We start from the raw sequence: 109,369 nt of genomic DNA, 5'->3' as shown, positions 1-109,369 counted from the left end.
CCCGCCGATCTGGTGGTGCTGTCGTTTTCCGACAGTGACCTCGGCGCTTTCGCGGCAGGCTGGCACCGCGGCGGCGGCAAGGAGGGGAAGCTGCCCTCGCTGCGGCTGTGCAACCTCGTGGCGCTGCGGCACCCGGCCTCGGTCGACAACTACATCGAACAGACGCTGACCGGGGCCAAGGGCATTCTGATCCGCCTCATCGGGGGGGAGAATTACTGGCCCTACGGCATCATGCAGGTCCAAGACTTCGCCCGCCGCCATGATATCGCGCTGGCCGTCTTGCCCGCCGATGGGCGCGAGGATCCGGGGCTCGACGCGCATTCGACTTTGCCGGTTTCCACGCTGCGCCGTCTTGCGCATCTCTGCGACGCGGGCGGGCCGGTGGCGGCGCAGGCCGCGCTGGCACAGATGGCGCTGGCGGCGGGCTTTTACGCCGGGCCGGTCATGGGCACGAAAACGGTGCCCGACTGCGGCTATTACGACCCCGATCAGGGCGTGGTGCCTTTTGCCGACGTGGCAGGGGATACCGTCGCGGTCACCTTCTACCGCAGCTATCTTCTGGCCGCCGATACCGCGCCCGTCGATGCGCTGATCCGCGCGTTGCGGGCGGCGGGGCTGAACGCGATCGGGCTTTTCGTGCCCTCGCTTAAATCCGATCCCGCGCGGGGCTTTCTGGGTGATGCGCTGTCGGCGATGAAACCCGTGGCCATCGTCAACGCCACCGCCTTTTCGGGGCGCGGGGATGATGGCACCTCCCCGCTCGACGCGCCGGGCTGCCCGGTGTTTCAGGTGGCCCTCTCCACCGCCCGGCGGCGGGATTGGGACGAGAGCGAGCGCGGCCTTTCCCCCGCCGATCTGGCGATGCATGTGGTCTTGCCCGAGGTCGATGGCCGCATCTTCGGTGGCGTCGTCAGTTTCAAGAGCCCCGGAAAGCGCGACCCCGATCTGCAATACTCCCGCTTTGCCCACCGCGCCGAAGAGGCGCGGATCGAGGCTGTCGTCGCCCGCGTGATGGGGTGGCAGCGGCTGGCCCAAACCCCTGCGGACACGCGCAAACTGGCGCTGGTGCTCTCGACCTATCCGGGGCGGGACGATCAACTGGCCCATGCCGTCGGCCTTGATGCGCTGGCCAGCGTCGAAGACATGTTGATGCGGCTGGCGGGTGAGGGCTATGGCGTCACGCCGCAGATCGGCTTTGGCCGCAGCCTGACCGAGCAGCGCATCACTTGGCCGTTGGCTGACTACCGTGCCGCTCTGGCCAGCCTGCCGCAGGCGCTGCGCGATGACCTCGCGCAGGCATGGGGGCAGGCTGAGGATGACCCGCTGGCTCAGGACGGCGCCTTTCACTTCGCGGCGCAAACCTGCGGCAACGCGCTGGTCGCGCTGCAACCCGAACGGGGCGATCTGCAAGACCGCGAAGACAGCTATCACGACCTCGCCCGCACGCCGCGGCATTCCTATGTGGCCTTCTACCTCTGGCTGCGGGCGCAGGGGCATCATGCGCTGGTGCATATCGGCGCGCACGGCACGCTGGAGTGGCTGCCGGGCAAGGCGGTGGCCCTCTCGGGCGATTGCTGGCCCGAGGCGCTGACCGGTGATCTGCCGGTGATCTACCCCTTCATCGTTAACGATCCGGGGGAGGCGGCACAGGCCAAGCGGCGCATCGGGGCGGTGACGCTCGGCCATCTGCCGCCCCCGCTGAAAGACAGTGAAACACCCGATGGGCTGTTGCGGCTGGAACGGCTGCTGGATGAATATTCCACCGCCGATGGGCTTGACCCCGCGCGCCGCGACCGGCTGGTCGACACGATCCGCGCCGAGGCGCAGGCGGCGGGGGTGGAAGATGACCTCGGCCTCGACGCCGCCAGTTCCTCGGCCGAGGCGCTAACCCGGATCGACGCCTTCGTCTGCGACATTAAGGAAAGCCAATACGGCGATGGCCTGCACGTCTTCGGCGCGGGGGCGGGCGAATGGGACGGGCTGCTGACCGCACTGGCGGGGCGGCGCGTGACCTCCGGGCCCTCTGGCTCGCCCTATCGCGGGCGGTCGGATGTGCTGCCCACGGGGCGCAACCTCTATGCCGTCGATCCGCGCGGGGTGCCCAGCCGGGCCGCCCATGCGCAGGGGGTGAAACTGGCCGAGGAACTGCTCAGGCGGCATCTGCAAGACAATGGCGACTGGCCGCGCGGGCTGGTGATCGACCTTTGGGGCTCGGCCACCATGCGCACGGCGGGCGAAGAGGTCGCCATGGCGATGCATCTCGCCGGGATCGCGCCGAAATGGGATGAGGGCAGTGAGCGGGTGTCGGGTTTCGAGGTGATCCCGCTGACCCTGCTGGACCGTCCGCGCATCGACGTGACCCTGCGCATCTCGGGCCTGTTCCGCGATGTCTTTCCCGGCCTCGCGCAGCTTTTCGAAGCCGGGGCGGCGGCATTGACCGAGCGCGAAGAAGCGCCGGATATGAACCCCTATCTCACCCGCACCCCCCGTGTCTTTGGCCCCAAGCCGGGCCTTTACGGCGTGAATATGGAAGCGGCCTTGCAAGACTATTCCGACGCGGGTCGCGCCGCAGCGGGTGAGGCGTGGCTCGCGGGGTCAGAATGGGCGATCAACGCCCAAGGGGAGGCGCATCAGGACCGCGCCGCGTTGGAGGCGCAGTTGCACCGCGCCGATGGTTTCGCCCATGTGCAGGACTTGGCCGAAAGCGATATCCTGCTGGCCTCGGACTATGCCAGCCACGAAGGCGGCTTTGCCGCCGCGATGGCGCATCTGGGCGCGCAGAAACCGGCGATGTACCATCTTGACCACACCCGCGCAGGCAGCCCGCGCGCGCGCTCCATGCCCGAAGAGATCGCCCGCGTCGTCCGCGCCCGTGCGGCCAATCCCGGCTGGGCCAGCGGCATGATGCGCCACGGTTTCCGCGGCGCGGCAGAGGTGGCAGCGACACTCGACAACCTTGCTGCCTTTGCGCATCTGACGCGCGAGGTGCCTGCGCATCTCTTCGACCTCTATTTCGACGCCACACTGGGGCGCGAAGATCTCGTGGCCTTCATGGAGGCCGAGAACCCCGCCGCCTTGCAAACCATGCGCGACCGTTTCGCAGCGCTGCGCGAGTCCGGCCTATGGCTGACCCGCCGCAACTCGATCTCGGCCACATTGGACGGGGTGACGTGAGCGCGGCCCCGGCGATCAAGGGCTGGTGCCCCGGTGCGTTGCGCCCGATGCTCTCGGGCGATGGGCTGGTGGTGCGCCTGCGGGTGCCGCAGGGGCGGTTGACCCCGGCCCAAGCCCGCGGCGTGGCGGGGCTGGCCACGCGCTATGGCAACGGGATGCTCGACCTGTCGAACCGGGGCAATCTGCAACTGCGCGGCGTCGATCCCGCGCGGCATGAAGGGCTGAACGAGGCGCTGCGCGCGCTGGCGCTGATCGATGTGGATGAGCGGACGGAGCGACGGCGCAACATCATGGTCAGCCCCTTTTGGCAGGCGGGCGATGATACCGAATTCCTGAGCCATGCCCTCTCATCCGCCGCGCAGGCCCATGCGCTGCCGGATGTCTCCGCCAAATTCGGCTATGCGGTCGACGCAGGGCCGCAGCCGGTGTTGCACGCCGATCCCGCCGACATCCGGTTCGAGCGCTCGGCGGAGGGGCAACTGCTGCTCTGCATTGAAGGGGCAACGCGGGGCAAGCCCGTGACCCGTGCGACTGCAGTGGCCGATGCCATCGTGCTGGCCGAATGGGTGCGCGCGCAGGGGGTGACCCGCGCCGCGCGCGCCACGGCCACGGGGGCGCCGCTTCCCGCCGGTTTTGACTGCCCGCGTCAGACAGGGCAGGGCACACCCGCCCCCGGCCTCTACCCAGCCGGGGCGCTTGTCGCCTGTGCTTTTGGGCAGATGGAGGCCGAGACGCTTGCCGCGCTCGCCGAGCTTGCCCCGCTGCGCCTGACCCCGTGGCGGCGGCTGCTGATCGAAGGTGCCCCGCGCCTGCCTGGTCTGGCCGGTCTCATCACCGCCGCCGATGACCCGCTGTTGCGCGTCGTTGCCTGTATCGGCGCGCCGGGCTGTGCACAGGGCCGGGGTGAGACGCGCGGGCTGGCCCGGCGCCTTGCCGCCGTGGTGCCGAAGGGGCAACGCCTGCATGTCTCGGGCTGCGCCAAGGGCTGCGCCGCGCCGCGCGCTACCGACCTCACCCTGACCGCCACCGCGCCAGAGCGCTATGACCTCATCCACGATGGCCGCGCCGATGCCATCCCTGATCTGCGCGGGCTGACCCCCGCCGCCATCGCCTCTCACCTTAGAAAGTCCGCCGATGCCCCATAGCTATATCACCGACGGTGCCGAGATTTACCGCCAGTCCTTTGCCACCATCCGCGCCGAAGCGGCGCTGGCGCGTTTCACCCCGGAGGAAGAGATCGTCGCCGTGCGCATGATCCATGCCGCGGGTATGGTCGGGCTGGAGGAGCACATCCGCTTTTCCGAAGGCATGGCCGTGGCCGCGCGGGCGGCACTGGAGGACGGCGCACCGATCCTCTGCGACGCCTATATGGTCAGCGAAGGCATCACCCGCAAACGCCTACCGCGCGAGAATGAGGTGATCTGCACACTGCGCGACCCTTCGGTGCCAGCACTGGCCGCGAAGATGAGCAACACACGCTCTGCCGCCGCGCTGGAACTGTGGCGGCCCCATCTGCAAGGTGCTGTGGTGGCCATCGGCAATGCGCCCACGGCGCTGTTTCACCTGCTCAACATGCTCGAAGACCCCGATTGCCCGCGCCCGGCGGCGATCATCGGCTGCCCGGTGGGCTTCATCGGCGCGGCGGAATCGAAAGAGGCTTTGATGCAGGACCTGCCGGTGCCCTCGATGATCGTGCAGGGGCGTTTGGGCGGCTCGGCGATCACCGTGGCGGCGGTGAACGCCTTGGCCAGCAGGGTGGAATGACGATGGGCAAGGTAATCTGCGCGGGCCTTGGCCCCGGCGACCCCGAACTGATGAGTGTGAAATCCGACCGTGCCATTCGCGGTGCGCGGCATCTGGCCTATTTTCGCAAGAAAGGCCGCGCGGGCCAAGCACGCCGCATCGTTGAAGGGATGCTGCGCGACGACGTCATCGAATATGCGATGGAATATCCCGTCACCACCGAGTTGCGCTTTGATTCGCCCGAGTATCGCGCCCAGATGGTCGCCTTTTACGAGGAATGGGCCGACCGGCTAGAAGCCTTGGCCCAGGATCATGAGGTCGTCGTGCTCTGCGAGGGTGATCCCTTCTTCTACGGCTCCTTCATGCATCTGCACACGCGGCTTCAGGGCCGCGCCGAGGTTGAGGTGCTGCCCGCGATCCCCGGCATGGTGGGCTGCTGGAACGCGCTCGATACGCCCTTCACTTGGGGCGACGACGTGGTCACCGTCTTGATGGGCACGCTGCCCGAGGCCGAGTTGACCGACCACATGAAACGCGCCGATGCGCTGGTGGTGATGAAGACGGGCCGCAACCTGCCGACCGTGCGCCGCGCGCTGGCGGCGGCGGGCAAGTTGGAGGACGCTTGGCTGGTCGAACGCGGCACCATGCCCGACCAGCGGGTGGCAAGGCTTTCTGACGTGGCGGATGACGACTGCCCCTATTTCGCGATCGTCTTGGTTCATGGCCAAGGCCGCAGACCGGAGGCGGAGTCATGAGCGGCATTCTCTATATCGCGGGCCTCGGCCCCGGCGACGACGCGCTGGTGACGCCCGAGGTGACCGAGGCGCTGGCGCAGGCCACCGATGTCATCGGCTATATCCCTTACGTCGCCCGCGTCGCCCCGCGCGACGGGCTGACTCTCCACCCCAGCGACAACCGGGTGGAGTTGGACCGCGCGACCCATGCGCTGCAACTGGCGCAGGCAGGTGCCCGGGTGGTGGTGGTCTCTTCGGGTGATCCGGGCGTCTTTGCCATGGCCTCAGCCGTGTTCGAAGCGGTGGAGCGGGATCCGGCGTTTGAAGGCGTCGACGTCCGCGTGCTGCCCGGTATCACGGCGATGCTGGCGGCGGCGGCGCGGCTTGGGGCACCTTTGGGTCATGATTTCTGCGCGATCAACCTCAGCGACAACCTCAAGCCCTGGGCGATGGTGGAGCACCGTTTGCGGATGGCGGCCCGGGCGGATTTCGCCATGGCTTTCTACAACCCCCGCAGCAAATCCCGCCCGCACCAATTCGCCGAGGCGTTGGACATCCTGCGCACCGAATGCGGGCCGGACCGGCTGATCACCTTCGCCCGCGCCGTGACCACGCCGGAAGAGGCGTTCAACACCGTCACATTGGGCGAGGCGACGCCCGAGATGGCGGATATGCGCACCGTGGTGATCGTCGGCAATTCCGCGACGCGGCGGGTCGGGCGCTATGTCTATACGCCGCGCAGCGCGGTATGATGTAACCAATGCATCACTTCGGTCACATCATTGGCGGCCACTTCGCCCGGCAGTTTCGGCCGCTCGGCCAAGATCACCGGCAGGCCAAGGCTGCGGGCGGCATCCAGCTTGGCCCGCGCGCCAGCGCCTCCGGCGTTCTTGGCGACCACATGGGTGATCGCATGGGTCTGCATCAGCGCGGTATCCCCGGCCACGTCGAAAGGCCCGCGCGCCAGCACGACCGTCGCCCGCGGCAGCGGCAGCGGGTCGCGCGGCGGATCGACGAGGCGCAGGAGGTAGCGGTGCTGCGGTTTCGCAGCGAAAAGCGCCAGTTGTTGTTTGCCGATGGCCAGAAACACCCGCGCCGGGCTGTCGGGCAGGGCCGCGGGCAGCGCGGTGACGTCGGGCACGAAGGTCCAGTCGTCACCCTCCTGCGCCTCCCAAGCGGGGCGCTCGAACCGCACGAGCGGCAGGTCTTGCCGGGCGCAGGCGACGAAGGCATTGTTGCTCATCCCCGCGGCAAAGGGATGGGTGGCGTCGACGACATGGGTGATCGCTTCGGCTTTGAGATAGGACACCAGCCCCGCCACGCCCCCGAAGCCGCCTACGCGGGTGGGCAGGGGCTGGGCCACGGGGCTGTCTGTGCGCCCGGCATAGGAAAACACCGCGTCGATCCCGGCTTTGGCCAAGGCGCTGGCCAAGGCGCTGGCTTCGGTGGTGCCACCCAAAAGAAGGACGCGCATAATGGGTGACCCCTGGCTCAGCATCATCGGAATGCCCGACGATAGCGCGGATGCCTTGCCCCCGGCAAGTCGCGCGGCGCTGGCAGAGGCCGAGGTGATCTTTGGCGGGCCGCGGCATCTGGAGCGGGCAGGCGCAGGTGCGCGCGGTCGGGTTTGGCCCGTGCCCTTCTCTGTCGAGCCGGTGTTGGCCGAGCGTGGCAAGCGCGTCGTGATGCTGGTGTCGGGCGATCCCTTCTGGTTCGGCGCGGGCCGCAGCATCGTCGGCGCGTTGCAGCCCAACGAATGGCACAGCCTGCCCGCGCCCTCGACCTTCTCGCTGGTGGCCAATGCGCTTGGCTGGCGGTTGGAGGAGATTACCTGCCATGGGCTTCACGCCGCACCGCTGGCGCAGTTGCGCGGTGCCCTGCGTCCCAAGGGGCGGATGATCTGCCTGCTGCGCGATGGGAAAGCCCCTGCGGCGCTGGCGGAGTTTCTTTGCACACAGGGCGCAGGCGCGGCCAGGCTGCATGTGGCCGAACGGCTGGGCGGCCCCGACGCGCGGGTGCGGGCGGTGCAGGCGGATGGCTTCGATCTGACGGATGTGCAAGCGCCGGTGGCGGTCGGGGTGGAATTGCCCAAGGGCATCGGCCTGCCGCGCACCCCCGGCCTGTCGGATGACCATTTTGCCAGCGACGGCCAAATCACCAAGGCGCCGGTGCGGGCGCTGACGCTGTCGGCCCTCGCCCCTCGGCCCGGCGAGTTGCTGTGGGACATCGGCGCGGGGAGCGGCTCGGTCTCGGTCGAGTTCTGTCTTGCCGGTGGACGCGCCATCGCCTTTGAGCAGCACGCCGCGCGGGTCGAGAATATCACCCGCAATATCGAAGATTTCGGCCTGAACGCGCGTATGCAAACAATTCATGGCCGCGCGCCAGAGGTCTGGGCGGGGCAGTCTCTGCCTGACGTGGTCTTTGTCGGCGGCGGCGGGAACGCGGCGCTTTACGATGCCCTCTTGCCTGCGCTACCAGCGGGCACGCGGCTGGTCGCCAACGGTGTGACGCTGGAAACCGAAGCGCTTTTGGCGCAGTTGCAAGCGGAGCATGGCGGTAACCTGTTGCGGATCGAACTGGCGCAGGCCGCACCTTTGGGCCGGATGCGCGGCTGGCAGCCGCTGCGGCCCGTGGTACAATGGAGCGTGACACTATGAGGATGGCCGGGATCGGATTTCGGGGCGCGGCAAGCGTGGCGTCATTGCGCGACGCGCTGGAGCGGGCCAACCCCGATGGCACCAAGATCGACGCGTTGGTGACCGAAGCCGCCAAGGCCCGCGCCACCGTCTTCCGCGAATTCGCGCAAGAGTTGGGCGTGCCGGGGCTTGGCATCACCACCGAAGACTTGGCCCGCATGATAACCCCCACGCAATCGGCTCGGATCGAAGACCGTTTCGGCACCGGCTCCCTGTCCGAGGCCGCGGCATTGGCCGCCGCCGGACCGGGGGCGGTATTGGTTGCCGAACGCGTCGTTTCGGGCGATGCCATGGCCACTGCGGCGATTGCCGAGAGGAAAGGATAGATACCGTGACTGTACATTTCATCGGGGCCGGGCCGGGGGCGGCGGATCTCATCACCCTGCGCGGACGCGACCTGATCGCGGCCTGCCCGGTCTGCCTCTATGCCGGGTCGCTGGTGCCCGAGGCGTTGCTGAGCCACTGCCCCGAAGGGGCGCGGATCGTCAATACCGCACGGCTGTCGCTGGATGACATCATAGAGGAAATCGCCGCCGCCGATGCCGCAGGTCATGACGTGGCGCGCCTGCATTCGGGCGACCTGTCGGTCTGGTCGGCGATGGGCGAACAGCTGCGCCGCTTGCGCGAGATGGGCATCGCCTATGACGTGACGCCGGGGGTGCCATCCTTTGCAGCCGCTGCCGCGGAACTGGGGGCCGAGCTGACCCTGCCGGGCGTGGCGCAATCGGTGATCCTGACCCGCACCTCGGGCCGCGCCACGGCGATGCCCGAAGGCGAGACGCTGGCCAATTTCGCCCGCACCGGGGCGACGCTGGCCATCCATCTGTCGGTGCATGTGCTCGATAAAGTCGTCGAAGAACTGACCCCGCATTACGGTGCCGATTGCCCCGTCGCCGTGGTCTGGCGTGCAAGCTGGCCCGATCAGCGCATCGTCAAAGCGACGCTTGCGACCCTGCGCACCGAAGTGGGCGAGGAAATGGCCCGCACCGCGCTGATCCTCGTGGGCCATGCCATCGGGGCCGAGGATTTCGGCGAGAGCCGCCTTTACGCCGCCGATTATGACCGCCGCTTCCGCCCCGTCGGGGCCGAGCCGCGCTTTCCGGAGACCTCCTCATGATCCCGCCCGGCCTGCTGATCTCCGCCCCGGCCTCCGGCACCGGCAAGACAACCTTGATGCTGGGGCTGCTGGCTGCGCTGCGCGCCGAAGGTGTCGCGGTGCAGCCGTTCAAAAGCGGCCCCGATTACATCGATCCAGCCTTTCACACGGCGGCCTCGGGCCGGGCGTCTTTCAACCTCGACAGTTGGTCGATGGACCGCGCGCGGATCGAAGGGCTGGTCGGCAATGCCGATGGGGCCGAATTGATCCTCGGCGAAGGGTCGATGGGACTGTTTGACGGGGTGGCCAAACCGGGGGCCTGCGGCAATGGCGCCAGCGCCGATGTCGCGGCGCTGATGGGCTGGCCGGTGGTGCTGGTGCTCGACGTATCGGGTGCGGCGCAATCGGTGGCGGCCACGGCGCTCGGCTTTCGCGAGATGCGGCCCGATGTGGAACTGGCGGGCGTGGTGTTGAACCGCGTCGCCTCCCCCCGGCATGAGACGCTGGTGCGCGCGGGGATGGAGGCTGTCGGGATCAAAGTCTTCGGCGCGCTGCCGCGCCGGGTGGAGATCGAAATGCCCGAGCGTCACCTCGGGCTGGTGCAGGCCGGAGAGCAGGAAAACCTGCCCGATCTGTTGGGGCAGGCGGCGGCATTCGTCGCGGCCCATGTTGATGTCCCCGCCCTGCGGGACGCCGCGCGGGGCACGTTGCAGAACCCACCCGCACCGGCGCAGATCAACCCGCCCGGGCAGCGCATCGCGCTGGCGCAGGACAACGCTTTCGCTTTTGTCTATCCGCATCTTTTGGCCGGATGGCGCGCGGCGGGGGCAGAGGTTCTGCCCTTCTCCCCGCTCGCCGATGAAGCGCCGGACGACAGTGCCGATTGCTGCTGGCTCCCCGGTGGCTACCCTGAACTCCACGCCGGCAGGCTCGCCGCCGCCGCGCAATTCCGCGACGGGCTGCGCGCCTTTGCCGAGACCCGCCCCGTGCACGGCGAATGCGGGGGCTATATGGCGATGGGCGCGGGCCTCATCGACAAAGAGGGCGCCCGGCACGAGATGGCGGGGCTTTTGGGGCTGGAGACCTCTTTCGCCAAACGCAAGATGCATCTGGGCTACCGTCAAGCCGATCTCAACGCGCCGATCCCCGGCCATTCGGCACGGGCCGAATTGCGCGGACATGAGTTCCACTATGCCACGATCCTTGCAGAGCCGGATGCCCCGCTGGCCCGGATCACCGACGCCAATGATCTTGAAGTGCCCGAGACCGGCTCGGTCCGCGATTTCGCTGGGGGTGGGCGTGCCACGGGCACCTTCTTTCACATGATCGCGGCGCTGTGATGGGGGGCTTTGTTTCCTTCGTCTCCTCCGGCCCGGGCGACCCGGAGCTCTTGACCGTCAAGGCCGTGGCGCGGTTGCAGGCGGCCGATGTGGTGCTCTTCGATGACCTCAGCGCAGGCCCGATTTTAGAGCACGCGCGGCCCGATGCGGACCTGATCGGGGTTGGCAAACGGGCCGGGCGCGCCTCGCCCAAGCAAGACCATGTAAGCCGCGTTCTGGTCGATCATGCGGAAGCCGGGCTGAAGGTCGTGCGGTTGAAATCCGGCGACAGCGGCATGTTCGGACGGCTGGAGGAAGAGATCATCGCCCTGCGCGCGGCGGATATCCCTTTCGAGATCGTGCCGGGCGTGACCGCCGCCTCTGCCGCCGCCGCCACCGCAGGCATCCCGCTGACCCGCCGCATGACGGCGCGGCGCGTGCAATTCATCACCGGCGCGGATGTGACCGGCGAATTGCCGCGCGACGTGAACATGGCCGCCTTGGCCGATCCAATGGCGACCACCGTGGTCTATATGGGCAAACGCACCTTTGCGGGCCTTGCTGCGCGCTTGATCGAACACGGGCTGCCAGGCCACACGCCCGCGCTGCTGGCCGAGGCGGTCTCGACCCCGGCGGAGAAGGTGCAGCGCTTTACCATTGAAACTTTGGCACGCCATCTGGAAAGCACCAGCAGCACCACGCCCGCGCTGATCTTTTACGGACCATTGGCCGAGTTCGAGACGTGAAAGCGTTTGTCTGCACCTCTTGCACCGCCGACGGCGGCTTTCTGGATGTGGTCCGCGCGGGTCTGTCCGAGGTGGAGGTCGAAGGCATCGACTGTATGTCAGGCTGCACGCGGGCGCAGACGGTGGCGTTTCGCGCGCCAGGCAAGGTGGCCTATCTGTTTGGAGAGATCACCGAGGCGGATATGGATGACCTGTGCCGTTTCGTGACCCTCTACCGCGCGTCGCCGGATGGCAAATTCCCCGATGCGCGGGTGCTCGGTGGGCTGCGTTTGAAGGCGATCGCGAGGATACCGGGATGACTGATCTGGAACTGACATTGATCGGCATCGGCACCGGCAACCCTGAGCATCTGACGCTACAGGCGATCCGGGCGATGAACGCGCAAGACCTGATCTTGATCCCGCAAAAGGGCGCGGGCAAGGACGATTTGGCAGGGCTACGGCGCAGTATCTGCGACGAGGTGCTGACCAATGAGGCGGTGCAGATCGTCGGCTTCGACCTACCCGTGCGTGACCCCGCGATTGGGGAGTATCGCGCCCGCGTCGACCAGTGGCATGACGCGATCGCGGATGCCTGGCGCGCGGCAATGGCGCAGCATCCAACGGCGCGGCGGGTGGCGCTGCTGGTTTGGGGGGATCCGTCGCTCTATGACAGCACCCTGCGGATTGCCGCGCGGCTAGAGCCTGCACCCCGTATGACGGTAATCCCCGGCATCACCTCGCTGCAAGGGCTGACAGCGTCTCATGCGATCCCGCTGAATGAAATCGGTGCTCCCTTCTTGGTGACCACCGGGCGGCAGCTGCGCGACCACGGTTGGCCCGAAGGGGTCGATACGCTGGTGATCATGCTGGATGGTGACTGTGCTTTTCAGACGCTGGACCCAGCGGGTGTGGAGATCTGGTGGGGGGCCTATGTCGGCATGGCCGAAGAGATCATCCGTCATGGCCCGCTGGCTGACGTCACCGAAGACATTATCGCAACACGCGCGGCGGCGCGGGCGGCGCATGGCTGGATCATGGACATCTATCTGCTGCGGCGGAGTTAAGGCTCAGGTATTCGGGTCAACCTTGCCGCGCATCGCTTTGACCTCGCCGCGCACCTTTTTGGCCTTAAGACGGCGTTTCTTTGAGCCAAGCGTCGGGCGGGTCGCGATGCGGCGTTTGGGCGGGGTCAGGGCGGTGCGGATCAGCTCGGCCAGCCGCTCGCGCACCAATTCGCGATTGCGGGCCTGACTGCGGGTTTCGTCACATTGCAACACCAGCGCGCCTTCGGTGGTCCAGCGGCGCCCGGCCAGACGGCGCAGGCGGTTCTTGACCGGCTGCGGCAGCGATGGCGAGGTGGCGGCCTCGAACCGCAATTCCACCGCCGAAGAGACCTTGTTCACATTCTGCCCACCGGGACCGGAGGCGCGCATGAAGCTTTCCGTCAGCTCCCAATCCTGAATGGCGATGTCATCGTTGATGTGCAGCATGGGCTCTCCTTGCCCCCGCAACATGCCAGCCCGCGCCATAAGGGTGAAGGGGGAATGCGAAATGGGCCGCCCCTTGCGGAGCGGCCCAATCGAATGGTTTCAGGAGGGGGATCGGTTAGACCGCCGTCCACCAGGTGGTTGCATTGCCAGGGGCTGCCCTAGCAGGAAACCCCGCTGGCTGTTCCGACACCTCGCTCCAATACCTTTCTTGACACTGGATCACCTCCTTTACATTTGTTGAACTCACCCTGAGCGTTGCACAGGTTTTGAAATTCGCAAAGCGTTTTTTTTGAAGGGGCGCGGCGGCAGGGGGTGGCCCCCTGCGCCAGTATCACGCGCGGGCGGTCAGCCGTGCGGTCAGGAGCCGGAAGGGGATCAGCGCGATGAGCGCGATGGCCAGTTTCACCGACCAATCCGCCACGGCGAGCGAGACCCAAAGCGGCGCGAGCGGGCCGGCGCCCAACAGTGGCAAAGCCTCGGTCGCCCAAGCGACATCGGTCGCGGGGTGGATGAACGACAGGCTGGCCGAGAACGCGATGGAGAAAAACAGCGCCGTGTCGATCGCGCTGCTGATCAGCGTGCTGATCAAAGGCGCGCGCCACCATGCGCCATCGCGAAAACGGTTAAAGATCGTCACATCCAACAGCTGCGCCACGAGGAAGGCAGAGCCCGAGGCGATCGCGATGCGGACCGTCACCAGCGGGCCGAATTCGCCCATGATCTGTGTCCCAATCAGCGAGCAGATCAACCCGACGACAAACCCTACCAACACGACCCGGCGCGCAGCGGAGGCACCGTAGAGGCGGTTCATCACATCGGTGACAAGGAAGGCCAGCGGATAGGTGAAAGCCCCCCAAGTCAGCCATTGGCCGAATAGAAACTGAACAAGGATATTCGAGGCCACGACGATGGCGGCCATGGCGAGAATGCCGGGGAGATAGGTGCGTGTCATATGTGGACCGTTTTGTGCAAGGGTGCGGCGACTTGGCCTGCGGGGATCGCAGACGGAACGGTCTTTAGCCCTCGACACCCGGTTTGGCAAGGATCAGCTCGACCACCTCATTGCGCTGCATGACGAAGAAGTTGTCGTCCGACAGCAGAGTCAGCCGGGTTTGCCCCGCCGCGTCCTGCCAAGTGCTGAGCGCTTCGAGGTTGTCGTATTGACCGGGGCCGGAGGTCAGCAAGGTTACCTCCCCAAGCCCCGGCGCGGTCAAATCAAAGCTGCGGATGCGGTTGCGAAAGCCCAATGGCGTGATCGTCCGCTCCAGCAGATAGAGCGTGCCATCCTCGGCAAAATCCGCGTCCACCGGCAAGAACGGCCCTTGGCGCGGGATCTTCGCGGCGATTGTCCATGCGGTGCCATCAAAGGCATAAAGCGGGATGGGGCCCGATGTGGGGCCGCCGCCTTCGGGGGCTACAAAGAGCCGTCCATCGGGATGAGCGGCCAATGTCTCCATCCCCGCGTTCGGCTCGAACTTGGCAAAGTCGTCATGTCTGGGCAGCGGGGTGGTGACGCCGCTCTCTGGCGACAGGCGGGCGACGTGGTGATCGTGTTCGAACGAGATGTAGAGGTGCCCCCGGCCATCGCGGGCCAGCGCTTCGGCATCGCGCATTTGACCGCGCAGGGCTTTGCCATCGGCCCCTTTGAGCGGGGCGTTTTCCTCAAGCTCAAGGGCCACCAAACGGCCCGCCTCGCGAACCATGCGCGCCTGCACAACGCGGCCCCGGTCCGAGACCGCCGTCAGGCGGGTGCCATCGGCATTGACCTCGACCCCCGAAAAGCCGCCGAACCACGGGGCCGGGTGGCTCCATGTCAGCACGCTGTCGACCTGCACCACCGGCTCTGTCTGCGCGGCGGGTGCCACGCAGGCAATGAGCAGGAAGAACGGGAGGCAGGCGCGGATCAGTTTGCGTTCAAAACGGCGTTGCATTGGGCAGGCAGGTCCGCAAGCAGGATGTCGCGCTTGGGCTTGGGTTTCGTTTTGGGGGCCGTTGGATCGGGCTTTGGTGGGTTCAGGATATTGGCCTGCCACTGCCGCGCATCGGCGCAGCCGTCACCCGGCGGGGGCGGGGCCTGATCCACACAGCCGCGCGCGCCTGTTGGGCAGGCGATGCGGACGTGGAAATGATAGTGATGCCCGTACCAAGGCCGGATTTTGCGCAGATAGCTGCGGTCGCCTTTCTCATCGGCGCACATCTGCACCTTGGCGCCGGGGAAGACGAAGATACGCGCGGTGCGGGGGTCTTGGGCCGCGGCCTTGATCACCTCGTGATGCGCTGGTGTCCAAGAGGAATTCACATAGGCCCCGCTGGAGCGGCGCATGGAGATGGAGGAGATATTCTCGCGTTGCGCCCGGCTGAGGTTCAGCGACTTCGGCGGCAGCATCCAGATATCGGCGTCCAAGCCGATCTGGTGGCTGGCGTGCCCGGTCAGCATCGGCCCCCCGCGCGGCTGGCTCATATCGCCGACATAGATGCCTTCCCAACCCGGCTGCTGCGCGGCCTTGCGGCTGAGTTTCTTGACCATGTCGACCATCTCGGGATGGGCCCAGTTGCGGTTGCGCGACAGGCGCATGGCCTGCCATGTCGGACCCGTCTCGGGCAATTGCTCGGCCCCGGCGAGGCACCCTTTGGAGTAGCTGCCGAAAGCCGCCGGAGATTGCGCGGAGGCAAAGCTCTTGGCCCCGAAAAGCCGCTTGGCCTCGACCGTGCTCAATGCGCCGCCCGAAGAGCCGATGGTCGGCAGGGCGACCTTCTCACCGCTGATGTCGGTCTCGGTCCGGCCGCCCCCGCAAGAGGCAAGCGCAAAGGCCAGCGCCACGGAGGTGAAGGTGCGAAGCAGCGTCATGTGGCGAAATCTCCCTTGGGTTTGACCCAGGCTAACAGGATCAATCCGATGATGAAAAGCCCCACGACGGGGGTGATCCCCAGCCTTTGGCTGCCGGTGAGGTCGCTGGTCAGGGCAATCAGCGCCGGTGCGAGAAAGGAGGTGGCTTTGCCCGAGAGGGCGTAGAGGCCGAAAGCCTCGGTCATTCGCTCGGGGTTTCCCTGCCGGGTCAGCATGTTACGCGATGACGCCTGTAGCGCCCCGCCCGCCGCGCCGATAGAGGCACCGGCGACGTAGAACAGGATATCGGGCAGGGCGGAGCCTTCGGGCAAAGAAACGCCCATGACCGAATTTGGCCCCAGCGAGATGATCAGGCAGGCGGTGGCGATGAGGATGACGCAGCAGGCCACGATCACCGGCATCGGGCCGATGCGCCGGTCGATCCGCCCGCCCAGCACGCAGAACACCGCGCCCGAGATGGCGGCGAGGATGCCGAAGATGCCGATCTCTTGGATCGACCAATCCAGCACCCCAAGCGCATAGACCCCGCCAAAGGTATACATCCCGTTCAGCGCGTCGCGGTAGAACATCGACGAGCCGAGATAGGCCAGCAGAGACGGATGCTTCGGCAGCCCCCGCAGGGTGCGCGCCAAATCCGCGAGACCCGCACCCACGCGATAGCGCACCGCGCCGCGTTTCGGCCTGTCGCGCACATAGAGGAAGAAGGGGATCATAAAGACCGCGTACCAGATGGCCGTCAGCGGCCCGACGATGCGGGTGTCGGCCTTTGTCGCCGGGTCCAGCCCGAAAAGCGGCGTCAGCCCCGCCATGGTGCGCCCATTCGCGCCGCTTTGAAACAGGGCGATCATCGCGATCAGCGCCAGCACCCCGCCCGCATAGCCAAAGGCCCAGCCATCGCCGGAAATGCGTCCCCGCTCATCCGCGTCGGGGTGCAGCTCGGGCAGGTAGGCATTGGTAAAGATCGTCGCGAACTCCATCCCGACCAAGCCGATGCCGAAAAAGAACAGCGCCCAAAGCAGAGAGAAATCTCCCGGCGCGGTCCACCACAGTGCGCCTGCGCCCACCACATACATGGCCGAGAACAGCCAGATCCAAGGCATCCGCCGCCCCGAGGAATCCGCCACAGCGCCCAAGACCGGGGCCAGCACCGCAATCGCGACGCCCGCCAGCGCCAGACCATAGCCCCAGTATGCCTGGGCTTGGGCTTTGGCGGCGCCAAGCTCCATCCCGCCCTCGACCAGCGCATTGGTCGCGGTCTGAGCAAAGTAGGGGCCGAAGATGAAAGTCAGAAGCAGGGTGTTGTAAGGCTGGCTGGCCCAGTCAAAGAAATACCATCCCCAGATGCGCTTGCGCCCGCCTGTCTGTGCCATGTTGCGCCCTTTCGCGGCCTGCCCTTTTTCAAGTTAGAGCAGGGCAGGGCGCAAGGCGCAAGCGTCAGTAAGGGCAGGGGGCGAGGCAGAGGAGGGCGGTCGGCTCAGGCCGAAAGCTGCTCTGCGGTCTCGGGGGCAGGGACCGCGTCCTGCATCGGCGGCCACGGGCGATGCGCATCGGCGCGGATCCACTCCGCTACCCAGCCGGGCACTTCGGGCGAAGGTTGCTGCCGTCCCATCGCTTGCAGGACCTTTTCCGGCGGGATCAGGCCGTTGCGATCCGTGACAGCGGAACGGTAGAGCACATGGCTCGCGCATTCGCCGTTCTTCTTCCACATGGATTGCTCAAGATAGATGAACTTGTCGTCCCAACACAGTGTCCGGCTGCGCATCTCGAACTTCTCGAACATGCGGATGCGGCGGCGGAACCGCGTGCTGGAGCCTGCGATGGTGATGGCCCATTTGTTTTGCCGCAGCAGCGTGATCAGCCCGGCCCGCTGCGCCATGGCGGTGCGGCCCAGATCATAAAGCGACAGTGCCCGCCCGTTGTTCAATTCCATCCAGATATCGAGGTCATGCGGCCAGCAGATGTGGTGGCTGACATGGGTGTCGGTCAGATTGTCCAGCGGCGCCTGCCGCGCGGCGACGATGACGTCTTTGGCCATGCGGATGATCGGGAACATGAGGCTTTCCTTTGTCGTGACGCCGCGGATCTGCGGCGGAAGCGCAGCGCGGTCAAGCATATACGTCGCGGCACTCTTGCCCTTTGAGGGCGGGGCGCTTAATTGTCTTGCGTCAAACCAAGGGGATATTCCATGACGTCGCTGTTCCAGATCCTGATGCTGCTTTTGAACATCGTTTGGTTCATCGTCATCGCCCATGTCATCATGTCTTGGTTGATCAATTTTCAGGTGCTGAACCTGCGCCAGCCGCTGGTGGCGCAGATCTGGGACGGGCTGAACCGCATTCTTGAGCCGGTCTATAGCCGTGTGCGCAATGTGATCCCGCCGATGGGCGGTCTGGACCTCGCCCCCCTGATCGTGCTGATCGCCGTTGCCATGGCGCGGATCGTGCTTACCAACAACGCAGCGGCCTTCTACTGACCCGTGCCCCGGGCCCGCCCGCGCGCCGATGCCGCGGGCATCTGGCCTTGTTCACGCTTTGTTAGTGTGGGAGTCTGCATAAAAAGAGCAGACAATCTTACAGGTTCTCCATGACAGGCGCTGCCACGCTTCTTCGTGATGTTTTCGGTTTCGACGGGTTCCGCCCCGGCCAGCAAGAAATTGTTGAGGCCGTAACCGAGGGCGAGAACGTGCTGGCCATCATGCCCACGGGCGGCGGCAAATCCCTGTGTTTCCAATTGCCTGCCCTGATGCGCGAGGGGGTGACGGTGGTGATCTCGCCGCTGATCGCCCTGATGCGCGATCAGGTCCGCAGCCTGCAAGAAGCAGGCGTCGCGGCAGGCGCGCTCACCTCAGGCAACACGCCCGAAGAGACCGATGCGGTTTGGGAGGCGTTGGAAGCTGGCACGCTCAAACTGCTCTACATGGCTCCGGAACGGCTGGCGGCAGGCTCCGCCATGGGGATGCTGCGGCGCGTTGGCGTCAATCTCATCGCCGTGGACGAGGCGCATTGCGTCAGCCAATGGGGCCATGACTTCCGCCCGGACTACCTGCGCATCGGTGAGCTGCGCCGCACGCTCGACGTACCGCTCGCCGCCTTCACCGCCACGGCGGATGCCGAAACGCAGGTCGAGATTGTCGAGAAGCTCTTTGACGGCACCCCGCCGCGCGCCTTCCTGCGCGGTTTCGACCGGCCCAACATCCATCTTGCCTTTGCCGCCAAGAACAAGCCGCGCGACCAGATCCTCGCCTTCGCCGGGGCGCGGCGCGGCCAATCGGGCATCGTCTATTGCGGCACAAGGGCCAAGACCGAGGGGCTAGCCAAGGCGCTGCGCGATCAGGGGCAGGAGGCGCTGCATTACCATGGCGGCATGGAGGCCGAGGACCGCCGCATCGCCGAGCGACGTTTCCAGCAAGAGGACGGGCTGATCGTCTGCGCCACCGTGGCCTTTGGCATGGGCGTGGACAAGCCCGACATTCGCTGGGTCGCCCATGCCGATCTGCCCAAGTCGATCGAGGCTTACTACCAAGAGATCGGCCGCGCCGGGCGCGATGGTGCCCCGGCCGAGACGTTGACGCTTTTCGGCCCCGACGACATCCGCCTGCGCCGCGCCCAGATCGACGAGGGGCTGGCCCCGCCCGAACGCCGCGCCGCCGATCACGGGCGGCTCAACGCGCTTCTGGGGCTGGCCGAGGCGCTGGAGTGCCGCCGCAAGACGCTGCTGGGCTATTTCGACGAGACCGAGGTGACCTGCGGGCGTTGCGATCTCTGCGATACCCCCGCGGAGGTTTTCGACGGCACCACGGCGGTGCGCAAGGCGCTCTCGGCCATGCTGCGCACCGACGAATGGTTCGGCGCCGGCCATCTCATCGACATCCTCTTGGGCAACGAGACCGAGAAGGTCCGCCAGCGCGGCCACCAATCGCTGCCGACCTACGGCGTCGGCGGCGAATACAGCCGCAACGAATGGCAGGCGGTGTTCCGGCAGATGATGGGCCATGACCTCGTGCGCCCGGATGCCGAGCGCCACGGCGCGCTGCGCATGACCGACGCCGCCCTGCCGATCCTGCGCGGCGAGGCCAGCATCAACCTGCGCCGCGATACGATCAAGGCGGCGGGCGCGAACCGGCGGCCCGCGGTCAAGGCCATGGTCAGCGATGAGGACGCGCCGCTGCTCTCGGCGCTCAAGGCCAAGCGTCGCGCGCTGGCCGAGGCGGCCCGCGTGCCCGCCTATATCATCTTCACCGACCGGACATTGATCGAGATGGCCGAGGCGCGGCCGCAAGACCTCGACGCCATGGCGCGGATCGGCGGCGTGGGGGCCAAGAAGCTGGAAAATTACGGTGCGGCCTTCCTCGAAGTCATCAACGGCGAGGCGCAGCCGATGCATAAGGCGCGGCGCAAGCTGGCGGGGCGCGAGGCGGGCAATGTCTATGACCAGCTGTTGCAGGTGCAGGCCGATCTGGCGCGCGGCGAACAGGGGACCGAAAAGCCGCTGAGCTGTTCTGCCGCGATGCTTGCGAAAGTGGCCCAACTGCGCAGCGCCGACCCTTCGGCCATTGAACGATTGCTCGGCGATAAACGCGCTGAACGCTTTGGTCCGGCCTTTCTGGACGTTCTGCGCGACCCGGGCTAGATCACCCCGAAACGTCCCCAAGGAGACTGCCATGCTCGTCGTTATTTCCCCCGCCAAACGCCTTGATTGGGCCGAGCGCAATGTCGCCGTCACCCAGCCTGATTTTCAGGAAGACGCCGTGCGGCTGGCGACGACTGCGCGCAATCTCAGCTTGGGCGATCTCAAAAGCCTGATGGGGCTGAGCGACGATCTCGCGCGGCTCAACCGCGACCGCTTTCAGGCGTTCGAGGCTGAGCCCTCAGCCGAGGTCACCCGCCCCGCCGCGCTGGCCTTCGCCGGCGACACCTATCAGGGGCTGGAGGCCACGAGCCTTGATGCCGATGAGATGACCTATGCCCAAGATCACCTGCGCATCCTGTCGGGCCTTTACGGCGTGCTGCGCCCGCTCGATGCGATCCAAGCCTACCGGCTAGAGATGGGCAGCAAGCTGAAAACCCGCCGGGGCGGCAACCTTTATGACTATTGGCGCGACAGCCTGTCAAAGGCGTTGAACGCACAGGCCGAGGCGACCGGCAGCGATGTTCTGGTGAACTGCGCCAGTCAGGAATACTTTGGCGCGGTGGACCTCAAGGCGCTGAAACTGCGGGTGATCACCCCGCAGTTCATGGAAGATAAGGGCGATGGCAAGGGGCCGAAGATCGTCAGCTTCTTCGCCAAGAAGGCGCGGGGTGCCATGGCCCGCTACATCGTGCAGCACCGGGTGAACGACCCGGAAGGCTTGCAGGATTTCGACAGCGGCGGCTATGCCTATCAGCCCGATGCCTCGACGCCCGAGCGTCCGGTCTTTGTCCGGCCCTACCCGTCGAACTGACCCACAGGCGGGGCGGCGATGCGCGCCTTCCCGCCGTGCGCCGCCCGCCGGGCGATTGCCGCGCTTGGCGAAGGGGCGTAGACCTAGCGCCATGAAATACCCGCTCGTCACCGCCGCTCTCCTCGCCTGCGCCACACCGCTTGGCGCGCATCCGCATATCTTCGTCGATACCGGGTTCGAAGTGATCGTCGATGCCGAGGGGCGGTTGACCCATCTGCGGATCACATGGGCCTATGACGAATTCTACTCTCTCTTGGTGACCGAGGATCGCGGCCTCGACCCCGATTACGATGGCGTGCTGACGCAGGCGGAAGTCGCCTCTCTCAACGGATTCGACATGCAGTGGATCGAAGGGTTCAACGGCGATACGGTCTTGCTGGAGGGGGGCGAAGAGGTCGCGCTCTCGGGTCCGCAAGACGTGGAAACCCGCTTTGCCGAAGGCCGCATCATCACCAGCCATCTGCGCGCGGTCGAAGGCCTGGCTCCCTCGGCGGATGGGCTGATCATCAAACCCTATGATCCGACCTATTACACCGCCTATGAAGTGACCCAGAAAGTGACCATCCAAGGCAGCGATGCCTGCCGCGCGCGGGTCAAGATGCCGGATATGAATGCCGATCTGCGCGCCCTTCAGCAGGACTTGAGCACGCTGGACGCGAATACCGATCCAAGCGATGTCGGCTTGCCGGAGATCGGCGAAGCCTTGGCCAATGAAGTGGTGATCACATGCGACGCATCATAGCGCTGGCGGCATTGGCGACCCTTTTGGCGCTGGCGGCGCTGTGGTGGTCGGGCGGGTTCAACGCCCTTGCCCATTGGGCCGCGGGACAGCAGCGCGGATTTCAAAACAGCATCGCCAGCGGGCTGCGCGCCACGCGGGGCGGCGATACGGCGGCGTTCTGGACGGTGCTCTTGGCGTCTTTTGCCTATGGCGTCGTCCATGCGGCGGGGCCGGGGCACGGCAAGATCGTGATCGGCGGCTACGGGTTGGCGCGGGCGGTGCCAGTGCTGCGGCTGTCGCTGATCGCGCTCGCGGCGTCCTTGGGCCAAGCGGTGACCGCCGTGGTTCTGGTCTATGCGGGTATCCTCCTCTTGGGTCTCGGGCGGGAGGCGCTGGTCGGCGTGACCGAAGGCATCATGGCCCCGGCAAGCTATGGCGCGATTGCTCTCATCGGGCTTTGGTTGATCTGGCGCGGGTTGCGCCATGCGCGACAGGACAGATCGGCGCATTCCGGTGAAGTATGCAGCCATTGCGGCCATGCCCATGGGCCCAGTCTGGCGCAGGTTCAGCGCGCGGGCAGACTGCGCGACGCGCTGCTTTTGATCGGTGGGATCGCCATCCGGCCCTGCACTGGCGCGCTTTTCGTGCTGGTGATCACTTGGCATATGGGGATCGGCGGGGTCGGCATCTTGGGGGCCTTTGCCATGGCGCTCGGCACCGGCTTGATCACCATCGCCACCGGCTTGGCCGCAACGGGGCTGCGCGCCGGGGTCTTGGGCGGCCTCGCCGGATCGCCGAGGCTGGCCCAAGCCGGAGCGGTGGCCGAGTTGACGGCGGGCTTGGTCGTGGTGACGCTGGCGGGCGGTTTGCTGCTGCGGGCGCTTTAGCGGCGGCCCTCGCGCAGCCATGCGGCAATGATGAAGAGCGCCGAAAGCAAGAGCACCAGCCACCCCGGCAGCAGCGGCGTTTGTCGCACATCGCGCGTCTCGTAAGCGCCGCGCGGGGTCAGCCCCAGCCAGCCGCGCCCGGCGGCAGGGCGGCCAAGGCGCACGTCGCGCAGACGGGGGAGCCCATCCTCCACCCGTGCCACCCCACCGCGCAGGCTGTCGATCGCCGGGCGCAGGGCCGCATCGCTGGCGATGGTCTCCACAAACTCGCGCGGGGCGGCGGGGCCGAGGCCGATGACGGTGACCTCTTCGCCGTTCTCCAGCCGGTAGAGGCCGATCTCTTCGCCGGTATATTCCGCTTCGAACCGGCCCGGCCCGGCGGGGGTGAGGGGCAGTTCAGTCGTGCTGCCATCGGGGGCGGTGATCGTGACGGGGGGCACGGTCTCGTCCAAGGTGCGGCGGGTGATGCGCATGGTCCGGCCTTGGGCAGAGGCCATCAGCGCCTCTTCCTCAAGCTCGGGTTCCTTCATCATCCAATGGGCCAGACGGCGCAGCAATTCCAACTGCGGGCCGCCGCCCTCATAGCCGCGGTTCCACAGCCAAGCGTGGTCAGAGGCGAGCAGCGCCACGCGCCCCTCATCCACGCGGTCCAGCACTAGAAGCGGGCGGTCGTCCGCGCCGGTCATCACCACGTCGCCGCTTTCAGCGTTCACGTCGATCTGACGCAGCCAGCGGCCCCAGTCGCCCTTGCCGGGCAGGTCTGAGGTGACGGGATGGCGCTGGCCGATGTCGGTGACGACCGGGGGGAATGCTTCCTCCACCACCCGCGCGGTGGGGGTGGCGGGCAGCACCGTGCCGAGCGGCGACCGGTAGAGGCTGTCGGCACTGGCAAAATCCGGCCCGGCGGCGACCAGCACCGCACCGCCCTTGCGCACATATTGCGCCACGTTGTCGAGGTAGAGCGCAGGCAGAATGCCGCGCCGTTGGTAGCGGTCAAAGATGATGAGATCGAAGTCGTCGATCTTTTCCATGAACAACTCGCGCGTCGGGAAGGCGATGAGCGACAGCTCGTTCACCGGCACCCCATCCTGTTTGTCGGGCGGGCGCAGAATGGTGAAATGCACCAGATCGACCGCGCTGTCGGACTTCAGCAGGTTGCGCCACGTGCGCCCGCCGGGATGCGGCTCGCCTGAGACCAAGAGCACGCTGAGCCGGTCGCGCACGCCGTTCATATGGATCAGCGCGGCATTGTTGCGGTCGGTCAACTCCCCCTCGGCTTCGGGCAGGGAAAAGCGGATCACGTTGCGCCCGCCGTGGGGCAGGGCCACGGGCAGTTCAAGGTCTTGGCCAATCGGCACGTTGAAACTCTGCGGTTCTTCCCCGTCGACAGAGATATCAAGCTGGGTCAGCCCGCCGCCCTCGGGCGCGGCCCCCAGATCGTCGATGCGCAGCGTCAGGGTCACCGGCTCTCCGATGATGGCAAAGGCCGGAGCGTTGCGCACAGTCAGGCGGCGGTCCCAATCCTCGGCCCGACCGGTTTGCAGCAGATGTAGCGGCGCGGGCAGGTCGAGCGGTAGATCGGCGTCATGCACCCGGCCATCGCTGAGCGCCAGAATGCCCGCGATCCGCGCGCGTGGCTCTTCGGCCAGCGCATCGGCCAGCGTGGTCATCAGCCGGGTGCCTGCATCCTCGGCCCCATCGGGCACGGTGATCCGGCGCAGCTCGGTATTGGGGCGGGCGGCGATGCGGGTAGAGAGCGCCTCTGCCGCCGCGTCGGTCTGCGCGGCACGGTCGGAGAGCCGCTGGCTGGCGCTTTCGTCTTCCAAAAGCAGCACGATGTCCGACAGCGGCGCGCGGTCTTCGGTCTGGTAGGATGGCCCGGCGAGCGCGGCCAGAACCACTGCCGCCGCCAAGCCCCGCAGGGCCCAGCCCGACAGGCCGCGCCACAGCGCCAGCAGAAGGCCGAGCGCGGCCAGCACCGCAAGGCCGATCAGCAGCGGCAGGGGGATCAGCGGGTCGAAAAGCACGGTTCCGGTCATTGGCCCAACCTATCCAGCAGCGCAGGCACATGGACCTGATCGGATTTGTAGTTGCCGGTCAGCACATGCATGACAAGGTTCACGCCAAAGCGGTAGGCCAGTTCGCGCTGCCGCTCTCCGGCAAAGCCGCGCCCGATGGGCAAGAGCGGCGCGCCATCGCGGCGCACAGCCCAAGCCGCAGCCCAGTCGTTGCCCCCGATCACCACCGGCGTCACCCCGTCATTGAGGTTGCGAAAGGGCATCCCCTCGATCCGTTCGGCATCGGGCGGCGCAGCCTCGACCCAGACATCGCGGCTGCTGTAGCGACCGGGGTAGTCTTGCAACAGATAGAAAGTGCGCGTCAGCACATGGTCGCCCGGCAGCGGCTCCAGCGGCGGAATGTCGAGCGGTGCGGCCAGTTCCTGCAACTTGCGCCCATTCGGGCTGGCGGCACCGTAGCTAGCGATATCCGCGTCCCGCGTATCGAACAGGATCAGCCCGCCCGAGCGGAGGTAGTCGTTCAGCTTGCCATAAGCCTCGGACGAGGGCTGCGGTTGGTCGGGGGTTACTGGCCAATAGAGGATCGGAAAGAAGGCCAGTTCGTCCTGCTCAAGATCAACGCCGGTGGGCAGGTCAGGCTCTACGGTCGTGCGGAAATAAAGCGTGTCCGACAGGCCGATCAACCCGGCGCGGGCGATCTCGTCAACGTCGCTGTTGCCGGTCAGCACATGGGCCAAAGTCACCTCAGAGGCCGAGCGTATTGCAAAGCTTTCGGGGTCATTCTCCTGCGCGTCGCCCATCTGCGGGGCGATGGCCAGCCCCAAGGCCAGCGCCAAGCTGCCAGTGGAGCGGCGCAGCAGCAGCCCCGAAAGGGCGAGGGAGGCCAGCACATCGGCCACGAGCAAAAGAATGGCGAGGCTCAGAAGCGCCCCGGCGAGTGGCTGTTCCGGCGGCAGGGCAAGGCCCCGCAGCGGCACATCGGCGGGCCATGTGGCGGGGGTGAGGGCGGTCTCGCCGGTCAGCACATTGCGCGCAAGACGCCGGTCTTCGGCGCCGTAGATGCCGGGCGGAAGGGCGGGGCCTGCGGGGGCCGAGATCAGGTCAGGCCCCGCAACGCCGGGCAGGTTGCCCGCATCCGACAGGCTGCCGAAACCGTCCATCACCCACAGCGGGGTCCATGTGGTGCCCTCAAGGCTCTCGGCCTCGGGGGCGCTGGCACCGGATGACACGGCCAGCCGTTCCATCATCTGCACGAAAAGACCCGAAAGCGGCAGGGTGGACCATTCCGCCGTGGCGGTGACGTGGAACAGCACGATCTGCCCCTGACCCACGGCTTTGCGTGTGACCAGCGGGGTGCCATCGCTGAGCGCGGCGATCACCCGGTCGGCCAACGTCGGGTCGGGTTGGGCCACGACTTGGGCCGAAACGGTCACGTCATCGGGCACCGTCAGCCCGAAGAATGGCGACCCATTGCGGAAAGGGGCCAGCGCCTTGGGCTCCCCCCAAGACATCGCGCCGCCGACACTGCGGCCCCCGGCGCGCAGGCGCACGGGCATCAGCGGGTCTTCGTCGATGCGGCTGACATCGCTCGCCGCCACGCGCGGCCCGGCGAAACGGATGAGCATGCCGCCCGCGTCGATCCACTCTTGCATCGGCTCGGCCTCGGCGGGGGCGAGGGTGGCCACATCCGCCAGCACGATCACATCGGGGTTCGCGGGCAGCACCTCGGTCAGGGTGCCGTCGATCAGATCAGCACTCGGGGCCAGCGCCTGTTCGATGTAATGCAGCGGTGAGAGCAGTTGCAGCCCCTCCTGCGCCCCGCGCCCCCGGATCAGCGCGACTTCGCGGCGGCGCAGCCCGTCATCGACCAAGCTGCGCGCCCCGGCGGAGCGTTGGCCCGCGATGTCGAAAGAGGTGAGCCGCGCGCGCATTTCGGCGGGCAGCGAAAGGGAGGTGGTGGCCTCGGTCGCGCCTGCCTCTAACGTCGCATTGGCGGTGGCGAGCACGCGGGCGTTGCCCGCCGGATCGCGGCCATGGGCCTGCACCATCGCCGCGCGTTCCGGTCCGGGCGCGGCGCGGCGCAGGGTCAGGTCGATCGCGCCATCTTGATAGACTGCGGGCGCGATGCCGATGACATTGCCCGCGGATTGGTGCACCTCGACCGCGCCTTTGGATTGCAGCGCGGCAAGCAGATCATCGCGGCCCGGATAGTCCAACCCGTCGCTGAACCACAGGGTGTCGAAGGCGGGCAGGGCCGCCATGATCTCGGTCGCGCGGGTCAGCTCTGCCGGGGCCGGTTGCCACGGTGCGGGGGTGAACCCGGCCAGACGGCTGCGCCACGCATCGGCGGATTGGAAGGTCGGCACCTGCGGGTCGGTGAGGCTGAGGATGCCCACCGTCCGCTCGGCCCGCCCGGCGCGGGTGAGTTGCGCGTCAACGGCGGCCATCTGCCGGTCCCAGCCGCTGGCCCCGGCCCATGAGCCGTCGAGCATAATCAGCAAGGGGCCGCTGCCCTCTTCCGCCTCGGCCTGCGGGTTCAGCACCGGCCCGGCAAGGCCAATGATGATCGCGGCCACGGCCAGCATCCGCAGCAAAAGCAGCCACCACGGGGTGCGGTCGCTGGTGCTGTCGTCATCCGCCAACCCCAAGAGCAGCGCCACACCGGGAAAACGGCGGCGAACAGGCGCAGGCGGTACGGCCCGCAGGATTAGCCAAAGGATCGGCAGCGCCAGCAGGGCCAGCAGCAGCCAAGGCGCGGTGAAACCGATGCCGCCGAAAACGCTCATGCCGCACTCCCCTGCCGCGCGTCCAAAGCGCCATAGAGCCAGAGCAGCGCCGACTGCGCCGTGGCGTTGGTGTGGTGCAGCCCATAGCGCCAGCCGGTTCGAGCACAGAGTTGCTGCAAGGCCTCTTTACGCGCCGCCAGCCGGTAGAGGTAGCGGTCACGTAGGTCATTCGCTTTGAGCGTCTCATGCCGCAGACTGCCACCGACGCTTTCGAAAATGGTTCGGCCCGCGAAGGGGAAAGCCTCCTCCGCCGGGTCCAGCAGGTGATAGAGCACGCCGCGCACGCCACGGTCGGCGGCCTTGGTCAGCGCGGTCTGTACCGGGTCGAGATCGCCCATGAAGTCCGAGATGAAGACCGCCCGCGCATGGGGGATCATGCCGCGATGTTCTGGCGGGGCGTAGTCTTGGCCATCGTCTTGGCAGAGCAATTCGGCCAGTCGCAGCACCTGCGGATTGCCGCGCCGTGGGGGCAGGGCGGTGCCAGTCAGGCCCACACGCTCCCCCCCGCGCAACAGCAGGATCGCCAGCGCAAGGCCCAAAAGGCGGGCGCGGTCGGCCTTGTCAGGCAGCGCCTTGTCCGAGGCAAAGCGCATCGAGGCCCCCTGATCGACCCAGAGCATGACGGACTGCGCAATCTGCCACTCGCGTTCGCGCACGAACTCCTGATCGCCACGGGCCGAGCGGCGGTGGTCGACCATGCGGCGGCTGTCGCCGATCTGTGCCGGGCGGTATTGCCAGAAATCATCCCCCGTCCCCGCGCGGCGGCGGCCATGGGCGCCGGGCAGAACGGCACCGGCCAGATGCTCGGCCCGCGCCAGCAGGGCGGGCAGCCGGGCCGCTTCGCCCTCGGCGCTGGCTCTGAGGGACAGGGGGCTATGGGTCACGCGGCGGCCTTTTTCCCGATCAATTGACCGGCGGTGGCGTCGATCAGGCTTTGCAGGCTTTCGCCCCTTGCGCGCGCGGCAAAGTTCAGCGCCATCCGGTGGCTCAGCACCGGGCGGGCCATGGCGAGCACATCTTCGGCGGAGGGGGCCAACCGCCCTTCCAGCAGCGCACGGGCGCGCACGGTCAGCATCAGCGCCTGCGCGGCACGGGGGCCGGGGCCCCAAGCGACGCTGTCGCGCACGGGTTGGGTGGCCTCAGGCTCATGGGGGCGGAAGGCGCGGACAAGATCGAGGATCAGTTCCACCACGCTGTCGCCCACCGGCATCCGCCGCAGCAGGGTCTGGGCAGAGAGCAGATCTTCGGTGGTGAAGACCGGGCGCACCGTGCCCTCTTCGACACCGGTGGTGGCCAGCAGAATGTCCCGCTCTGTCGCGCGGTCGGGGTAGGCCACGTCGATCTGTACGAGGAAACGGTCAAGCTGCGCTTCGGGCAGGGGGTAGGTGCCTTCCTGTTCGATCGGGTTTTGCGTGGCCAGCACATGGAAGGGCTTGCCAAGCGCGCGGTCCTGCCCCGCGACGGTCACGGTCTTCTCTTGCATCGCCTGCAACAAGGCGGATTGCGTGCGCGGGCTGGCGCGGTTGATCTCATCGGCCATCAGAAGTTGGCAAAAGATCGGCCCTTCGATAAAGCGGAAGGCGCGGCTGCCGTCGGGCGCGGTGTCGAGCACTTCGGAACCCAAGATGTCAGCGGGCATCAGATCGGGGGTGAATTGCACGCGGTTGCCGTGCAGGCCCATGACCGTGCTCAATGTCTCAACCAGCCGCGTCTTGCCCAAGCCCGGCAGGCCGATCAGCAGGCCGTGCCCACCACAAAGCAGCGCTGTCAACGCAAGGTCGACGACCTGCTCTTGCCCGACGAAACGCCCGGTGATCGACTGTTTCGCCGCGGCGAGCTTTTCGGTCAGCGCTTCGATTTGCGCGATCAGATCATCCGCTTCGGCCATGACATTTCTTTCCCCGGAGTTATATCTTTCAGGTGTAAGTGTATCGCGACCAAAGGGAATGGCAAAACCAATGAGCGGACAAAATACCGTGACACCCACGGCAGACAGTTTGATCGAAGCCGCCAAGGCCGCAAAAGCGCGCGGAACCCCGCCGCTTGAGAAGTGGAACCCGGAATTTTGCGGCGATCTGGACATGCAGATCAAACGCGACGGGACGTGGTTCTATCAAGGCACACCCATTGGCCGGATCGAAATGGTCAAATTGTTCGCATCGATTCTCTGGCGCGAGGGGGATGATTATTTCCTCAAAACCCCGGTGGAGAAGGTCGGCATCACCGTCGAAGATGCACCATTCGTCGCCGTGGACTTCGAGGCCGAGGGCGCAGGCGAGGCGCAGCAGTTGCGGTTTTTGACCAATCTGGGCGATGTGGCCGAGGCGGGCGCGGCCCATCCGATCCGCGTGGTCCGCGATGAAGAGACGGGCGAACCTGCACCCTATGTGCTGGTGCGCCGCAATCTGGAGGCGCTGATCGACCGCAAGAGCTTTTATCGCTTGGTCGATCTGGGCCAGCACCGCGATGGCTGGTTTGGTGTCTGGTCGGGTGGGGAATTCTTTGGCATCATCCCTTCGGAAGACCTGCCGTAAGCTCACCGAAAGACCCGAATGCCGATCACCCCCGCCGCCAATCTGTCGCTGCTTTGGTCCGAACTGCCCTATCTGGACCGGTTCGACGCGGCGGCAGAGGCGGGGTTTGGCGCGGTTGAGGTCTTGTTCCCCTATGACATGCCCGCGAAAGAGACGCAGCGCGCCTTGCTGCGCAATGGCTTAACGCTCGCCCTGATTAACGCGCCGCCGCCGAATTACACGGGCGGTCCGCCCGGTTTCGCCGCCCTGCCGGGAGGCGAGGCGCGTTTCGCCCATGATATGCGCCGGGTCTGGCGCTATGTTGTGGCGCTGCGGCCCAAAATGGTGCATGTCATGGCCGGGGAGGGCGAAGGGCCAGCGGCGGCAAAGGCCCTTGTGGCGAACCTGCGCCATGCCGCGGCAGAGGCGCCGCCAGGGGTCACCTTGATGATCGAACCGCTCTGCCCGCAGGCCAAGCCGGGCTATTTCCTGAACGACTACGCGCAGGCGGCGGAGCTGCTGGCGGCGGTAGATGCGCCGAATGTGGCGCTGCAATTCGACAGTTTTCACGCGCAGATGATCCATGGCGATGCCGTGGCGGTTTTCGAGGAATATCGCCCCCTGATCCGCCATGTGCAGCTAGGTGACACGCCAAAGCGCGGCGCGCCGGGCAGCGGTGATATCGATTTCGACGGGCTTTTTGCCACGCTGCGGGCGGGCTATGACGGTTTCGTCAGCGGGGAGTATATTCCGGGCGGCCCGACGGAGCAGTCCTTGGGGTGGGTGTCCGCCTTAGGGGAATGACACCGGCGTATCTCCGGGCTGCCACTGGGGGTATTTGTTCATCACGCTTTCGAACCGGGGCGAGGCGAGGAAGCGGTCGAGCCAGCCGCGAAGGGCGGGCCAGTCCTGCGCGTCGAACCAAGCGCGGTCGATGAAGGCGAACTGCCGCACGAAGGGCAGGATCGCGTAATCCGCCAGCGTGGGGCGGTCAAAGATCCAGTCCCCCAGTTGCGCGTCGAGGTCATGGAGGAAGGTTGCCGCCTTGGCGCGTTGCTCTTCGGGGTCCGCCTCGGGGTAGCGGGTGGCGTATTTGGTGCGGTCCAGCGCGTCTTTGAACGGGCCGTCGGCGCAGGTGATCCAGTCGTGGCCTTCGGACGGCATGTCGCGCCAGCCGTCGGGATCGTTCTGGACCAGCGCCCATTTCATGATGTCGAGGCTTTCGTCGATGGGGCCGGTTTCGGTGACGAGGCAGGGCACGGTGGCGGTGGGCGAGGCGTCAAGGAAGGCTTGCGGTTTGTCGCGCAGGACGACTTCGCGCAGGTGGACGGGGGTTTGCGCGGCCGCGAGGGCGAGACGCGCGCGCATGGCGTAGGGGCAGCGGCGGAAGGAGTAGAGGATCGGGGTCATGCTGCATGATCTAGCGCATGGGGGACGCGTGTACAAAGGGCCATCGCCTGAGAATGGGGCCGGCCCGGAATCAAGCCGCAGGCGCCGGGCCATCGCCCGCCCGCCCCACCGGGTAGGCGATTTGGTGGGGCCGGGCGTAACCTTGAGGCCGCACATCATGGCTGAGAGATAAAGTGGCAGGAACTGAGCTTGGATCGCCAACCCGCGGGCAGGCGATGGCCCTCCACCCTACTGAAACGGCGTCGGCGGCAGCCCCTTGCCGGCAAAGCGCGCCACGTCATCCACCCGCTTTGACCGCGCCGTCGTGGTCCGTGCCGCGTCGATCCACGCCAGTGCATCGGCGCGCAGCGCGTCGCTGTAGCTGTCCCAACCGGCCTGCGCGCCGGTCTCTTCCAGCGCTTGGGCGAGGTCTGCGGGAAGGGCCGCGTCTTCCATCAATGCGCCTCCGCCCAATTGGCACCCACACCGGCGTCGACGATCAGCTTCACGTCAAGCTTCACCACCGGATCATTGGCATTCTCCATCACCTCACGCGCGGCGGCGATCAGCGCATCTTCGGCACCCTTTTCGACCTCGAACAGCAGTTCATCGTGCACCTGCAACAGCATGGTCGCGGGCAGATCGGCGATCGCCTCGGGCATCCGCACCATGGCGCGGCGGATCACGTCGGCGGCGGTGCCTTGGATCGGCGCGTTGATCGCGGCCCGGGCGGCGAAGCCCGCCTGCGGTCCCTTGGCGCCGATGTTGGGCGTGTTGATTTTGCGGCCAAAGAGCGTCTGCACATAGCCGCGCTCTTTCGCAAAGGCCTTGGTCTCGTCCATGTAGGTCCGGATGCCGGGGAAACGCTCGAAATAGCGGTCGATGAAACCCTGCGCCTCGGCCCGCGGGATGCGCAGGTTGCGCGCAAGGCCGAAGCCCGAGATGCCGTAGATCACGCCGAAGTTGATCGCCTTGGCGTTGCGGCGAATCTCAGGTGTCATCTGATCCATCGGCACGTCGAACATCTCGGACGCGGTCATGGCGTGGATGTCGTCGCCGCGGTGAAACGCCTCCTTCAGCGCGTCGATCTGGGCGATATGCGCCAGAATCCGCAGCTCGATCTGGCTGTAATCCAGCGCCACCAGCACCTTGCCCTCGGGGGCGACGAAAGCCTCGCGGATGCGGCGGCCTTCCTCGGAACGGATCGGGATGTTCTGCAAGTTCGGATCGGTCGAGGCGAGCCGCCCCGTCGCCGCCCCGGCGATGGAATAGCAGGTGTGCACGCGGCCCGTCTCGGCGTTCACATGGTCTTGCAGCGCATCGGTATAGGTCGATTTCAGCTTGGACAGCTGCCGCCAGTCCAGCACCCGGCGGGCGAGGTCATGTTCGGTCGCCAAATCCTCCAGCACATCCGCGCCGGTGGAGTATTTCCCGGTCTTGCCCTTTTTGCCGCCCGGCAGCCCCATTTTGCCAAAGAGGATTTCACCAAGCTGGGCGGGGGAGCCGACGTTGAAACTCTCGCCCGCCAACTCGTGAATATCCGCCTCCAGCCCGGCCATTTTCTGGGCAAAGGCGTTGGACATGCGGCTGAGCGTATCGCGATCGACCTCGATGCCCGCCCGCTCCATCTGCGCCAAGACCGGCACCAGCGGGCGCTCTAGCGTTTCGTAGACCTTGGTGACCTCGGCGCGGTGCAGTTGTGGCTTGAAAAGCTGCCACAGGCGCAGGGTGACATCGGCATCTTCGGCGGCATAGGGGACGGCATCGGCCAGCGGCACCTTGTCGAAGGTCACGGCGGATTTGCCGCTGCCCAAGAGTGGCTTGATCGGCATCGGTGTGTGACCGAGGTAGCGTTCCGACAGCGTGTCCATCCCATGCCCGTGCAGGCCCGCGTGCATCGCGTAGGACATCAGCATGGTGTCGTCGATGGGCGCGACCGCGATGCCCAGTTGGGCGAAAATCTTGCTGTCGTATTTCATGTTCTGCCCGATCTTGAGGATCGCGGGATCCTCCAGCATCGGGGTCAGCAGTTGCAGCGCCTCTTCGACCGGCATCTGACCGGGGGCTAGCCCCTCTCCGCCGAAGAGGTCGTCGTCGCGGCTGGCTTTGTGGGTCAGCGGGATGTAGCAGGCCTGCCCGGGCTCTACGGCCAGCGAAACGCCGACCAGTTCCGCGGTCATCTCATTGAGGCCGGTGGTCTCGGTGTCCACCGCGACATAGCCCCGCTCGTAAATCCGATTGAGCCAGACACGCAGCGCTTCGGCGTCGCTGACCTGTTCATACTGGCTGTGGTCAAAGGCCACCTCGGCCACCTGCGGCGCATCGGCCACGGCGGGGGCGGGCGCTTCGGGGATGACGGGGGCCTCGCGGCCCAGCACCTCGGCCACGCGTTTCGACAGGGTGCGGAACTCCATCTCGGACAGGAAACCCAGCAGGCGGTCCGCATCGGGGTCGCGCACTTCGAGATCGTCGATGGTGAAGTCGAGCGGCGTGTTCTCGTCCAGCAGGACGAGGTTGCGGCTCAGGCGGATTTGCTCGGCATGGTCGATCAGGGTCTGGCGGCGCTTGGGCTGTTTGATCTCGCCCGCCCGTTCAAGCAGCGCATCCAGATCGCCGTATTCATTGATCAAAAGCGCTGCCGTCTTAATCCCGATGCCGGGCGCGCCGGGCACGTTGTCGACCGAATCGCCCGCCAGCGCTTGCACGTCGACCACGCGTTCGGGATAGACGCCGAACTTCTCGAACACCCCATCGCGGTCGATGGTCTTGTTCTTCATCGCGTCGAGCATTTCCACCCCGTCGCCCACAAGCTGCATCAGGTCCTTGTCGGAGCTGATGATGGTGCAACGCCCCCCGGCGGCGCGGGCCTGCACGGCGAGGGTCGCGATGATGTCATCGGCCTCATAGCCCTCAAGCTCTTTGCAGGCGATGTTGAAGGCTTCGGTCGCCGTGCGGGTCAGCGGGATCTGCGGGCGCAGGTCTTCGGGCATCGCGTCGCGGTTGGCCTTGTACTGGTCGTACATGTCATTGCGGAAGGTGTGGCTGCCCTTGTCGAAGATCACGGCGACATGGGTAGGCGCGTTGGGGCCGGTGTTGCCCTCGACATAGCGGTGCAGCATGTTGCAGAAGCCCGCCACGGCGCCAATCGGCAAGCCATCGGATTTGCGCGTCAGCGGCGGCAGGGCGTGATAGGCGCGAAAGATGAAGGCAGAGCCGTCGATCAGATGCAGGTGGTGGCCTTTGCCGAATGTCATAGGAATGCTCCGCTGGGTTGGCGACCCTTTTGCCACGAAGCATGGCCCACGGCCAGACGCCAATGCGCCGCGCGGGCAGGTTCGTGCCGTCGGTTCAGTTGTTCAGGGGGGGCGGAAAGGCTCAGACTTTGCCTTCGAAATCCGCATGGACGAATTTGCAGTCGCAATAGCTGCATTCGACCCAGCCGCGATCCTGGGGGATTTGCAGCCAGACGCGCGGGTGGCCAAGCGCGCCTTCGCTGCCGTCGCAGGCCACGCGCCAAGTGTTCACGATGCGGGTTTCGGGCGCTTGCAGGGTCATGGAGTTGGTCCTCGGCTCAGGCGAAAGTTGCCACTCGTTATGACCAAAGCAGCCGCGCGGGGCAAGGGCTCTGCGCGGGAATGGGGGGCTTGTGCACAAAGTGGTTCAAGTGCCAGCCCACAAGGGGTAAAAGGCGCTGAACAGCCACCAAGCCGGAGCAACAGTCTGATGAGCGCCCCCAAACCTGTCGTATTGTGCATCCTTGACGGTTGGGGCCTCAGCGAGGTGCCTGAGGGCAACGCGCCCCTGCTGGCCAAGACGCCGAATTTCGACCGGATCATGCAAGCAGGACCAAAGGCGCAGTTGATCACCCATGGCCCCGACGTGGGCCTGCCGCGCGGGCAGATGGGCAATTCCGAGGTCGGGCACACCAATATTGGCGCGGGCCGGGTGGTGGCGATGGATCTGGGGCAGATCGATCTCGCCATCGAAGAGGGCAGCTTTGCCGAGAATGAGCGCCTGCAAGATTTCATCGCCAAGCTCAAGGAAACCGGCGGCACCGCGCATCTGATGGGCGTCGTCTCGGACGGGGGGGTGCATGGGCATCTCAGCCATATGATCGCCGCCGCCCGCGCGCTGGACGCGGCAGGGCTGCCGGTGGTGATCCACGCGGTGACAGATGGGCGCGACGTGGCGCCGTCCTCTGCCCTTGGCTATTTCGAGACGCTAGAGGCGGCGCTGCCCGAGGCCGTGAAGATCGTCACCGTGACGGGGCGCTATTTCGCGATGGACCGCGACAACCGTTGGGACCGGGTCGGCAAGGCTTCGGCGGCGATCCTGCATGGCGAAGGGGAGGGGTTTCCCGATCCCCGCGCGGCGGTTCAGGCGGCCTATGGGCGGGGCGAGACGGATGAATTCATCACCGCCAGCGTGATCGAGGGCTACGCGGGGGCGGCTTCTGGCGACGGGTTCTTCTGCCTCAACTTCCGCGCCGACCGCGCGCGGGAAATCATGGCGGCTTTGGGCGATCCGGGCTTTGACGCCTATGACACCGGCGCGCGCCCCGATTGGGCGGCGCTGATGGGCATGGCGGAATATTCCAAGGACCACGCCGCCTATATGACCACGATGTACCCCAAGCCGGACATCAAGAACACGCTGGGCGATTGGGTGGCGCAGCATGGGCTGCGGCAGTTCCGGCTGGCCGAGACCGAGAAATATCCCCATGTGACCTTCTTCCTCAACGGCGGGGTTGAGACCCCGGCCACGGGGGAGGACCGCAACATGCCCAAATCGCCCAATGTGGCGACCTATGACATGCAGCCCGAGATGTCCTCCGCCGAGGTGACGGATCAATTCGTGCAGGCGATCGAGGCGGGTTATGACCTGATCGTGGTGAACTACGCCAATCCCGATATGGTCGGCCATACCGGCGATCTGGAGGCGGCGATTGCGGCTTGTGAGGCGGTGGATGCGGGGCTTGGCCGGGTGCTCAAGGCGCTGGAGGCCGCAGGCGGCGCGATGATCGTCACCGCAGATCACGGCAATTGCGAGATGATGATCGACCCCGAGACCGGCGGCGCGCATACGGCCCATACGCTGAACCCCGTGCCGGTGGTGGCGGTGGGCGCGCCCGAAGGGGCGGCGCTGCGCGACGGGCGGCTGGCCGATCTGGCGCCGACGGTGCTTGATTTGATGGGGCTGCCGCAGCCCGAAGAAATGACCGGGAAAAGCCTGCTTTCATGAAACATCTTGCCGCGGCTGCCCTTTTTGCCTGTCTGCCCTTGATGGCACAGGCGCAGGCCGATGAGGCCGCCGCGGAGGCACGCGCAGCCGCGACCGCCTTGGAGGCGGCATCGGCGCGGCTGGACCAAGCCGATGGCGCGCGCGACCGGGTGAAGGCGCTGACCGAGACGATTCAGGCGTTTGAGGCGGGGCTGGCGGCGATGCGGGCAGGGCTGCGGCAGGCGGCGATCAATGAGGCGCAGCTGAGCCGCAAGCTTCAGGCGCGCGAGGGCGAGGTGGCGCAGTTCTTGGGCGTCTTGCAAAGCATCGGCGGCGATCCCTCGCCCGTGGTGCTTCTGCACCCCGATGGCCCGATGGGCACCGCCCGCGCGGGCATGTTGCTGGCTGAATTGACGCCTGCGCTGAACGCTCGCGCCGATGCGCTGCGGCAGGACTATGAGGACATCAAGACCCTGCGCGCGCTCCAAACCGATGCGGCGCAGCGCCTGCAAGACGGGCTGACCGAGCTTCAGGCCGCGCGCACCGCGCTCAATCAGGCCATGGCCAACCGCACCGATCTGCCGATGCGCTTTACCGAAGACCCGGTGCGCACCGCGATCCTCATCGCCTCGACCGAGACGCTGGACGGCTTTGCCAGCGGCCTGTCCGAGATCACCACCGGCGCGGTTGAGCCTGCGCCGGTGAACCTTGACGGGCAGGTGGGCGATCTGCCCTTGCCCGCACAGGGGCTGGTGATCCGCAAGGCTGGCGAGACGGATTCGGCGGGCGTAACGCGACCGGGCATGATCCTTGCCACGCGCCCGCGCGCCATCGTGACCAGCCCCTCGGCGGCCACGATCCGCTATGTCGGGCCGCTGCTTGATCTGGGCAATGTCGTGATCCTTGAGCCGCAGGTCGACACGCTTTTCGTGCTGGCGGGGCTGGATGTGGTTTACGGCCAAGCCGGGCAGGTGATTGCCGGTGGCACCCCCATCGGGTTGATGGGCGGGCCGGAAAGCGGCACAACTTCTCAGATGTCACCAAATGGTGAAGCCACTGGCACTGACCGGACGGAAACGCTCTATATAGAAGTCAGGCAAGACAACACACCTCAGGATCCGGCAGACTGGTTCCGCACCGACAAGGATGGATAGCAGATGAAGAAATTCGTGATGGCAGCCGTTGCAGGCACGGTGGCGGGGGTGGTCGCCACCACTCAGATCGCCGGGCCGCTGCTGGCGCAAGAGGCCGAGAAGACGACCAATGTTTACGAACAGCTTGATCTTTTCGGTGATATTTTCGAACGCATCCGCGCCCAATATGTCGAAGATGTCGATCCCGGCGACCTGATTGAGGCGGCCATCAACGGCATGCTCACCTCGCTTGATCCGCATTCGTCCTACCTGTCGCCGAAAGACGCCGAGAAGATGCGCGAACAGACGCGCGGTGAGTTTGGCGGCCTTGGCATCGAGGTCACCCAAGAAGAGGGTTTTGTCAAAGTCGTCTCGCCCATCGACGGCACGCCTGCTGCTGAGGCCGGCATCGAAGCGGGGGATTTCATCACCCATGTCGATGGCGAAAGCCTACTGGGTCTCGGCCTCGACGATGCGGTCGAGATGATGCGCGGGCCGGTGGGGTCCGAGATCCTGATCACCGTGGTGCGGGAAGGGGAGCCTGAGCCCTTTGACGTCTCCATCGTGCGCGACACGATCCAATTGACCGCCGTGCGGGCCCGTACCGTGGGCGATACCGCCGTGCTGCGCCTGACCACCTTTAATGAGCAGACCTATCCGAAGATGAAGGAAGGGTTGGAGCAGCAGATCGAAGAGGCGGGCGGCATTGAGAATCTCAACGGCATCGTCATCGACATGCGCAACAACCCCGGTGGCCTGCTTAATCAGGCAATTGCCGTGTCGGATGCCTTTCTTGAGGAAGGCGAGATCGTCAGCACCCGGGGCCGGGATATCGAAGATGGTGACCGGGTGAACGCCACGCCGGGTGATCTGGCGATGGGCAAGCCGATCGTCGTGCTGATCAACGGCGGTTCGGCCTCGGCTTCCGAGATTGTCGCGGGCGCTTTGCAAGACCACCGCCGCGCCATCGTCATCGGCACCAAGAGCTTTGGCAAAGGCTCTGTCCAGACCGTGATGCCGCTGCGCGGGGACGGGGCCATGCGCCTGACCACGGCGCGCTATTACACGCCCTCGGGCCGGTCGATCCAAGCGCTTGGCGTATCGCCCGATATCGTCGTGGCCCAACCTCCGGTCACGCCAGAGACCGAGGAAGATGACGACGCATTGTCGGCACGCCCCCTCCGCTCCGAAGCCGATCTGCGGGGCCGGTTGAACAACGACAGCCTGACCGACGATCAGATCAAACAGATCGAAGACGACCGCGAAAAGGCCCGCAAAGCGGCGGAGCTGCGCGAAGAGGATTACCAGCTGGCCTATGCCATCGACATCCTCAAAGGTCTGTCGGCTCTGGGTCCGAACGAGTGATCTCTTTCACATAGATGCACAAAGCCCCGCTGGAGACAGCGGGGCTTTTTATTGGGCGCAGCCCTGCGGGACGGCGTTTCGCTTATTCCGTCTCGCGGCAATGCCGCCGAAAGGCGCGTTTCAGCATGTCGAGTTCGGCGCGCAGCAGGTCCATCTCGGCCCGTATGTCATCGCCGAGCGCTTCATCCGCGATCAGGGTCACATGACCCAAGAGCGCCCCGCTGGCCATTTCGGTGATGACGAGGGTCTGGACCCCATCGGCAATCGCCTCTGCCGGGACCGGGAAGGAAAGATGCCAGCGCCCCTCGGACCCTTCGGCCTTTAACGTGATATCCGTCACCTCCTTGCCCTCATGGGTCACGCTGATCTGTGGCGTGTCTGCACCCTCTTTGGCGGTCAGCACGCCGTGCCAGGCGCCTTGGCGCAGCACGGTTTTTGTGAGGTCATATCGGCTCATCACGGGGTCCTAGATCTGGGCGCGGGGGGAGCGGGAAAAAGTGAGGTCGCGCAGCACGACTTGGTTCATCTCCGGCCCTTCAAAGATCAGGTCGATCCATGCCGCCTCGATCCGTTTTTCGTTGAGCTTGCTATAGGCCAGATCGAATTCGACGCTGATGTGTTCCTGACCGACAGGCAGTTCGCGGACGATCTGTTCGGTGTTCGGCCCGTGGCGGATGTTGAGCCGGGCAAAGATCTCCAGCGGGTGCTCCAATTCCACAATCGTGTCCATGCGGAACAGGTGGCGGCGTTTCAATCCGGTGATCGCCTCGGTCGGCAGATCGACCACCAGCGACAGGAATGACCCGTCGAATTTGAACACGTCGAGTTGCAGGCCAAAGGGGGCCAGATCGGCCTCGCGCAGGTTGCGCAATTGGCGCAGGGTCAGTTCCGACTGCGCGCAATCGTGGAACAGGGTCACCTCTTCGCCCAGTTTTGATTTGGTCGCGACCGAGGACAGCCCCGGCGTGGCAAGCGGGCCGCGCCACAACTCCGGCCGCCATGCCCAATCGGCGTTATGTGGTTTCGGGAAGCCGCTGGCCCCGATGGCGGGCAGGGCAAGGCGGTCTTCGGCGCGGTGGATCAGCCGGTTCAGTTCGGCACGCAGCAGCCGGGCGCGGCTGCGTTGGCGGCGCAGGGTGGCAGGGTCAGCCGTGGCCGCTTTGCGGGCCGCAACCGCCCAGCGTTGCAGCGCGCGGGCAAAGAGCTTGCCCTCAAGATAACCGCTGCGGAAGTTGACCATGGCCCTGCGCCTCTCGTTTGCTCGCAGTCTATGCAAGGCGGGGATTTCGTTCAAATGAATAGCCCCCGTGATTGTTTCCGTCCCCGGGCAGTGTTGCCGATTTGGAAACAAAGGTCGGTCAACTGCCGGGGGCGGTGGGTGTTGCGCTTTTGCTGCGGCTTTGCTGGATCAGCTCTGCCACCAGCGCGCGGCCCTCTTCGGAAATGGCGCGGCTGTGCGGCGCGCCGTAGAGGGTGACGCTGGCGACATGGCCGCCGATCCACGCCGTGCCGCGCCAATGGCGGGGGGACATGCCCTCGGCGGGCACCGGCCCTTGGGCCACAAAGATTGATGCCCCTTCGATGCTACCGGCCTCTTGCAACTGGCTTAGCCCTGCCGCCTCGGCAACCTGTTGCGGCGTGGGCAGGGGCGCGTCGGCCTCGGCTTCGATCAGCGCGAGGGTGAGAATGCCGCGCGGCGCGGCGCTGACCACATCAGGCAGGCCAAGCGCATCGCAACGCGCCATCAGCGCAAAGCGACGTTTGAGGCTTTTGGGGTCGATGCAATAGCCTTGCGGCGGCACAACCTGCACCGCGCCCCCGGCCAAAGCGGTTTGCAGCAGCGGTTTCTCAGGCGTGGCGGGGCTGCCGCCAAAGGAAAAACCCTGACCGCCTTCGCAGGCGGACAGGGTGAGCATTGCAAGCGCCGCGAGGGGGCTTTTAGAGGTCCATGTAATCATGGGTCTCCGCCTTGGCACCGGGATGTGTCACCGCGCCAAGGTAGGTGGGGCCGACGAGTTTCGCGTATTTCCACAGCGCACCACTTTCGTAGTTGGTGGCACGCGGGCCAGCCCAAGCCTTGCGGCGCTCGGCCAGCTCCTCGTCCGACAGATCCACGGTGATGCTGCCCTTGACCGCGTCGAGGGTGATCATGTCGCCGTTCTTCAGCAGCGCGATCGGGCCGCCATGCGCCGCTTCGGGGCCGACGTGGCCAACGCAGAAACCGCGGGTCGCGCCGGAGAAGCGCCCGTCGGTGATCAGCGCCACCTTCTTGCCCATGCCCTGACCCGAGAGCGCCGCCGTTGTCGCCAGCATCTCGCGCATGCCGGGGCCGCCCGCGGGGCCTTCGTTGCGGATGACGAAAACATCGCCTTCGGAATAGGCGCGGTTTTGCACCGCTTCAAAGGCATCCTGCTCGCATTCGAACACCAGCGCGGGGCCGGTGAAGACGATGTCGTCTTCGGACATGCCCGCGATTTTCACGATGGCGCCTTCGGGGGCAAGGTTGCCTTTCAGACCCACAACGCCGCCGGTCTTGCTGATCGGATTGGCGACCGAGTGGATCACCTTGCCGTCTGCTTCGCGCTCGATACGGTCGAGTTCCTCGCCGATAGAGCGGCCCGTTGCGGTCAGACAGTCGGTGTGCAGCAGACCCGCTTTGCGCAGTTCTTTCATCACAACCGGAACGCCGCCGGCGTCATAGAGGTCTTTCGCCACATAGGCACCGCCCGGTTTCATGTCGACGAAATACGGCGTGTCGCGGAAGATTTCGCAAACGTCTTCGAGGAAGAAGTCGATCCCGGCCTCATGGGCCATCGCCGGAAGGTGCAGGCCCGCGTTGGTGGAGCCACCGGTGCAGGCGACGATACGCGCGGCGTTCTCGAAGGCTTCGCGGGTGCAGATGTCGCGGGCGCGGATGTTCTTCTCGATCAGGTTCATCACCGCAGCACCTGAGGCTTCGGCATAGGCGTCGCGGCTCTCGTAAGGGGCGGGCATGCCGGAGGAGTTCGGCAGCGCGAGGCCGATGGCTTCGGAGACGCAGGCCATGGTGTTGGCGGTGAACTGGCCACCGCAGGCCCCGGCAGAGGGGCAGGCGACGCGTTCCAGCACATCGAGGGCGGCTTGCGACATGGAGCCGTTCTGGAAGCGGCCCACGGCCTCGAACATGTCCTGCACCGTGAGATCGCGGGTGGCGAAATCTTCGGGAACGTCGGCGCCCGCAGGCGCCTTGCCCGGCAGGATCGAGCCGCCGTAGAGGAAGACCGACGGCACGTTCAGCCGCAGCATCGCCATCATCATCCCCGGCAGCGACTTGTCGCAGCCCGCCAGCCCGACGATGGCGTCATAGCAATGGCCGCGCATGGTCAGTTCCACCGTGTCGGCAATCGCCTCACGCGAAGCCAGCGAGGAGCGCATGCCCTCATGCCCCATGGCGATGCCGTCGGTGACGGTGATGGTGGTGAACTCGCGCGGGGTGCCCTGTTCGGAGTGCACGCCAACCTTCACCGCCTGCGCCTGACGGTTCAGCGCGATGTTACAGGGGGCGGCTTCGTTCCAGCAGGTGGCGACGCCTACCAGCGGCTGGTGAATTTCTTCCTCGGTCATGCCCATGGCATAGTAGTAGGACCGGTGCGGCGCGCGGGCGGGGCCTTCGGTCACATGGCGGCTGGGCAGCCGAGATTTGTCGAAGCGGGGCGTGGTGGACATCGGTGGGCTCCTTGAAACGTCGTGAATGGAATAGTCGGGCGGCGGCTATGCTGCAAGGCTTTGGCGCGTATGAGGCGGGGGAACTGTTGTATTGCAGCGTGTTAGGGCATAGGTTCTGACCTTCTGGCGCGGTCGGTTCGGCCCGCCCGCAAGCGTGAAGGCCCGGCATATGCTCTGCAAGCACCACCCCCGATTTGAACGGCGCCGCTGATGAACTGGCGGCCCGATTATAGCGCCCATGCGGCCTTTGTCGCACCCGCGCGCCCGTCATCGGCGCTGTGGCGGTTTTTCTTGGGACTGTTCGTGGCCGTGGTGGCCTATGTCGCGCTGAACGAGCTTTACTTTCAAACGGTCTATGGGCTGGCGGGATCGGCGGCCCCCTCGCTGCACGGCAACCTGCTCAAAGGGGCCACGCCGCAGGCGATGTATCTGCTACTGTTCAGCTTTGGCACCATGGCGATGGCCGTCGCCGTGACCGTGCGGATCGTGCACCGGCGCAGCGCGGGGAGCCTTTTTGGCCTGCCGGGGCGGCTCTGGCCCAGTTTTCGCGCGGTTTCCGGGGCGATGTTGCTGCTGGGCGTTGCGCTTGCGGTATTGCCGCCGTGGAGCATGGGCGGTGAGTTGACGCCGAACCTGCCCCTAAGCCGTTGGTTGCTGCTTTTGCCGCTGTCGCTGCTGGCCGTGCTGGTGCAGGTCAGCGCCGAAGAGATCGTCTTTCGCGGCTATGTGCAACAGCAACTCGCGGCGCGGTTCAACGCGCCGCTGATCTGGATGGTGCTGCCGTCGGCGCTGTTCGCGGCGGGCCATTACCTGCCTGCCGAGGCGGGGAAGAATGCGCTGATGGTGGCGCTTTGGGCGGGGGTTTTCGGCATCCTGATGGCGGACCTTACCGCGCGCTCCGGCTCGCTTGGGCCCGCGATCGCGGTGCATCTGTGGAACAATGTCTCAGCCATTCTCATTGTCTCTCTGCCGGATGATCTTTCGGGGCTGGCGCTTTATCTGACGCCCTTTTCAATGGATGACGCGGCGGCGTTGCGTTCATGGCTGCCGGTTGATTTCGCCTTGATGCTGGTCTCATGGCTGGCGGCGCGGCTGGCGATACGCCGCTGATTGCAATTTCCCCATGCGGGGATTATCTGGGACGGAACCACAGCAGAGGCCTGCCAATGAACTGGATCACGAACTACGTCCGCCCGCGAATCAACTCGATCTTCTCGCGCCGCGAGACGCCGGACAATCTGTGGACCAAGTGTAACGAATGCGGCACCATGCTGTTTCACCGTGAGTTGGCGGACAATCTGAACGTCTGCACCAATTGCGGCCACCACATGCACATCAGCCCCCGCGCGCGTTTCAAGGCGCTGTTCGACGGTGGCATCTTTACCGAGGTGAAGGTTCCGGCGCCCACACCCGACCCGCTGCATTTCAAAGACCAGAAGCGCTATCCCGACCGGATGAAGGCCGCGCAAAAGCAGACCGGTGAGCATGAGGCGATGCTGGTCGTGACCGGCGATATTGGTCGCACGCCGATCGTCGCCTGCGCGCAGGACTTCTCTTTCATGGGCGGCTCCATGGGCATGTATGTCGGCAATGCGATCATTGCCGCCGCCGAGGAAGCCGTGAAGCTGAAGCGCCCGCTGGTGCTGTTCTCCGCCGCCGGTGGCGCGCGCATGCAGGAGGGTATCCTCAGCCTGATGCAGATGCCGCGCACCACCGTCGCCGTGCAGATGCTGAAAGAGGCGGGGCTTCCTTACATTGTCGTGCTGACCCATCCCACCACCGGGGGCGTCACCGCGTCCTATGCAATGCTGGGCGATGTGCAGATCGCCGAGCCGAACGCGCTGATCTGTTTTGCCGGACCGCGCGTGATCGAACAGACCATCCGTGAGAAACTGCCCGAAGGGTTCCAGCGGGCGGAATATCTGCTCGACCACGGGATGCTTGACCGGGTGACCAAACGGACCGAGATGCGCGATGAGTTGATCACCATCACCCGCATGCTAATGGGCCTGCCCCCTGTCGTGCGCGGCGACCTGCCCGCCCCCGAAGAGCTTGAGGTGGCCGAGGCCGCCGCCGCCGTTCAGGCCGCAGCGGATTTGCCCGCCGACACGCCAGAGAAGAAATGAGCACGCCTTCATCCGACGTCATCCTTGAACGGATGATGGCGCTGCACCCCAAGATCATCGACCTGACGCTCGACCGGATGTGGCGGCTGCTCGATGCTTTGGGCAATCCGCAGAACGACTTGCCGCCGGTGATCCATATTGCGGGCACCAATGGCAAAGGCTCGACCCAAGCGATGATCCGCGCGGGGTTGGAGGCGGCGGGAAAGACGGTGCACGCCTATACCTCGCCGCATCTCGCGCGGTTTCACGAGCGTATCCGGGTCGCGGGAGAATTGATCTCGGAGCCTGACCTCGCCGCCGTGCTGGACGAATGCCATGCCGCCAATGGCGGCGAAGAGATCACCTATTTCGAGATCACGACCTGCGCCGCGATCCTCGCCTTTTCGCGGGTGCCTGCCGATTATACCCTGCTCGAAGTCGGCCTTGGCGGGCGGCTCGACGCGACGAATGTGGCCGATCCCGCCCTGACCGTGATCACCCCGGTGTCGGTCGATCATCAGCAGTATCTGGGCGAAACACTGGCCGAGATCGCGGGCGAAAAGGCGGGTATCATCAAGCGGCTTGTCCCTTGCGTGGTCGGCAAGCAGGAAGAGCCCGCGCTTGAGGTGATCGAAGACCGCGCCGCGAAACTCGGGGCACCCTTCTTGGCCTATGGTCAGCAGTGGCATGTCGCGCCCGAAGCCGGGCGCATGGTCTATCAGGATGAGCGCGGCCTGCTTGATCTGCCGCGTCCCAATCTGCCCGGCGACCACCAGATCATGAACGCCGGGTCCGCGCTGGCCGCGCTGCGCCAACTTGGCGTCGATGCGGAGGCCTGTGAGGCTGCCGTGACGCAGGCGCAGTGGCCCGCGCGAATGCAGCGGCTGTCAGACGGGCCGCTTGCCCGTATGGCGCCCGAGGGCGAGTTGTGGCTCGACGGCGGCCATAACCCCGCGGCGGGGGCGGCATTGGCGGCCACGTTGGCGGTCCTCCCGAAACGCCCGACGCATCTGATTTGCGGCATGTTGAATACCAAGGATATCGCCGGATATCTGCGCCCGCTGGCGGCAGAGGCTGCAAGCCTCACCGCCGTGTCGATCCCCGGCGAGGCGGCGACCCTGCCTGCCGAGGCGACGGCGAAAGTGGCGCGCGATGTAGGGTTCGAGACCGCAGAGGCCGAGACCGTCACCGCGGCGCTCAAGGCGATCATCGCCCGCGAACCCCATGCGCGTGTGCTGATCTGCGGCTCGCTCTACCTTGCCGGTAGCGTGTTGCGTGAAAACGTCTGATTAACCATATTTGGGTGTACCGCTGCTGCGAGGTGCAGATGTGGTGTATCTTGGTCCGCGGAAGTCTCCCCTTTCGAATTTAACCGAGGTGTCCCCATGCGCAATTTCAGCCGGTCCGCGCGTCACGATCAGGACGATGCACGGAAATTTCAATTTATCTTCATGGCCGTAGGTCTCGCAATTATCGCGGGCGGCCTGTGGTGGCTTTATGAGGTCGAACGACCTTACCACCCTTTCCTGCAGGGCAATGACCTGCATATGCAGCCGATTAGTGATTCCTGATCGGTTGGCCGGGGGCGGTCAGCGCCCCCAGTCTTCCCCCTGCATCTCCCGCAGGCGGGAGGCTGTACGCTCAAATTCAAAGGTGCCTTCACCTTCGAGGTAGAGCATTTCCGGCGCGGCGGCGGCGGAACAGATCAGCCGCACCTTCGCCTCGTAAAGCGCGTCGATCAGGGTGACGAAACGCTTCGCCTCGTTAAAATTCGACCGGCCAAGGGTGGGGATGTTGTCCAGCAGCAGTACCCGCACAGCCTGCGCCAGCGCGAGGTAATCCGCCGCGCCCAAGGGCTGCCCGCAGAGCGCGTGAAAACCGGCGCGGGCCATGCCGTTGTGATATTGCGGAATGGTCACTTCGCGGCCTTTGACGTGTAGGGTGAGCGGTTCGCCCTCGGTGCCCGCCAGATCGTCCCAGACCGCGTCCATCGCGGCGCGGCTTTCGGCGTTGACGGGGGTGAAATAGACCTGCGTCCCTGCCAGCCGGTCTTGGCGGTAGTCGGTCGGGCTGGCCAATTCATGCACCACCATCCGCTCTTTGATGAGGTCAATGAAGGGCACGAAAACCTCGCGGTTGATGCCGTTTTTGTAGAGGTCATCGGGCAGGCGGTTCGAGGTGGTGACCACCACGACACCCGCGGCAAAAAGCGCTTCGAACAGGCGGCCCACGATCATCGCGTCGGTGATGTCGGTGATCTGCATCTCGTCGAAAGCGAGCAGGCGGACGCTTTCCGCCACGTCGCGGGCCACGGGCGCGATGGCGTCATCCACGCTGGTCTTGCGGACCTCGTGCATGGCGTTGTGGATTTCCTGCATGAAGGCGTGGAAATGCACGCGGCGCGCAGGCACGTCGGGCAGATGCGCCACGAACATGTCCATCAGCATGGATTTGCCGCGCCCGACGCCGCCCCATAGGTACAGGCCCTTGGGCGGCTCTGGGGCTTTGCGGAAAAAGCTTTTCTTCGGCGGGTTGGCCAGTGCATCGCGGATGCGGTCGAACTCGGCCATGACGGTTTCTTGGGCCGGGTCGGCCTGTAGTTTGCCCTCGGCGACAAGCCGGGCGTAGGTTTCGCGCATGTTGCTCATGGCGGGAGAGATAGCGTGCTGGTGAGGGAGAGGAAAGCATTTCGCGAGGAGGGCCGTCGCCTGCCCGCGGGTCGGCGATCAGGCGGTATGGCGTTGCCACTTTATGGCTCAACCATTGTGTGCGTTCGCAAGGTCGTACCCAGCCTCGCTAAATCGCCTACCCGTCCGGGCGGGCAGGCGATGGCCCGGCGCCTACGGCTTGATTCCGGGCCAGGTGGCAGTCGCGACTGTTACCAGTCCGCCGGCCCCTTCTCGGCAAACTCATGCACCAGAAAGTCGATGAACGCCCGCACTTTGGGCTGGGTGAACCGGCCCGGCGGATAGACGGCATAGATGCCCTGCGTCTCCAGCGGCAGATCGGGGATCGCGTCCTCGACCAGTCCTTTCTCCATCGCCTCGGCGTAGAGGAAGCTTGGCAGATAGGCGATGCCCAGCCCCGAGATCGCGGCGTTCAAAAGGCTCTGCCCGTCATTGACCGAAAGCCAGCCCGCCGTGCGCACCTGCCGTTTCTCGCCCGAGGGCGCGGTCAGTTTCCACACGTTGCCCGAGGACTGGTTCGAGTAATGCAGCAGCTTGTGATTGTTCAGGTCGTCGATCTTTTCCGGCCGTCCGTATTGCTCGAAATACTTCGGGCTGGCGATCATGCGTTTGGTCGTCTCGGTCAATTTGCGCGCGCGCAGGGTGCTGTCTTCCAGCTCCCCGATCCGCACGGCCATGTCGAAGCCTTCCGAGATCAACTCAACGTAGCGGTTGTTCAGCACCATGTTCACGGTGATATCGGGAAAATCCTGCAAGAACTCCGACAGCGCGGGGGAGAGGTGGTTCACCCCAAAGTCCGTCGCCACCGAAATCCGCAGCAACCCCGAGGGCGCGGATTGCATCGAGGTCACCAGCGCGTCGGCTTCGCCCGCGTCGTTCAGCACGCGGCGGGCGCGGTCGTAATAAGCAAGGCCGATCTCTGTGGGCGATACGCGACGGGTGGTGCGGTTCAGCAGTCGCGCCCCCAAACGGGCCTCGAGTGAGGAGACATGCTTTGAGACGGCGGATTTCGAGATCCCCATCTTCTTGGCAGCATCTGTAAAGCCGCCTTGATTCACCACAGTGGCAAACGCTTCCATTTCCGTAAGGCGGTCCATTGCCTGTCCCTTCGCATTGATCTTGTTGCGGTCAGGTATGGGCGTCAATTCGGGCAGGATCGGGGCGGAGGCAAGACAGTCCCGTGGTCTTTGCGGGGATCGTTCATGGCATGGAAACGGCAGAACAATCCGTTTCCCCGCCCGTCACAGCCAGCGCAGCCATTTCAACACGGCCAGCATGATGGCAGCGAGGCCGACCATGGCAAGGCAAAGGATCGCGAAGGCGCGCGGATCGTCCACGCCCGGCATCCCGCCCACGTTGACGCCGAAAAGTCCCGTCAGAAACCCTAGCGGCAAAAAGACCGCGGCGGCGATGGAGAGCATGTAGCTGTGCCGCGCCTGTCGCTGCGCGACCTGGTTGTCGTGTTCGTCCTGCACCGTGACGATGCGTTCCTGTAGCGCGTCCAATTCCTCGACCACGATGGCGGTCCGGTTGGCCAGTTCGCGCAGCTTCATCGCGTCCACGTCCGGCACCAGCGGCAGGTCCAGTGTCGCCAACCGCTCCAGCGCATGGCGCTGCGGGGCGAGGTAGCGTTCCAGCCGGATCGCGCTGCGGCGGGTCACCGGCAGTTCCTTCGGCGGCGGGGTGCTGAGGTCTTCGAGGTCGGCCTCGTAGAAGGCGGTGCGCTCGGCCAGCCGGGCGACCTCGGCTTGTACCCGCGCCGTGAGCCGCATCACCAGCGCCTCGACAAAGGCCGAAGGCCGGGGTGGCGCATTATTCTCGGCGGCCAGCGCGCGCAGCTCATCTATGGCAAAGACCCGGCGCATCCGCACGGTGATCACCACCGCATCCGTCACCCACATCCGGACCGAAACCATTTGGTCGGCCTGTTGACCTTCGTTGAGGTTGATGCCGCGCAGGTTCAGGATCAGCCCGTCGTCATATTCGTCACAGCGCGGGCGGGTTTCGGGCTGTAGCAATGCGCCCGCCGGGATCTCGGGCAGGTGTTCGGCCAGCCACGGTGCCAGCGCCGGATCAGCCATGTCGTAGTGCCACCAGCGGTAGCGCCCCGGCCCGGTGAGGTTGTTGTCAGAGGGCACCTGCGCGGTGCCGTCCTCATAGATGTCGAAGACGCAGAGGGGCATGGAGACCTTGGATCGTTTTGGCAATCCTGCGGCGATCTAGGGCGGGGCGCAAGGGGGCCAAGCGCCCGCCCCTCGCTTACAGCCCGGCGGCCAGCCGTGTGCCTTGGTTGATGGCGCGTTTCGCGTCCAGTTCCGCCGCCACATCCGCGCCGCCGATCACGTGGCAGGTCTGCCCCCGCGCCTCCAGTGCATCGGCGAGGCTGCGCTCGGACAATTGCCCGGCGCAGACCACGATGGTGTCGGCCTCGATCAGCGTGGGGTTCTCGCGCGCTTCGCCAAAGGAGATATGCAGGCCCGCGTCGTCGATCTGCTCGTAGTTCACGCCCGCGATCATCTTCACGTCGCGCATGGTGAGCGAGGCACGGTGGATCCAACCCGTGGTCTTGCCCAGACCCTTGCCGGGCTTGCTGGTCTTGCGTTGCAGCATGGTGATCTGGCGCGCGGGCGCCGGGGGCTGCGGGCCTTCGGGGGCGAGGCCGCTGCGATGCGCGCCCGGGTCCGTGACGCCCCATTCGCGCATCCACTCGGGCAGGTTCATCGTGCTGCTCTCGCCATCGTGGACCAGATGTTCCGACACGTCGAAGCCGATCCCGCCTGCGCCGATCACGGCGACCCGTTGGCCGACCTTCGCAGTGCCGTTCAGCACGTCGATGTAGCTGACCACGTTGTCGCGGTTCTGGCCGGGAATCTCCGGGTCGCGCGGCACGACGCCGGTGGCAATGATGACCTCGTCGAAGTCTGAGAGCGCCTCGCTCGTGGCTTCGGTCTCAAGCTGTACGGTCACGCCGTGCACGTCCAGCATGGTGCGGTACCAGTCGACGAGGCCCCAGAACTCCTCCTTGCCGGCTACCTGTTTGGCGAGGTTGAGTTGCCCGCCGATCTCGCTTGCGCGGTCCATGAGCGTCACCTTGTGGCCGCGCTCCGCCGCCGTGATGGCCGCCGAGAGACCGGCGGGCCCCGCGCCGACAACGGCAATTGTTTTCGGGCTTGCGGCGGGTTCGATCCGCAATTCCGTCTCGTAGCAGGCGCGCGGGTTCACGAGGCAGGTGGAGATCTTGCCGCCGAAGGTATGGTCGAGGCAGGCTTGGTTGCAGGCGATGCAGGGGGCGATGCGCTCGGCCTGACCGGCCTTCGCCTTGGCGAGGAAATCGGCATCGGCCAGCATCGGCCGCGCGAGGCTGACCATGTCGGCGCAGCCCTCCGCCAGCACTTCTTCGGCCACTTGCGGCGTGTTGATCCGGTTCGAAGTGATCAGCGGGATGCCCACCTTGCCCATCAACTTTTTCGTGACCCATGCAAAGGCCGCGCGTGGCACCGAGGTGGCGATTGTGGGGATGCGCGCCTCGTGCCAGCCGATGCCGGTGTTGATGATGTTGGCGCCCGCCTTCTCGACCTCTTGCGCCAATTGCACGACCTCTTCGAAGGTCGAGCCGTTGGGCACGAGGTCGATCATCGACAGGCGGTAGATCAGGATGAAATCCTCGCCCACCATTTCGCGCACGCGGCGGACGACTTCCAGCGGCAGGCGCATGCGGTTTTCGTAAGACCCGCCCCAGCGGTCCTCGCGCTTGTTGGTATGGGTGACGAGGAACTGGTTCAGGAAATAGCCCTCGGAGCCCATGATCTCGACCCCGTCATAGCCCGCCTCGCGGGCGCGCAGGGCGCAGGCGGCGATGTCGGAGATTTGTTTTTCGATGCCTTCCTCGTCCAACGCCTTGGGCGCGAACATCGAGATCGGGGATTTCACCGCGCTCGGGGCCACGCATTCAGGTGTGAAGGCATAGCGGCCCGCGTGCAGGATCTGCATGGCGATCTTGCCGCCCGCCTCATGCACCCGCTGGGTGATGATGCTGTGGTTGTCGACGTCCTTCTGGCTGACCATCATCGCCGCGCCATGGGCCACCGCGCCTTCGCGGTTCGGCCCGATGCCGCCCGTGACCATCAGCCCCACATCGCCCCGCGCCCGTGCCGCATAGAACTCCGCCACGCGGTTCCAATCGCCCGTCTCCTCCAACCCGGTGTGCATCGAGCCCATCAGCAGCCGGTTCTTCAGCGTAGTGAAACCAAGGTCGAGCGGGGCAAGCAGGTGGGGATAGTCGGACATGGCTTTACCTTTCTGGGAGGGCTGGGTCACTGTGACACCATCGGAAACGGCAGGGCAAGTCACGCGAAACGCCGCGTCAAGGATGCGGCTGCCGAAACGTTATAGCCGCGATGTGACCGCTTTGAGCCGCGCCTTGGTCGTGCTAACTCCCTCATGAACGCCATTCAGGAGACCTGCCCCCATGACCCCCGAAGAGATTGCCAAACTGCCCTACCGACCTTGCGTCGGCGTGATGCTGGTGAATGCCGAGGGCGAGGTTTTTGTTGGCCAGCGGCGCGACCGGGATCAGGACGCTTGGCAAATGCCCCAAGGCGGGGTCGACAAGGGCGAGGCCGCGCGCGATGCGGCCCTGCGTGAGTTGGAGGAAGAGACCGGCATCTCCAGCGATCTGGTGCGGATCGAAGCCGAGACGACAAGCTGGCTGCCCTATGATCTGCCCCATGAACTGGTGCCCAACATCTGGAAGGGCCGCTACCGGGGGCAGGAACAGAAGTGGTTTCTCATGCGTTTTATGGGGCAGGACGATCAGGTCAATATCCAGACGGCTGAGCCTGAATTCTCGGAATGGCGCTGGATGCCCGCAGATCAACTGGTCGCGAATATCGTGCCGTTCAAACGTGCGGTCTATGCGGCGGTTCTTGAAGAGTTTGAGGAGAAGCTATGACACGGATCATCGCCTGCGCCCTCGCCACTTTGGCCCCGCTGCCCGCGCTTGCGCTCAGTTGCCTGCCCCATTCGGTCGAGGCGACCTATCAACGCGCGGCCAAGGCCGAGGAAAGTTACGTCGTGGTGCAGGGGCGTCTGACCTTGGATGCCAGCGCCCTGCCGAAGGGTGGCACCATCGGGATCAACCCACCCGAAGAGACGCCGATCCGGGCGCAGATCAGCGGCACGGCGCTATCCGAAGGGGGCTTTGACGTGCCCTTTGACCAGCCCTTGACGCTCAACGTTCAGTGTTTCGGCCCTTGGTGCGGCTCCGCCGAAGAGGGGGATGTTCTGGCCTTCCTCGAACGCAAACCGGATGGGGCCTATGCGCTGGAAAGCAACCCCTGCGGGGGCGACCTCTTCGGCTCTCCGAAGCCTGCCATGGTCGATAAAGTAATCGCCTGTTTCCAAGGGGCGGAGTGCACGCCGGTTCGATGATCCGGCGGCGGTCCTATGCCTCGATAAGCGGCACTTGCGGTGCCGCATCGCGCGGCAGCAGCCCTGTGAGACGCGGATCGTCGTCGATCTCGACCTGACGGCGCACCGGGATGAAGCCTGACCGCACATAAAAGCCAAGCGCCTGTGGGCTGTCGTTGGTGCAGGTATGCAGATGCAGCCGGGTGATTGGCTTTTCCCATGCCAGCGTGATCGCTTGGTTCATCAGATACCGCCCCGAACCGCTGCCGATCAGCGCAGAGGTCAGCCCGAAATAGGCCAGCTCGCAGCTGCCATCTTCGGGGAAGTTCAACTCAAGCAGCGCCTCGTCCTTGCCATCGCGGGTCAGCGTATAAAAGTCCCGCGCCGGGTCTTGCAGCAGCGCAGAGAGGGCCGCGCCCTCCAGTTTGAGCCGCCCGTACCAGAGCCAATCCATCCCGACACGCCGGAAAATGTCCCGAAACCAGTCGGGCGTCGGTGTGACCTTCCGAAAGGTGACACCCTCGGGCAGGGGCACCTCCCGCAGGCTGGGTTTGGCGTCCATCTCAAGATGGGTCACCACCACGGCGAGTTTGCCGGGCGGGACATCGTGAAAACCGTTCTCGATCATGGTCAGACCAGCCCTTCGGCCTTGAACAGGGCCATGATGTCAGTCTGGGGGCGGGGGCCGATGTGGCGGATCACTTCGCCCGCGCAGATGTTGCCCATGCGGCCACAGGTCTCAAGATCGCGGCCCGTGGCAAGACCATAGAGGAAGCCCGCCGCGAATTGATCGCCCGCGCCCGTGGCATCCACCGGCACGACCTTTTCGACCGGCACGTCGACCCGTTCCTCGCCCCGGACCAGCGTGACCCCGTCGCCTGAACGGGTGCAGACCACCAGCGGGCAAATCTCGGCGGTTTTGGCCAGGGCGGCTTCGGTGTCGTCGGTTTCCCAAAGGGCGCGAATCTCGGCCTCATTACCGATGACATAGCCCAGATCGTTTTCGATCAGCGCGAGGAAGTCGTCGCGGTGGCGCTCCACGCAGAAGGGGTCGGAGATGGCGATGCCCGCCATGCCGCCGCCCGCCGTCGCGGCCCGCGCGGCCTCGCGAAAGGCGGTTTTGCCCGCCTCGTGGTCGAAGAGGTAGCCTTCGAGGAACATCAGCTTGGCCTTCTCCGTCACCGCCTGCGGCACATCGGCCGAGGTCAGCCCGGTTGAGATGCCGAGGTAGGTGTTCAGCGACCGCTCCCCATCGGGGGTGACGAAGATCATGCAACGCGAGGTCGGGTTCTCGCCCTCGGCCACGGGGGCGTTGACGAAGTCGATGCCGATATCGGTCATCGCCTTGGCATAAAACTGGCCCAACTCATCATCGCGCACCCGCCCGATAAAGGCGGTCTTGAGGCCCAGCGCGCCCGCGCCCGCAACGGTATTGGCGACCGAGCCGCCCGGCGTCTGCACGCGGTCTTGCATCGCGGCGTAGAGGTCTTCGGCGCGGTCACGCTCGATCAACTGCATGATGCCTTTCTCGATACCGTTGTCGGCAAGGAAAGCGTCATCGGCATGGGAGATCACGTCGACGACGGCGTTGCCGATGCCAATCACTTCGTATTGGGTCATTCTGTCTTGTCCTCGTATTGGCACAGGTCACGGATGATACAGGTGCGGCACAGGGGTTTGCGGGCTTTACAGTGATAGCGGCCATGCAGGATAAGCCAGTGATGGGCATGGCGCTGGAAATCGGCGGGAATGTTGTCCTCAACGGCGCGCTCGACCGCGTCGACCGTCTTGCCCGGTGCGATCCCGGTGCGGTTGCCAACGCGGAAGATATGCGTGTCCACCGCCTGCGCGGGCTGGCCCCACCACATATTGAGCACGACATTCGCAGTCTTGCGCCCCACCCCCGGCAGCGATTGCAGCGCAGCGCGGGAGTTCGGCACCTCGCCGTCGTAATCGTCGACGAGGATTTGGCTGAGCTTGATGACGTTCTTGGCCTTCTGACGGTAGAGGCCGATGGTCTTGATATGTTCAATTAGCCCCTCAAGCCCGAGATCGAGCATTTTTTGCGGCGTGTCGGCAATCTTGAACAACTCGCGCGTGGCTCTGTTGACGCCCGCATCGGTCGATTGCGCGCTCAGCGCCACGGCCACGACGAGCGTATAGACATTCACATGCTCCAACTCGCCCTCGGGCTCAGGCTCTGCCTGTTGGAAGCGGGCGAAGATCTCGCGGATGGTATGATAATCAAGTTGGCGGGCCATGGCTCAGGGTATGCGATGAATGGCGCGGCAGGGCAAGCGGGGGCGGGGCTTGGGCTGCGATGGCGCAAGAAACGGGTCGCACGGGGGCAGGGGCGCGGCTAATCTGGTGGCATGACACAGATCGCACAGCTCTCTCCCGCGCCCGAAGATCAGGGGTACCACTATCAGGTGATGCGCCGGGCCATCGCCCTGATTGACGAGGCCGAGGACCCCAAGCAACTCGATTGGATCGCGGGCGAGATGGGCATGTCCGCCGCGCATTTCCAGCGGCTGTTCTCACGCTGGGTGGGGGTCTCGCCGAAGCGATACCAGCAGTATCTGATGCTGGATCAGGCCAAGGTCATGCTGCGCGACCGTTTCACCACGCTGGCGGCGGCGCATGAATTGGGGCTGTCGGGCAGCGGGCGGTTGCATGACCTTTTCCTGCGCTGGGAGGCGATGAGCCCCGGTGAGTTTGCCCGCAAGGGCGCGGGGCTGACGATCTACTGGGGTTGGTTTGACAGCCCCTTCGGCCCGACACTGGTGATGGGCACCGACAAGGGCATCTGCGGGCTCGCGCTGTCGTCGGAAGTGGGGGAGGATGCGGCGATGGCGGATCTTTGTAGCCGCTGGCCGCTCGCCGATTTCAAGGAGGCCCCCGCGCGGTTGCAGGCATGGGTCGACGCCGCCTTTGGGCGGCGGAAGGACCCCGAGGCGAAAGCGCCGCTCTACCTCATCGGTGCGCCCTTTCAAATCAAGGTCTGGGAGGCGCTGCTGAGCATCCCTTCAGGGCAGGTGACCACCTATTCCGAAATCGCGCAGAGCATCGGCAGCCCCCGCGCCGTGCGCGCAGTGGGCACAGCAGTAGGGCGCAATCCGGTGAGTTGGCTGATCCCCTGTCACCGGGCGCTGCGCAAAAGCGGGGGCTTGGGCGGCTACCACTGGGGGCTGCCGGTGAAACGCGCAATGCTCGCCTTCGAGGCGGCACGGGCAGAGGCGCAAATGGCCCCTTCTGGGCGGGTTTCTGCCGAATAGCGGTTATATGTAATGTTTTTGGGAACTTTGCGTGCCTATATTGCGTTCACGTCAAGATGCCCCGCCCGAACGGGGCCGCAAACATGAAGGCAGTAGACATGATTTCTTCGAAGATGACTTTGGCCGCCGCTCTGGCCGGCGCGATGACACTGGGTGCCTGTACGCAGCCGATGCAGCCGGGCAATGGCGATCCCAACCAGCGGACCAAGAATGGCGCTTTGATCGGTGCGGGCGTCGGGGCCCTTGCTGGTGCGATTTCCGAAGGTGACGGCAAAGGCGCGCTGAAAGGCGCTTTGATCGGCGGCACGATCGGCGCGGGCGTCGGCTATTCGCTTGATAAGCAAGAGGCCGAGCTGCGCGCCGCAATGGACAGCCGTGTGGTGATCACCAACACCGGCGACCGTCTGATCGTGACACTGCCGCAAGACATCCTCTTTGCGACCGACAGCACCAGCGTATCGCCCGCCCTGCGTGACGATCTGGCCGCGCTGGCGCAGAATGTGAACATCTATCAGAACTCCACCCTGCAAGTCGTGGGCCACACCGACAGCGATGGCGAAGCGGCCTATAACCAGCAGCTTTCCGAGCGTCGCGCGCAGGCCGTGGGCAACATCCTTCTGTCCAACGGCGTGCCGCAGCAGCGTTTGCAGACATTCGGCCGTGGCGAAAGCCAGCCGGTTGCCAGCAACCTGAGCGCCGCTGGCAAGGCGCAGAACCGCCGGGTCGAGATCGTGATCCTGCCCAACGCGCGCTAAGCCGCAGGTTGAAAGTGACAGAAAACCCCGGCCAGTGGCCGGGGTTTTTTGTTGGTCTAGAGGTTGTCCTCGACCCTGAAACCCTTGGGGATGGCATCGCGCCCTTCAAGCAGAAGATCGGCCATGACCTCTGCCACTTTGGGGGCCATGCCGAAGCCGATTTTGAAGCCGCCGTTGGCGATGTAATGCCCCGGTCTGCCCGGCCACGGCCCCAGCATCGGCGCGCGGCTGCGGCTGCGCGGGCGCAGCCCGGCCCAGCGTTCGACGACCGGCGCGTCTTGCAATGCGGGGACCGCCGCGCGGGCCTTGGCGATCACCGCATCGAGCTGTGCATCGGTGCCGTCAGGGCTGTCATATTCTCGCTCAGTGGTGCCGCCCACAGCCACCGTGCCATCCAGATGCGGGATCACATGGACCCCATCGGCAAAAAGCTGTGCCGCGCCGCTTCGGTTCAGTTTTAAGAGCGCGGCTTGCCCTTTGATGCCTGCGCCGACCAAACGCGGATGGCCCGCATTCAGCGCCTCCAGCCCCGCGACCCCAGTGGCCCAGAGGGTCAGGCCCGTATCGGGCGCCTCGGCCACGATCTCAACGCCTTTGGCCGCCAGCGCCGCCACGAGGGCGGCACAGGCGTGGCGCGGGTGGACGAGGGCGCTTAGCGTGTCGCGGATCAGCCAGCCCGTGGGGCTCTGCGGGGCCCAATCGCGGCTCTCGGCGCGGATCAACTCCCACCGGGCGCGGCCTTGCCAAAGCGCGGCTGCCGTGTCCTGCCGCTGCCGCGCCAGCGCGAGGGCCGCGTCATCTGTCACCGGCTGCAAGCGCCCGCTGCGGATATAGCCGGGCGCGCGACCGCCCGCAGCCTCGACCTCGGCCCAGAAGGCTTCGGCGCTGAGCAGGCTCTCAAGCTGAAAGGCTTTCTTGGCGTTCCAATTCTCTGGCACATGCGGCGCCAGCGCGCCCACGATCCCGCCCGACGCCCCCGCCGCCGGTCCTGACGGATCGACCACGCGCACCACCGCCCCGCGCCGGACGCAGGCCCAAGCCACCGACAGGCCAAAAATCCCGGCCCCTCTTACGGTTACATCCACCATTGCCATTCCCCGCCAGCTTGCGCAGTGTCTGCGCGACTTCTTCCCCCTCTAGCAGGACGTGCCGTGCCAGACCAGAATGCCCAGATCACTTGGCGCGCGGGCCAAGTGCCCGTCTCGACCCAGTTCGATGACCCCTACTTCAGCTTGGAGGATGGCGCGGCAGAGACGGCCTATGTCTTTCTGGCGGGCAATGACCTGCCCGAGAGGTTCCGCCCCGGCTTTCACATCGCCGAGCTTGGCTTTGGCACCGGGTTGAACCTGTTGCTGGCATGGGATGCTTGGATGCGGGCGGGCCATGACGGGCCGCTGCATTTCACCAGTTTCGAAGCCTACCCGATGCACCCCGAGGATATGGCGCAGGCCCATGCGGCCTTTCCCGCGCTCGACGGGCGGCGCGATGCGCTGACAGCGGCGTGGGATGGCGCGGGTGGCGTGTTGGAACTGCCCGGCTTCCGGGCCGAAATCATCATTGGGGACGCGCGCGAAACCCTGCCCGCATGGCAGGGGCAGGCCGATGCTTGGTTTCTCGATGGGTTTTCACCGGCCAAGAACCCCGAGCTTTGGGGCGATGATCTGATGGCCGAGGTGGCCCGCCATACCGCACCGGGCGGCAGTGCGGCGACCTATACCGCCGCGGGCTTCGTGCGCCGGGCGCTCGCCGCGGGCGGTTTTGAGGTTGCCCGCATCCCCGGCTATGGCCGCAAACGCCACATGACCTGCGCACGGATGCCCGCATGAGCCAGTCCAACAATATCCCGCTCGGCATCATGCTGATGATCGCCACGACGATGGTCTTCGCCGTCCAAGACGGGCTGTCGCGCCATTTGGCCGAGAACTACAACGTGCTAATGGTGGTGATGATCCGCTATTGGTTTTTCGCGGCCTTCGTGATCGCGCTGGCATTGCGCAAGGCGGGCGGCATCCGCCGCGCCGCCGCCACGACACAGCCCGCGGTGCAAATCCTGCGGGGGGTGCTGCTCTCGGCGCAGATTTGCACGATGGTGCTGGGCTTCACTATTCTGGGGTTGGTGGAGAGCCATGCGGTCTTTACCTGCTACCCGCTTTTGGTGGCGGCGCTCTCCGGTCCGATCTTGGGTGAGAAAGTCGGCTGGCGGCGGTGGGCCGCGATTGGTGTGGGCTTTGTCGGGGTGTTGGTCATCTTGCAACCCGGGCTTCGGGTGGTGGACCCTGCCGCCGCGATCCCGCTGGCGGGGGCGGCGATGTTCGCGGTCTATGGCCTGCTGACTCGCTATGTCGCGCGGCGCGACAATACGGCGACGAGCTTCTTCTGGACCGGCGTCACCGGCGCGGTTGTCATGACGGCGGTCGGCGTCTGGTTCTGGGAGCCGATGACGCCGGGCAACTGGCTGTTGATGGGCACGCTCTGCATCACCGGGGTTACGGGCCACTGGCTGTTGATCCGTTGCTACGAAGTGGCCGAGGCCAGCGCGGTGCAGCCCTTCGCCTATACCCAGTTGATCTTTACCGTGATCATCGGCCTGTCAGTCTTTAACGAGGTGCTGCGCCCCAGCGTGGTGCTGGGCGCGGGCATGATCGTGGCGGCGGGGCTGTTCACCCTATGGCGCGAACGCCTTCAAAGTCGATCCGGTTAACTCTTTGCTGAAGGGGATCGGCAGCGGGTCTTTGCCCAGTCGGGCGCGGTAGACCGGCAGGCTTTCGGTCACCCGCATGACGTAGTTCTGCGTCTCGCGGAAGGGAATCATCTCGATCCAATCGACGATGTCGATCTCACCCTTGCGCGGGTCGCCATAGGTCGCCATCCAGCGCCGCGGGCGGCTAGGGCCTGCGTTATAGGCCGCCGACATCATGGAGACATTGCCGTCAAAAAGTCCCGCCATCTGTGACAGATAGGTCGCGCCAAGCCGCGCGTTGTAATCGGGGTCGGCGGTCAGGCGGTCCGTCGTGTGCTGGCCTGAGATGCCCAGATCGCGCGCCACGTCCCGCGCCGTGGCGGGCATGATCTGCATCAAACCCCGCGCGCCGACGCCGCTCTGCACATTGGGATCAAATTCGCTTTCACGCCGCGCGATGGCGAGGGTCATCTCGGTCGCCATCGGCAGGTCTTTCTCCACCAGTCTGTGCAGCGCGTAATAGGGGGCGGGCACCTCCAGCCCCCGCTGCGCGGCGCGTTTGCCGATCATCACCGCGATATGGGGCTGGCCCACGTCGATGGCGGCTTGCCCCAGCAGGGCGATGTCTTCGGGGACGAGTTGTTCGGCCAAATGGGTCCAGAACCGCTCGGCGGTGGACAGCTCGCCCGAGGCTTGCAGCAGCAATCCGGCCTCGAACAGGGGCGCACGGGCCAGCGGAGAGCTGCGCCAGTCTTGTTCAGGTGCCGCGCCTGCGAGCTTTTCATCAAAGGGGAGGCCGCCCCGTTCGGCGGCCAGCAGCCCGTAGAAGGAGGTTTGGTATTCCGCCCCCATGGCATAGGCTTTCGCCGCGCCTTCGGCATCGCCCATCGCCTCTAACGCGCGGCCCTGCCAATAGCCCGCGCGGCCTTGGCTAATGGGAGATTCCACGGCGTTGTCGTGGTTCTGGAAATGGCCCAGAGCGGTGGTGGGATCGTCCAAGAACCGCAGCGCGATATAGCCCGAGAGCCATTCGAGATCGGCATAGTTCGAGCCATCGGTCAGAAAATGCTGCGACGCCAGTCGGTAGGCCCTTTGCGCATCGCCATTGCGCATTTCATCCCGTGCCAAGGCGCGACGGCGGTTGGCCCATTTGGGGGGCTGGCCCAGGGCCTCAGCCGAGGTCGAGCGCGCCAGCATCAAATCCTTGGCATCCTCGCGCAGCCCCTTGCGAATACGCCATTCAAAGCGGTCATGCGCCAGCCCCGGCGCATCGGACTTGGAGGCGGGGAGCGCGTCGATCTTGGCGTTCACGTCGCTTTCCAGCTTTTGCAGGGCGATGCGGGTTTCCGCCAGCGCCCTGTCGGCGCTTGCGACCAGATCGAACATCTGCCGCGCTTCGGAATGTTCGCGCTGCCAGAGCATCTCTTCCAGCCGGGCCGCGTGATGCGGGGCCAGAAGGCTCCCGTGGGCGTCGGTGAAAAGGGCCTGACTGCTGGCGTTCATCGGCATGGTGCGCCACGCCAGAACCAGGTTCGCCTCGGCCTCACCGCGCTGGCCAATGTTGATCAGCGCCTCGGCATGGGCCAGCACGCCGCGTGGGGTCTGCGGGGCCATGGCCGAGAAGAAATCCAGTATCTCGCTCTCACCCTGTTTGATGACCGCCGCTTCGCTCTGCCTGCGCAGATACGCCTCACCGGGCCAGTCGGGTCTGCGGTTCAGGAAATCGCGGGTGTCGGCATAGGTGCCGCGCCCGGCGCGCAGCCGGTGCCATTCGATCACATCGGCGGCGACCTGCCCGTCACGGGCGGCCAGCGCCGCAGCCGCGTCCCAATTGCCGCTGCGCATCGCATCCATTGCCCAGCCCAAAGGCCGCGGGCGCTGCGCTTCCGCCGGCACGGTCAGGACAAAAACACTCATGAGGATCGCCATCAGGCGCGTCATCGCTTGCATTTCCCACGTCTCCGAGGCTAGAGCCTTGCAACATATGGCTTGGGCGCCGTTTATCAAACCGTAGCGCCCGCAAAAGCCCTCATCCAGTCCGGTTTTCCACCGGCCAGCACTTAAGGAGCGTGCACATGTTCAAAGGCTCTCTGCCTGCCCTCGTCACGCCGTTTCGCAACGGCGCGCTGGATCTGGATACGCTTAAGAAACTTATCGAATGGCACATCGGCGAAGGGTCGAGCGGGCTCGTCCCCGTCGGCACCACTGGCGAATCCCCCACGCTGAGCCATGCCGAGCATGAGACCGTCGTCGAAGAGGTGGTCAAAGCCGTCGCGGGCCGCATCCCGGTCATCGCGGGCGCCGGGTCGAACAACACGGTCGAAAGCATCCGCCTCGCCCGTCACGCCGAAAAGGTCGGCGCGGATGCGCTGCTGGTGGTGACACCCTATTACAACAAGCCCACGCAGCGCGGGTTGGTGGCGCATTTCACCGCCGTGCATGACTGCTGTGACCTGCCGATCATCATTTACAACATCCCCGGCCGTTCGGTGGTGGATATGATGCCCGAAACGATGGGCGAACTGGCCGAGCTGCCGCGCATCGTCGGCGTCAAGGACGCCACCGGCGATCTAGCGCGCGTCTGCGATCAGCGCATCACCTGCGGCCCGGATTTCTGCCAGCTCTCCGGCGAAGACGCCACGGCGCATGGGTTCAACGCTCAAGGCGGCGTCGGCTGTATCTCGGTCACCGCCAATGTCGCGCCGCGCCTTGTGGCGCAGATGCAGGCCGCCTGTCTTGAGGGCGATTATGCCAAGGCGCTGGAGCTGCAGGACCGTCTGATGCCGCTCCACAAGGCGATCTTTACCGAACCGGGGCTTGTGGGTGTGAAATACGCCATGTCGCGGCTCGACCTTTGCTCGGACGAGGTGCGCCTGCCGCTCACGGAGCTGACCGACCCGACCAAGGAACTGGTCGATGCGGCCCTGCGCCATGCGGGTCTGATGAATTAAGCCTAATTTAAACAGGCTGGCCAATACGAAGAGGGGGTGAAGACACCCCCTCTTTTGCGTTCAGCGTTTGCCGTAATAGAAGCCGACCACATGTTCGGCTTGGGCAAAGAACAGCCAGCGCGCGGTCAGCACCCCTGCCGCATGGCTCAGCACCGCAAGACCGGCAGCAAGGTGGTGAAACACGGGCGAGAGCAGCAGCAGCAGCGGCAGCAGCACCATCAGGGCAATCGCGATCACCCGCAGTTTCAGCGCATGTTTGCGCCCGATCTGATAGACGAATTCCCGCAGCAGATAGTTGCTGCCGGTATGGGGCGGCTCAAAGGCGCGGACACTGCCCTGCGGCCCCAACCGCGTCGCGCTCGCGATATCGCTGTTTGAGGCCGCAAGCGCCCGATCCCCGCGCCACCATGTGGCGATCTGCACCGCCCCGGCCAGCGCCAGCAGGATCGTCGCCGCCGTCACCTGCCCCGCCAGCAGGGCACCGCCCGCGATGCTGAGCGACAGGAAATTCAGCGGCGTCATCACGCTGTGCCAGCGCGGCACGGTTTTCATCTGGGTATAGATCATCGCCGTGGTCAGCACCGTCAGCAGCGCCAGCGCCGCACCGATCACCCCCAAGGGCCAAAGCCGCGTGTCGTAAAACACCAACCCCGTGCCATAGGCTGCCATGGTCAACAAGGCCGCGACCGAGGCCCAAGCCTCCCGGCTGAGCCAAGAGCTGCGCCATTGGGTGAAGGCTTTGAGCGCGCGCTCTGGATGGCCAAGGTGAAAGGTCGAAGCGATGAGCCCGCCCACGGCCAAGAGATAGGCCAGCGCGAAGAAGACGAAAGCGACCCAGCCGGTCACCGCAGGCAGGCCGATCCCGAGCCATGCAAGCAGGCCAAAACCCATGCCCGACAGGCTGCTGAACAGAATAACGGAAGGCGCCGGATGCATCAGAGCTTCTCCAAAGTGCGATCAAGCCAGCCGAGAAAGCCCTTCGGCCCCTCGTCCACCGGGGCGAGGAAGGGGGCGAGCACGTCGATCTCGCCCTCGGGAGGGCCAAGCGTGTCGCGCGGGCGCGGCGGCAGGTATTTGTTGACCGGTTTGGTGCCCTGTTCGGGCATCAGGTCCACGCCGCCACGCTCTGCTACAAGCTGGCTGACAGCGCTGTCGGGATCGCCCAGATCGCCGAAATGCCGCGCGCCCGCGGGGCAGGTGCGCACGCAGGCGGGCTGGCGGTCTTCCTCGGGCAGGTTCTCGTTGTAGATCCGGTCGACGCAGAGGGTGCATTTCTTCATCACACCGGCTGCCTGATCCAACTCGCGCGCGCCGTAGGGACAGGCCCAAGCGCAGAGGCCGCAGCCGATGCAATCGCTTTCGTTGACCAGCACGATGCCGTCCTCGACCCGCTTGTAGCTCGCGCCAGTGGGGCAAACGGTGACGCAGGGCGCGTCTTCGCAGTGCAGGCAGGATTTTGGGAAATGGACCAGTTGCGCCGCACCCGCCTCGGGCTGGACCTCGTAGCTGTGCACCCGGTTGAGGAAGGTGCCCGACGGGTCGCCGCCATAGGCGTCTTGGTCCGACAGCGGTGCGCCGTAGTTCTCGGTGTTCCAGCCCTTGCAGGAGATCACGCAGGCATGACAGCCGACGCAGGTGTCGAGGTCGATCACGAGGCCGAGTTTGCGGTCGGTCTGTTGCGGAAGCGTGGTCATGGGCGGTGGTCCTGAAGGGGCTTGTGCGCGGCGCGGGGGCGGAAGCGGGTCATTTGCCCACCTTCCACGCGATGCCGCGCGGCGCGGGCGGGACCGGGGAGCGTTGCGGCGGGATTTCCGGCTGCGCCTCGGCAGGGGCGTCGGTTTTTTCGATATGGACCTTGAGGTCGAACCACGCGGCCTGTCCGGTGATCGGGTCGGAGTTGGACCAGCGCAGGCCGTCGCCCTTTGGCGGCAGAAGCTCGTGGATCAGGTGGTTGAGCAGAAAGCCCTTTGTTGCCTCCGGCGCATCGCGGTCCAGCGCCCATGCGCCTTTGCGCTTGCCGATGGCGTTCCATGTCCAGACGGTATGCGGGTTAAGCGCGGCCATCTCCATCACTGGCACGGTGATCCCGCCATGGGGCGAGGTCACGCGCGCCCAATCGCCGTCCTTCAAACCCTTTGCCCGCATGATCGCGGTGGGCAGGTTGAGCGGGTTATGCCCATGCAGCTGCCGCAGCCATGCGTTCTGGCTGCCCCAGGAGTGGTACATTGCCATTGGGCGTTGGGTGAGGGCGTGGACATCGTAGCCCTGCGTGCCCTCGGGGTCGCTTTCGTACCAATGCGGCAGCGGTGTCATGAACTGCTTGATGCGCTCGCGCAAATGCTCCGGGGGCTGGCGGTCGCCGTGACCCTCGGCGGCGAGCTGGAAGCGGCGCAGCGGCTCCACGTAGAGCGAGAAGAGATAGGGCTGCGGTGCGTCGAAGAGGCCCAAGCCCACGGCCCAGTCCTGATAGGCGCTGTTCCACGGCTTGTAGTATTGCGCCTCGGCGGGGATGTGATGCACCGAGAAACCACCGTTCTCGATGTAGCGCTCGATCTGCGCAGGATTCGGAGCACCCCGGCCGCTCTTGGTGCCGTCCTCCCCGCGAAAGCCCGCCAGCGGGCCGACACCGGGGCGGCGTTCATGGGTGGTGATGTAGTCGGCGTAGTCTTTGTATTTCTGGCTGCCGTCGTCGTTCACGAAGCCGGGCAGGCCGAGCTTGGCCCCCAGATCGCAGAGCACCGATTGAAAGCCACGCACGTCGCGGTTGGGCTCCACCACCGGCCAGCGGATCGCGTCGGCGGCGGCATCGGCCTCGCTGATCGGGCGGTCAAGGAGCGAGATGCAATCGTGCCGCTCCAGATAGGTCGTGTCGGGCAGGATCAGGTCGGCATAGGCCACCATTTCCGAGGAATAGGAGTCGGAATAGATGATGCGGGGGATCACGTAATCCCCGTTCTCATCGGTGTCGGTCAGCATCTTCATGACCCCGCCGGGGTTCATCGAGGAGTTCCACGACATGTTGGCCATGTACATGAAGAGCGTGTCGATCTTGTAGGGATCGCCCGCATGGGCATTGCTGATCACCATGTGCATCAGCCCGTGGGCCGACATCGGGTTTTCCCATGTAAACGCCTTGTCGATCCGCGCCGGGCTGCCGTCGGCTTTCAGCGCGAGATCCTCTGGCCCGTGGACGAACCCCAGATGCGGCCCGTCAAGAGGTCCGCCCGGCGTGGCTCTGCAATGCGGTTTCGGATGTGCCGTGGCGGGCTTGGGGTAGGGCGGTTTGAAGCGGAAGCCGCCGGGCACCTCGACAGTCCCGAGAATGATCTGAAGCACATGCAGCGCGCGGCAGGTCTGGAAACCGTTGGCATGGGCCGAGATTCCGCGCATGGCGTGGAAGGAAACCGGCCGGCCGATCATCTTCTCGTGGCGCTCGCCCCGGAAATCGGTCCAGGGCTGGTCGAGTTCAAAAGCCTCGTCGAAGGCCACGCGCGCCAGTTCCGCCGCGATGGCGCGGATGCGCGACGCAGGGATGCCGCAGCGCTCGGCCACTGCTTCGGGGGCGTAATCGTCTCCGAGGTATTGCTCGGCCATCTGGTGGAACACGGGTCGGTGCGTGATCCCGCCGGCGCGGTAGGTGGCCGAGAGGTCGGGGCGCACCCCGGGTTGGTCGAAGGGGGTGAGCTTGCGGGTCTTGCGGTCGATCACCAGCGCCTTGCCGTCCGCGTCGCGCAGTTGCAGGCCGAACTCGGGCGACTTCGGGTCGCCGTTCAGCAGCACCGGCGCGTCGGTATAGCGCGCGAGGTAGTCGAGATCGATGCGCCCGGCCTTCATCAGGCAGTGGATCAGCGACAGGATGAACAGCCCGTCGGTCCCGGGCGTGATGCCGACCCAATCGTCGGCGATGGCGTTGTAGCCGGTACGGATGGGGTTCACCCCGATCACCCGCGCGCCGCGTTTCTTCAGCTTGCCCAGTCCCATCTTGATCGGGTTGCTGTCGTGATCCTCGGCCACCCCGAAGAGCATGAAGAGCTTGGTGTGGTCCCAATCAGGCTGGCCGAACTCCCAAAAGGCGCCGCCCATGGTATAGATCCCCGCCGTCGCCATGTTGACCGAGCAAAAGCCGCCATGTGCCGCGTAGTTCGGCGTGCCGAATGCCTGCGCCCAGAGGGAGGTGAAGCTTTGCGACTGGTCGCGCCCGGTGAAGAAGGCGAGTTTCTCTGGCGCCTCATGGCGTAGCGGGGCAAGCCAGCCGGTGGCGATCTGCAGTGCTTCGGCCCAGCTGATGTCCTCGAACTCGCCCGAGCCGCGAGGGCCCACGCGTTTCATCGGGTTGCGCAGCCGCGCCGGGGAATTGTGCTGCATGATCCCCGCTGAGCCCTTGGCGCAGAGCACGCCGCGGTTCACCGGGTGGTCGCGGTTGCCCTCAATATAGGCGACCTTGCCTTTTTTCATGTGCACGTTGATGCCGCAGCGGCAGGCACACATGTAACAGGTCGTGCGGCGGACCTCGTCCGAGACCTTGGGCGACAGATCGAGCGGCGGCTGGGAATGCGTCATGAGGGGGCGGGGGCTTTCAGCAGGGCAAGCGCTTGGCGCGCGATATGTTTCTCTTCGGCAGCGGGGATGACCCACGAGGGAATATTTCCCGCCCAGCGGAGGTTTGCAAGAACCTTTTCCCTCACCGCGGAATCGTTCTCGCCAATCCCGCCGGTGAAGGCGATGCCGTTGATCCCGCCCATCGCGGCGATCATCGACCCGGCCTGACGGGTGATCCAATAGCAAAAGTGGGCGCGCGCAAAGCCAGCGCTCTCGCTGTCGCTTTCCGCCAATTGCCGCATATCGGCGGTCTGGCCCGACAGGCCGAGCAACCCGCTCTCGTGGTGCAGCAGTCTCTGCGCGGCTTCCAGCCCGAGATCGCCCACCAGATGCAACACCGCGCCCGCGTCGATCTCGCCCGCGCGGGTGCCCATGGTCAGCCCGCCGAGCGGCGAAAAGCCCATGGTTGTGGCCACCGATTTCCCATCGCGGATCGCGCAGAGCGATGCGCCATTGCCCAGATGCAGGGCCAGCAGGCGGGCGGGCAATGGGGCGCCGGTCTGGGCGCTGAAATTCCGCACGAGGCTCTCGTAGCTGATGCCGTGGAAGCCGTAGCGGCGGAGGGCGGCGGTCTGGGGCTTCTCGGGCAGCGCGTAGCGGCGCGCCACGTCCGGGTTGGTGCGGTGAAAGCCGGTGTCGAAAGCGGCGAATTGCGGGAGCTCCGGCATCAGCGCTGCAAGGGCGTCGATGGCGCTGAGGTGATGCGGGTTGTGCAGCGGCGCCAACGGTTGCGCCGCGGCGATGGCGGCGCGCACGGCGGGGGTGACTTCCGTCGTCGCGGCCAAGTCCGGGCCGCCGTGCACCACGCGATGCGCGGCGGCGCTGAGGTCAGCGGTCACGATCCCCGCGTCACGCAGCCCTGCCAGAATGGCGGTGAAGGCGGTGCGGTGATCGGGCAGCGCAAGGGGCCGTGCCGGAGCCTTTCCCACACGCAGGGCGCCGGACTGGCCGATGCCCTGCGCTTCGATCCGCAGGGTTTCATACAGCCCGCCGTCAAAGACCGCCGCCTTGATCGACGACGAGCCTGCATTGACGACGAGCACCAGCGCCATGGCTCAGGCCCGTTGCGGGCGCATGTCATCCCGGCTGATCCCGGCGACGGAGACCGGTTTCTTCATCGCGTCGCGGCGGAAGGGCTCGCCCAGTTCCTGGTTGAGCAGCACCTCGATGAAGGTCGTCTTGCCGTCATTCATCTGGGCCTTGATCGCGCGGTCCAACGCCTCGGTCAGTTCCTCCATTGACGAGACCTGCACCCCCTCGACCCCGCAGGCCTTGGCGATCCCGGCATAGCTCACGTCTTGGGCCAATTCGGTGCCGACGAAGTTGTCGTCGAACCAAAGCGTCGTGTTTCGTTTCTCCGCGCCCCATTGGTAGTTGCGGAAGATTACCATGGTCACGGCGGGCCAGTCGTCGCGGTTCACGCTCACCATCTCATTCATGGAAATGCCAAAGGCCCCGTCGCCGGCAAAGCCCACTACGGGCGTGTCCGGGCAGGCGATCTTGGCGCCGCAGATCGCCGGGAAGCCGTAACCGCAGGGGCCGAAAAGGCCGGGGGCGAGGTATTTGCGCCCCGCCTCGAACGTCGGGTAGGCATTGCCGATGGCGCAGTTATTGCCAATGTCGGAACTGATGATCGCCTCAGTGGGCAGCGCCTTCTGGATCGCGCGCCATGCCATGCGCGGCGACATTTTTTCCGGCTCGCGGCTGCGGGCGCGCTCGTTCCACGTGGTGCCGGGGTCGTCGTGTTCGTGGTCCATCGAGGTCAGTTCCTGCGCCCATGCCGATTTGGTCTGGGCGATCAGATTGCGGCGTTCCTCGCGGCCCGCGTCGCCGGCACCGTCGCTCAGCCGGTCGAGGAGGCTGCGCGCCACCTTGCCCGCATCGCCCAGGATGCCGACGCTGACCGGCTTGGTCAGGCCAATGCGGTCGGGGTTGATATCGACTTGAATGATCTTGGCATCCCGCGGCCAATAGTCGATCCCGTAGCCCGGCAGGGTCGAGAAGGGGTTGAGCCTTGTGCCGAGCGCCAGCACCACATCGGCCTTTGCGATCAGCTCCATCGCCGCCTTGGACCCATTGTAGCCCAGTGGCCCGACCGAGAGCGGATGCGAGCCGGGGAAGGCGTCGTTGTGTTGGTAGCCGCAGCAGACCGGGGCATCCAGCCGCTCAGCCATCTGCCGCGCGTCGTCGATGGCTCCACCGATCACCACGCCTGCGCCGTTCAGGATCACCGGGAATTTCGCCTTCGAGAGCAGTTCCGCCGCCTCGGCAATGGCGGTCTCCCCGCCCGAGGGGCGTTCAAACTCGACAATGGCGGGCAACTCGATGTCGATCACCTGCGTCCAGAAATCGCGGGGCACGTTGATCTGGGCGGGCGCGGAGTGGCGCTTGGCCTGAAGGATCACGCGGTTCAGCGTCTCGGCGATGCGGCTGGGGTCGCGGACCTCCTCCTGATAGGCGACCATATCGCGGAAGAGCGCCATCTGCTCGACCTCCTGAAAGCCGCCCTGACCGATGGTCTTGTTCGCCGCCTGCGGGGTTACCAGCAAAAGCGGCGTGTGGTTCCAGTAGGCGGTTTTCACCGGCGTCACGAAATTGGTGATGCCAGGCCCGTTCTGCGCCACCATCATCGACATCCGCCCCGAGGCGCGGGTGTAGCCATCGGCCATCATGCCAGAATTGCACTCATGCGCGCCGTCGTAAAAGGTGATCCCGGCGGCGGGGAAAAGGTCGGAAATCGGCATCATGGCCGAGCCGATAATGCCAAAGGCCGTGTCGATCCCATGCATCTGAAGGGTTTTGACGAAGGCTTCTTCGGTGGTCATTTTCATCGCGCGATCCTTTGGGCATGGGGCAAAGCTATCGGCAAATTACGAGCAGGTGCAGGCCGGGGTTAGGGCCAGAATTGCGCCAGCCCTAGGGCCAGATCAGCGCAGGTGGTCAATCTCTTGCGCGATCAGCCCGACGCCCTCTTCGATCCGCGCGGCGGGGATCGAAGAATAGGCCAGTCGGTAGTAATTCGTGGCCCTTTCAGCCCCGGCGAAAAAGGCATGGCCCGGCTCCAGCAGCACATCCTGCGCGCGCAGGTTTTCGGCCAGTTCCGCCGTGTCCACGCCTTCTGGTGCGCGCATCCAGAAGGACGAGCCGCCATAGGCCCCCCGGCCCGACACGCGCAGGCCATGGGTCTCTAGCGCCGCGTCCATGACCCGGCGGCGTTCGTGCAGCGCTAGCCCCATGCGGCGGATCTGGGCGTCGTAATGGCCAAGCGACAGGAAATAGGCGGCGGTGCGCTGGATATGCCCCGGCGGGTGCCGCAGGACCGAGGCGCGCAGCGCGCGGGCCTCGCGGATGAAGGGTTCGGACCCCACCAGATACCCCAGTCGCAGCCCCGGAAAGAGCGATTTGGAGAAACTGCCGACATAGATCACCCGCCCCTCGTCATCGAGCGATTTAAGCGCGGGCGAGGCGGGTTTGAGAAAGGACATCTCGAACTCATAGTCATCCTCGACGATCAGCGCCTCCAGCGCGCGGGCGCGGGCCAAGAGCGCGCGGCGGCGGTCCATCGGCATGGTGGCGTTGGTCGGGCATTGGTGGCTTGGGGTTGCGAAAATCACATCCGTATCGGGGGGGATCGCCTCGGGCGGGAGGCCGTCTTGATCCACCCGCACGGGCGTGATGTGGCAACGGGACTGGCTGAGAATACCGCTCAGCGCCGGATAGCACGGGTCTTCGAGCACGGCGCGGCGGCGTTGGGTCAGCAGCACCTGCGCGGTAAGCCAAAGCGCGTTCTGCGCGCCGAGGGTGATAAGGATCTGCTCGGGCCGGGCCGAGACGCCGCGCCGGGGCAGGATGTGGCGGGCAATGAACTCGATCAGCTGCGGGTCGTCCTGATCGTAGTAATCGGTCGTCATCGAGGTGAAATCGCGCTGGCCGAGGGCTTGCAAGGCGCAAAGCCGCCAGTTGGCGTGATCAAAGAGCGTTGGGTCGGCTTGGCCATAGATGAACGGGTAGCGGTAGCTGGCCCAATCCTGCGGTTTGGCGGCCAACCCATTGGCGCTGAACCGCTGCCCGATGGCGCGGGTCCAGTCGATGGCGTCATCCGCCTCGGCCCGGGGGGCGAAAGCGGGCGGGGCGGGCGCGTTGTCCGAGACGAAATACCCCGACCGCCCGCGCGAGGTGAGATAGTCATTCGCCAAAAGCTCGGTATAGGCGATGGTCACGGTGATCCGGCTGACGCCGAGATGCGCGGCGAGCCTGCGGGTCGAGGGCAGCTTCTCCCCCCGCTGGAACCGGCCCGAGAGGATGCCTTGGGCGATCATCTGCTGGATCTGCTGTTGCAGGGTGCCTTGCGCATCGGGGCGCAGGAAAAAGGTTTCGACGGGCAGGGCCATGGGGCGAAGGTTAGGCTGGCCCTAGGGGGAGTTCAATCTGGCATTACGGCTGGCCGAATTTATCCTCGGGGCCGCGCCCGCACTTCCGTTCGCCCGGCCCCTCGCCTAGAACGATCGCATGAGCATTTCCGCCCCTCTCTTGATCGCCGTGGACGGCGGTGGCACCGGCTGCCGTGCGGCCATCGGCACGCAGCGCGGTGGCATCCTTGGCCGGGCTTCTGGCGGGCGGGCCAATATCGGCAATGACCCGGATCAGACCCTGATCAATATCCGCGCCACGGTCGAAGCGGCAGCAGCCTCGGCGGGGCTGCCTGCCGAGGCGCTTGCCGGGGCCACCGCCTTTCTCGGCCTCGCCGGGATGAACGTCGCGCGGGACGCAGCGCGGCTGCGCGCGGCGCTGCCCTATGGCCGGATCATCGCGGAGGATGACCGCCCCGCCTGCGTGGTCGGCGCGCTTGGCGAAGGCGCGGCGGGCTGGGTCTTGGCCATCGGCACCGGCACGATCGTGGCCGCGACCGATGGCACGACGTTTCGCTATGCCGGCAGTTGGGGGTTTCATCTGGCGGATCAGGGATCGGGCGCTTGGCTGGGCCGCGGCGCGCTAGATTTGGCGTTGCAATGTCATGACGGGGTGTTGCTCCACAGCGACCTGACCCGCGCTTTGTTGGCGGATTTCAGAGATGATCCTGAGGCTTTCGTGGCCTTCAGCCTGACGGCGCAGCCGGGGGATTACGCGGCATTCGCGCCCAAGGTCATCGCGGCGGCGGAGGCCGGAGACCATCACGCGCAGGCGTTGATGCGGGAGGGCGCGGCCTATTACACCCGCGCGTTGAAGGCGCTGGATTTCGCGCCCGGCGATCCGCTCTGTCTGCTCGGCGGGATCGGCCCGGATTACGCGCCGTACCTGCCGGAAGACCATTTGGCAGGACGGATCTCGGCGCGGGGCACGGCGCTGGACGGGGCGTTTCATCTGGCCTGCAAGGCCGCGGCGGAGGAGGTTCTGTGATGAGCGAGATCGCAAAGGTTTTCACCGAGGCCCAGATCCACGACGGCAAGCGGTTGCACCCCGGCAAGGTGCTGGCGCAGATGCAGGACGGCAGCCGCCGCATCCTCACCGCCGAAGAGGTGCCGCAGGGCATCGTGGCGGAGCCTATGGCGGGCGGCGTGCTTTGCCCCGGCTTCGTCGATCTTCAGGTTAACGGCGGCGGCGGGGTGATGTTCAACGACAGCCCCGATCTGGCGACCCTGCGGCGCATGGCCGACGCGCATCGCAGCACCGGTGTCGCGGCGCTGCTGCCCACCCTGATCACTGACACGCCCGAGAAGACCGAAGCGGCCATCGAGGCCGCTGTCGACGCCATCGCAGAAGGGGTGCCGGGCATCATCGGGCTGCATCTGGAAGGCCCGCATCTGGCGCTTTCGCGCAAGGGCGCGCATGACGGGGCGCTGATCCGCCCGATGAGTGAGGCGGACCTCGCCCTGATCCTACGCGCCGCCGGGCGTCTGCCGAATCTCATGGTCACCGTCGCGCCAGAGAACACCAGCACCGCCCAGATCGCCGCGATGGCCGAGGCGGGGGTCGTGGTCTCGCTCGGCCATAGCGATGCGGATTACGAGACCTGTATGGCGGCCTTCGACGCGGGCGCGTCCTGCGTCACCCATTTGTTCAACGCGATGAGCCAGATGGGCAACCGCGCGCCGGGGCTGGTCGGGGCGGCATTGGCGCGGGATGGGGTTCATGCCGGGCTGATCGCCGATGGCATCCATGTGCATCCCGCCTCTATGCGCAACGCGCTGGCGGCCAAGCCCGAGGGTACCTTCCTCGTCAGCGATGCCATGGCGACGGCTGGGTCGGATATCACGGGCTTCACCCTCAACGGTCGGGAGGTCTATCGCGCCGAGGGGCGGTTGACCTTGGCGGATGGCACGCTGGCGGGGGCGGATCTGGAAATGGGCCGCGCGGTGCATACGCTGACCCATGCGGTGGGGGAGCCGCTGGAGGTGGCCCTCGCGCGGGCGATCTCGGGGCCGGTTGCGCTGTTGCGCGATGACATGGGGCTGGGCCGGATCGAACGGGCGACCCACCCCTTGGTGCTTTTCGATCCTGAAACCGGCGCGGCGCGGGTGGTGGACTAGCTCGCCACGAGCCGCCAGAAAAACACCGCGCTCATGCCGAAACCGATGGCGGCGATCAGCCAGCGTACGGTCTCTTTCGGCAAGGCTCGCGCCAAGGGCGCCCCGGCATAGCCGCCCGCCGTGGCCGCCAGCATCATCAACAGCGCCTGCGGCCATGCGACCAGACCGGCCAAGGCAAAGACCGCTACGGAGATTGAGGAAAGCACGAAGCTCAGCCCGTTCTTGAGGCCGTTCATCCCGTGCAGGTCGGTCATCCCCCAAAGCGCGAATAGGGCCAGCAGAACGATGCCCAAGCCCCCATTGAAATAGCCACCATAAACGCTGACCGCAAAGAGGCCGAGCGCGCCTTGGGGCGTCACGGCTCGGGCATGGGCGGCGGCGAAGGCGCGGATGCGGTCGCCCAGCAGAAACACCAGCGTCGCCGCAAGCAATAGGAAAGGCACGACAACGGAAAACGCCGCGTTGGAAGAGATCAGAAGCAAACCCGAACCGACCACACCGCCCGCCAGCGTGATAAGGCACAGCCGCAGCAAGGCGCGGCGGTCGAAGCGGCCAAGCTCGTTGCGAAAGCCAAGAGCGCCTGCAAGGTAGCCCGGAAACACCGCCACGGCGCTGGTCGCATTGGCGGCCACGGGGGGCATGCCGGTAAAGACCAGCGCGGGAAAGGTCAGAAAGGTGCCGCCCCCGGCGATGGTGTTCAACACCCCCGCGCCGAAGGCCGCGATCAGCAAGATCGCGATATCGCTTAAAGTTGTCATGGTTCCTCCCCGCACCCTTGGGGCGCTTGATCCCTGTTAGGATCAAATCATGTCGGTGCCAAGGTGAGGGGAGAGGCGGAAACGAAAAAGGGCTCTGACCGATGGTCGAAGCCCCGATAACGCGAAATCGCGCGATGTCAGCCGATTATGGGCAAGCTGCGACGTAGCGCTGGCCGTTGGCATTCTGGTACACGCATTTGCCGGACTGTGTCTGACCGATGTAGTTGCCAGCCGCCGCACCTGCGAGACCGCCGATGATTGCGCCTTGAACCTTGTCGTCACCGCCTGAAACGGCAGCACCGGTGGCAGCTCCGAGAGCCGCGCCAGTCAGAGCACCTTGGTTGGAGGTGGTGCCGTCACAAGCGGCGAGACCGGCGATCATCGGAATTGCGATAAGAAACTTCTTCATGTCTTTCTCCCAGTTTACTCATTTGCCAACGCGGGGGGATTGGAAGAGGTTCCCACGAAGGCGCTACATTTTCAGAAAAATCCCGCGGGTTTCGATCTGCGGCGATCTTTCGGTGCGATGTCATGTTCGGGCAAGACAGGGGTTTAGATAGAGGAAGGCGGCACCGGGTCAACCGATGCCGCCTGTCACATGCCGCAAGACGCGGTTTTACGCCGAAGTGAAGACCCGGCCCAAGGCACCATCGACCGCCGTGATGATCTCATCAATATCATCGCGGGTGGCGATCAGCGCGGGCGAGAAACACAGCGTGTTGTTCTTGCCAGGCAGGGAGCGGTTGGTGGCGCCGATGATCACCCCTTGGGCCATGCAATCGCCCACCACGGCCTGAATGCGCTTTTCCTCAACAGGGGCGCGGCTGTCGCGGTCCGTCACCAGTTCGGCCCCCAGAAACAGCCCTTTGCCGCGCACATCACCGATCACCTTGTGCTTGTCGGCCAGCGCGTGAAGCTGCTCCAGCATGTAGTGGCCCATGTTGGTGGTGTTCTCCAACAGGTTCTCACGCTCGATGATGTTCATGTTTTCGATGCCCGCGGTCGGCCCCGCGGTGCAGCCACCAAAGGTCGAGATGTCGCGGAAATAGTTCAGCGGATCGCTGGCATCGTCCTTGAACATGTCAAAGACCGCATCGGTCGTGACCAGACAGGCGATTGCGGCATAGCCCGAGGCGACGCCCTTGGCCATGGTCACCATGTCGGGCTGGATGCCGTAGTGCTGATAGCCGAACCATGTGCCGGTGCGGCCCACGCCGCAGACGACCTCATCGATGTGCAGCAGGATGTCGTATTTGCGGCAAATCTCTTGCACGCGCTCCCAATAGCCTTCGGGCGGGCAGATCACGCCGCCGCCTGCGGTGACCGGCTCAAGGCAGAGCGCGCCGACGGTTTCGGGGCCTTCGGCGAGGATCACCTTTTCGATCTGATCGGCGGCCCAGACACCGTAGTTTTCCTGCGGCGCGCCGTCCTGTTCGAAACTGCGGTATTCAAGGCAATGCGGCACCCGCACGAAACCCGGTGCGAAGGGGCCGTATTGCGCATTGCGCTCGTCCTGACCGCCTGCCGAGAGACAGCCAAGCGTGGTGCCATGGTAGTCGCGGTCGCGGTAGAGGATCTTGTGCTTCTTGCCGCCGTAGCGCTTGTGCGCGATCTGGCGAACCATCTTGAAGGCTTTCTCATTCGCCTCGGAGCCGGAGTTGCAATAGTAGACGCGGTCCAGCCCCGGCATCTTGTCGAGCAATTTCTCGGCGAAATGAGAGCCGGGGATCGAGCCTGCAGAGCCCGCGAAATAGTTCAGCTTGATCAACTGATCGCGCACCGCATTGGCGATGCTTTCGCGGCCATAGCCGACGTTGACCGTCCAGACCCCGCCCGAGACGGCGTCGAGGTGTTCCTTGCCCTTTTGGTCCCAGACCCGGATTCCCTTGCCTTCGACGATGATGCGCGGGTCGGTGGTTTCATAGGGTTTGTGCTGGCTCAGGTGGTGCCAGATATGCGCGCGGTCGGCTTCGACAACGCGGGAGATGTCGTTCTCGTTGAAATTGCCGTCCATGGGGCAAACCTTTCTTTACGGGTGGGCGAGCCCACGAATGAAGCCCGCGCAAAGGCGGGATAAACTGTTCCAAGAACACCGCGAATAGGCACGATCCAGTAGTGCCAGTTTATCCCCTTCGGTGAGGCCAGAGGGGGCGATTTCTTTAAAGAAATGGCGCCGGATGCAAAAACGCCGGGGTGAGGCCCCGGCGTTTGGTCTTATTTCGATTTAGGGCCACCCTTGCCGCCCTGTTTGCCGATCTTATTCGGCGGGGTGAAGCGTTTGGACGGGTCGGAGGCCCGTTTGTAGGACTTCTCTCCGCCCGGCGTGGTGACCGAGGTGGTCGGCTTGCCCTTGCCCTTGCGCGGGGCGTCGCCCGCGGGCTTTTCCTTTTTCCAAACGGCCTTTGCCTTGGGCTTGCCGCTCGTGTCGCCGCCCGATTTGGGCTTGGGCGTCGCGCCGGGTTTCATCGGGCTACGCTCGGTCTTATGCGACTTCGGTGGGCGTTCGCCCTTGGGCGCGCGGGGTTTGTCGAATTTCGGCTTGTCGAAAGACGCAGCACCGGGGCCGTCGCTGGATTTCGCGCGGGGTTTGCGCGGGGCGGGGGCGGCATCCGGGTCATAATCGCCGCGCGGTTTGCGGGGGCCGCGGTCGCCTTTGAAACCGCCGGGTTTCGGGCCACGTTTGCCGCCGGGCTTGGGGCCGCGCGGCAGATCGGGCGCTTTGTCCAGCTTGGTCAGCACCACGCCGTCTTCCAGTTTCATGTCGCCGCCGAGCGTGTCGAGCAGGCCGGGCACCGAGGCTTCGGCCACCTCCACGAAACTGTGGCTGTCTTGCACGCGGATCGCGCCGATGTCGTCCTTGGTCAGGTCGCCCCGGCGGCAGAGCATCGGCAGCAACATGCGCGGCTCGGCCCCGTCTTTGCGCCCGGTGGAGACCGAGAACCAGACCGATGGGCCAAAGTCGCGGCGCGGCTTGTCCTCGCCCGGCGCGCCGGGGTCGCTCAGCTCTTCCGGAGCGGATTGCCGCTTGCGGTAGAGGTTGACGAAGGCGGTGGCCAATTGCTCGGCGCTGAATTTCTCGACCAGTGAGGTGACGAATTCCGCCGCATCCTCGGGCGCAGGCTCCACCCATGCGGAATCGGCCAGCAGGCGGGCTTCGTCAGCGGCGTTGACCTCGGCGGCGGAGGGCGGTGCGGCCCATTCCACTTTCAGCTTGGCCCAGCCCAGAAGCCGGTTCGCCTTGCTGCGCATCTTGGGCGGTACGATCAGGGCGGAAACCCCCTTGCGCCCGGCGCGGCCCGTCCGGCCCGAGCGGTGCAGCAGCGTGTCGGAGTTGCTGGGCAGGTCGGCGTGGATCACCAGTTCGAGGTTCGGCAGGTCGATGCCGCGCGCGGCGACGTCGGTCGCAATACAAACGCGCGCACGCCCATCGCGCAGGGCTTGCAATGCGTTGGTGCGCTCGGACTGCGTTAACTCACCCGACAGCGCCACGACCGAAAAGCCGCGGTTGGTGAAGCGGGTGGTCAGACGCGCCACGGCGGCACGGGTGTTACAGAAGACGATGGCGTTCTTGGCTTCATAGAAGCGCAGCACGTTGATAATCGCGTTCTCGGTGTCGCGCGGGTGGACGTTCAGCGCGCGATATTCGATGTCGCTGTGCTGCTTGGCTTCGCCAACGGTGGTGATGCGCTGCGCGTCGCGCTGGTAGGATTGCGCCAGTTTGGCAATCGCCGCAGGTACGGTGGCCGAGAACAGCAGCGTGCGGCGCTCTTCGGGGGATTCCGACAGGATGAACTCAAGGTCTTCGCGGAAGCCGAGGTCGAGCATCTCATCCGCTTCGTCCAGCACCACGGCGCGGATCGCGTCGAGGTTGATGTTGTTGCGTTTGATGTGGTCGCAGAGGCGACCCGGCGTGGCGACGACGATATGCGCGCCGCGGTCCAGCGCCCGGCGCTCGGTCCGGGTGTCCATGCCGCCGACGCAGGTGGTGACCACCGCGCCCGCCTTGCCATAAAGCCAGGTCAACTCGCGGCTAACCTGCATGGCCAATTCGCGCGTCGGCGCGATGATCAGCGCCAGCGGCGCGCCTGCTTGGCCGAAATGCGTGTCCTCGCCCAGAAGCGTCGGCGCGATGGCAAGGCCGAAGCCCACCGTTTTGCCCGACCCGGTTTGGGCCGAAACCAGAAGGTCTTGATCGTTCAGCGCAGGGTCTGTGACGGCCTCCTGTACGGCGGTAAGTGTTTCATAACCCTGTTGGGCAAGGGCATCGGCAATAGTCTGGATCACGAAGGCTGTCCTGTCTTGAACGTTGTGCGGGGGGCGGGCACGTGGGGTGCTACCAGCCACGGCAAAGGAATCCGACCGTCGGTAGAGGGTCGGGGATGGAATGTACATGGGGGTTTTGTGGCGAATTGTCACCCTTTTTACCGGTTTGGCGGCTTTCCGGGCCTGAATGGGCGGGGAAGCGCCATTTCCGCTCTGATCCGGCCCGCTCACATCTCGGTCAGGCCGATGGCGCGGGCGGGCGGCTTGGGGTAGCTATAAGCCAAAGCGGAAAGAGAGAGTGAGGCAATCTGGTGCAAAGCGATCTGCCCCTGACGCGGGATCTGGTGCTGGTGGGGGGCGGGCACGCCCATGCGCTGGTGCTGCGCAAATGGGGGATGGACCCGCTGCCCGGCGCGCGGCTGACGGTGATCAACCCCGGCCCCACTGCGCCCTATACCGGCATGCTGCCCGGTCATATCGCCGGGCATTACGACCGCGATGCGTTGGAGATCGACCTCATGCGCCTTTGTCGCCACGCCGGGGCGCGGTTGATCCTTGGGGCGGCGACGGGGATCGACCGCGCGGCGCGGGAGATCACGGTCGAAGGGTGCGGGGCCGTGGCCTATGATGTGGCGTCAATCGACATAGGCATCACGGCCAAGATGGACCTGCCGGGATTTGCCGAGCACGCGGTCGGGGCCAAGCCGCTCGATCGCTATGCCGCGCGTTGGCGGGAGTTTCTCGCGGCGGTCAAGGCGGGGGAGCAGCCGCCCGAGGTGGCGGTGATCGGTGGCGGTGTGGCGGGCTGCGAGCTTGCCATGGCGATGGCCTTTGCCCTGCGCGAAGCGGGGGGGCAGCCAGCGGTGACGGTGGTGGAACACGGGCCGCAGCTTTCCGGCATGGCCCCCCGGACCGAGGCGATGGTGCGGCGGCAGATGGCAGAGCTTGGGGTGACCGTGGCGCTTGAGGCCGAGGTCAAGCAGATCACCGACCGGCAGGTACTCTTGGCGGATGGCGCGCCGATCCCCGCGGCGCTTTGCGTGGGGGCTGCGGGGGCGGTGCCGCAGGGCTGGCTTGCCCAGACCGATCTGCCGCTGCACGCGGGGTTCATCCGCGTCGGGGCCGATCTGGGGGTGGTAGATGATGACAGGCTCTTCGCCGTTGGCGATTGCGCCCATATGGAGGCCAGCCCGCGCCCCAAGGCCGGTGTCTTTGCCGTGCGGGCGGCGCCGGTGCTGCACGACAACCTGCGCGCGGCGCTTAGCGGCGGGACACGGCGGGCGTTCAAACCGCAGCGGCATTATCTCAAGCTGATTTCACTCGGCGGGAAAGCCGCTATGGCGGAGCGGAATGGGCTGGCCCTTGGCGGTGCGCTGCTGTGGCAGTGGAAAGACCGGATCGACCGGAAGTTTATGGACGGGCTCGATGACCTGCCCGCGATGAAGACCGATGCGCTGACGGGCCCGGTGGCCTCGGGCGTGCAGGAGGCGCTGGCGGGCAAACCGCTTTGTGGTGGATGCGGGGCCAAGGTGGGCGGTGCGGTGCTGGGCGATCTCTTGGCCGAGGTGCAGCCGCCCGTCTCGGGCGATGTGCTCACCGGGGCGGGCGATGATGCGGCGGTGCTGCGCCGCCCCGGTGGCGGCTTTCAGGTGATGAGCACGGATCATTTGCGCGGCTTCATCGAAGACCCGGCCCTGATGACGCGGGTCGCGGCGGTGCATGCTTTGGGCGACATCTGGGCGATGGGGGCCGCACCGCAGGCGGCACTGAGTTCGATCATCCTGCCGCGCATGTCGCCCGAATTGCAGGCCCGGACCCTGCGCGAGATCGCGGTGGCCGCGCAGGAGGTGATGGCGGGTGCAGGTGCGCAGATCGTGGGCGGCCATACGACCATGGGCGCGGAACTGACCATCGGCTTTACGGTCACCGGCACCCGCGACGCGATGCCGATTGGCCACGGTGGCGCGCAGCCGGGCGATGTGCTGGTGCTGACCCGGCCCATCGGGTCGGGGGTGATCCTTGCAGGCCATATGGCGGGGACCGCGCCGGGGCGGGTGGTGGCCGAAGCGCTCGACGTCATGGCCACCCCGCAGGCGCGGGAGGCGGAGATTTTGGGCACGGCCCATGCGATGACGGATGTGACGGGCTTTGGCCTTGCCGGCCATGTGCAAGCGATCTGCCGTGCCTCGGGATTGGCGGCGGAGCTTTGGGCGGAGGCGGTGCCGATCTACCCCGGCGCGCAGACGCTGTCGGATCAGGGGGTGGCCTCTTCCTTGCTGGCGGTCAATCAGGCGGACGCCCCGATTGCGGCGGCAGACCCGGTGAACCCGCTTTTCCACGATCCGCAAACCGCCGGGGGGCTGCTGGCAGCCCTGCCCGAGGATGCGGCGAAAGCGGCGCAGGCGCGGTTAAAGGCCGAAGGCTTGGCGGGCCATATCATCGGGCGGCTTGAGGCGGGGGGGCCTTCTATCCGTTTGCGGTGAAACGGCTGTGCAGGGCTGCGGCGGTTTCGGCCAATGTGCTGTCATCAAGCCGGTCCAGCGTCAACCGGGCGCGCGGGGCGGGGTTGCGGCTGGCGGCCTTGGCATAGCGCGGATCGTAATGCTGGCCGATCAGCCCTTCGGCGAGGCTGGCCCAATCGCCTGCGCGGGCTTGGGCCTGCCACTGGGTGATCGTCTCACCGCTATGATAGGGCCGCAGCTTGTCGATGCGATTTTCGAGCATGGCGGGGTCGGTGGTCAGGTCATCATAGGCCCGGCACAGAAAATCCGCCCGCGCGGCCAAGGGGGCGGCGATCTCAACCCGCGCGGCGTCGCGCATCGCGGCCCAAAGCGCAGGCGGAAGGGTGATGTCGCCGATCTTGCTGCTCTCGGCTTCGACCCATGTCACCTGCGCGGGGTCGAACGGCAATAGCGCTCGGGCGAGCCGGGATTCGAACATCTTTTGATGCGGCTGCCCACCATCCATCGCACCGAAAAGCGAGCCGCGGTGCTGCGCCAGCCCTTCGAGGTCAAGCACCTGCGCGCCCACCTGCGCCAGATGATGCAACAGCCGTGTCTTGGCCGTGCCGGTGCCACCTTCGATCAGCATAAGCCGATGCGGCAGGGGCGTGTCGTAGAGTGCCGCGACCACGAGCCGCCGGTAGCTGCGATAGCCGCCGCGCAGAAGTTGCACGCGCCAGCCAACCTGATCGAGGATCGTCGAGAATGCCCCCGACCGCTGCCCGCCGCGCCAGCAATAGACCAGCGGCTGCCAGCCGCCGTCTTTATCCGCCAGCGCCGTCTGCAAATGCCGCGCGGTGTTCTGCGCGACCAGCGCCCCGCCGATCTTGCGCGCGTCAAAGGGGCTGACCTGCTTGTAGATCGTGCCCACTTCGGCGCGCTCCGCGTCCGACAGCACGGGCAGGTTAATGGCACCGGGCAGATGATCCTCGGCAAACTCCATTGGCGCGCGCACGTCGATGATCGTATCGACGCGGAGCTGGGCGAGGTCCGACAGGGCGGTGAGGGTGCAGGGGGTCATCTGGGGGTCCGACAAAGCCCCGCGCCCCGTAACAGGGCGCGGGGCAATGGCTCAGGCTTTGGCGGCGATCACCAGCACTTCGACCAGATATTCCGGCGTGGCGAGTTTGGATTCGCCGCAGGCGCGGGCGGGGGCTTGGCCCTCGGGCGCCCATTCGTCCCAAACGGCGTTCATGGCTTCGAAATCGGCCATGTCGGCCAGCCAGATGGTGGATTGCAGGATGCGGGTCTTGTCGCTGCCGACCTCGGCCAGCAGGGCGTCGACCTTATCAAGGCAATCTTGGGTCTGCTGGGCTACATCCGCCCCCGCCGTGCCGACCTGACCGGCAAGGTAGATCACATCGCCATGCTCGACGATCTGGCTCATGCGGGTGTTGGTGTGGTGGCGTTTGATCTCGGTCATTCTGTCTCTCCTTTGACGTTGCAAAACTTGTGGCAGCTTTGCGCGGGGGAGGCCAGATCAAAGCCTACGCTTCAAGACCTCTCGATCGGGCCGCCCGCTTTTTCCCAGCCGCCGAAACCGTCCTTCAGGTGGGCCGCGTCAAAGCCCATGTCTTGCAGCGTCGCGACCGAGATGGCCGAGCGCCAGCCAGAGGCGCAGTGAAAGACGAACTTCTTGTCTTGGGCAAAGACCTCTTTGAAATAGGGGCTCTCGGGGTCGACCCAGAACTCCAACATGCCGCGCGGGCAGTGGAAGGCACCGGGGATGAACCCGGTGCGTTCGCGTTCGCGGGGGTCACGCAGGTCGACGAATTGCACGTTTTCGTCGTCGAGCATGGCGATGGCCTCGGTGCTGTCGATCTCTTCGATCCGGGCGCGGGCCTCGGCGACCATTTGCGCGGCGGTTTTCTTGAGGGCCATCGGTCTTCTCCTTACAGTTGGTTCAGCAGGTCGGGCGTGGGCCAGCCATCGACGGGCATGCCAAGACGGGCCTGTTCCGCGCGTACGGCGGCGCGGGTGCCGGAGCCGAGGATGCCATCCACATCGCCCACGTCATAGCCCTTGGCTTGGAGTTTGCGTTGCAGCGTTTTCATCGCCTCGCCGCCCAGACCGGGGGCCGGACTGCCCGCGTCATAGACCTGCGCGCCTTCCAGCCGTGTGGCGAAATAGGCAGCGGTCATGACGTAGGTAAAGCTCTGGTTCCACTCGAAATAAACGCGGAAGTTCGGATAGGCGATGAAAGCAGGCCCGCCGCGCCCCTGCGGCAGCAGGACGGAGGCGGTCAGCCCCTCGGCCAGCAGCCCGTTGCGGGGGGAGACACCCATGGCCTGCCATTCGCTGACGGGTTTCGTGGTCTCCAGCCCGGTTTGCGACCAGTCGAAATCCTGCGGCAGGGTGACCTCGGCCAACCAAGGCTCGCCCGCGCGCCAGCCGAGGCTTTGCAGCATCTTGGCGCCTGACAGCAGCGCATCGGGGGCGGAGGTCTTGAGCGAGACCGCGCCGTCGCCGTCGCCATCCACCCCGTTCTCTAGGATGTCGCGCGGCAGCATTTGCACCATGCCGATCTCACCGGCCCAAGCACCGGTGGTGGTGGCCGGGTCGAACTCACCGCGCTCGAAAAGCTCTAGCGCCGCGAAAAGCTGTGGGCGGAACAGTTCGGGGCGGCGGCAGTCATGGGAAAGGGTCGCCAGCGCGTTGGCGGTGTTGAAGTCGCCTTGGATTGCGCCGTAATCCGTCTCGAACGCCCAGAAAGCCAAGAGCACCCCACGGCTGACGCCGTATTCCGCCTCGATCCGGTCGAAGATGGCGTCGTATTTCTCGGCCATGGCGCGGCCCCGGTTGATCCGGTTTTCCGAGATCAGGCGGCGCGAGAATTCGATGAAGGGCTTTTGAAACACCCCTTGGGCCTGATCGGCGCGCAGAACGGCGGGGTCTTGGCGCAGGCCGGCAAAGAAACGCTCGGCCTTGGCGGGATCGGCGCCGTTCGCCACGGCCTCGGCCTTGGCATCGGCGATGAAACTGGAGAAATCCCCGCCGCATTTGGCTTGCGCATAGGCGCTGGCGGGAAGGGTGAGGGCCGCAAGGGCGGCGGCGAGAAACGTGGGGCGCATGGATACCTCTTTGTCACAGACAGGCCAGAACTAGGGCGATTGCCCACATCACCAACCATGCCTGCCAGAGGCGGGTGATGGCCGCATCGATCTCCAAAGGTCCGATGACGCGCGCCCCCGCGCCATGCACCCAAGGAAACTGCTGCACCCGCCCATCATAACTGCGCGGACCGGCGAGGGCCACACCTATGGCCCGCGCCATGGCGGCTTCCGGCCAACCGGCGTTGGGCGAGCGGTGCAGCGCCGCGTCGGCCTTGATGTCGCGCCAGCGGTGCAGCACCCCGCCGGGCAGGGCAATCAGCAGCGCGGTCAGCCGTGCGGGGGCGAGGTTCAGAAGGTCATCCATCCGCGCCGCGGCCCAGCCGAAATCGGCATAGCGTGGGGTGCGGTAGCCGATCATACTGTCGGCGGTATTGACGATTTTATAGACCAGCAGCCCCGGCAGCCCGCCCAGCAGGAACCAAAAGGCAGGGGCGATGATCCCGTCGCTGAGGTTCTCCGCCCCGCTTTCGATGGCGGAGCGGGCGACGGCGTCTGCGGGCATCGCGGCAGTGTCGCGGCTGACGATCATCGCCACGGCGCGGCGCCCTGCGGGCAGGGACTGGCGCAGGCCATCTGCCACGGCGCGCAGGTGCTCAACGAGGGAACGTTGCGCCAGCAGGATGGCGGCGAGGATGATCTCGACGAGGGGGCCAGCAAGGCTGAGCGCCCAGCCGAGCAGCGCGGCCCCGATCATCAGCGCCAGCAGCAGCGCCACGCCCTTGGCGCGGCGGGCTTCGCCGTGGTTTAACCGACGATCCCCCCAGCCGATCAGCCGCCCCATCAGCACCGCCGGATGCGGCAGGCGACGCCAGAGCCAATCCGGCTCTCCAAGTGCTGCATCCAGCAGCATGGCCAGCGCGAGGACCGCCGCCGTGCTCATGCCAGCGCCTGCTCCAACCGCGCCCAACCTATCGAGGGCGGCAGGCCAAGGCGCAGCCAGCGGGGGTTATAGGGGAAGATGCGGCTCCAGATCTGGTGCCGGGCGAGGCGGGTTTGCCAAGCCTGCGCGTCTTCGACCTCATAGAGCCGGAAAAGCGGGGTGCCGCCGACGATCTCTGCGCCTGCTGTGGTCATCAACCCGTCGAGGCGCGTGGCCTCGGCCCCCAGCCGCGCCCGCGTGGCCTCGGCCCATGGTTGATCCCGCAGCGCCGCTGCGCCGATATGCAGCGCGGGGCCGCCGACCGGCCACGGCCCAAGCATCTGTTCAAGCCGCGTGACCAAGGCCGGATCGCCGATCACGAACCCCAGCCGCAGCCCGGCCAGCCCCCAGAACTTGCCAAAGCTCTTGAGGATCAGCGTGCCGGGCACCGTGGCCTGCGCCATCAGGGTGGCGTTGGGCGTGATGTCGCAAAAGCTCTCATCAATGATGCTGAGCGGGGCTCTCGTCTCTGCCATGGGCCACAGGCGCCCGTCGGGGTTGTTGGGACGGACGTGAACGGCGGCTTCGGCTTCGCCCGTCTCGACCACTTGCCAGCCGTTCTCGGCGAAGCTGGCGGCATGTTCGTTATAGGTCGGCCCGGGGATGCGCACGCGGCCCTTCGGGGCCAGCGCCGGGATTCGCGCGATGGCCGAGGAGGCCCCCGGCACGGCGAGGATCGCGGCCCCTTCGGGCACTTGCCAAAAGGCGCGGGCGGCGGCCAGCAGCGCGTCTTGCGCCGCGGCATCGGGGAGGGCAGTCCATGTGCCCGCAGGCAGGGCAGGTATCGGGTAGGGCGCGGGGTTGATCCCGGTGGAAAGGTCGATCCAATCCGACCGCGCTCCGCCGAAACGCGCCGCTGCCGCATCGACACCGCCGCCGTGGTCGCGCTGGTCTGGCTTTTGCATGATCATCCCCCTGCCGTCGTCGCTGCGGTGAAAGCGCAAAAGCGCTGCGCGATCAAGCGTCTTCCACGGGGCAGGGGGAGGGGAGGTCAGCCGCGCCCGTGCGGCGCGTCGAAGTCCAGCACCGGATTGATCGGGATGATGCGGTGCGGGTTAATCGTATCATGGCTGTAGTGATAGTGCCGCACGATATGGTCGAAGTTCACCGTCTCGGCCACGCCCGGCACCTGATAGAGTTCGCGCGTATAGGCCCAGATGTTCGGGTAATCGACGATCCGGTGGCGGTTACATTTGAAGTGCAGGTGATAAACCTTGTCGAAGCGCACCAACGTGGTGAAAAGCCGCCAGTCCGCCTCGGTCATCCGGTCGCCCGCGAGGTAGCGGTTCTGCGACAGGATGTCTTCGATCCAATCCAGCGTGTCGAAGAGCGGATGCACGGCGGCGTCATAGGCCTCTTGCGTGGTGGCGAAGCCGGCTTTGTAGACGCCGTTGTTCAGCGTGTCATAGACGCGGGCGTTCACCTCTTCGATGCGGCCGTGCAGGGGCGCGGGGTAATAGTCATCACTGTTGCCGATGATCGCGTTGAAAGCGCTGTTGAACATGCGGATGATCTCGGCGCTCTCATTGCTGACGATGGTCTCGCGCGCTTTGTCCCAAAGAATCGGCACGGTGACGCGGCCTGTGAAATTGGGATTGGCACGGGTGTAGATGTCGCGGGCATAGGGCAGGCCGAAGAGCGTGTCGCCCGTGGCACCGGGGAAATCCGTGTCAAAGGTCCAGCCCTCCCCCAGCATATCGGGATGCACGACAGAGACACCGATGTGATCCTCAAGCCCCTTCAACTGGCGGAAGATCAGCGCGCGATGCGCCCAAGGGCAGGCATAGCTGACGTAGAGGTGATAGCGCCCCGATTCTGCCTTGAACCCGCCTTCGCCGCTTGGTCCGGCGCTGCCATCGGCGGTCACCCAGTTGCGAAACTTGGCCTCGCTGCGCTCAAATTTGCCGCCCGAGGATTTGGTGTCATACCATTTATCTTGCCATTTACCGTCGACCAATAGGCCCATCTTGTTCTCCTTTCCGCGTTTGAGGGTATATTTAGGGCAGGGCGCGGGGGCCGCCCATCTTCATAGGCGCGCAGCCGCTCTGCGCTGATGCAGACTGCCCAAACGTCACCAATTCTTAACTTGAATTTTCTACGCTTTCCGCCAGCTTAGAGGCATCAGCGGGGGGATTGCGCATGGAAGAATTTCTGTCGAAAGAAATACAGGCGGGGCTGGATGCCGCGCGTATGGCAAGCCTGCGCAAGGGCGCGCGCCTGCGGCTTGAGGCGGGCGGTGATGTCTACCGCGTGCTGCGCATGTGGAAGACCGGTTTCTCCGTCGATTTGGAGGATGCGCCGAAGCTGCGCGGGCTGGTCGATCTCTATGACGGCAGCCTGCATCTGTTCCAATGTCTGATCGTGGCGAGTGAGGAAGAAGCGGGCGAGATGCGCTATGAGTTCAAACGCGCCACCGCCGTGGCGGACCGTCCGCCGCTTGATTTCGAACGCCCCGCCGATGCGCCGCTGGGGCTGATCGAAGACGGCCGCACCTGATAGGGCGGCACGGCGGGGCTGCCCCGCCGCGCCGTTTCGTTACTGCAAATCACTGAAGGCTTTGGTGAGCCGCTCGCAGGCTTCCTCGACCCGGGCGCGCGGGGTGGCGAGGTTGAAGCGCATGAAACTTTCGCCCCCCGTGCCAAAGGTGGCGCCGTGGTTGGCAGCGATGGCGGCGCTTTTCTCGACACGGTCCTGAAACTCCGCGGGCGCCATGCCGGTGCCCGAAAAGTCCACCCAAGCCAGATAGGTCGATTCCAGCGGCATCGAGCTTAGCCCCGGGATCGCATTCACCGCCTCGTCGAAAAGCTGCCGGTTGCCGTCGAGATAGGCGGTCAACTCATCCACCCAAGCGGCCCCTTCGGGCGAATAGGCGGCGGTTGCCATGATCAGCCCGAAGGAATTTGCCGAAACGCCCAAGGCCGCCATGCGCCGGGCAAAGCGCGCGCGCAGCTTGGGGTCGAGGATGATGACGTTTCCGGTATGGCCGCCCGCGATGTTGAAGGTCTTTGTCGTGGCGGTCATCATAACCAGTCGGTCTGCAATCCCGTCGATCTGCGCCATGGGGATATGCTTGTGCCCCGGCATCACCAGATCGTGGTGGATCTCATCCGAGACCAGCACCAGATCGTGCCGCTTGGCGAAGTCGGCCACGCCTTGCAGTTCCTCACGGCTCCAGACCCGCCCGCCGGGGTTATGCGGCGAGCAGAGGATCACCATCTTCTCATCCCCGGTCATCAGGGCATCATAGGCATCGAAATCCATCTCGTAGCGGCCCGAGGCATTGGTCAGCGGGCATTCCACCACCCGTCGCTCGGCGGCGTTAATCACGCGGGCGAAGGCGTGGTAAACCGGGGTGAACAGCACGACGCCATCGCCGGGCTGGGTAAAGGCGTCGACGCACATGGCGGTGGCGTTCACCAAGCCATGCGTGGTGAAGATCGCCTGCGGATCGACCTTCCAGCCGTGGCGGTTTTCCATCCACCACTGGATCGCGGCGAGGTATTTGCTGTCGTCGCCGAAATACCCGTGCACCCCGTGGTCGATCTGGGCCTGAAGCGCGTCCTGCACCACCTGCGGGGGGCGGAAATCCATGTCTGCCACCCACATGGCGATGCCGCTATCTGCGGGCACGCCATAGATCGCTTCCATCTTGTCCCATTTCGCACAATGGGTGCCGCGCCGGTCGATGATGTCGTCAAAGCTCATGCTGGTCTCTCCTGATATTGCGGCCAAGCTAACGGCTGCCGCAGGCGCTGCAAGCCCCCGGTTGCGCGATGCACGGGCATGGCCTAAATGAGCGGGATGAAACGCCCGATCCTTTTGCACCCCGATCCACGGCTCAAAAAAGCCGCAGCCCCCGTCGCCGATCTCAGCGACGAGCTGCGCGTGCTGGGCGATGATATGTTGACCACCATGTATGATGCGCCGGGCATCGGCCTTGCCGCGCCGCAGATCGGCGTGTTGAGCCGGGTGATCGTGCTGGATTGCGTCAAGGAAGAGGGCGAAGCGCCCCGGCCCTTGCTGATGTTCAACCCCGAAATTGTGGCTTCTTCGGACGGGCTCAACACCTATGAAGAAGGCTGTCTCAGCATCCCCGACCAATATGCCGAGGTGACCCGCCCGGCAGAGGTTGAGGTGCGCTGGCTCGACCGTGACGGGAAAGAGCAGCAGGAGGCCTTTGACGGGCTTTGGGCGACCTGCGTTCAGCATGAGATCGACCACCTCGACGGCAAGCTTTTCATCGACTACCTCAAGCCGCTGAAGCGTCAGATGATCACCCGCAAGATGGTCAAGCTCAAGCGCGAGCTGGCGCGCGGATGAGCGTGCTGGAGGTTCTTCGCTGGCCCGACCCGCGACTGGCCGAAATCTGCGCCCCGGTCGAGGAGATCACGCCCGAGATCGAACGCCTTGCCGCCGATATGCTGGAAACGATGTATGCCGCACCGGGCCGGGGCCTTGCCGGGCCGCAGGTGGGCGCGATGCTGCGCATCTTCGTGATGGATGCGGGCTGGAAAGAAAATAAGTCCGACCCGCTCGTCTGCATCAACCCGATGTTTCAAGAGATCGGCGAAGAGCGGGTGACCAATACCGAAGGCTGTCTTAGCATCCCCGGCATCAGCACCGACATCTCGCGCCCTGCGCAGGTCCAGATGGTTTGGACCGGTCTGAACGGGGGCCGCTATGTGCAGAGCATGGAAGGCGCCGCCGCGCTAATCGCGCAGCATGAGATGGATCACCTTGATGGTGTGGTGACCTTCGATCACCTCGACGCGGAGACCCGCGCGGCCAAGATTGCGGAGTTCAACGCACAATGACCCTACGCCGCTATGTTCCATGGCCCGACAAACGCCTGCGCAGCCCCGCCGAACCGATTGAGGCGGTGACGGATGAAATCCGCACCCTCTGGGACGACATGATCGAGACGATGGACGCCATGCCCGGCGTCGGCCTTGCCGCGCCGCAGATCGGGGTGATGTTGCAGGTGGCCGTCGTCGATGCCTCGGAAGCGCGAAACAAACGCATTCGGCTGGCGAACCCGGTGATCGTCGATGCCTCTGCCGTGTTGCATCCTTACGAGGAGGCCAGCCCCAATCTGCCCGGTTTCAGCGCCGTGATCCGCCGCCCGCGTGGGGTGAAGGTACGCTTTCTGGATGAGACGGGGGCCGAGGTGGAGCGTGATTTCGTCGGGCTGGAAGCGGTGAGCGTGCAGCACCAGATCGACCATTTGGCGGGCAAGATGTATTTCGACAACCTCAGCAAAACCAAGCGCGACATGCTGTTGCGCAAGGCACGCAAACAGAACGGCTGACGGCGCTCTCCAAGGCGCTGTCCGGCAGGAGTGAACAGATGCGACTGATCTTCATGGGCACGCCCGATTTCTCGGTGCCGATCCTCGATGCGCTGGTGCAGGGTGGGCATGAGATCTGTGCGGTCTATTGCCAACCGCCCCGCCCCGCCGGGCGCGGCAAGAAGCCCCGCCCCAGCCCGGTGCAGCAACGCGCCGAAGCGCTTGGACTGCTGGTGCGCCATCCGGTATCGCTCAAACATCCCGAGCCGCAGGAAGAGTTCGCCGCGCTTGAGGCCGATGCGGCGGTGGTCGTGGCCTACGGTCTGATCCTGCCGCAGCCCATTCTCGACGCGCCGAAACATGGCTGTTTGAACATCCACGCCAGCCTGCTGCCGCGCTGGCGCGGCGCGGCGCCCATTCACCGTGCGATCATGGCGGGCGACGAAAAGACCGGCGTGTGCATCATGCAGATGGAAGCGGGGTTGGATACCGGGCCGGTGCTGCTGTGCGAAGAGACCGAGATCGGCAGCGATGAGACCACGGCACAGTTGCATGACCGGCTGAGCGCCATGGGCGCGGTTGCGATCAACAAGGCGCTGTCGCAACTGACCGATCTGACGCCGCAGCCCCAGCCCGAAGAGGGCGTCACCTATGCCGCCAAGATCGACAAGGCCGAAGCGCGCATCGACTGGACCCGCCCCGCGGTTGAGGTGGATCGCCAGATCCGCGGGCTGTCGCCCTTTCCCGGCGCGTGGTTCGAGATTGACGGCCAGCGGGTGAAAGTCCTCGGCTCGGTGCTGGACGAGGGCACCGGCGCGCCGGGTGAGGTGCTGTCGGACGGGCTGCGCATCGCCTGTGGCGAGGGGGCGGTGCGGCTGACGCGGCTACAGCGCGCGGGCAAGGGCGTGCAGGAGGCGGATGTGTTTCAACGCGGTGCGCAGATCGCAGTGGGTGCGCGTCTTAGCTGAGGCCGAGCGTTCAGCTTTTGGGCGGGGTGCTTTTGTAGACCGGCAGGTGCCAGCCAAAATAAAGCGACCCGGCGCGCAGCACCCAAGTCGTCGCAGCGCAGGCCAGCAGCGGGTAGAGCGTGCCATCGAAATAGGGCGACAGCAGCACGGCAACGGCGGCACCTGAGAGCGCTGCGGTGGCGTAAAGCTCGCCTTGGGTCAGCACCAGCGGCAGCTGCCCCACCACCACATCACGCATCAGCCCGCCCATACAGCCGGTGATCATGCCCATGACGATGATGATTGGCGCGGACTGCTCTTGCGCCATGGCAACACCAACCCCCGCCGCCACGGCAACGGCAAGGGCCAGACTGTCGAGCCAGATCAAGGTACGAAAGCGACTTTCGAGCAGGTGGGCGGTGAAAAACACCACCAAAGCGGCCAGGATGGCCACGCCCAACATGCTGGGGGTCTCGATCCAGAAGATCGGGTTGCGGTCGAGCAGAAGGTCACGGATCGTGCCGCCGCCCACGGCGGTCAGGCAGGCGATAAAGGCAAAGCCCACGATATCAAGCTGCGCCCGGCTGGCAACAAGCGCGCCGGTGATGGCAAAGACCAGCACGGCGGCATAGTCCAGCAGGGCCAGCAGGGTCACTTCTTGCCGCCCGGTTTGAAGGGGGCCATGCCCGCGCGGGCCAGTTCATCGGCGCGCTCGTTCTCGGGGTGGCCGGCGTGGCCCTTGACCCATTTCCACGTCACATTGTGCCGCGCATTCGCGGCGTCCAGCCGTTGCCAAAGCTCGGCATTCTTGACCGGCTTCTTGGCCGCGTTCTTCCAACCGTTCTTTTTCCAGCCAAAAATCCAGCCGGTGATGCCGTTTTTGACGTAGTTGCTATCGGTCACCAGCGTGATCTCGGTCGGCCGGCTGAGCGATTCCAAGGCCGAGATCGCGGCCATCAACTCCATGCGGTTGTTGGTGGTCTGCGCCTCGCCGCCTTTCAACTCGCGTTCCTTGACGATCTTATCGCCGTCCATGGCGCGCATCAGCACGCCCCAGCCGCCGGGGCCGGGATTGCCCGAACATGCACCGTCAGTATAGGCGTAGAGGTCAGGCATGGGTATCTCCGGCAGTTTCCAGCGCGGTTTAGGCGGCTGGCGCGCGGCGGTCAATCAGGCGGGTTGGCGCAGAACGCGCGGCACCTTGAATTCCACGTTCTCCTGCGCGGTCTCGACCAGATCGGTGGTCACATCATAGCGCGCTTTGAAAGCGTCGATCACCTCATTGATGAGCACTTCGGGGGCCGATGCGCCGGCCGTGATGCCGATGCTGCCGATGCCCTCTAGCGCGCGCCAGTCGATGTCATCGGCGCGCTGCACCAGTTGCGCATAGGCGCAGCCTGCGCGGGCGCCGACTTCGACCAGCCGTTTTGAGTTCGAGGAATTGGGCGCGCCTACCACCAGCATCGCGTCGCATTTCGGCGCCATGGCTTTGACCGCTTCCTGACGGTTGGTGGTGGCGTAGCAGATGTCTTCTTTATGCGGGCCGATGATGGCGGGGAACCGCGCCTGTAGGGCGGCCACGATATCGGCGGTGTCGTCAACGCTGAGCGTGGTCTGGGTGACATAGGCCAAACGCTCTTCATCGCGCACGGTGACCTCGGCCACATCGTCGGGCGTTTCGACGAGCAGCACATCGCCCTCGGGCAGTTGGCCCATGGTGCCGATCGTCTCAGGATGGCCCGCGTGGCCGATCATGATGATCTGAAGGCCCGCGTCGGCGTGCCGCTGCGCTTCGATATGCACTTTGGAGACCAGCGGACAGGTCGCGTCGACATAGATCATGTTGCGCGCCTGGGCCGCCGAGGGCACGGATTTCGGCACGCCATGGGCCGAGAAGATCACCGGACGGTCATCGGGGCATTCGCTGAGTTCCTCGACAAAGACCGCGCCCTTGTCGCGCAGCCCGTCGACGACAAATTTGTTGTGCACGATCTCATGGCGCACATAGACCGGCGCGCCCCATTTCTCGATCGCCATTTCGACGATCTTGATCGCCCGGTCCACGCCCGCACAGAATCCGCGCGGCGCGGCGAGGTAGAGGGTAAGAGGCGGTTTGGTCATGGCGAAATCTCCGGACGGTTGGCGCAGAGGTAAGGGCTTGGGCCCGCTTCGTCCAGCCCGTCAGTCCGACTTGGGCGCAGGCTCGCCCGCCGTGGCGTGCACGAGCGCGGCGGCCTGCGCCCGGTTGCGGATGCCGAGCTTGCGGTAGCCAGATTTCGCATAGTCCGACACGGTGTGGATAGAAAGATTGCAGCGGTGCGCGGTCTGCTGGCGGGTGTAGCCATGGGCCAGCAGGTTCACCACTTCGGCTTCGCGCGGGCTGAGTTTGTCGAAGGCCGAAGGGTTTTCGGGCAGGGGCAGCGGCGCGGTGCCGGTCAGGTCTTCGATCCGGCGGTGCATCAGCAGGCAGAAGAGGCGCAGATCCTCGGCGATGTCACTGAAGGCGCGCTCGAACTCTTCGGCCTCCATCCCGTTGCCGACGATGAAGCCGCCAAAGCGTTCGGAGCCCTTCAGCCGCATCGGCACGGCAAAGGCAGCATGCAGACCTTCGCGCCCCGCGCGGGCGATCAGCGAATGCTCGGACGGGGTGACATCGGGGTAGAGGTGTACGAAGGCTTGGCCGATCGTCAGCACATCATAACTGTTGCACGAGTGGTGCAGGAATGGATCATCCTCGGGCGGGAGGTCATCGTAAAGGTCGGGGATGGTCGACAGAAACTGTGCGTCTTTGAAATCCGCACCCACGCTGATGTGGATGGCATGGGTAAAGCCGGTCTTTCGAAATGTCTTTACGATCCCATCCCAAAGCGCGCTAACATCTTGCAGCTTTTCCAAACGTACAGCGGCATCGAACAGCATCTTCCCTCACTTTTACCCCCCTTTTTCGGGGGGTCGTCTACTTCTACGGGAGCAGGTAGTGTGGGATCAAGGGGAACGCATGGGTTCATGTGCTGTATTGTATCTTCCCTGGGGTATTTTAGAAATTTCACAGGCCAGTGACGCCACAGTCGCTGGCCTGGTATTCGTTTGCCCATCATCCGGACGCTGCGCACAATAGGACCGCTGCCGCGCGGGGCGGCATGGTTCTGCGCGAAATGGGTCTACTTCGTTCAGTCCTGCGGTGCGAGATCGCGCGGCGGGCGGCCGATAACGTCACGCAGGTCGTCAAGCTCGATAAAGTTGTCGGCTTGGCGGCGCAGATCATCCGAGATCATCGGCGGCTGGCTGCGGATCGTGGAGACGACGGAGACGCGCACGCCTTGGCGTTGCAGGCTTTCCACCAGCGGGCGGAAATCACCATCGCCAGAGAAGATCACGATATGATCGACACGCGGGGCCAGCTCCATCGCATCGACGGCCAGTTCGATGTCCATATCGCCTTTGACTTTGCGGCGGCCCATGCTGTCGGTGTATTCCTTGGCCGGTTTGGTGACCATGGAGAAGCCGTTGTAGTTCAACCAGTCGACAAGCGGGCGGATCGGCGAATATTCATCGTTTTCCAAAAGCGCGGTATAGTAGAAGGCGCGCAGCAGCTTGCCGCGGCGCATGAACTCTTGCCGCAGCAGCTTGTAGTCGATGTCGAAGCCCAGCGTCTTTGCCGCGGCGTAGAGGTTGGAGCCATCTATAAAAAGCGCCAACCGCTCATCTTTGTAGAACATTAAACTATCCTTTCGGCAGGCTTCGCCGTATTCCCGGTTTGAACTGTAATCGCCGCGGATTAATAAATCCGTGACCTCTGGCGATGCCCCCACATCAGGGTGCATAACTAAGGCTTTTTAACGATGTCGCAAGACCCCGAGGGCATGGAATTAAGCAGTAGAGGCCCTATACGAAAGTATAGTCTTCTGGTTGCGCTCGGCGGTAACCTTGCATCTTCTGTGGGTAAGCCTCAGGAAACGCTAAAATCGGCTTTAAAGCTATTGCAGACGTCCGGCGCGGTGATTCGCGCCACAAGTGCATTCTATCACACTCCGGCCTTTCCCGCAGGGGCGGGGCCGGACTATGTGAATGCCGCCGCCTGGCTCGAAGCGCCATGGGATCCGCAGACCGCGCTTGGCGTCTTGCACCGGATCGAGGCGCAGATGGGCCGCGAGCGGGTGCAACGCTGGGGCCAGCGGACCTTGGATCTGGATCTTTTGGCCTGTGATGATATCGTATTGCCAGACCGTCAGACCCACAAGATATGGCGCGAGTTGCCATTGGAGGCACAGATTGGCCGCACGCCGGATCAATTGATTCTGCCGCATCCCCGGCTACAGGATCGGGCTTTTGTCTTGGTGCCGCTGGCCGATGTGGCCCCAGATTGGGTGCATCCGCTGATTGGAAAGCCGGTGCGCGCCCTGCTCGAAGCCCTGCCTGAGCGGGATCGTGCCGAGGTGCGGCGGCTGCAATAACGGCTTGTAAATCTGCCCGAGGCGGCTTAAATACGGCACTTCTGGCAGCAAATGAGATATTGGAGGCTTCATGGCCCGCGTCACCGTCGAAGATTGTGTGGATAAGGTTCCGAACCGTTTCGAACTCGTCATGCTGGCCGCACATCGTGCCCGCGAGATCTCTGCCGGATCGCAGTTGACCGTTGACCGTGACAACGACAAGAACCCCGTCGTGTCCTTGCGCGAAATCGCCGAAGAAACACAGTCGGCCGATGATCTGCGCGAGCGTCTGATCGAGAGCAACCAGAGCCAGATCGAAGTCGATGAGCCCGAAGAAGACGCCATGGCGCTTTTGATGGGTGCCGAAGAGGACAAGCCCGAAGAAGACAGCATGTCCGAAGAAATGTTGCTGCGCCAGTTGATGGCCGCACAGGGGCAGGGCTAACCCCCGCGCCCCGGCCGGGGCTATGAGGCAGATGGCATGAACAGCGCCGACATCACTGCCGACGACCTGATCGCTCTCGTTCAAGGCTACAATCCGCGTACCAACGAACCCCTGATCCGCGCCGCTTTCGACTATGGGGCGCGGATGCATGAGGGGCAGTTTCGCCATTCTGGTGAGCCCTATTTCACCCATCCCGTCGCCGTCGCTGCGATCCTCACGGAACAGCAGCTTGACGATGCGACAATCATCACCGCCCTGCTGCACGACACGATCGAAGACACCAAAGCGTCTTATGCCGAGGTGCAAAGCCTCTTTGGGGGAGAAGTGGCGGAATTGGTCGATGGCGTCACCAAGCTGACCAACCTTCAGCTAAACTCGACCGAGACCAAGCAGGCCGAGAATTTCCGCAAGCTGTTCATGGCGATGTCCAAGGACTTGCGCGTCATCCTCGTCAAGCTCGCCGACCGTCTGCACAACATGCGCACGATTAAATCCATGCGCCCGGACAAGCAGATCAAAAAGGCGCGGGAGACGATGGACATTTATGCGCCGCTGGCGGGCCGCATGGGCATGCAGTGGATGCGCGAAGAGCTCGAAGACCTCGCCTTTCGGGTGCTCAACCCCGAGGCGCGCGCCTCGATCATTCGCCGCTTTATCACCCTGCAACGTGACACCGGCGATGTGATCCAGCGCATCACCGGCGATATGCGGGTGGAGTTGGAAAAGGCCGATATCGAAGCCGAGGTCTTTGGCCGGGCCAAGAAACCCTATTCGATCTGGCGCAAGATGGAGGAGAAGGAGCAAAGCTTCTCCCGCCTGTCCGACATCTACGGCTTCCGGGTCATCACCGCTTCTGAGGAGGACTGCTACCGTACCCTCGGGGCGATCCATCGCCGCTGGCGCGCGGTGCCGGGGCGGTTCAAGGATTACATCAGCCAGCCCAAGACCAATGGTTATCGGTCGATCCACACAACCGTCTCGGGCCGTGACGGCAAGCGGGTGGAGGTGCAGATCCGCACCCGCCAGATGCATGACGTGGCCGAGACCGGCGTCGCCGCCCATTGGTCCTACCGTGACGGGGTGCGCAGCCGGAACCCCTTTGCCGTCGATCCCGCCAAGTGGATCAGCCAGCTGACTGAACAGTTCGACGCCGAGACCGATCACGAGGATTTCCTCGAAGCGGTGAAGCTTGAGATGTACGCCGATCAGGTCTTCTGCTTCACACCCAAAGGCGATGTGGTGAAACTGCCGCGCGGGGCTACGCCGATTGATTTCGCCTATGCGATCCACACCCGTATCGGCAACGCCTGTGTAGGGGCCAAGGTCGACGGGATGCGCGTGCCGCTTTGGACGCGGATCAAGAACGGCCAGTCGATCGAAATTACCACGGCGCAGGGCCAGACACCGCAGGTGACATGGCTCGACATTGCCACCACGGGCAAAGCCAAGTCGGCGATCCGGCGCTCCCTGCGTGAGGTCGACCGCGAGCGCTTTATCAAACTGGGCCGCGAATTGGCCCGCTCGGCCTTTGCGCAGGTGGGCAAAAAGGCCACCGATAAGGTGCTGCATACCGTGGCCAAGAACATGCGGCTGAATGGCCCTGATGAGGTGCTCGCCCGGCTTGGCAGTTCGGAACTCACGGGCCGCGAAGTGGTGGAATGCGTCTATCCCGACCTTGCCCCGCAAAAGGGCGAACAGATCGACGTGCGCCGCGCGGTCGTGGGGCTAGAGCCGGGGCAGAGCTTTGACCGCGCCCCCTGCTGCACCCCGCTGCCCGGTGAGCGGATCGTCGGCATCACTTTCCGCGGCAAGGGCGTGACTGTCCATGCCATCGACTGTGACCGCCTCTCGGAATATGAGGACCAGCCCGAACGCTGGCTCGATTTGCGTTGGCATGACGGCAGCCATCCGGCGGTCTATACCTGCGCGCTGGACATCACCATCGGCAATGGCGCGGGCGTTCTGGGGCGGGTCTGCACCTTGATCGGCGAAGCCTCGGCCAATATTTCGGATCTGGAGTTTGTGGAGCGCAAGCCTGACTTTTACCGGCTGGTGGTCTATGTGGATCTCCGAGACGTGAGTCACCTGCATTCGCTGATGTCCACGCTCGAAGCCGAGAGTGAGGTCGCCGATGTCAGCAGGCACCGCAATATGAGCATGGGAAAGACCGTCGAAAAGACCGCCTGACCCCGCGCAGACGAAACGCCGATACTGGACCTGAGACTTGATTTTCAAACGCCGCGATCCGAAACCGACCCTGCGCGCGCTGGCCGAGTTTCTGTGGCCGCGCGGTGGTTGGACGCGTGCGTTTCACTATGTCAAACACCGGATGCGGCGGCTGCCCGACAGCCCCGAGCGGATCGCGCGCGGCATCTGGGCCGGGGTCTTTACCACCTTTACGCCCTTCTATGGTCTGCATTTCATCGTGGCCGCGCTGATCGGGCGGGTGATGCGGGCCAATATCCTTGCTGCGCTGATGGCGACCTTCTTTGGCAATCCGCTGACCTATGTGCCCATCGGCATCGCGGCCCTGCAAACCGGGCATTGGATCCTCGGCGCGCCCGTGGCACCGACGGCGCACCGCTCTTTCGGGGGAAAGTTTCTCGACGCCGGGCGCGATCTGAAAGAGAATTTCGTCGCGATCTTTACCGACACCCAGATGGATTGGACCGGGCTGACGGTGTTTTTCCATCAGGTCTTCTACCCCTATCTGATCGGGGGCATCCTGCCGGGGATGATCTGCGCCTCTATCGCCTATTACATCTCGGTCCCGGTGCTGCGCGCCTATCAAAAGCGGCGGCGCGGCATGATCAAAGCCAAGTTCGAGGCGCTCAAACATAAGGCGGCGCAAAAGGCCGACGCCAAGCGCCACGCGGACTGATCCTGTCGCGCCATCAAATTTCGGAAAAACCGCTTCTCCCTATGGGGTTGGCGAAAGTTCCGACCTATGGTCGGGGCAAGTGATGCAAGGGGAATCGAGATGGCGGATCAACCAAAGCTGAGATTGGGCGTGAACATTGACCATGTGGCGACGGTGCGTAACGCACGTGGCGGCGCCTATCCCGACCCGCTGCGCGCGGCCAAGATCGCGGAAAAGGCCGGGGCCGATGGCATCACCGCGCATCTGCGCGAAGACCGGCGGCATATCTCCGACGCCGATATCGAAGGTTTGATGGAGGTGCTGTCGGTCCCGCTCAACTTCGAGATGGCCGCGACGGATGAGATGCAAAAGATCGCCCTGCGCCACAAGCCCCGCGCGGTCTGCATTGTGCCCGAGAAGCGCGAAGAGCGGACCACCGAAGGCGGGCTGGAAGTCGCCCGGGAAGAGAACAAATTGGCCCATTTCATCGCGCCCCTGCGCGAGGCGGGCAGCCGGGTGTCGATCTTCATCGCAGCCGAGCGCGCGCAGATCGAAGCCGCCAACCGCATCGGCGCAGAGGTGATCGAACTGCACACCGGTGCCTATTGCGATGCCTTCGCCGAAGGCCGTTGGGATGAGGCGGATGTCGAACTCAACAAGCTGCGCGAGATGTCGCGTTTCGCCGACTCTCTCGGGCTTGAGGTGCACGCGGGCCACGGGCTGACCTATGACACCGTCACCCCGATCGCCGCTTTCCCTGAGGTGCGGGAACTTAACATCGGGCACTTCCTGATTGGAGAGGCGATCTTCCTCGGGTTGGAACCCGCGATTGCCGAAATGCGCCGCCTGATGGATGAGGCCCGCGAGGGCTGAACCTGCCGCCCGCCGGTGGCGGAAAATCTCTCAAAGTGTGTCTCCTCCGGACCTAAAGCGGCCTTGGCCGCGTTGGGCCGCCAGACTGGTTAACGAACCTAAGGAGGCACCAATGAGCGACCATATCGACACGCTGAAGAAACTGCACACCCGCCTGATCGACAGCCGCGACGGCTATCGTGAATCCCGCAAGCAGGTCTCGGATGAAGCGGCATTTGTCGGCTTCTTCGACCAGCGTATCGCGGAACGTGAGAAGTTCCACACAGAACTGCACCGCCAGCTTGGCGTCGACGGCGTGGATGTATCCGAAGAAGGCTCTGCCGCCGCATCGGCTCACCGCGGTTGGCTGAAACTGCGCGACGCCGTGACCGGCGACAACGAAGCTGTTTATGACGAGATCATCAACGGCGAATCCGCATTGGTCGAAAACTACGACGATGCGATCAAAGCCACTGCTGGGCGCCCCGGCTATGAATTCCTGACCGAACAGCGCGCCGCCGTTCAGCGCGCCATCGACGAGGCGAAAGCCGAGAAGGCGCGCCACGTCGCAGCCTAAGCGCCGCGCCTTGTGGTAAATTCAACGCCGTCCCGTTCCCGCGGGGCGGCGTTTTCGCATCGGATTGCCGCTTTTCCTCGCTTCCGCCGCGTGATCTATTGAGGACAAAGGGCCATCGGCCCCGTCACGCGGCAAGAATGGCACCCAATGATCCTCGGCATCGGCACTGATCTGGCAAATATCGAGCGTATCCAAGGCACGCTTGACCGTTTTGGCGACCGGTTTCGCAATCGGGTGTTCACCGAGGTCGAACAACGCAAGGCCGAGCGCCGCCATGACGTGGCGGGCACCTATGCCAAACGCTGGGCCGCGAAAGAGGCATGTTCAAAGGCGCTTGGCACCGGGCTGCGCATGGGCATCGCTTGGCGCGACATGGCGGTGAGCAATCTGCGCACCGGTCAGCCGGTGATGGAGGTGACGGGCTGGGCCGCGGACCGTCTCGCCGCGATGACCCCGCCGGGGCATGAGGCGATCATTCATGTCACCCTGACCGACGACCATCCGTGGGCGCAGGCTTTCGTGGTGATCGAAGCGCGCCCTCTTGCCGATTAGGCCGCATAGGCTGGCGCGCCCCGCCGTTTCGCGTCATATGCACGCGGGGCAGGCCGATCCGGCTTCGCTTTACTTGACTTGGCCCGCACGGCCCCGCATGTAACCCCAAACCTATATGTCAGGAGCGCCGCATGGCCGCTAAGGAAAAAACCGGCAACGCCTTTGTCGAAACCATCAAGACAATCTTTTGGGCGCTGCTGATCGCCGGTGTCTTTCGGACCCTGTTCTTCCAGCCCTTCTGGATCCCCTCCGGCTCCATGAAAGAGACGCTGCTGATCGGTGATTTCCTCTTCGTGAATAAGATGGCCTACGGCTATTCCTACGCCTCTTGCCCCAGCCTGATGCTGCCCGGTGTCGGGATCGAGGTTGACGCCAAGGATGTCTGCGGTGTCTTTGATGGCGATAACGAGCGTCTTTTCGGCTCCGAGCCTGAGCGCGGCGATGTGGTCGTCTTCCGTCATCCTGTCTCGGGCCGCGACTATATCAAGCGCCTGATTGGCCTGCCGGGGGACAAGGTGCAGATCAAAAACGGTGTCATCAGCCTGAACGGCACCCCGGTCGAGGTCGAAGATGCGGGCACGTTTGAAGAGGTCATGGCCCCACAAGGCCCGCAACAACTGCGCCCGCGCTGCGAAAACGGCCCCGTGGGCCAAGGGGCGACCTGCGTGAAAAGCCGCCAGATCGAAACCCTGCCCAATGGCGTGTCCTACCCGACCCTGAACATCACCAATCAGCAGTCGGACAACACGGGCGTCTATACCGTGCCTGAGGGGCATTACTTCTTCATGGGCGACAACCGCGACAACTCTGCCGACAGCCGTCTGGCGCAGCGCGCCGGGGGCGTGGGGTTCGTGCCCTTCGAAAACCTCATTGGCCGCGCCAACCGGATCATGTTCAGTTCTGCCGGGCGTTCGATGCTGTTCTTCTGGACATGGCGCGGCGACCGCTTCTTCGAAGCTGTCAGATGAAACTGAGCGGAGACCTCAAAGCCTTCGAGACCCGGATTGGCCATCATTTTGCCAAGCCGGAGCTGCTGGTGCGCGCGGTGACCCATGCCTCCATGTCTTCGGCCAACCGCGACGACAACCAGCGGCTGGAGTTTCTGGGCGACCGGGTGCTGGGCCTTGTCATGGCCGAAGCGCTGCTGGGGCTTGATCCCGGTGCTAGCGAAGGCCAGTTGGCCCCCCGTTTCAACGCATTGGTACGCAAGGAAACCTGCGCCGATGTGGCGCGTGAGATTGATCTGGGCAAGGTGCTCAAGCTCGGTCGGTCCGAGATGATCTCGGGCGGGCGGCGCAAGCAGGCGCTTTTGGGCGATGCGATCGAGGCGGTGATCGCCGCGGTCTATCTGGACGGTGGTTTTGACGCCGCCAAAGACCTCGTGCTGCGGCTTTGGGGCGACCGCCTCAAAACCGTCAAGGAAGACGCCCGCGACGCCAAGACCGCTTTGCAGGAATGGGCGCAGGCGCGGGGGCTGAACCCGCCGCGCTATGTGCAGACCGGGCGCAGCGGCCCGGATCACGCGCCGGTCTTTACCATTACCGCGCGGCTGGACAACGGGGCCGAGGCCGCCGCCACCGCGCCGTCGAAACGCGCCGCCGAACAGGCCGCCGCCAGCACGCTGCTGCGGCAATTGGAGAGCAACACATGACCACCCGTGCCGGATTCGTCGCCCTGATCGGAGAGCCCAACGCGGGCAAATCCACCCTGCTGAACCGCATGGTCGGGGCCAAGGTCTCGATCGTGACACATAAGGTCCAGACCACCCGCGCCCGCATCCGTGGCGTGGCGATGGAGGGCGATGCGCAGCTGGTCTTTGTCGATACCCCCGGCCTGTTCCAGCCGCGCCGCCGTCTGGACCGCGCCATGGTCGCCGCCGCTTGGGGCGGGGCCGCGGATGCCGATGTGATCGTGCTGCTGATCGAGGCGCACCGCGGCGTGACCGAGGGCGTGGAACGCATCCTCGAAGAGCTCGGCAACATCGCCAAGGGCCGCCGCGTGGCGCTGGCGATCAACAAGATCGACCGGGTCGAGGCGCCGGTGCTGCTGGGGCTGGCCGAGAAGATGAACGAGCGGTTTGAGTTTGCCGAGACCTTCATGATCTCCGCCGAGCGCGGCCACGGCACCGACACCCTGCGCGAATGGCTGGCGGGCGAGGTGCCGGAGGGCCCGTGGCTCTACCCCGAGGACCAGATCGCCGACCTGCCGATGCGCAACATCGCCGCCGAGATCACGCGCGAAAAACTGACCCTGCGCCTGCATCAGGAACTGCCCTACCAGCTCACCGTCGAGACCGAGAACTGGGAAGAGCGCAAGGACGGCTCGGCCCGGATCGACCAGCTGGTCTATGTCGTGCGCGACGGCCACAAGGGCATCGTGCTGGGCAACAAGGGCGAGACGATCAAGGCCGTGGGCAAGGCCGCGCGCGAGGAACTCGAAGAGTTTCTGGGCCGCAAGGTGCATCTGTTTTTGCAGGTGAAAGTCCGCGCCAACTGGCTGGAAGAGGCCGAGCGCTATTCCGAGATGGGCCTGGATTTCAAAGATGGCAATGACTGAAGCCAAAGGTCTGCCATGGCCCGCCTGACCGCGCGTTTCTGGGTCGACGCCTATCTCGCGCGGCTCAGGTTGCAGGACATCCCCGCCTTCGTCGTGGCCCATGGCGATGACACCGGCGGCGCGGTGCTGGTGAAGCTGGCGACGCTCGATGGCCGCGCGGTGCTGTTCCAGCGTTCCTTCGATCTGATGAGCGGCGCGCGTAAGTGGGTCGAACTGGCCGCGGGCGACGAGGGGGAGGTCGATGCCACCGTCTCGCGCCAGCGCGGCTTCGATCCGGACCTCTGGGTGATCGAGGTCGAGGACCGCGCCGGCCGGCACCTTCTAGACGAGCCGGGGTTGGCCTGATGGAATGGCGCGATCAGGGCATCCTGTTGAGCGCGCGGCGACATGGCGAGACCTCCGCCATCATTGAGGTCTTCACCCCCGCCCAAGGCCGCCACGCCGGCATCGTTCGCGGCGGCACCAGCCGCAAGATCGCGCCCAGCCTGCAGCCCGGTGCGCAGCTTGACGTGGCATGGCGCGCGCGGCTTGAAGACCATATCGGCGCTTTCACCGTCGAGCCGCTGCGCAGCCGCGCCGCCGTGGCCATGCAGGACCGTCTGGCGCTGGCTGGGCTGAATGCGGTCACCGCGCTTCTGGCCTTCTGCCTCCCTGAGCGCGAGCCGCATCCGGCGCTTTACCGGCGCACCGAGGCGCTGCTGGATATGTTGGGGCAAGGCGATGTCTGGCCGCTGGCCTATCTCAAGTGGGAGCTGCGCCTTTTGGAGGAAATGGGCTATGCGCTCGACCTCGATGCCTGCGCGGTGACGGGGGCGACCGAGGGGCTGATCTATGTCTCCCCCAAGACTGGGCGCGCAGTCTCGGCCAAGGGGGCGGGGGAGTGGGCGGATCGGCTCTTGCCCCTGCCGCCCGTGCTGCGCGGCGGCGCGGGCAGCGATGCTGAGGTGGCGCAGGGGCTGCGGACGACGGGGCATTTCCTGACCGTGCATCTGGCGCGGGACTTGGGCGGCAAACCTCTGCCGGAAGCCCGTGCACGCTTTGTCGATGCCTTTAGTCGGCGGCTTTGAAAACCAGACGTTCGCCGCTGTCATCCGACAGGATCATCGTGTCGCCCAGCACGTCCGAGATGGTCACCTCGGTCAGCGCGTCCAGAAACGCCGTCTCGCCCGCAAGGTCGGGGCAGGCGCGGCGGGTGACGGCGATATGGCCCGTGTCGAACCACGGGTAGGGCACCGTCATCGCGGCGCTATAGGCGTTGCAGGGGGCCTGTCCGGCGATCTTGCCGGTCTCTGGGAAGGTTAGGGTCGCGCGAGCATCGAAGGGCTCGCCGTCCAACTCCACCAGATGCCAGGTCTTGTCGCCCGCGCCATAGGCTCGGACGGTTTCATCGCCTTGGCATTGCGGCAGGGCGCTGAGGGCGGCGAGGATCAGAAAGCTGCGCATGGGCTGTCCTTTGGGTTGAAGCGCCGCCTATGTCTCTGACATCGGCAGCGCTTGCAACCCCGGTGGATCACCCCAGAAGGCGGCGGGCGATAACCTGCGCCTGAATCTCGGCAGCCCCTTCGAAGATGTTGAGAATCCGCGCATCGCAAAGCACGCGGCTGATCTTATACTCCAGCGCGAAGCCGTTGCCGCCGTGGATCTGCAAACCGTTGTCGGCTGCCGCCCAAGCGACACGGGCGCCGAGCAGTTTTGCCATGCCCGCCTCTACGTCGCAGCGCCGGCCGGCGTCCTTCTCGAAGGCGCTGTAATAGGTCAGCTGCCGGGCCACCATCAGCTCCACCGCCATCATCGCCAACTTGCCTGAGACGCGGGGGAAGTTGATCAGCGATTTGCCGAACTGCTTGCGGTCTTGGGCGTATTGCATCGAGATATCCAGCGCCGATTGCGCCACGCCAATGGCGCGGGCGGCGGTCTGGATGCGGGCGCTCTCGAAGGTCTCCATCAGCTGTTTAAAGCCGCGCCCCTCTTCGCCGCCGAGGAGGTTCTCGCCCTTCACCTCGAAACCGTCGAAGCCAAGCTCATATTCCTTCATCCCACGGTAGCCCAGCACCTCGATCTCACCGCCAGTCATGCCGGGGGTGGGGAAGGGGTTGGCATCATCGCCGGGCGTTTTCTCGGCGAGGAACATCGACAACCCGCGGTGATCGCTGGTTTCGGGATCAGTGCGCGCCAGCAGGGTCATCACATGGGTGCGCGCAGCATGGGTGATCCATGTCTTGTTGCCGGTCACCTTGTAATCCTCCCCGTCCTTGACCGCACGGGTGCGCAGGCTGCCGAGGTCGGAGCCGGTGTTCGGCTCGGTAAAGACCGCCGTGGGCAGGGTCTCGGCGCTGGCGATGCGGGGCAACCATTTCTCTTTCTGCGCCTCGGTGCCGCCGCAGAGAATCAGTTCGGCGGCAATTTCCGAGCGGGTGCCGAGCGAGCCGACCCCGATGTAGCCGCGCGACAGCTCTTCGCTGACCACGCACATCGACGCTTTGGTCAGGCCCAGCCCGCCGTATTCTTCGGGGATGGTCAGGCCGAAAACGCCCATCTCGGCCAGCTCCTCGATCACCTCCATCGGGATCAGTTCGTCCTTGAGGTGCCAGTCATGGGCGTGCGGCTCGACCTTTTCCACCGCGTAGCGGCGGAACTGGTCGCGGATCATCTCAAGCTCTTCGTCCAGTCCGCTGACGCCAAAGGTCACATCGGCGCTGCGCTCCTGCATCAGTTCCACCAGACGGCTGCGCGCGGCTTGGGTGTTGCCCGCGCGGGTCAGGCCGGTGATCGCAGGATTGTCGAGCGCGGCCTCATCCTCGGCGCTCAACCCCAGATCTTGCAGGCGCAGCATTTCGCCTTGATTCATCTGGATGCCGCCGCTGATCTGGCAAAGGTATTCGCCAAAGGCGATCTGGTGCAGCAGTTGCTCAACCTCGCCAAAGCGGCCTTCGCCTTGCAGGCGTTCGGCCCAAAGCTGCATCTGCCGCAAGGCTTGAACATAGGTGGCGAGCCAAGCAAGCCCGTGGGCGGCGGTCTGGTTGGCCTCGATCAGCTTGGCCGACACGCGGTCGCCCTCGCTAACCTGCGAACGCACGGCGGCGGTGGCGGTTTCGAGCAACTGGTCGAGCGGCGGCAGTGCCGCGCCGGTCTGCCCGATCAGATCGTCGAGAATTACGCGATGCATCGTCATGTCCTGACCGTCATGTGCCATGGGCTGTCCTTTCTTGCTTAGGACAGGCATAGACCTTTCGCAGTCGCAGCACAACAAAGATACGTTTCGTCGCGGCATTTTGTTCTAATCTTGCGCGAGCATTTTTGACGTGCGGCCCCGGAGGAGGGTGCTATGTAACGGTATGAACAGTATTTTCCCCTTTCTCACCCCGTTCGAATTTTATGCTGCACTTGCAATCGGCCTGTGCGGTGGCTTCGTCAAAGGCGTGGTGGGCTTCGCCCTGCCGCTGGTGCTGATTTCCGGCCTCACGACCTTCATGGCGCCCGATCTGGCCTTGGCGGGGCTGATTCTGCCCACGGTGCTGGCCAACGCTTTCCAAGCCCTGCGGCAGGGGCCGCAGGCCGCGCTGCGGTCGATCAAGCTGTTTTGGGTGTTCCTGCTCTGCGGCGGCGTGATGCTGGTGCTTTCCGCCCAGATGGTGCGGCTGGTGCCGGCAACGGTGATGCTGCTGATGATCGGCGTGCCGGTGGTGCTGTTTGCGCTGCTGCAACTGTCGAAACATCAGTTTCATCTGGCCCAGCGGTCGACGAAGGTCGAGGCACTGGTGGGCGGGTTTGCCGGGGCCGTCGGGGGGATTTCCGGCATCTGGGGGCCGCCCACGGTGGCCTATCTCACCGCGCTCGGGACCGCGAAACATGATCAGATGCGGATCCAAGGGGTGATCTATGGGCTGGGGGCGGTGGCGCTCCTCGCCGCGCATATCGGATCGGGCGTGTTGAACGCACAGACATGGCCGTTCTCGGCGCTGCTGATCCTGCCGGTGATGCTGGGCGTTTGGCTGGGCAGCAAGGTGATGGACCGCGTCGATCCAGTGCTGTTTCGCAAGATGACTCTGGTGGTCTTGATGGTGGCAGGGTTGAACCTGATCCGGCGGGCGATTTTTTAATCGGTTGAAGTTGCCATTCCGGTTCGGGGCAAACCGTAGGCGATGGCTCTCGGGGCTTGATCGCGACGAATCATATGGGGCTACGCGCTACAATCGTCTGATTTTTATGGGTGGGACTGCGCTCTCATCGCCTCTTCGAAGCGACTGCCGCGCGCCGCCTTTTGCTTTGCAAAAGGCTTGGTGGAGCCTAGCGGGATCGAACCGCTGACCTCCTGCATGCCATGCAGGCGCTCTCCCAGCTGAGCTAAGGCCCCATCGTGGATCGTGATCGTGTGATCCGGGTCGTTCTGTGGCGCTGTCTAGGCGCTGGCGGAGGCGGGATCAAGCGGAAAATTGACCCCGCCGCCGATTAATTAATCTTCGTCGTCCGACGCCACATCGGCAAGGTCGTCGAGCGGTACTGTATCGTCATCATCGTCGTCATCGTCGAGGATGTCGTCGTCCAGATCCACATCGACCGCGTCATCGTCATCGACCAGCGATTCGTCGTCGGCCTTGTCGCCCTTCTTGGCTTTGGCTGTGACCGCATCCTCGGCATCCGCCGCGATCATGCGCGACTTGGAATTGTCGACCTCGACCTCTTCGCCCGTGTAGGGGCTGATGATCGGATTCTTGTTGAGGTCATAGAAGCGCTTGCCCGTAGTGGGGCACAGGCGCTTGGTTCCCCATTCTTCGTTGGGCATGAAACACCCCTTTATAATATTGCTGTTGCGTGTAGATGATTCCGGCCAAGTGCCATATGAGGGGGGCACTGTCAAAGGCTTTGGCCTCTATCTAGGGACGTTGCTCCGGTAATGAAAGACCCTGTGCTGCCCGGCAACCCGCCGATTCCGCTGATCCTGCGCCGTTCGGCGCGCGCGCGGCGCATCTCACTGCGCATCTCGCAACTGGACGGGCGGGTGACCCTGACGATGCCGAAACGGCTGGCGGAGCGTGAGGCGCTGGCCTTTGCCGAAAGCAAGCAAGACTGGATTCGCCAACACCTCGCCGCGCGGGGCGAGGATGTGATCGTGGCCCCGGGGGCAGAGCTTCCGGTGGGCGGCAAGCTGCTGCGCGTCCGCGGCGGGCAGGGGAGCGGTGTGCGGATTGGCCCCGAAGAGATCCTCGTGCCCGGCCCGGAGGAAAGCCTGGGCAAACGTCTGGCCGCACACCTGCGCGAGGTGGCGCGGGACCGCCTCGCTGGGGCCTGCGATGATTACGCCGCGCTACTGGGC

At 65.2% G+C, this 109,369-nt stretch carries 109 protein-coding genes and 1 tRNA gene (2 of these 110 cut by a window edge); 55 read left to right on the top strand and 55 right to left on the bottom strand.

Annotated features, from left to right (window positions below):
• The 5 genes in view from cobN to cobJ are tightly spaced (at most 2 nt apart) and all read left to right on the top strand, a layout consistent with a single transcriptional unit that may run on beyond the window.
• Positions 1 to 3,174: the 3' portion of a cobaltochelatase subunit CobN gene (gene cobN, locus ACGYLD_RS05410; protein ID WP_271692565.1), read on the top strand. It extends 69 nt beyond the left edge of the window; 3,174 of the gene's 3,243 nt are visible here — the last part of the coding sequence; its start codon lies off the left edge, out of view; it ends in the stop codon at positions 3,172 to 3,174.
• Positions 3,123 to 4,319, top strand: a complete 1,197-nt coding sequence (gene cobG, locus ACGYLD_RS05405; protein ID WP_271692563.1) for a precorrin-3B synthase — start codon at positions 3,123 to 3,125, stop codon at positions 4,317 to 4,319. Before cobN ends, cobG begins: the two co-directional genes overlap by 52 nt.
• Positions 4,309 to 4,938, top strand: coding sequence for a precorrin-8X methylmutase (locus ACGYLD_RS05400; protein WP_067265689.1), 630 nt, complete (start codon positions 4,309 to 4,311; stop codon positions 4,936 to 4,938). The genes cobG and ACGYLD_RS05400 overlap by 11 nt, the downstream gene beginning before the upstream one ends.
• A gap of 2 nt (positions 4,939 to 4,940) precedes the next feature.
• Entirely contained in the window at positions 4,941 to 5,672 is a 732-nt protein-coding gene (gene cobI / locus ACGYLD_RS05395; protein ID WP_271693865.1) for a precorrin-2 C(20)-methyltransferase, read from the top strand.
• Positions 5,669 to 6,403: a precorrin-3B C(17)-methyltransferase gene (gene cobJ / locus ACGYLD_RS05390; RefSeq protein ID WP_271692562.1), complete on the top strand. Its 735-nt coding sequence runs from the start codon at positions 5,669 to 5,671 to the stop codon at positions 6,401 to 6,403. Before cobI ends, cobJ begins: the two co-directional genes overlap by 4 nt.
• Here cobJ and ACGYLD_RS05385 read toward each other — a convergent pair.
• Complete coding sequence (locus ACGYLD_RS05385; RefSeq protein ID WP_271693864.1) at positions 6,379 to 7,128, bottom strand: cobalt-precorrin-6A reductase; 750 nt, start codon at positions 7,126 to 7,128, stop codon at positions 6,379 to 6,381. The genes cobJ and ACGYLD_RS05385 overlap by 25 nt on opposite strands.
• Here ACGYLD_RS05385 and cbiE point away from each other — a divergent pair.
• Genes cbiE through cobF form a run of 7 tightly spaced genes read left to right on the top strand, consistent with a single transcriptional unit; the run spans position 7,127 to position 12,553 of the window.
• Entirely contained in the window at positions 7,127 to 8,308 is a 1,182-nt protein-coding gene (gene cbiE / locus ACGYLD_RS05380) for a precorrin-6y C5,15-methyltransferase (decarboxylating) subunit CbiE (protein WP_271692561.1), read from the top strand. The genes ACGYLD_RS05385 and cbiE overlap by 2 nt on opposite strands.
• Positions 8,305 to 8,673 (top strand): cobalamin biosynthesis protein, encoded by a 369-nt coding sequence (locus ACGYLD_RS05375; RefSeq protein WP_271688487.1) that lies wholly within the window; start codon positions 8,305 to 8,307, stop codon positions 8,671 to 8,673. The genes cbiE and ACGYLD_RS05375 overlap by 4 nt, the downstream gene beginning before the upstream one ends.
• Before the next feature lie 5 nt (positions 8,674 to 8,678).
• Positions 8,679 to 9,464 (top strand): precorrin-4 C(11)-methyltransferase, encoded by a 786-nt coding sequence (cobM, locus tag ACGYLD_RS05370; RefSeq protein WP_271692560.1) that lies wholly within the window; start codon positions 8,679 to 8,681, stop codon positions 9,462 to 9,464.
• Positions 9,461 to 10,783: a cobyrinate a,c-diamide synthase gene (locus tag ACGYLD_RS05365; protein ID WP_271692559.1), complete on the top strand. Its 1,323-nt coding sequence runs from the start codon at positions 9,461 to 9,463 to the stop codon at positions 10,781 to 10,783. The genes cobM and ACGYLD_RS05365 overlap by 4 nt, the downstream gene beginning before the upstream one ends.
• A complete protein-coding gene (gene cobA, locus ACGYLD_RS05360; protein ID WP_271692558.1) occupies positions 10,783 to 11,508 on the top strand; it encodes a uroporphyrinogen-III C-methyltransferase in 726 nt (241 codons plus the stop codon). Before ACGYLD_RS05365 ends, cobA begins: the two co-directional genes overlap by 1 nt.
• Positions 11,505 to 11,807 (top strand): DUF1636 domain-containing protein, encoded by a 303-nt coding sequence (locus ACGYLD_RS05355; RefSeq protein ID WP_271692557.1) that lies wholly within the window; start codon positions 11,505 to 11,507, stop codon positions 11,805 to 11,807. The genes cobA and ACGYLD_RS05355 overlap by 4 nt, the downstream gene beginning before the upstream one ends.
• Positions 11,804 to 12,553 (top strand): precorrin-6A synthase (deacetylating), encoded by a 750-nt coding sequence (gene cobF, locus ACGYLD_RS05350; RefSeq protein WP_394401542.1) that lies wholly within the window; start codon positions 11,804 to 11,806, stop codon positions 12,551 to 12,553. The genes ACGYLD_RS05355 and cobF overlap by 4 nt, the downstream gene beginning before the upstream one ends.
• Positions 12,554 to 12,556: 3 nt before the next feature.
• Here the strand turns inward: cobF and arfB are convergent, their stop codons facing one another.
• From arfB to ACGYLD_RS05320, 6 genes are all read right to left on the bottom strand, one after another.
• Positions 12,557 to 12,979: an alternative ribosome rescue aminoacyl-tRNA hydrolase ArfB gene (gene arfB, locus ACGYLD_RS05345; RefSeq protein WP_394401539.1), complete on the bottom strand. Its 423-nt coding sequence runs from the start codon at positions 12,977 to 12,979 to the stop codon at positions 12,557 to 12,559.
• A 331-nt stretch (positions 12,980 to 13,310) separates the two neighbouring features.
• Positions 13,311 to 13,931 carry a queuosine precursor transporter gene (locus ACGYLD_RS05340; RefSeq protein ID WP_322344567.1) on the bottom strand — a complete coding sequence of 207 codons (621 nt, stop codon included), beginning with the start codon at positions 13,929 to 13,931 and terminating at the stop codon, positions 13,311 to 13,313.
• A gap of 64 nt (positions 13,932 to 13,995) precedes the next feature.
• A complete protein-coding gene (locus tag ACGYLD_RS05335; protein WP_394401537.1) occupies positions 13,996 to 14,910 on the bottom strand; it encodes an esterase-like activity of phytase family protein in 915 nt (304 codons plus the stop codon).
• The gene (gene mepA / locus ACGYLD_RS05330; RefSeq protein ID WP_394401534.1) at positions 14,883 to 15,827 is read right to left on the bottom strand and encodes a penicillin-insensitive murein endopeptidase; all 945 of its coding nucleotides are present in this window, start codon (positions 15,825 to 15,827) and stop codon (positions 14,883 to 14,885) included. Before mepA ends, ACGYLD_RS05335 begins: the two co-directional genes overlap by 28 nt.
• Complete coding sequence (locus tag ACGYLD_RS05325) at positions 15,824 to 17,197, bottom strand: MFS transporter (protein WP_271692552.1); 1,374 nt, start codon at positions 17,195 to 17,197, stop codon at positions 15,824 to 15,826. The genes mepA and ACGYLD_RS05325 overlap by 4 nt, the downstream gene beginning before the upstream one ends.
• Positions 17,198 to 17,301: 104 nt before the next feature.
• A complete protein-coding gene (locus tag ACGYLD_RS05320; protein WP_271692551.1) occupies positions 17,302 to 17,880 on the bottom strand; it encodes an acyl-CoA thioesterase in 579 nt (192 codons plus the stop codon).
• A gap of 132 nt (positions 17,881 to 18,012) precedes the next feature.
• Here ACGYLD_RS05320 and ACGYLD_RS05315 point away from each other — a divergent pair, with 132 nt between their 5' ends.
• From ACGYLD_RS05315 to ACGYLD_RS05295, 5 genes are all read left to right on the top strand, one after another.
• Entirely contained in the window at positions 18,013 to 18,300 is a 288-nt protein-coding gene (locus ACGYLD_RS05315; protein WP_067267829.1) for a YggT family protein, read from the top strand.
• 110 nt (positions 18,301 to 18,410) lie between these two features.
• On the top strand, positions 18,411 to 20,456 hold the full coding sequence (gene recQ / locus ACGYLD_RS05310; protein ID WP_271692550.1) for a DNA helicase RecQ: 2,046 nt from the start codon (positions 18,411 to 18,413) through the stop codon (positions 20,454 to 20,456).
• Positions 20,457 to 20,487: 31 nt separating this feature from the next.
• Positions 20,488 to 21,267 carry a peroxide stress protein YaaA gene (yaaA, locus tag ACGYLD_RS05305; RefSeq protein WP_271692549.1) on the top strand — a complete coding sequence of 260 codons (780 nt, stop codon included), beginning with the start codon at positions 20,488 to 20,490 and terminating at the stop codon, positions 21,265 to 21,267.
• A 91-nt stretch (positions 21,268 to 21,358) separates the two neighbouring features.
• Positions 21,359 to 22,009 (top strand): DUF1007 family protein, encoded by a 651-nt coding sequence (locus tag ACGYLD_RS05300; RefSeq protein ID WP_271692548.1) that lies wholly within the window; start codon positions 21,359 to 21,361, stop codon positions 22,007 to 22,009.
• Complete coding sequence (locus tag ACGYLD_RS05295) at positions 21,994 to 22,875, top strand: nickel/cobalt transporter (protein ID WP_271692547.1); 882 nt, start codon at positions 21,994 to 21,996, stop codon at positions 22,873 to 22,875. The genes ACGYLD_RS05300 and ACGYLD_RS05295 overlap by 16 nt, the downstream gene beginning before the upstream one ends.
• Here the strand turns inward: ACGYLD_RS05295 and ACGYLD_RS05290 are convergent.
• From ACGYLD_RS05290 to ACGYLD_RS05275, 4 genes are read right to left on the bottom strand one after another with little or no spacing between them, the layout of a single operon-like run.
• Entirely contained in the window at positions 22,872 to 24,914 is a 2,043-nt protein-coding gene (locus ACGYLD_RS05290; protein WP_271692546.1) for a hypothetical protein, read from the bottom strand. The genes ACGYLD_RS05295 and ACGYLD_RS05290 overlap by 4 nt on opposite strands.
• Positions 24,911 to 27,679 carry a DUF4159 domain-containing protein gene (locus ACGYLD_RS05285; RefSeq protein WP_394401527.1) on the bottom strand — a complete coding sequence of 923 codons (2,769 nt, stop codon included), beginning with the start codon at positions 27,677 to 27,679 and terminating at the stop codon, positions 24,911 to 24,913. Before ACGYLD_RS05285 ends, ACGYLD_RS05290 begins: the two co-directional genes overlap by 4 nt.
• Positions 27,676 to 28,563, bottom strand: a complete 888-nt coding sequence (locus ACGYLD_RS05280) for a DUF58 domain-containing protein (protein WP_394401524.1) — start codon at positions 28,561 to 28,563, stop codon at positions 27,676 to 27,678. Before ACGYLD_RS05280 ends, ACGYLD_RS05285 begins: the two co-directional genes overlap by 4 nt.
• Positions 28,560 to 29,567, bottom strand: a complete 1,008-nt coding sequence (locus ACGYLD_RS05275; RefSeq protein WP_394401521.1) for an AAA family ATPase — start codon at positions 29,565 to 29,567, stop codon at positions 28,560 to 28,562. Before ACGYLD_RS05275 ends, ACGYLD_RS05280 begins: the two co-directional genes overlap by 4 nt.
• Before the next feature lie 70 nt (positions 29,568 to 29,637).
• Here ACGYLD_RS05275 and ACGYLD_RS05270 point away from each other — a divergent pair, with 70 nt between their 5' ends.
• Both ACGYLD_RS05270 and ACGYLD_RS05265 read left to right on the top strand, forming a co-directional pair.
• Positions 29,638 to 30,213 (top strand): DUF1285 domain-containing protein, encoded by a 576-nt coding sequence (locus ACGYLD_RS05270; RefSeq protein ID WP_271692542.1) that lies wholly within the window; start codon positions 29,638 to 29,640, stop codon positions 30,211 to 30,213.
• An 18-nt stretch (positions 30,214 to 30,231) separates the two neighbouring features.
• Positions 30,232 to 30,996, top strand: a complete 765-nt coding sequence (locus ACGYLD_RS05265; RefSeq protein ID WP_271692541.1) for a hydroxypyruvate isomerase family protein — start codon at positions 30,232 to 30,234, stop codon at positions 30,994 to 30,996.
• Here ACGYLD_RS05265 and ACGYLD_RS05260 read toward each other — a convergent pair.
• The 4 genes from ACGYLD_RS05260 to ACGYLD_RS05245 all read right to left on the bottom strand — a co-directional run bounded on the left by ACGYLD_RS05260 (position 30,985) and on the right by ACGYLD_RS05245 (position 35,136).
• Positions 30,985 to 31,602, bottom strand: a complete 618-nt coding sequence (locus ACGYLD_RS05260) for a glutathione S-transferase (protein ID WP_271692540.1) — start codon at positions 31,600 to 31,602, stop codon at positions 30,985 to 30,987. The genes ACGYLD_RS05265 and ACGYLD_RS05260 overlap by 12 nt on opposite strands.
• A 228-nt stretch (positions 31,603 to 31,830) precedes the next feature.
• Positions 31,831 to 32,037 carry a YdeI/OmpD-associated family protein gene (locus ACGYLD_RS05255; protein ID WP_067263012.1) on the bottom strand — a complete coding sequence of 69 codons (207 nt, stop codon included), beginning with the start codon at positions 32,035 to 32,037 and terminating at the stop codon, positions 31,831 to 31,833.
• Positions 32,037 to 34,835 carry a DNA polymerase I gene (gene polA / locus ACGYLD_RS05250; protein ID WP_271692539.1) on the bottom strand — a complete coding sequence of 933 codons (2,799 nt, stop codon included), beginning with the start codon at positions 34,833 to 34,835 and terminating at the stop codon, positions 32,037 to 32,039. Before polA ends, ACGYLD_RS05255 begins: the two co-directional genes overlap by 1 nt.
• A gap of 121 nt (positions 34,836 to 34,956) precedes the next feature.
• Positions 34,957 to 35,136: a zinc-finger domain-containing protein gene (locus ACGYLD_RS05245; RefSeq protein WP_271692538.1), complete on the bottom strand. Its 180-nt coding sequence runs from the start codon at positions 35,134 to 35,136 to the stop codon at positions 34,957 to 34,959.
• A gap of 168 nt (positions 35,137 to 35,304) precedes the next feature.
• On the opposite strand from ACGYLD_RS05245, the gene gpmI reads away from it, so the two are divergent.
• From gpmI to ACGYLD_RS05230, 3 genes are read left to right on the top strand one after another with little or no spacing between them, the layout of a single operon-like run.
• Complete coding sequence (gpmI, locus tag ACGYLD_RS05240; RefSeq protein ID WP_394401515.1) at positions 35,305 to 36,822, top strand: 2,3-bisphosphoglycerate-independent phosphoglycerate mutase; 1,518 nt, start codon at positions 35,305 to 35,307, stop codon at positions 36,820 to 36,822.
• Positions 36,819 to 37,955 (top strand): murein hydrolase activator EnvC, encoded by a 1,137-nt coding sequence (locus ACGYLD_RS05235; RefSeq protein ID WP_271692536.1) that lies wholly within the window; start codon positions 36,819 to 36,821, stop codon positions 37,953 to 37,955. The genes gpmI and ACGYLD_RS05235 overlap by 4 nt, the downstream gene beginning before the upstream one ends.
• A gap of 3 nt (positions 37,956 to 37,958) precedes the next feature.
• Positions 37,959 to 39,299 (top strand): S41 family peptidase, encoded by a 1,341-nt coding sequence (locus ACGYLD_RS05230; protein ID WP_067268037.1) that lies wholly within the window; start codon positions 37,959 to 37,961, stop codon positions 39,297 to 39,299.
• Positions 39,300 to 39,381: 82 nt separating this feature from the next.
• On the opposite strand, the gene ACGYLD_RS05225 is transcribed toward ACGYLD_RS05230, so the two are convergent.
• The 4 genes from ACGYLD_RS05225 to ilvD all read right to left on the bottom strand — a co-directional run bounded on the left by ACGYLD_RS05225 (position 39,382) and on the right by ilvD (position 43,004).
• Complete coding sequence (locus tag ACGYLD_RS05225) at positions 39,382 to 39,756, bottom strand: hypothetical protein (RefSeq protein WP_271692535.1); 375 nt, start codon at positions 39,754 to 39,756, stop codon at positions 39,382 to 39,384.
• Positions 39,757 to 39,765: 9 nt separating this feature from the next.
• Positions 39,766 to 40,539 carry a DUF6478 family protein gene (locus ACGYLD_RS05220; protein WP_271692534.1) on the bottom strand — a complete coding sequence of 258 codons (774 nt, stop codon included), beginning with the start codon at positions 40,537 to 40,539 and terminating at the stop codon, positions 39,766 to 39,768.
• A gap of 118 nt (positions 40,540 to 40,657) precedes the next feature.
• Positions 40,658 to 41,257 carry a hypothetical protein gene (locus ACGYLD_RS05215; RefSeq protein WP_394401511.1) on the bottom strand — a complete coding sequence of 200 codons (600 nt, stop codon included), beginning with the start codon at positions 41,255 to 41,257 and terminating at the stop codon, positions 40,658 to 40,660.
• Complete coding sequence (ilvD, locus tag ACGYLD_RS05210; protein ID WP_271692532.1) at positions 41,238 to 43,004, bottom strand: dihydroxy-acid dehydratase; 1,767 nt, start codon at positions 43,002 to 43,004, stop codon at positions 41,238 to 41,240. The genes ACGYLD_RS05215 and ilvD overlap by 20 nt, the downstream gene beginning before the upstream one ends.
• Positions 43,005 to 43,214: 210 nt before the next feature.
• Between ilvD and ACGYLD_RS05205 the strand changes: the two genes are divergently transcribed.
• The 4 genes from ACGYLD_RS05205 (at position 43,215) to ACGYLD_RS05190 (ending at position 46,680) form a co-directional block, all read left to right on the top strand.
• Positions 43,215 to 44,114, top strand: coding sequence for a CPBP family intramembrane glutamic endopeptidase (locus ACGYLD_RS05205; protein ID WP_271692531.1), 900 nt, complete (start codon positions 43,215 to 43,217; stop codon positions 44,112 to 44,114).
• Positions 44,115 to 44,170: 56 nt separating this feature from the next.
• Positions 44,171 to 45,130 carry an acetyl-CoA carboxylase, carboxyltransferase subunit beta gene (gene accD / locus ACGYLD_RS05200; protein WP_271692530.1) on the top strand — a complete coding sequence of 320 codons (960 nt, stop codon included), beginning with the start codon at positions 44,171 to 44,173 and terminating at the stop codon, positions 45,128 to 45,130.
• The gene (locus ACGYLD_RS05195) at positions 45,127 to 46,398 is read left to right on the top strand and encodes a folylpolyglutamate synthase/dihydrofolate synthase family protein (protein ID WP_271692529.1); all 1,272 of its coding nucleotides are present in this window, start codon (positions 45,127 to 45,129) and stop codon (positions 46,396 to 46,398) included. Before accD ends, ACGYLD_RS05195 begins: the two co-directional genes overlap by 4 nt.
• Before the next feature lie 96 nt (positions 46,399 to 46,494).
• Positions 46,495 to 46,680, top strand: coding sequence for a hypothetical protein (locus ACGYLD_RS05190; protein ID WP_168612943.1), 186 nt, complete (start codon positions 46,495 to 46,497; stop codon positions 46,678 to 46,680).
• Between the two features lie 18 nt (positions 46,681 to 46,698).
• On the opposite strand, the gene zapE is transcribed toward ACGYLD_RS05190, so the two are convergent.
• From zapE to ACGYLD_RS05170, 4 genes are all read right to left on the bottom strand, one after another.
• Positions 46,699 to 47,757, bottom strand: coding sequence for a cell division protein ZapE (zapE, locus tag ACGYLD_RS05185; protein WP_271692528.1), 1,059 nt, complete (start codon positions 47,755 to 47,757; stop codon positions 46,699 to 46,701).
• A gap of 230 nt (positions 47,758 to 47,987) precedes the next feature.
• Positions 47,988 to 48,893 (bottom strand): LysR family transcriptional regulator, encoded by a 906-nt coding sequence (locus tag ACGYLD_RS05180; RefSeq protein WP_394401504.1) that lies wholly within the window; start codon positions 48,891 to 48,893, stop codon positions 47,988 to 47,990.
• A gap of 144 nt (positions 48,894 to 49,037) precedes the next feature.
• A complete protein-coding gene (locus ACGYLD_RS05175) occupies positions 49,038 to 49,979 on the bottom strand; it encodes a zinc transporter ZntB (protein WP_271692527.1) in 942 nt (313 codons plus the stop codon).
• Between the two features lie 76 nt (positions 49,980 to 50,055).
• A complete protein-coding gene (locus ACGYLD_RS05170; RefSeq protein WP_394401501.1) occupies positions 50,056 to 52,083 on the bottom strand; it encodes an FAD-dependent oxidoreductase in 2,028 nt (675 codons plus the stop codon).
• 181 nt (positions 52,084 to 52,264) lie between these two features.
• Between ACGYLD_RS05170 and ACGYLD_RS05165 the strand changes: the two genes are divergently transcribed.
• Positions 52,265 to 52,747, top strand: coding sequence for an RNA pyrophosphohydrolase (locus ACGYLD_RS05165; RefSeq protein ID WP_271692525.1), 483 nt, complete (start codon positions 52,265 to 52,267; stop codon positions 52,745 to 52,747).
• Positions 52,744 to 53,226: a hypothetical protein gene (locus ACGYLD_RS05160; protein WP_271692524.1), complete on the top strand. Its 483-nt coding sequence runs from the start codon at positions 52,744 to 52,746 to the stop codon at positions 53,224 to 53,226. The genes ACGYLD_RS05165 and ACGYLD_RS05160 overlap by 4 nt, the downstream gene beginning before the upstream one ends.
• Before the next feature lie 13 nt (positions 53,227 to 53,239).
• Here the strand turns inward: ACGYLD_RS05160 and ACGYLD_RS05155 are convergent, their stop codons facing one another.
• Genes ACGYLD_RS05155 through nth form a run of 3 tightly spaced genes read right to left on the bottom strand, consistent with a single transcriptional unit; the run spans position 53,240 to position 55,466 of the window.
• A complete protein-coding gene (locus ACGYLD_RS05155) occupies positions 53,240 to 53,833 on the bottom strand; it encodes a GNAT family N-acetyltransferase (protein ID WP_271692523.1) in 594 nt (197 codons plus the stop codon).
• Between the two features lie 2 nt (positions 53,834 to 53,835).
• Positions 53,836 to 54,825, bottom strand: a complete 990-nt coding sequence (locus tag ACGYLD_RS05150; RefSeq protein ID WP_271692522.1) for an adenosine kinase — start codon at positions 54,823 to 54,825, stop codon at positions 53,836 to 53,838.
• Complete coding sequence (gene nth / locus ACGYLD_RS05145) at positions 54,822 to 55,466, bottom strand: endonuclease III (RefSeq protein ID WP_271692521.1); 645 nt, start codon at positions 55,464 to 55,466, stop codon at positions 54,822 to 54,824. The genes ACGYLD_RS05150 and nth overlap by 4 nt, the downstream gene beginning before the upstream one ends.
• A gap of 111 nt (positions 55,467 to 55,577) precedes the next feature.
• Between nth and ACGYLD_RS05140 the strand changes: the two genes are divergently transcribed.
• Both ACGYLD_RS05140 and ACGYLD_RS05135 read left to right on the top strand, forming a co-directional pair.
• The gene (locus ACGYLD_RS05140) at positions 55,578 to 56,480 is read left to right on the top strand and encodes a bifunctional helix-turn-helix domain-containing protein/methylated-DNA--[protein]-cysteine S-methyltransferase (protein WP_271692520.1); all 903 of its coding nucleotides are present in this window, start codon (positions 55,578 to 55,580) and stop codon (positions 56,478 to 56,480) included.
• Between the two features lie 98 nt (positions 56,481 to 56,578).
• A complete protein-coding gene (locus tag ACGYLD_RS05135; protein WP_067265672.1) occupies positions 56,579 to 57,235 on the top strand; it encodes an OmpA family protein in 657 nt (218 codons plus the stop codon).
• A gap of 56 nt (positions 57,236 to 57,291) precedes the next feature.
• Here ACGYLD_RS05135 and ACGYLD_RS05130 read toward each other — a convergent pair whose 3' ends face one another.
• Positions 57,292 to 58,329, bottom strand: a complete 1,038-nt coding sequence (locus tag ACGYLD_RS05130) for an FAD-binding oxidoreductase (protein ID WP_271692519.1) — start codon at positions 58,327 to 58,329, stop codon at positions 57,292 to 57,294.
• Positions 58,330 to 58,386: 57 nt separating this feature from the next.
• Here ACGYLD_RS05130 and mnmD point away from each other — a divergent pair, with 57 nt between their 5' ends.
• Together mnmD and ACGYLD_RS05120 are read left to right on the top strand one after the other, a co-directional pair.
• Positions 58,387 to 59,061, top strand: a complete 675-nt coding sequence (gene mnmD / locus ACGYLD_RS05125) for a tRNA (5-methylaminomethyl-2-thiouridine)(34)-methyltransferase MnmD (protein ID WP_271692518.1) — start codon at positions 58,387 to 58,389, stop codon at positions 59,059 to 59,061.
• A complete protein-coding gene (locus tag ACGYLD_RS05120; RefSeq protein WP_271692517.1) occupies positions 59,058 to 59,936 on the top strand; it encodes a DMT family transporter in 879 nt (292 codons plus the stop codon). The genes mnmD and ACGYLD_RS05120 overlap by 4 nt, the downstream gene beginning before the upstream one ends.
• On the opposite strand, the gene ACGYLD_RS05115 is transcribed toward ACGYLD_RS05120, so the two are convergent.
• Complete coding sequence (locus ACGYLD_RS05115) at positions 59,901 to 61,865, bottom strand: transglycosylase SLT domain-containing protein (protein ID WP_394401494.1); 1,965 nt, start codon at positions 61,863 to 61,865, stop codon at positions 59,901 to 59,903. The genes ACGYLD_RS05120 and ACGYLD_RS05115 overlap by 36 nt on opposite strands.
• Before the next feature lie 125 nt (positions 61,866 to 61,990).
• On the opposite strand from ACGYLD_RS05115, the gene dapA reads away from it, so the two are divergent.
• Positions 61,991 to 62,866, top strand: a complete 876-nt coding sequence (dapA, locus tag ACGYLD_RS05110; protein ID WP_271692515.1) for a 4-hydroxy-tetrahydrodipicolinate synthase — start codon at positions 61,991 to 61,993, stop codon at positions 62,864 to 62,866.
• A 60-nt stretch (positions 62,867 to 62,926) separates the two neighbouring features.
• On the opposite strand, the gene ACGYLD_RS05105 is transcribed toward dapA, so the two are convergent.
• The 6 genes from ACGYLD_RS05105 to ACGYLD_RS05080 all read right to left on the bottom strand — a co-directional run bounded on the left by ACGYLD_RS05105 (position 62,927) and on the right by ACGYLD_RS05080 (position 71,856).
• Entirely contained in the window at positions 62,927 to 63,802 is an 876-nt protein-coding gene (locus tag ACGYLD_RS05105; protein ID WP_271692514.1) for a DmsC/YnfH family molybdoenzyme membrane anchor subunit, read from the bottom strand.
• Positions 63,802 to 64,560, bottom strand: a complete 759-nt coding sequence (locus ACGYLD_RS05100; protein WP_271692513.1) for a 4Fe-4S dicluster domain-containing protein — start codon at positions 64,558 to 64,560, stop codon at positions 63,802 to 63,804. Before ACGYLD_RS05100 ends, ACGYLD_RS05105 begins: the two co-directional genes overlap by 1 nt.
• A gap of 49 nt (positions 64,561 to 64,609) precedes the next feature.
• Positions 64,610 to 67,426, bottom strand: a complete 2,817-nt coding sequence (locus tag ACGYLD_RS05095; RefSeq protein ID WP_271692512.1) for a molybdopterin oxidoreductase family protein — start codon at positions 67,424 to 67,426, stop codon at positions 64,610 to 64,612.
• A complete protein-coding gene (locus ACGYLD_RS05090) occupies positions 67,423 to 68,517 on the bottom strand; it encodes an acetate/propionate family kinase (protein WP_271692511.1) in 1,095 nt (364 codons plus the stop codon). The genes ACGYLD_RS05095 and ACGYLD_RS05090 overlap by 4 nt, the downstream gene beginning before the upstream one ends.
• Positions 68,518 to 68,520: 3 nt before the next feature.
• Positions 68,521 to 70,296 (bottom strand): sulfoacetaldehyde acetyltransferase, encoded by a 1,776-nt coding sequence (gene xsc / locus ACGYLD_RS05085; RefSeq protein ID WP_394401489.1) that lies wholly within the window; start codon positions 70,294 to 70,296, stop codon positions 68,521 to 68,523.
• 96 nt (positions 70,297 to 70,392) lie between these two features.
• Positions 70,393 to 71,856: a PLP-dependent aminotransferase family protein gene (locus ACGYLD_RS05080; RefSeq protein ID WP_271692509.1), complete on the bottom strand. Its 1,464-nt coding sequence runs from the start codon at positions 71,854 to 71,856 to the stop codon at positions 70,393 to 70,395.
• A 118-nt stretch (positions 71,857 to 71,974) separates the two neighbouring features.
• On the opposite strand from ACGYLD_RS05080, the gene ACGYLD_RS05075 reads away from it, so the two are divergent.
• Both ACGYLD_RS05075 and nagA read left to right on the top strand, forming a co-directional pair.
• Positions 71,975 to 72,862 carry a BadF/BadG/BcrA/BcrD ATPase family protein gene (locus ACGYLD_RS05075; protein WP_271692508.1) on the top strand — a complete coding sequence of 296 codons (888 nt, stop codon included), beginning with the start codon at positions 71,975 to 71,977 and terminating at the stop codon, positions 72,860 to 72,862.
• Positions 72,862 to 73,992, top strand: a complete 1,131-nt coding sequence (gene nagA / locus ACGYLD_RS05070) for an N-acetylglucosamine-6-phosphate deacetylase (RefSeq protein WP_271692507.1) — start codon at positions 72,862 to 72,864, stop codon at positions 73,990 to 73,992. Before ACGYLD_RS05075 ends, nagA begins: the two co-directional genes overlap by 1 nt.
• On the opposite strand, the gene ACGYLD_RS05065 is transcribed toward nagA, so the two are convergent.
• The 4 genes from ACGYLD_RS05065 to ACGYLD_RS05050 form a co-directional block, all read right to left on the bottom strand.
• The gene (locus ACGYLD_RS05065; protein WP_271692506.1) at positions 73,989 to 74,750 is read right to left on the bottom strand and encodes a sulfite exporter TauE/SafE family protein; all 762 of its coding nucleotides are present in this window, start codon (positions 74,748 to 74,750) and stop codon (positions 73,989 to 73,991) included. The genes nagA and ACGYLD_RS05065 overlap by 4 nt on opposite strands.
• Positions 74,751 to 74,895: 145 nt before the next feature.
• Positions 74,896 to 75,159, bottom strand: a complete 264-nt coding sequence (locus tag ACGYLD_RS05060) for a glycine zipper 2TM domain-containing protein (protein ID WP_209216644.1) — start codon at positions 75,157 to 75,159, stop codon at positions 74,896 to 74,898.
• A 207-nt stretch (positions 75,160 to 75,366) separates the two neighbouring features.
• Positions 75,367 to 76,764, bottom strand: a complete 1,398-nt coding sequence (locus tag ACGYLD_RS05055) for an aspartate aminotransferase family protein (protein ID WP_271688424.1) — start codon at positions 76,762 to 76,764, stop codon at positions 75,367 to 75,369.
• Between the two features lie 200 nt (positions 76,765 to 76,964).
• Complete coding sequence (locus tag ACGYLD_RS05050) at positions 76,965 to 79,034, bottom strand: DEAD/DEAH box helicase (protein ID WP_271692505.1); 2,070 nt, start codon at positions 79,032 to 79,034, stop codon at positions 76,965 to 76,967.
• A 290-nt stretch (positions 79,035 to 79,324) separates the two neighbouring features.
• Between ACGYLD_RS05050 and selD the strand changes: the two genes are divergently transcribed.
• Positions 79,325 to 81,496: a selenide, water dikinase SelD gene (gene selD, locus ACGYLD_RS05045; protein ID WP_394401483.1), complete on the top strand. Its 2,172-nt coding sequence runs from the start codon at positions 79,325 to 79,327 to the stop codon at positions 81,494 to 81,496.
• Here selD and mnmH read toward each other — a convergent pair.
• The 7 genes from mnmH to ACGYLD_RS05010 all read right to left on the bottom strand — a co-directional run bounded on the left by mnmH (position 81,480) and on the right by ACGYLD_RS05010 (position 87,512).
• Complete coding sequence (gene mnmH / locus ACGYLD_RS05040; protein ID WP_271692504.1) at positions 81,480 to 82,535, bottom strand: tRNA 2-selenouridine(34) synthase MnmH; 1,056 nt, start codon at positions 82,533 to 82,535, stop codon at positions 81,480 to 81,482. The two genes, selD and mnmH, sit on opposite strands and share 17 nt — an antisense overlap.
• A 51-nt stretch (positions 82,536 to 82,586) precedes the next feature.
• Positions 82,587 to 82,937, bottom strand: coding sequence for a RidA family protein (locus tag ACGYLD_RS05035; protein WP_271692503.1), 351 nt, complete (start codon positions 82,935 to 82,937; stop codon positions 82,587 to 82,589).
• 71 nt (positions 82,938 to 83,008) lie between these two features.
• On the bottom strand, positions 83,009 to 83,395 hold the full coding sequence (locus ACGYLD_RS05030; RefSeq protein ID WP_271692502.1) for a rhodanese-like domain-containing protein: 387 nt from the start codon (positions 83,393 to 83,395) through the stop codon (positions 83,009 to 83,011).
• An 11-nt stretch (positions 83,396 to 83,406) separates the two neighbouring features.
• Positions 83,407 to 84,585, bottom strand: coding sequence for a lytic murein transglycosylase (locus ACGYLD_RS05025; protein ID WP_271692501.1), 1,179 nt, complete (start codon positions 84,583 to 84,585; stop codon positions 83,407 to 83,409).
• A 13-nt stretch (positions 84,586 to 84,598) separates the two neighbouring features.
• Entirely contained in the window at positions 84,599 to 85,507 is a 909-nt protein-coding gene (gene cbiB, locus ACGYLD_RS05020; RefSeq protein WP_271692500.1) for an adenosylcobinamide-phosphate synthase CbiB, read from the bottom strand.
• A complete protein-coding gene (gene cobD / locus ACGYLD_RS05015; RefSeq protein ID WP_394401478.1) occupies positions 85,504 to 86,457 on the bottom strand; it encodes a threonine-phosphate decarboxylase CobD in 954 nt (317 codons plus the stop codon). Before cobD ends, cbiB begins: the two co-directional genes overlap by 4 nt.
• Positions 86,458 to 86,537: 80 nt before the next feature.
• Complete coding sequence (locus ACGYLD_RS05010; protein ID WP_271692498.1) at positions 86,538 to 87,512, bottom strand: glutathione S-transferase family protein; 975 nt, start codon at positions 87,510 to 87,512, stop codon at positions 86,538 to 86,540.
• Between the two features lie 173 nt (positions 87,513 to 87,685).
• Here ACGYLD_RS05010 and ACGYLD_RS05005 point away from each other — a divergent pair, with 173 nt between their 5' ends.
• Complete coding sequence (locus tag ACGYLD_RS05005) at positions 87,686 to 88,042, top strand: hypothetical protein (protein ID WP_271692497.1); 357 nt, start codon at positions 87,686 to 87,688, stop codon at positions 88,040 to 88,042.
• 39 nt (positions 88,043 to 88,081) lie between these two features.
• On the opposite strand, the gene ACGYLD_RS05000 is transcribed toward ACGYLD_RS05005, so the two are convergent.
• Positions 88,082 to 89,251, bottom strand: a complete 1,170-nt coding sequence (locus ACGYLD_RS05000; RefSeq protein WP_271692496.1) for a MalY/PatB family protein — start codon at positions 89,249 to 89,251, stop codon at positions 88,082 to 88,084.
• A gap of 96 nt (positions 89,252 to 89,347) precedes the next feature.
• On the opposite strand from ACGYLD_RS05000, the gene def (ACGYLD_RS04995) reads away from it, so the two are divergent.
• From def (ACGYLD_RS04995) to fmt, 4 genes are read left to right on the top strand one after another with little or no spacing between them, the layout of a single operon-like run.
• Positions 89,348 to 89,866, top strand: coding sequence for a peptide deformylase (def, locus tag ACGYLD_RS04995; protein WP_271692495.1), 519 nt, complete (start codon positions 89,348 to 89,350; stop codon positions 89,864 to 89,866).
• On the top strand, positions 89,863 to 90,360 hold the full coding sequence (def, locus tag ACGYLD_RS04990) for a peptide deformylase (protein WP_271688413.1): 498 nt from the start codon (positions 89,863 to 89,865) through the stop codon (positions 90,358 to 90,360). The genes def (ACGYLD_RS04995) and def (ACGYLD_RS04990) overlap by 4 nt, the downstream gene beginning before the upstream one ends.
• A complete protein-coding gene (gene def / locus ACGYLD_RS04985; protein ID WP_271692494.1) occupies positions 90,357 to 90,854 on the top strand; it encodes a peptide deformylase in 498 nt (165 codons plus the stop codon). The genes def (ACGYLD_RS04990) and def (ACGYLD_RS04985) overlap by 4 nt, the downstream gene beginning before the upstream one ends.
• A gap of 38 nt (positions 90,855 to 90,892) precedes the next feature.
• Positions 90,893 to 91,801, top strand: a complete 909-nt coding sequence (gene fmt / locus ACGYLD_RS04980) for a methionyl-tRNA formyltransferase (protein ID WP_271692493.1) — start codon at positions 90,893 to 90,895, stop codon at positions 91,799 to 91,801.
• A gap of 10 nt (positions 91,802 to 91,811) precedes the next feature.
• On the opposite strand, the gene ACGYLD_RS04975 is transcribed toward fmt, so the two are convergent.
• The 5 genes from ACGYLD_RS04975 to ACGYLD_RS04955 all read right to left on the bottom strand — a co-directional run bounded on the left by ACGYLD_RS04975 (position 91,812) and on the right by ACGYLD_RS04955 (position 95,499).
• Positions 91,812 to 92,435 carry a trimeric intracellular cation channel family protein gene (locus tag ACGYLD_RS04975; RefSeq protein ID WP_271692492.1) on the bottom strand — a complete coding sequence of 208 codons (624 nt, stop codon included), beginning with the start codon at positions 92,433 to 92,435 and terminating at the stop codon, positions 91,812 to 91,814.
• Positions 92,432 to 92,896: a ribonuclease HI gene (gene rnhA / locus ACGYLD_RS04970; protein ID WP_271692491.1), complete on the bottom strand. Its 465-nt coding sequence runs from the start codon at positions 92,894 to 92,896 to the stop codon at positions 92,432 to 92,434. Before rnhA ends, ACGYLD_RS04975 begins: the two co-directional genes overlap by 4 nt.
• Before the next feature lie 54 nt (positions 92,897 to 92,950).
• Positions 92,951 to 93,901: a 4-hydroxy-3-methylbut-2-enyl diphosphate reductase gene (ispH, locus tag ACGYLD_RS04965; protein ID WP_271692490.1), complete on the bottom strand. Its 951-nt coding sequence runs from the start codon at positions 93,899 to 93,901 to the stop codon at positions 92,951 to 92,953.
• A 60-nt stretch (positions 93,902 to 93,961) separates the two neighbouring features.
• Positions 93,962 to 94,699, bottom strand: coding sequence for a LuxR family transcriptional regulator (locus ACGYLD_RS04960; RefSeq protein WP_209216623.1), 738 nt, complete (start codon positions 94,697 to 94,699; stop codon positions 93,962 to 93,964).
• A gap of 251 nt (positions 94,700 to 94,950) precedes the next feature.
• The gene (locus ACGYLD_RS04955) at positions 94,951 to 95,499 is read right to left on the bottom strand and encodes an NYN domain-containing protein (protein WP_271692489.1); all 549 of its coding nucleotides are present in this window, start codon (positions 95,497 to 95,499) and stop codon (positions 94,951 to 94,953) included.
• 123 nt (positions 95,500 to 95,622) lie between these two features.
• On the opposite strand from ACGYLD_RS04955, the gene folK reads away from it, so the two are divergent.
• From folK to recO, 12 genes are all read left to right on the top strand, one after another.
• Positions 95,623 to 96,234, top strand: a complete 612-nt coding sequence (gene folK, locus ACGYLD_RS04950) for a 2-amino-4-hydroxy-6-hydroxymethyldihydropteridine diphosphokinase (protein WP_333909702.1) — start codon at positions 95,623 to 95,625, stop codon at positions 96,232 to 96,234.
• A 70-nt stretch (positions 96,235 to 96,304) separates the two neighbouring features.
• Positions 96,305 to 96,658, top strand: coding sequence for a DNA-directed RNA polymerase subunit omega (gene rpoZ, locus ACGYLD_RS04945; protein WP_067264606.1), 354 nt, complete (start codon positions 96,305 to 96,307; stop codon positions 96,656 to 96,658).
• A gap of 36 nt (positions 96,659 to 96,694) precedes the next feature.
• Positions 96,695 to 98,845, top strand: coding sequence for a bifunctional (p)ppGpp synthetase/guanosine-3',5'-bis(diphosphate) 3'-pyrophosphohydrolase (locus tag ACGYLD_RS04940; protein WP_168612652.1), 2,151 nt, complete (start codon positions 96,695 to 96,697; stop codon positions 98,843 to 98,845).
• Between the two features lie 37 nt (positions 98,846 to 98,882).
• Positions 98,883 to 99,539, top strand: a complete 657-nt coding sequence (locus ACGYLD_RS04935; protein ID WP_067264597.1) for a DUF2062 domain-containing protein — start codon at positions 98,883 to 98,885, stop codon at positions 99,537 to 99,539.
• Positions 99,540 to 99,638: 99 nt separating this feature from the next.
• Entirely contained in the window at positions 99,639 to 100,391 is a 753-nt protein-coding gene (locus tag ACGYLD_RS04930) for a pyridoxine 5'-phosphate synthase (protein ID WP_394401469.1), read from the top strand.
• A 112-nt stretch (positions 100,392 to 100,503) separates the two neighbouring features.
• Positions 100,504 to 100,947 (top strand): PA2169 family four-helix-bundle protein, encoded by a 444-nt coding sequence (locus ACGYLD_RS04925; RefSeq protein WP_067264591.1) that lies wholly within the window; start codon positions 100,504 to 100,506, stop codon positions 100,945 to 100,947.
• 147 nt (positions 100,948 to 101,094) lie between these two features.
• On the top strand, positions 101,095 to 101,499 hold the full coding sequence (acpS, locus tag ACGYLD_RS04920; RefSeq protein ID WP_271688404.1) for a holo-ACP synthase: 405 nt from the start codon (positions 101,095 to 101,097) through the stop codon (positions 101,497 to 101,499).
• Between the two features lie 131 nt (positions 101,500 to 101,630).
• Entirely contained in the window at positions 101,631 to 102,467 is an 837-nt protein-coding gene (lepB, locus tag ACGYLD_RS04915; RefSeq protein ID WP_394401466.1) for a signal peptidase I, read from the top strand.
• The gene (gene rnc / locus ACGYLD_RS04910) at positions 102,464 to 103,150 is read left to right on the top strand and encodes a ribonuclease III (protein WP_271692486.1); all 687 of its coding nucleotides are present in this window, start codon (positions 102,464 to 102,466) and stop codon (positions 103,148 to 103,150) included. The genes lepB and rnc overlap by 4 nt, the downstream gene beginning before the upstream one ends.
• On the top strand, positions 103,147 to 104,055 hold the full coding sequence (gene era, locus ACGYLD_RS04905) for a GTPase Era (protein WP_067264580.1): 909 nt from the start codon (positions 103,147 to 103,149) through the stop codon (positions 104,053 to 104,055). Before rnc ends, era begins: the two co-directional genes overlap by 4 nt.
• A gap of 15 nt (positions 104,056 to 104,070) precedes the next feature.
• Positions 104,071 to 104,400 carry a DUF1491 family protein gene (locus ACGYLD_RS04900; RefSeq protein ID WP_271692485.1) on the top strand — a complete coding sequence of 110 codons (330 nt, stop codon included), beginning with the start codon at positions 104,071 to 104,073 and terminating at the stop codon, positions 104,398 to 104,400.
• On the top strand, positions 104,400 to 105,122 hold the full coding sequence (gene recO / locus ACGYLD_RS04895; protein ID WP_271692484.1) for a DNA repair protein RecO: 723 nt from the start codon (positions 104,400 to 104,402) through the stop codon (positions 105,120 to 105,122). Before ACGYLD_RS04900 ends, recO begins: the two co-directional genes overlap by 1 nt.
• Here recO and ACGYLD_RS04890 read toward each other — a convergent pair.
• The gene (locus ACGYLD_RS04890) at positions 105,106 to 105,498 is read right to left on the bottom strand and encodes an META domain-containing protein (RefSeq protein ID WP_271692483.1); all 393 of its coding nucleotides are present in this window, start codon (positions 105,496 to 105,498) and stop codon (positions 105,106 to 105,108) included. The genes recO and ACGYLD_RS04890 overlap by 17 nt on opposite strands.
• Positions 105,499 to 105,565: 67 nt before the next feature.
• The gene (locus tag ACGYLD_RS04885) at positions 105,566 to 107,248 is read right to left on the bottom strand and encodes an acyl-CoA dehydrogenase family protein (RefSeq protein ID WP_394401461.1); all 1,683 of its coding nucleotides are present in this window, start codon (positions 107,246 to 107,248) and stop codon (positions 105,566 to 105,568) included.
• A gap of 142 nt (positions 107,249 to 107,390) precedes the next feature.
• Between ACGYLD_RS04885 and ACGYLD_RS04880 the strand changes: the two genes are divergently transcribed.
• Positions 107,391 to 108,155 (top strand): sulfite exporter TauE/SafE family protein, encoded by a 765-nt coding sequence (locus ACGYLD_RS04880; RefSeq protein WP_271692481.1) that lies wholly within the window; start codon positions 107,391 to 107,393, stop codon positions 108,153 to 108,155.
• Between the two features lie 178 nt (positions 108,156 to 108,333).
• On the opposite strand, the gene ACGYLD_RS04875 is transcribed toward ACGYLD_RS04880, so the two are convergent.
• Both ACGYLD_RS04875 and ACGYLD_RS04870 read right to left on the bottom strand, forming a co-directional pair.
• Positions 108,334 to 108,409 (bottom strand) — tRNA-Ala (locus tag ACGYLD_RS04875).
• Between the two features lie 99 nt (positions 108,410 to 108,508).
• Entirely contained in the window at positions 108,509 to 108,838 is a 330-nt protein-coding gene (locus ACGYLD_RS04870) for a TIGR02300 family protein (RefSeq protein ID WP_269342735.1), read from the bottom strand.
• 111 nt (positions 108,839 to 108,949) lie between these two features.
• Here ACGYLD_RS04870 and ACGYLD_RS04865 point away from each other — a divergent pair, with 111 nt between their 5' ends.
• Positions 108,950 to 109,369, top strand: partial view of a M48 family metallopeptidase gene (locus tag ACGYLD_RS04865; RefSeq protein WP_271692480.1) — the 5' portion only. The gene runs 267 nt beyond the window's last position; 420 of the gene's 687 nt are visible here — the first part of the coding sequence; its start codon is at positions 108,950 to 108,952; its stop codon lies beyond the right edge, outside the window.

Source organism: Sulfitobacter sp. 1A12056 (assembly GCF_043558125.1).
GTDB lineage: Bacteria > Pseudomonadota > Alphaproteobacteria > Rhodobacterales > Rhodobacteraceae > Sulfitobacter > Sulfitobacter faviae.
Note: the sequence above shows the minus strand (reverse complement) of the source record. Positions and strands in the feature narration are given on the sequence as shown.

What these genes read in the sequence shown, in the direction of transcription:
- ACGYLD_RS05220 (WP_271692534.1), bottom strand. Translation starts at nt 40,539, where the DNA reads ATGGTCAACTTCCGCAGCGGTTATCTTGAGGGCAAGCTCTTTGCCCGC.
- ACGYLD_RS04900 (WP_271692485.1), top strand. Translation starts at nt 104,071, where the DNA reads ATGGCCCGCCTGACCGCGCGTTTCTGGGTCGACGCCTATCTCGCGCGG.
- ACGYLD_RS05325 (WP_271692552.1), bottom strand. Translation starts at nt 17,197, where the DNA reads ATGGCACAGACAGGCGGGCGCAAGCGCATCTGGGGATGGTATTTCTTT.
- ACGYLD_RS05295 (WP_271692547.1), top strand. Translation starts at nt 21,994, where the DNA reads ATGCGACGCATCATAGCGCTGGCGGCATTGGCGACCCTTTTGGCGCTG.
- fmt (WP_271692493.1), top strand. Translation starts at nt 90,893, where the DNA reads ATGCGACTGATCTTCATGGGCACGCCCGATTTCTCGGTGCCGATCCTC.
- ACGYLD_RS05215 (WP_394401511.1), bottom strand. Translation starts at nt 41,257, where the DNA reads ATGATTACATGGACCTCTAAAAGCCCCCTCGCGGCGCTTGCAATGCTC.
- ACGYLD_RS05035 (WP_271692503.1), bottom strand. Translation starts at nt 82,937, where the DNA reads ATGACCGAGATCAAACGCCACCACACCAACACCCGCATGAGCCAGATC.
- ACGYLD_RS05270 (WP_271692542.1), top strand. Translation starts at nt 29,638, where the DNA reads ATGAGCGGACAAAATACCGTGACACCCACGGCAGACAGTTTGATCGAA.
- ACGYLD_RS05400 (WP_067265689.1), top strand. Translation starts at nt 4,309, where the DNA reads ATGCCCCATAGCTATATCACCGACGGTGCCGAGATTTACCGCCAGTCC.
- ACGYLD_RS05025 (WP_271692501.1), bottom strand. Translation starts at nt 84,585, where the DNA reads ATGCGCCCCACGTTTCTCGCCGCCGCCCTTGCGGCCCTCACCCTTCCC.
- ACGYLD_RS05195 (WP_271692529.1), top strand. Translation starts at nt 45,127, where the DNA reads ATGAGCACGCCTTCATCCGACGTCATCCTTGAACGGATGATGGCGCTG.
- ACGYLD_RS04955 (WP_271692489.1), bottom strand. Translation starts at nt 95,499, where the DNA reads ATGTTCTACAAAGATGAGCGGTTGGCGCTTTTTATAGATGGCTCCAAC.
- ACGYLD_RS05065 (WP_271692506.1), bottom strand. Translation starts at nt 74,750, where the DNA reads ATGACAACTTTAAGCGATATCGCGATCTTGCTGATCGCGGCCTTCGGC.
- ACGYLD_RS05135 (WP_067265672.1), top strand. Translation starts at nt 56,579, where the DNA reads ATGATTTCTTCGAAGATGACTTTGGCCGCCGCTCTGGCCGGCGCGATG.
- ACGYLD_RS05005 (WP_271692497.1), top strand. Translation starts at nt 87,686, where the DNA reads ATGGAAGAATTTCTGTCGAAAGAAATACAGGCGGGGCTGGATGCCGCG.
- arfB (WP_394401539.1), bottom strand. Translation starts at nt 12,979, where the DNA reads ATGCTGCACATCAACGATGACATCGCCATTCAGGATTGGGAGCTGACG.
- ACGYLD_RS04960 (WP_209216623.1), bottom strand. Translation starts at nt 94,699, where the DNA reads ATGCTGTTCGATGCCGCTGTACGTTTGGAAAAGCTGCAAGATGTTAGC.
- ACGYLD_RS05335 (WP_394401537.1), bottom strand. Translation starts at nt 14,910, where the DNA reads ATGCAACGCCGTTTTGAACGCAAACTGATCCGCGCCTGCCTCCCGTTC.
- ACGYLD_RS05055 (WP_271688424.1), bottom strand. Translation starts at nt 76,764, where the DNA reads ATGGACGGCAATTTCAACGAGAACGACATCTCCCGCGTTGTCGAAGCC.
- ACGYLD_RS05315 (WP_067267829.1), top strand. Translation starts at nt 18,013, where the DNA reads ATGACGTCGCTGTTCCAGATCCTGATGCTGCTTTTGAACATCGTTTGG.
- recO (WP_271692484.1), top strand. Translation starts at nt 104,400, where the DNA reads ATGGAATGGCGCGATCAGGGCATCCTGTTGAGCGCGCGGCGACATGGC.
- ACGYLD_RS05235 (WP_271692536.1), top strand. Translation starts at nt 36,819, where the DNA reads ATGAAACATCTTGCCGCGGCTGCCCTTTTTGCCTGTCTGCCCTTGATG.
- ACGYLD_RS05120 (WP_271692517.1), top strand. Translation starts at nt 59,058, where the DNA reads ATGAGCCAGTCCAACAATATCCCGCTCGGCATCATGCTGATGATCGCC.
- lepB (WP_394401466.1), top strand. Translation starts at nt 101,631, where the DNA reads ATGGCCGCTAAGGAAAAAACCGGCAACGCCTTTGTCGAAACCATCAAG.
- ilvD (WP_271692532.1), bottom strand. Translation starts at nt 43,004, where the DNA reads ATGTCCACCACGCCCCGCTTCGACAAATCTCGGCTGCCCAGCCGCCAT.
- dapA (WP_271692515.1), top strand. Translation starts at nt 61,991, where the DNA reads ATGTTCAAAGGCTCTCTGCCTGCCCTCGTCACGCCGTTTCGCAACGGC.
- ACGYLD_RS05095 (WP_271692512.1), bottom strand. Translation starts at nt 67,426, where the DNA reads ATGACGCATTCCCAGCCGCCGCTCGATCTGTCGCCCAAGGTCTCGGAC.
- ACGYLD_RS05230 (WP_067268037.1), top strand. Translation starts at nt 37,959, where the DNA reads ATGAAGAAATTCGTGATGGCAGCCGTTGCAGGCACGGTGGCGGGGGTG.
- cobA (WP_271692558.1), top strand. Translation starts at nt 10,783, where the DNA reads ATGGGGGGCTTTGTTTCCTTCGTCTCCTCCGGCCCGGGCGACCCGGAG.
- ACGYLD_RS05180 (WP_394401504.1), bottom strand. Translation starts at nt 48,893, where the DNA reads ATGGACCGCCTTACGGAAATGGAAGCGTTTGCCACTGTGGTGAATCAA.
- recQ (WP_271692550.1), top strand. Translation starts at nt 18,411, where the DNA reads ATGACAGGCGCTGCCACGCTTCTTCGTGATGTTTTCGGTTTCGACGGG.
- ACGYLD_RS04880 (WP_271692481.1), top strand. Translation starts at nt 107,391, where the DNA reads ATGAACAGTATTTTCCCCTTTCTCACCCCGTTCGAATTTTATGCTGCA.
- ACGYLD_RS04885 (WP_394401461.1), bottom strand. Translation starts at nt 107,248, where the DNA reads ATGGCACATGACGGTCAGGACATGACGATGCATCGCGTAATTCTCGAC.
- acpS (WP_271688404.1), top strand. Translation starts at nt 101,095, where the DNA reads ATGATCCTCGGCATCGGCACTGATCTGGCAAATATCGAGCGTATCCAA.
- cbiE (WP_271692561.1), top strand. Translation starts at nt 7,127, where the DNA reads ATGGGTGACCCCTGGCTCAGCATCATCGGAATGCCCGACGATAGCGCG.
- def (WP_271692494.1), top strand. Translation starts at nt 90,357, where the DNA reads ATGACCCTACGCCGCTATGTTCCATGGCCCGACAAACGCCTGCGCAGC.
- ACGYLD_RS05225 (WP_271692535.1), bottom strand. Translation starts at nt 39,756, where the DNA reads ATGAGCCGATATGACCTCACAAAAACCGTGCTGCGCCAAGGCGCCTGG.
- ACGYLD_RS05205 (WP_271692531.1), top strand. Translation starts at nt 43,215, where the DNA reads ATGAACTGGCGGCCCGATTATAGCGCCCATGCGGCCTTTGTCGCACCC.
- def (WP_271688413.1), top strand. Translation starts at nt 89,863, where the DNA reads ATGAGCGTGCTGGAGGTTCTTCGCTGGCCCGACCCGCGACTGGCCGAA.
- ACGYLD_RS04940 (WP_168612652.1), top strand. Translation starts at nt 96,695, where the DNA reads ATGAACAGCGCCGACATCACTGCCGACGACCTGATCGCTCTCGTTCAA.
- ACGYLD_RS05260 (WP_271692540.1), bottom strand. Translation starts at nt 31,602, where the DNA reads ATGACCCCGATCCTCTACTCCTTCCGCCGCTGCCCCTACGCCATGCGC.
- ACGYLD_RS04890 (WP_271692483.1), bottom strand. Translation starts at nt 105,498, where the DNA reads ATGCGCAGCTTTCTGATCCTCGCCGCCCTCAGCGCCCTGCCGCAATGC.
- ACGYLD_RS05030 (WP_271692502.1), bottom strand. Translation starts at nt 83,395, where the DNA reads ATGGCCCTCAAGAAAACCGCCGCGCAAATGGTCGCCGAGGCCCGCGCC.
- ACGYLD_RS04870 (WP_269342735.1), bottom strand. Translation starts at nt 108,838, where the DNA reads ATGCCCAACGAAGAATGGGGAACCAAGCGCCTGTGCCCCACTACGGGC.
- ACGYLD_RS05165 (WP_271692525.1), top strand. Translation starts at nt 52,265, where the DNA reads ATGACCCCCGAAGAGATTGCCAAACTGCCCTACCGACCTTGCGTCGGC.
- gpmI (WP_394401515.1), top strand. Translation starts at nt 35,305, where the DNA reads ATGAGCGCCCCCAAACCTGTCGTATTGTGCATCCTTGACGGTTGGGGC.
- ACGYLD_RS05375 (WP_271688487.1), top strand. Translation starts at nt 8,305, where the DNA reads ATGAGGATGGCCGGGATCGGATTTCGGGGCGCGGCAAGCGTGGCGTCA.
- ACGYLD_RS05075 (WP_271692508.1), top strand. Translation starts at nt 71,975, where the DNA reads ATGAGCATTTCCGCCCCTCTCTTGATCGCCGTGGACGGCGGTGGCACC.
- ACGYLD_RS05285 (WP_394401527.1), bottom strand. Translation starts at nt 27,679, where the DNA reads ATGAGCGTTTTCGGCGGCATCGGTTTCACCGCGCCTTGGCTGCTGCTG.
- xsc (WP_394401489.1), bottom strand. Translation starts at nt 70,296, where the DNA reads ATGAAAATGACCACCGAAGAAGCCTTCGTCAAAACCCTTCAGATGCAT.
- ACGYLD_RS05340 (WP_322344567.1), bottom strand. Translation starts at nt 13,931, where the DNA reads ATGACACGCACCTATCTCCCCGGCATTCTCGCCATGGCCGCCATCGTC.
- zapE (WP_271692528.1), bottom strand. Translation starts at nt 47,757, where the DNA reads ATGAGCAACATGCGCGAAACCTACGCCCGGCTTGTCGCCGAGGGCAAA.
- ACGYLD_RS05300 (WP_271692548.1), top strand. Translation starts at nt 21,359, where the DNA reads ATGAAATACCCGCTCGTCACCGCCGCTCTCCTCGCCTGCGCCACACCG.
- ACGYLD_RS05365 (WP_271692559.1), top strand. Translation starts at nt 9,461, where the DNA reads ATGATCCCGCCCGGCCTGCTGATCTCCGCCCCGGCCTCCGGCACCGGC.
- ACGYLD_RS05255 (WP_067263012.1), bottom strand. Translation starts at nt 32,037, where the DNA reads ATGGAAGACGCGGCCCTTCCCGCAGACCTCGCCCAAGCGCTGGAAGAG.
- rnhA (WP_271692491.1), bottom strand. Translation starts at nt 92,896, where the DNA reads ATGCCTGACCTCTACGCCTATACTGACGGTGCATGTTCGGGCAATCCC.
- cobD (WP_394401478.1), bottom strand. Translation starts at nt 86,457, where the DNA reads ATGATCATGCAAAAGCCAGACCAGCGCGACCACGGCGGCGGTGTCGAT.
- ACGYLD_RS05100 (WP_271692513.1), bottom strand. Translation starts at nt 64,560, where the DNA reads ATGACCACGCTTCCGCAACAGACCGACCGCAAACTCGGCCTCGTGATC.
- ACGYLD_RS04925 (WP_067264591.1), top strand. Translation starts at nt 100,504, where the DNA reads ATGAGCGACCATATCGACACGCTGAAGAAACTGCACACCCGCCTGATC.
- ACGYLD_RS04930 (WP_394401469.1), top strand. Translation starts at nt 99,639, where the DNA reads ATGGCGGATCAACCAAAGCTGAGATTGGGCGTGAACATTGACCATGTG.
- ACGYLD_RS05115 (WP_394401494.1), bottom strand. Translation starts at nt 61,865, where the DNA reads ATGCAAGCGATGACGCGCCTGATGGCGATCCTCATGAGTGTTTTTGTC.
- rpoZ (WP_067264606.1), top strand. Translation starts at nt 96,305, where the DNA reads ATGGCCCGCGTCACCGTCGAAGATTGTGTGGATAAGGTTCCGAACCGT.
- def (WP_271692495.1), top strand. Translation starts at nt 89,348, where the DNA reads ATGAAACGCCCGATCCTTTTGCACCCCGATCCACGGCTCAAAAAAGCC.
- ACGYLD_RS05060 (WP_209216644.1), bottom strand. Translation starts at nt 75,159, where the DNA reads ATGAAGAAGTTTCTTATCGCAATTCCGATGATCGCCGGTCTCGCCGCT.
- ACGYLD_RS05245 (WP_271692538.1), bottom strand. Translation starts at nt 35,136, where the DNA reads ATGACCCTGCAAGCGCCCGAAACCCGCATCGTGAACACTTGGCGCGTG.
- ACGYLD_RS05140 (WP_271692520.1), top strand. Translation starts at nt 55,578, where the DNA reads ATGACACAGATCGCACAGCTCTCTCCCGCGCCCGAAGATCAGGGGTAC.
- ACGYLD_RS05170 (WP_394401501.1), bottom strand. Translation starts at nt 52,083, where the DNA reads ATGTCCGACTATCCCCACCTGCTTGCCCCGCTCGACCTTGGTTTCACT.
- polA (WP_271692539.1), bottom strand. Translation starts at nt 34,835, where the DNA reads ATGACATTCGGCAAAGGCCACCACCTGCATCTGATCGACGGCTCTGCC.
- ACGYLD_RS05290 (WP_271692546.1), bottom strand. Translation starts at nt 24,914, where the DNA reads ATGACCGGAACCGTGCTTTTCGACCCGCTGATCCCCCTGCCGCTGCTG.
- cobJ (WP_271692562.1), top strand. Translation starts at nt 5,669, where the DNA reads ATGAGCGGCATTCTCTATATCGCGGGCCTCGGCCCCGGCGACGACGCG.
- ACGYLD_RS05000 (WP_271692496.1), bottom strand. Translation starts at nt 89,251, where the DNA reads ATGAGCTTTGACGACATCATCGACCGGCGCGGCACCCATTGTGCGAAA.
- mepA (WP_394401534.1), bottom strand. Translation starts at nt 15,827, where the DNA reads ATGACGCTGCTTCGCACCTTCACCTCCGTGGCGCTGGCCTTTGCGCTT.
- ACGYLD_RS05190 (WP_168612943.1), top strand. Translation starts at nt 46,495, where the DNA reads ATGCGCAATTTCAGCCGGTCCGCGCGTCACGATCAGGACGATGCACGG.
- cobG (WP_271692563.1), top strand. Translation starts at nt 3,123, where the DNA reads ATGGCTGACCCGCCGCAACTCGATCTCGGCCACATTGGACGGGGTGAC.
- ACGYLD_RS05320 (WP_271692551.1), bottom strand. Translation starts at nt 17,880, where the DNA reads ATGTTCCCGATCATCCGCATGGCCAAAGACGTCATCGTCGCCGCGCGG.
- ACGYLD_RS05275 (WP_394401521.1), bottom strand. Translation starts at nt 29,567, where the DNA reads ATGGCCGAAGCGGATGATCTGATCGCGCAAATCGAAGCGCTGACCGAA.
- yaaA (WP_271692549.1), top strand. Translation starts at nt 20,488, where the DNA reads ATGCTCGTCGTTATTTCCCCCGCCAAACGCCTTGATTGGGCCGAGCGC.
- rnc (WP_271692486.1), top strand. Translation starts at nt 102,464, where the DNA reads ATGAAACTGAGCGGAGACCTCAAAGCCTTCGAGACCCGGATTGGCCAT.
- era (WP_067264580.1), top strand. Translation starts at nt 103,147, where the DNA reads ATGACCACCCGTGCCGGATTCGTCGCCCTGATCGGAGAGCCCAACGCG.
- ACGYLD_RS05080 (WP_271692509.1), bottom strand. Translation starts at nt 71,856, where the DNA reads ATGGCCCTGCCCGTCGAAACCTTTTTCCTGCGCCCCGATGCGCAAGGC.
- ACGYLD_RS05130 (WP_271692519.1), bottom strand. Translation starts at nt 58,329, where the DNA reads ATGGCAATGGTGGATGTAACCGTAAGAGGGGCCGGGATTTTTGGCCTG.
- ACGYLD_RS05150 (WP_271692522.1), bottom strand. Translation starts at nt 54,825, where the DNA reads ATGACCCAATACGAAGTGATTGGCATCGGCAACGCCGTCGTCGACGTG.
- nagA (WP_271692507.1), top strand. Translation starts at nt 72,862, where the DNA reads ATGAGCGAGATCGCAAAGGTTTTCACCGAGGCCCAGATCCACGACGGC.
- cobF (WP_394401542.1), top strand. Translation starts at nt 11,804, where the DNA reads ATGACTGATCTGGAACTGACATTGATCGGCATCGGCACCGGCAACCCT.
- nth (WP_271692521.1), bottom strand. Translation starts at nt 55,466, where the DNA reads ATGGCCCGCCAACTTGATTATCATACCATCCGCGAGATCTTCGCCCGC.
- ACGYLD_RS05090 (WP_271692511.1), bottom strand. Translation starts at nt 68,517, where the DNA reads ATGGCGCTGGTGCTCGTCGTCAATGCAGGCTCGTCGTCGATCAAGGCG.
- ACGYLD_RS05265 (WP_271692541.1), top strand. Translation starts at nt 30,232, where the DNA reads ATGCCGATCACCCCCGCCGCCAATCTGTCGCTGCTTTGGTCCGAACTG.
- ACGYLD_RS05155 (WP_271692523.1), bottom strand. Translation starts at nt 53,833, where the DNA reads ATGATCGAGAACGGTTTTCACGATGTCCCGCCCGGCAAACTCGCCGTG.
- cobI (WP_271693865.1), top strand. Translation starts at nt 4,941, where the DNA reads ATGGGCAAGGTAATCTGCGCGGGCCTTGGCCCCGGCGACCCCGAACTG.
- folK (WP_333909702.1), top strand. Translation starts at nt 95,623, where the DNA reads ATGTCGCAAGACCCCGAGGGCATGGAATTAAGCAGTAGAGGCCCTATA.
- cbiB (WP_271692500.1), bottom strand. Translation starts at nt 85,507, where the DNA reads ATGAGCACGGCGGCGGTCCTCGCGCTGGCCATGCTGCTGGATGCAGCA.
- ACGYLD_RS05175 (WP_271692527.1), bottom strand. Translation starts at nt 49,979, where the DNA reads ATGCCCCTCTGCGTCTTCGACATCTATGAGGACGGCACCGCGCAGGTG.
- ACGYLD_RS05010 (WP_271692498.1), bottom strand. Translation starts at nt 87,512, where the DNA reads ATGGGCCTATTGGTCGACGGTAAATGGCAAGATAAATGGTATGACACC.
- ACGYLD_RS05105 (WP_271692514.1), bottom strand. Translation starts at nt 63,802, where the DNA reads ATGCATCCGGCGCCTTCCGTTATTCTGTTCAGCAGCCTGTCGGGCATG.
- accD (WP_271692530.1), top strand. Translation starts at nt 44,171, where the DNA reads ATGAACTGGATCACGAACTACGTCCGCCCGCGAATCAACTCGATCTTC.
- mnmH (WP_271692504.1), bottom strand. Translation starts at nt 82,535, where the DNA reads ATGACCCCCTGCACCCTCACCGCCCTGTCGGACCTCGCCCAGCTCCGC.
- ACGYLD_RS05160 (WP_271692524.1), top strand. Translation starts at nt 52,744, where the DNA reads ATGACACGGATCATCGCCTGCGCCCTCGCCACTTTGGCCCCGCTGCCC.
- ispH (WP_271692490.1), bottom strand. Translation starts at nt 93,901, where the DNA reads ATGACCAAACCGCCTCTTACCCTCTACCTCGCCGCGCCGCGCGGATTC.